At 45.0% G+C, this 115343-nt stretch carries 93 protein-coding genes and 1 tRNA gene (1 of these 94 running past the window's edge); 47 read left to right on the forward strand and 47 right to left on the reverse strand.

The window, feature by feature from the left end:
- Window positions 1-676: 676 nt before the first annotated feature.
- Together K1Y79_RS14585 and K1Y79_RS14590 are read right to left on the reverse strand one after the other, a co-directional pair.
- On the reverse strand, window positions 677-1675 hold the full coding sequence (locus K1Y79_RS14585; protein ID WP_220250890.1) for a hypothetical protein: 999 nt from the start codon (window positions 1673-1675) through the stop codon (window positions 677-679).
- 216 nt (window positions 1676-1891) lie between these two features.
- On the reverse strand, window positions 1892-2419 hold the full coding sequence (locus K1Y79_RS14590) for a peroxiredoxin (protein ID WP_220250891.1): 528 nt from the start codon (window positions 2417-2419) through the stop codon (window positions 1892-1894).
- A 164-nt stretch (window positions 2420-2583) separates the two neighbouring features.
- Here K1Y79_RS14590 and K1Y79_RS14595 point away from each other — a divergent pair, with 164 nt between their 5' ends.
- A complete protein-coding gene (locus K1Y79_RS14595) occupies window positions 2584-3144 on the forward strand; it encodes a flavin reductase family protein (RefSeq protein WP_220250892.1) in 561 nt (186 codons plus the stop codon).
- Window positions 3145-3394: 250 nt separating this feature from the next.
- Here K1Y79_RS14595 and K1Y79_RS14600 read toward each other — a convergent pair whose 3' ends face one another.
- From K1Y79_RS14600 to K1Y79_RS14610, 3 genes are all read right to left on the reverse strand, one after another.
- The gene (locus K1Y79_RS14600) at window positions 3395-4135 is read right to left on the reverse strand and encodes an SDR family oxidoreductase (protein ID WP_220250893.1); all 741 of its coding nucleotides are present in this window, start codon (window positions 4133-4135) and stop codon (window positions 3395-3397) included.
- A gap of 92 nt (window positions 4136-4227) precedes the next feature.
- Window positions 4228-5163: a helix-turn-helix domain-containing protein gene (locus K1Y79_RS14605; RefSeq protein ID WP_220250895.1), complete on the reverse strand. Its 936-nt coding sequence runs from the start codon at window positions 5161-5163 to the stop codon at window positions 4228-4230.
- 23 nt (window positions 5164-5186) lie between these two features.
- The gene (locus K1Y79_RS14610; protein ID WP_220250897.1) at window positions 5187-5492 is read right to left on the reverse strand and encodes a hypothetical protein; all 306 of its coding nucleotides are present in this window, start codon (window positions 5490-5492) and stop codon (window positions 5187-5189) included.
- A gap of 90 nt (window positions 5493-5582) precedes the next feature.
- Here K1Y79_RS14610 and K1Y79_RS14615 point away from each other — a divergent pair, with 90 nt between their 5' ends.
- On the forward strand, window positions 5583-5897 hold the full coding sequence (locus tag K1Y79_RS14615; protein ID WP_220250899.1) for a hypothetical protein: 315 nt from the start codon (window positions 5583-5585) through the stop codon (window positions 5895-5897).
- A 1115-nt stretch (window positions 5898-7012) separates the two neighbouring features.
- Window positions 7013-7294, forward strand: coding sequence for a DUF6520 family protein (locus tag K1Y79_RS14620; RefSeq protein ID WP_220250901.1), 282 nt, complete (start codon window positions 7013-7015; stop codon window positions 7292-7294).
- 154 nt (window positions 7295-7448) lie between these two features.
- Here K1Y79_RS14620 and K1Y79_RS14625 read toward each other — a convergent pair whose 3' ends face one another.
- From K1Y79_RS14625 to K1Y79_RS14640, 4 genes are all read right to left on the reverse strand, one after another.
- Entirely contained in the window at window positions 7449-9896 is a 2448-nt protein-coding gene (locus K1Y79_RS14625) for an alpha/beta hydrolase family protein (protein ID WP_220250902.1), read from the reverse strand.
- A 223-nt stretch (window positions 9897-10119) separates the two neighbouring features.
- A complete protein-coding gene (locus K1Y79_RS14630; RefSeq protein ID WP_220250904.1) occupies window positions 10120-12777 on the reverse strand; it encodes a sugar-binding domain-containing protein in 2658 nt (885 codons plus the stop codon).
- 75 nt (window positions 12778-12852) lie between these two features.
- Entirely contained in the window at window positions 12853-14316 is a 1464-nt protein-coding gene (locus K1Y79_RS14635; protein WP_220250906.1) for a RagB/SusD family nutrient uptake outer membrane protein, read from the reverse strand.
- Between the two features lie 29 nt (window positions 14317-14345).
- Window positions 14346-17705: a SusC/RagA family TonB-linked outer membrane protein gene (locus K1Y79_RS14640; RefSeq protein ID WP_220250908.1), complete on the reverse strand. Its 3360-nt coding sequence runs from the start codon at window positions 17703-17705 to the stop codon at window positions 14346-14348.
- A gap of 765 nt (window positions 17706-18470) precedes the next feature.
- Between K1Y79_RS14640 and K1Y79_RS14645 the strand changes: the two genes are divergently transcribed.
- From K1Y79_RS14645 to K1Y79_RS14660, 4 genes are all read left to right on the forward strand, one after another.
- Window positions 18471-19019, forward strand: coding sequence for an RNA polymerase sigma factor (locus K1Y79_RS14645; protein ID WP_220250910.1), 549 nt, complete (start codon window positions 18471-18473; stop codon window positions 19017-19019).
- Between the two features lie 50 nt (window positions 19020-19069).
- A complete protein-coding gene (locus K1Y79_RS14650; RefSeq protein WP_220250912.1) occupies window positions 19070-20224 on the forward strand; it encodes a FecR family protein in 1155 nt (384 codons plus the stop codon).
- A gap of 1431 nt (window positions 20225-21655) precedes the next feature.
- Window positions 21656-22447, forward strand: coding sequence for an MOSC domain-containing protein (locus K1Y79_RS14655; protein ID WP_220250913.1), 792 nt, complete (start codon window positions 21656-21658; stop codon window positions 22445-22447).
- Between the two features lie 137 nt (window positions 22448-22584).
- Window positions 22585-23613, forward strand: a complete 1029-nt coding sequence (locus tag K1Y79_RS14660) for a DUF6340 family protein (RefSeq protein ID WP_220250914.1) — start codon at window positions 22585-22587, stop codon at window positions 23611-23613.
- A 126-nt stretch (window positions 23614-23739) separates the two neighbouring features.
- Here K1Y79_RS14660 and K1Y79_RS14665 read toward each other — a convergent pair whose 3' ends face one another.
- A complete protein-coding gene (locus K1Y79_RS14665; RefSeq protein WP_220250916.1) occupies window positions 23740-24429 on the reverse strand; it encodes a DUF2461 domain-containing protein in 690 nt (229 codons plus the stop codon).
- Window positions 24430-24779: 350 nt separating this feature from the next.
- Between K1Y79_RS14665 and K1Y79_RS14670 the strand changes: the two genes are divergently transcribed.
- On the forward strand, window positions 24780-25640 hold the full coding sequence (locus tag K1Y79_RS14670; RefSeq protein ID WP_220250917.1) for an alpha/beta fold hydrolase: 861 nt from the start codon (window positions 24780-24782) through the stop codon (window positions 25638-25640).
- A gap of 54 nt (window positions 25641-25694) precedes the next feature.
- Here the strand turns inward: K1Y79_RS14670 and K1Y79_RS14675 are convergent, their stop codons facing one another.
- The 4 genes from K1Y79_RS14675 to K1Y79_RS14690 form a co-directional block, all read right to left on the reverse strand.
- The gene (locus K1Y79_RS14675) at window positions 25695-26681 is read right to left on the reverse strand and encodes an SDR family oxidoreductase (RefSeq protein WP_220250918.1); all 987 of its coding nucleotides are present in this window, start codon (window positions 26679-26681) and stop codon (window positions 25695-25697) included.
- 78 nt (window positions 26682-26759) lie between these two features.
- Window positions 26760-27524 carry a DUF2314 domain-containing protein gene (locus K1Y79_RS14680; RefSeq protein ID WP_220250919.1) on the reverse strand — a complete coding sequence of 255 codons (765 nt, stop codon included), beginning with the start codon at window positions 27522-27524 and terminating at the stop codon, window positions 26760-26762.
- Window positions 27525-27799: 275 nt separating this feature from the next.
- A complete protein-coding gene (locus K1Y79_RS14685) occupies window positions 27800-28339 on the reverse strand; it encodes a hypothetical protein (protein WP_220250920.1) in 540 nt (179 codons plus the stop codon).
- 264 nt (window positions 28340-28603) lie between these two features.
- Window positions 28604-28692, reverse strand: a tRNA-Ser gene (locus tag K1Y79_RS14690).
- A 147-nt stretch (window positions 28693-28839) separates the two neighbouring features.
- Here K1Y79_RS14690 and K1Y79_RS14695 point away from each other — a divergent pair.
- The 6 genes from K1Y79_RS14695 (at window position 28840) to K1Y79_RS14720 (ending at window position 36871) form a co-directional block, all read left to right on the forward strand.
- The gene (locus K1Y79_RS14695) at window positions 28840-29916 is read left to right on the forward strand and encodes a fatty acid desaturase family protein (RefSeq protein WP_220250921.1); all 1077 of its coding nucleotides are present in this window, start codon (window positions 28840-28842) and stop codon (window positions 29914-29916) included.
- A 111-nt stretch (window positions 29917-30027) separates the two neighbouring features.
- The gene (gene fabF / locus K1Y79_RS14700; RefSeq protein ID WP_220250922.1) at window positions 30028-31290 is read left to right on the forward strand and encodes a beta-ketoacyl-ACP synthase II; all 1263 of its coding nucleotides are present in this window, start codon (window positions 30028-30030) and stop codon (window positions 31288-31290) included.
- A 350-nt stretch (window positions 31291-31640) separates the two neighbouring features.
- Window positions 31641-32525 carry a hypothetical protein gene (locus K1Y79_RS14705; RefSeq protein WP_220250923.1) on the forward strand — a complete coding sequence of 295 codons (885 nt, stop codon included), beginning with the start codon at window positions 31641-31643 and terminating at the stop codon, window positions 32523-32525.
- Window positions 32526-32616: 91 nt separating this feature from the next.
- Window positions 32617-35490 carry an excinuclease ABC subunit UvrA gene (uvrA, locus tag K1Y79_RS14710; RefSeq protein ID WP_220250924.1) on the forward strand — a complete coding sequence of 958 codons (2874 nt, stop codon included), beginning with the start codon at window positions 32617-32619 and terminating at the stop codon, window positions 35488-35490.
- A gap of 96 nt (window positions 35491-35586) precedes the next feature.
- Window positions 35587-36066, forward strand: a complete 480-nt coding sequence (locus K1Y79_RS14715; protein ID WP_220250925.1) for a DUF6452 family protein — start codon at window positions 35587-35589, stop codon at window positions 36064-36066.
- Window positions 36032-36871 carry a DUF6048 family protein gene (locus K1Y79_RS14720; protein WP_220250927.1) on the forward strand — a complete coding sequence of 280 codons (840 nt, stop codon included), beginning with the start codon at window positions 36032-36034 and terminating at the stop codon, window positions 36869-36871. Before K1Y79_RS14715 ends, K1Y79_RS14720 begins: the two co-directional genes overlap by 35 nt.
- 74 nt (window positions 36872-36945) lie before the next feature.
- Here the strand turns inward: K1Y79_RS14720 and K1Y79_RS14725 are convergent, their stop codons facing one another.
- A complete protein-coding gene (locus K1Y79_RS14725) occupies window positions 36946-37407 on the reverse strand; it encodes a GNAT family N-acetyltransferase (RefSeq protein WP_220250928.1) in 462 nt (153 codons plus the stop codon).
- 154 nt (window positions 37408-37561) lie between these two features.
- Here K1Y79_RS14725 and K1Y79_RS14730 point away from each other — a divergent pair, with 154 nt between their 5' ends.
- The 3 genes from K1Y79_RS14730 (at window position 37562) to pbpC (ending at window position 47470) form a co-directional block, all read left to right on the forward strand.
- Entirely contained in the window at window positions 37562-39061 is a 1500-nt protein-coding gene (locus tag K1Y79_RS14730) for an ATP-binding cassette domain-containing protein (RefSeq protein ID WP_220250929.1), read from the forward strand.
- 143 nt (window positions 39062-39204) lie between these two features.
- On the forward strand, window positions 39205-44706 hold the full coding sequence (locus K1Y79_RS14735; protein WP_236059635.1) for an alpha-2-macroglobulin family protein: 5502 nt from the start codon (window positions 39205-39207) through the stop codon (window positions 44704-44706).
- A 370-nt stretch (window positions 44707-45076) separates the two neighbouring features.
- Window positions 45077-47470 (forward strand): penicillin-binding protein 1C, encoded by a 2394-nt coding sequence (pbpC, locus tag K1Y79_RS14740; protein WP_220250931.1) that lies wholly within the window; start codon window positions 45077-45079, stop codon window positions 47468-47470.
- Window positions 47471-47481: 11 nt separating this feature from the next.
- Here the strand turns inward: pbpC and K1Y79_RS14745 are convergent, their stop codons facing one another.
- Both K1Y79_RS14745 and K1Y79_RS14750 read right to left on the reverse strand, forming a co-directional pair.
- A complete protein-coding gene (locus K1Y79_RS14745; RefSeq protein WP_220250932.1) occupies window positions 47482-48741 on the reverse strand; it encodes a replication-associated recombination protein A in 1260 nt (419 codons plus the stop codon).
- A 43-nt stretch (window positions 48742-48784) separates the two neighbouring features.
- Entirely contained in the window at window positions 48785-49327 is a 543-nt protein-coding gene (locus K1Y79_RS14750) for a hypothetical protein (protein ID WP_220250933.1), read from the reverse strand.
- A 144-nt stretch (window positions 49328-49471) separates the two neighbouring features.
- Between K1Y79_RS14750 and K1Y79_RS14755 the strand changes: the two genes are divergently transcribed.
- The 5 genes from K1Y79_RS14755 to K1Y79_RS14775 all read left to right on the forward strand — a co-directional run bounded on the left by K1Y79_RS14755 (window position 49472) and on the right by K1Y79_RS14775 (window position 54071).
- Window positions 49472-51541 carry a M13 family metallopeptidase gene (locus tag K1Y79_RS14755; protein WP_220250934.1) on the forward strand — a complete coding sequence of 690 codons (2070 nt, stop codon included), beginning with the start codon at window positions 49472-49474 and terminating at the stop codon, window positions 51539-51541.
- 192 nt (window positions 51542-51733) lie between these two features.
- A complete protein-coding gene (locus K1Y79_RS14760) occupies window positions 51734-51967 on the forward strand; it encodes a hypothetical protein (RefSeq protein WP_220250935.1) in 234 nt (77 codons plus the stop codon).
- Window positions 51968-51996: 29 nt separating this feature from the next.
- Window positions 51997-52302, forward strand: coding sequence for a YHS domain-containing protein (locus K1Y79_RS14765; RefSeq protein ID WP_220250936.1), 306 nt, complete (start codon window positions 51997-51999; stop codon window positions 52300-52302).
- A 78-nt stretch (window positions 52303-52380) separates the two neighbouring features.
- Window positions 52381-52788, forward strand: coding sequence for a hypothetical protein (locus K1Y79_RS14770; RefSeq protein ID WP_220250937.1), 408 nt, complete (start codon window positions 52381-52383; stop codon window positions 52786-52788).
- Window positions 52789-53285: 497 nt separating this feature from the next.
- Window positions 53286-54071, forward strand: coding sequence for a hypothetical protein (locus K1Y79_RS14775; protein ID WP_220250938.1), 786 nt, complete (start codon window positions 53286-53288; stop codon window positions 54069-54071).
- Window positions 54072-54431: 360 nt separating this feature from the next.
- Here the strand turns inward: K1Y79_RS14775 and K1Y79_RS14780 are convergent, their stop codons facing one another.
- Both K1Y79_RS14780 and K1Y79_RS14785 read right to left on the reverse strand, forming a co-directional pair.
- On the reverse strand, window positions 54432-57668 hold the full coding sequence (locus K1Y79_RS14780) for a TonB-dependent receptor (RefSeq protein WP_220250939.1): 3237 nt from the start codon (window positions 57666-57668) through the stop codon (window positions 54432-54434).
- Between the two features lie 381 nt (window positions 57669-58049).
- Window positions 58050-58562 (reverse strand): Lrp/AsnC family transcriptional regulator, encoded by a 513-nt coding sequence (locus K1Y79_RS14785; RefSeq protein ID WP_220250940.1) that lies wholly within the window; start codon window positions 58560-58562, stop codon window positions 58050-58052.
- A gap of 179 nt (window positions 58563-58741) precedes the next feature.
- On the opposite strand from K1Y79_RS14785, the gene ppsA reads away from it, so the two are divergent.
- Window positions 58742-61180 carry a phosphoenolpyruvate synthase gene (ppsA, locus tag K1Y79_RS14790; RefSeq protein ID WP_220250941.1) on the forward strand — a complete coding sequence of 813 codons (2439 nt, stop codon included), beginning with the start codon at window positions 58742-58744 and terminating at the stop codon, window positions 61178-61180.
- A 161-nt stretch (window positions 61181-61341) separates the two neighbouring features.
- Here the strand turns inward: ppsA and K1Y79_RS14795 are convergent, their stop codons facing one another.
- From K1Y79_RS14795 to K1Y79_RS14810, 4 genes are all read right to left on the reverse strand, one after another.
- Window positions 61342-62814, reverse strand: coding sequence for a hypothetical protein (locus K1Y79_RS14795; RefSeq protein ID WP_220250942.1), 1473 nt, complete (start codon window positions 62812-62814; stop codon window positions 61342-61344).
- A gap of 96 nt (window positions 62815-62910) precedes the next feature.
- Window positions 62911-65691, reverse strand: a complete 2781-nt coding sequence (locus K1Y79_RS14800; protein WP_220250943.1) for a TonB-dependent receptor — start codon at window positions 65689-65691, stop codon at window positions 62911-62913.
- A gap of 198 nt (window positions 65692-65889) precedes the next feature.
- On the reverse strand, window positions 65890-66300 hold the full coding sequence (locus K1Y79_RS14805) for a hypothetical protein (protein WP_220250944.1): 411 nt from the start codon (window positions 66298-66300) through the stop codon (window positions 65890-65892).
- A gap of 160 nt (window positions 66301-66460) precedes the next feature.
- Window positions 66461-67297 (reverse strand): UDP-2,3-diacylglucosamine diphosphatase, encoded by an 837-nt coding sequence (locus K1Y79_RS14810; RefSeq protein WP_220250946.1) that lies wholly within the window; start codon window positions 67295-67297, stop codon window positions 66461-66463.
- A gap of 249 nt (window positions 67298-67546) precedes the next feature.
- Between K1Y79_RS14810 and K1Y79_RS14815 the strand changes: the two genes are divergently transcribed.
- The 8 genes from K1Y79_RS14815 to K1Y79_RS14850 all read left to right on the forward strand — a co-directional run bounded on the left by K1Y79_RS14815 (window position 67547) and on the right by K1Y79_RS14850 (window position 74643).
- Window positions 67547-68200: a DUF47 domain-containing protein gene (locus tag K1Y79_RS14815; RefSeq protein WP_220250947.1), complete on the forward strand. Its 654-nt coding sequence runs from the start codon at window positions 67547-67549 to the stop codon at window positions 68198-68200.
- A 51-nt stretch (window positions 68201-68251) separates the two neighbouring features.
- Window positions 68252-69256, forward strand: coding sequence for an inorganic phosphate transporter (locus K1Y79_RS14820; protein ID WP_220250948.1), 1005 nt, complete (start codon window positions 68252-68254; stop codon window positions 69254-69256).
- Window positions 69257-69439: 183 nt separating this feature from the next.
- Window positions 69440-70309, forward strand: a complete 870-nt coding sequence (gene rfbA / locus K1Y79_RS14825) for a glucose-1-phosphate thymidylyltransferase RfbA (protein ID WP_220250950.1) — start codon at window positions 69440-69442, stop codon at window positions 70307-70309.
- A gap of 156 nt (window positions 70310-70465) precedes the next feature.
- Window positions 70466-71494, forward strand: a complete 1029-nt coding sequence (galE, locus tag K1Y79_RS14830; RefSeq protein ID WP_220250951.1) for a UDP-glucose 4-epimerase GalE — start codon at window positions 70466-70468, stop codon at window positions 71492-71494.
- Window positions 71495-71539: 45 nt separating this feature from the next.
- The gene (locus K1Y79_RS14835) at window positions 71540-72502 is read left to right on the forward strand and encodes a transketolase family protein (protein ID WP_220250953.1); all 963 of its coding nucleotides are present in this window, start codon (window positions 71540-71542) and stop codon (window positions 72500-72502) included.
- A gap of 77 nt (window positions 72503-72579) precedes the next feature.
- Entirely contained in the window at window positions 72580-73131 is a 552-nt protein-coding gene (locus K1Y79_RS14840) for an RNA polymerase sigma factor (RefSeq protein WP_220250955.1), read from the forward strand.
- A gap of 101 nt (window positions 73132-73232) precedes the next feature.
- Window positions 73233-74168, forward strand: a complete 936-nt coding sequence (locus K1Y79_RS14845; protein WP_220250956.1) for a hypothetical protein — start codon at window positions 73233-73235, stop codon at window positions 74166-74168.
- A gap of 1 nt (window position 74169) precedes the next feature.
- Window positions 74170-74643: a hypothetical protein gene (locus tag K1Y79_RS14850; protein ID WP_220250957.1), complete on the forward strand. Its 474-nt coding sequence runs from the start codon at window positions 74170-74172 to the stop codon at window positions 74641-74643.
- Between the two features lie 180 nt (window positions 74644-74823).
- Here the strand turns inward: K1Y79_RS14850 and K1Y79_RS14855 are convergent, their stop codons facing one another.
- From K1Y79_RS14855 to purD, 7 genes are all read right to left on the reverse strand, one after another.
- Window positions 74824-75573 carry an MBL fold metallo-hydrolase gene (locus K1Y79_RS14855; RefSeq protein WP_236059638.1) on the reverse strand — a complete coding sequence of 250 codons (750 nt, stop codon included), beginning with the start codon at window positions 75571-75573 and terminating at the stop codon, window positions 74824-74826.
- A gap of 17 nt (window positions 75574-75590) precedes the next feature.
- Window positions 75591-76880 (reverse strand): rod shape-determining protein RodA, encoded by a 1290-nt coding sequence (gene rodA, locus K1Y79_RS14860; RefSeq protein WP_220250958.1) that lies wholly within the window; start codon window positions 76878-76880, stop codon window positions 75591-75593.
- 6 nt (window positions 76881-76886) lie between these two features.
- The gene (mrdA, locus tag K1Y79_RS14865; protein ID WP_220250959.1) at window positions 76887-78842 is read right to left on the reverse strand and encodes a penicillin-binding protein 2; all 1956 of its coding nucleotides are present in this window, start codon (window positions 78840-78842) and stop codon (window positions 76887-76889) included.
- 197 nt (window positions 78843-79039) lie between these two features.
- Window positions 79040-79549 (reverse strand): rod shape-determining protein MreD, encoded by a 510-nt coding sequence (gene mreD / locus K1Y79_RS14870; RefSeq protein WP_220250960.1) that lies wholly within the window; start codon window positions 79547-79549, stop codon window positions 79040-79042.
- Window positions 79546-80433, reverse strand: coding sequence for a rod shape-determining protein MreC (gene mreC, locus K1Y79_RS14875; RefSeq protein WP_220250961.1), 888 nt, complete (start codon window positions 80431-80433; stop codon window positions 79546-79548). Before mreC ends, mreD begins: the two co-directional genes overlap by 4 nt.
- 63 nt (window positions 80434-80496) lie before the next feature.
- Window positions 80497-81519, reverse strand: a complete 1023-nt coding sequence (locus K1Y79_RS14880) for a rod shape-determining protein (protein WP_012787871.1) — start codon at window positions 81517-81519, stop codon at window positions 80497-80499.
- Window positions 81520-81882: 363 nt separating this feature from the next.
- A complete protein-coding gene (gene purD / locus K1Y79_RS14885; protein WP_220250962.1) occupies window positions 81883-83160 on the reverse strand; it encodes a phosphoribosylamine--glycine ligase in 1278 nt (425 codons plus the stop codon).
- A 205-nt stretch (window positions 83161-83365) separates the two neighbouring features.
- On the opposite strand from purD, the gene K1Y79_RS14890 reads away from it, so the two are divergent.
- The 3 genes from K1Y79_RS14890 (at window position 83366) to K1Y79_RS14900 (ending at window position 87913) form a co-directional block, all read left to right on the forward strand.
- A complete protein-coding gene (locus K1Y79_RS14890; RefSeq protein ID WP_220250963.1) occupies window positions 83366-85066 on the forward strand; it encodes a peptide MFS transporter in 1701 nt (566 codons plus the stop codon).
- Window positions 85067-85241: 175 nt separating this feature from the next.
- A complete protein-coding gene (locus K1Y79_RS14895) occupies window positions 85242-87293 on the forward strand; it encodes an OPT family oligopeptide transporter (RefSeq protein ID WP_220250964.1) in 2052 nt (683 codons plus the stop codon).
- Between the two features lie 125 nt (window positions 87294-87418).
- A complete protein-coding gene (locus K1Y79_RS14900; RefSeq protein WP_220250965.1) occupies window positions 87419-87913 on the forward strand; it encodes a hypothetical protein in 495 nt (164 codons plus the stop codon).
- Here the strand turns inward: K1Y79_RS14900 and K1Y79_RS14905 are convergent.
- The 3 genes from K1Y79_RS14905 to K1Y79_RS14915 all read right to left on the reverse strand — a co-directional run bounded on the left by K1Y79_RS14905 (window position 87910) and on the right by K1Y79_RS14915 (window position 91964).
- The gene (locus tag K1Y79_RS14905; RefSeq protein WP_220250966.1) at window positions 87910-89124 is read right to left on the reverse strand and encodes a DUF1501 domain-containing protein; all 1215 of its coding nucleotides are present in this window, start codon (window positions 89122-89124) and stop codon (window positions 87910-87912) included. The two genes, K1Y79_RS14900 and K1Y79_RS14905, sit on opposite strands and share 4 nt — an antisense overlap.
- 25 nt (window positions 89125-89149) lie before the next feature.
- Window positions 89150-90589: a DUF1800 domain-containing protein gene (locus K1Y79_RS14910; protein ID WP_236059640.1), complete on the reverse strand. Its 1440-nt coding sequence runs from the start codon at window positions 90587-90589 to the stop codon at window positions 89150-89152.
- A 166-nt stretch (window positions 90590-90755) separates the two neighbouring features.
- Window positions 90756-91964, reverse strand: coding sequence for a molybdopterin molybdotransferase MoeA (locus K1Y79_RS14915; RefSeq protein ID WP_220250967.1), 1209 nt, complete (start codon window positions 91962-91964; stop codon window positions 90756-90758).
- 42 nt (window positions 91965-92006) lie between these two features.
- Here K1Y79_RS14915 and moaC point away from each other — a divergent pair, with 42 nt between their 5' ends.
- The 6 genes from moaC (at window position 92007) to K1Y79_RS14945 (ending at window position 97217) form a co-directional block, all read left to right on the forward strand.
- On the forward strand, window positions 92007-92489 hold the full coding sequence (moaC, locus tag K1Y79_RS14920) for a cyclic pyranopterin monophosphate synthase MoaC (RefSeq protein WP_220250968.1): 483 nt from the start codon (window positions 92007-92009) through the stop codon (window positions 92487-92489).
- Window positions 92490-92498: 9 nt separating this feature from the next.
- On the forward strand, window positions 92499-93089 hold the full coding sequence (locus K1Y79_RS14925; RefSeq protein ID WP_220250969.1) for an NTP transferase domain-containing protein: 591 nt from the start codon (window positions 92499-92501) through the stop codon (window positions 93087-93089).
- A gap of 390 nt (window positions 93090-93479) precedes the next feature.
- Entirely contained in the window at window positions 93480-93797 is a 318-nt protein-coding gene (locus tag K1Y79_RS14930; protein WP_220250970.1) for a hypothetical protein, read from the forward strand.
- A 58-nt stretch (window positions 93798-93855) separates the two neighbouring features.
- A complete protein-coding gene (locus K1Y79_RS14935; protein WP_220250971.1) occupies window positions 93856-95892 on the forward strand; it encodes a TonB-dependent receptor in 2037 nt (678 codons plus the stop codon).
- A gap of 13 nt (window positions 95893-95905) precedes the next feature.
- Window positions 95906-96505, forward strand: a complete 600-nt coding sequence (locus K1Y79_RS14940) for a hypothetical protein (RefSeq protein WP_220250972.1) — start codon at window positions 95906-95908, stop codon at window positions 96503-96505.
- A gap of 25 nt (window positions 96506-96530) precedes the next feature.
- The gene (locus tag K1Y79_RS14945; protein WP_236059641.1) at window positions 96531-97217 is read left to right on the forward strand and encodes a hypothetical protein; all 687 of its coding nucleotides are present in this window, start codon (window positions 96531-96533) and stop codon (window positions 97215-97217) included.
- Window positions 97218-97281: 64 nt separating this feature from the next.
- Here K1Y79_RS14945 and K1Y79_RS14950 read toward each other — a convergent pair whose 3' ends face one another.
- Entirely contained in the window at window positions 97282-97698 is a 417-nt protein-coding gene (locus tag K1Y79_RS14950) for a molybdopterin synthase catalytic subunit (protein ID WP_220250973.1), read from the reverse strand.
- 99 nt (window positions 97699-97797) lie between these two features.
- Between K1Y79_RS14950 and K1Y79_RS14955 the strand changes: the two genes are divergently transcribed.
- Together K1Y79_RS14955 and K1Y79_RS14960 are read left to right on the forward strand one after the other, a co-directional pair.
- Window positions 97798-97989 (forward strand): hypothetical protein, encoded by a 192-nt coding sequence (locus K1Y79_RS14955; RefSeq protein ID WP_220250974.1) that lies wholly within the window; start codon window positions 97798-97800, stop codon window positions 97987-97989.
- Between the two features lie 197 nt (window positions 97990-98186).
- Entirely contained in the window at window positions 98187-98438 is a 252-nt protein-coding gene (locus tag K1Y79_RS14960; protein ID WP_220250975.1) for a hypothetical protein, read from the forward strand.
- Between the two features lie 2 nt (window positions 98439-98440).
- Here K1Y79_RS14960 and moaD read toward each other — a convergent pair whose 3' ends face one another.
- Window positions 98441-98671, reverse strand: coding sequence for a molybdopterin converting factor subunit 1 (moaD, locus tag K1Y79_RS14965; protein WP_220250976.1), 231 nt, complete (start codon window positions 98669-98671; stop codon window positions 98441-98443).
- A gap of 74 nt (window positions 98672-98745) precedes the next feature.
- Here moaD and K1Y79_RS14970 point away from each other — a divergent pair, with 74 nt between their 5' ends.
- The 3 genes from K1Y79_RS14970 to K1Y79_RS14980 all read left to right on the forward strand — a co-directional run bounded on the left by K1Y79_RS14970 (window position 98746) and on the right by K1Y79_RS14980 (window position 103191).
- Window positions 98746-99114 carry a DUF7009 family protein gene (locus K1Y79_RS14970; RefSeq protein WP_220250978.1) on the forward strand — a complete coding sequence of 123 codons (369 nt, stop codon included), beginning with the start codon at window positions 98746-98748 and terminating at the stop codon, window positions 99112-99114.
- 436 nt (window positions 99115-99550) lie between these two features.
- Window positions 99551-102028, forward strand: coding sequence for a TonB-dependent siderophore receptor (locus K1Y79_RS14975; RefSeq protein ID WP_220250979.1), 2478 nt, complete (start codon window positions 99551-99553; stop codon window positions 102026-102028).
- A 2-nt stretch (window positions 102029-102030) separates the two neighbouring features.
- Window positions 102031-103191, forward strand: coding sequence for a PepSY-associated TM helix domain-containing protein (locus tag K1Y79_RS14980; protein ID WP_220250980.1), 1161 nt, complete (start codon window positions 102031-102033; stop codon window positions 103189-103191).
- Here K1Y79_RS14980 and K1Y79_RS14985 read toward each other — a convergent pair.
- The 6 genes from K1Y79_RS14985 to K1Y79_RS15010 form a co-directional block, all read right to left on the reverse strand.
- On the reverse strand, window positions 103150-103893 hold the full coding sequence (locus tag K1Y79_RS14985) for a sulfite exporter TauE/SafE family protein (RefSeq protein WP_220250981.1): 744 nt from the start codon (window positions 103891-103893) through the stop codon (window positions 103150-103152). The two genes, K1Y79_RS14980 and K1Y79_RS14985, sit on opposite strands and share 42 nt — an antisense overlap.
- Window positions 103894-103901: 8 nt before the next feature.
- Window positions 103902-104984 carry a HesA/MoeB/ThiF family protein gene (locus K1Y79_RS14990; protein WP_236059643.1) on the reverse strand — a complete coding sequence of 361 codons (1083 nt, stop codon included), beginning with the start codon at window positions 104982-104984 and terminating at the stop codon, window positions 103902-103904.
- On the reverse strand, window positions 104984-105529 hold the full coding sequence (locus K1Y79_RS14995; protein ID WP_220250984.1) for a GNAT family N-acetyltransferase: 546 nt from the start codon (window positions 105527-105529) through the stop codon (window positions 104984-104986). The genes K1Y79_RS14990 and K1Y79_RS14995 overlap by 1 nt, the downstream gene beginning before the upstream one ends.
- A 71-nt stretch (window positions 105530-105600) precedes the next feature.
- Window positions 105601-106875 (reverse strand): serine--tRNA ligase, encoded by a 1275-nt coding sequence (serS, locus tag K1Y79_RS15000; RefSeq protein ID WP_220250985.1) that lies wholly within the window; start codon window positions 106873-106875, stop codon window positions 105601-105603.
- 47 nt (window positions 106876-106922) lie between these two features.
- The gene (locus tag K1Y79_RS15005) at window positions 106923-108587 is read right to left on the reverse strand and encodes an NAD+ synthase (protein ID WP_220250986.1); all 1665 of its coding nucleotides are present in this window, start codon (window positions 108585-108587) and stop codon (window positions 106923-106925) included.
- Between the two features lie 14 nt (window positions 108588-108601).
- Entirely contained in the window at window positions 108602-109282 is a 681-nt protein-coding gene (locus K1Y79_RS15010) for a porin family protein (protein ID WP_220250987.1), read from the reverse strand.
- Window positions 109283-109350: 68 nt separating this feature from the next.
- On the opposite strand from K1Y79_RS15010, the gene gldB reads away from it, so the two are divergent.
- The gene (gene gldB, locus K1Y79_RS15015) at window positions 109351-110400 is read left to right on the forward strand and encodes a gliding motility lipoprotein GldB (RefSeq protein WP_220250988.1); all 1050 of its coding nucleotides are present in this window, start codon (window positions 109351-109353) and stop codon (window positions 110398-110400) included.
- Between the two features lie 721 nt (window positions 110401-111121).
- Here the strand turns inward: gldB and K1Y79_RS15020 are convergent.
- From K1Y79_RS15020 to K1Y79_RS15045, 6 genes are all read right to left on the reverse strand, one after another.
- A complete protein-coding gene (locus tag K1Y79_RS15020) occupies window positions 111122-112003 on the reverse strand; it encodes an MBL fold metallo-hydrolase (RefSeq protein WP_220250989.1) in 882 nt (293 codons plus the stop codon).
- A 201-nt stretch (window positions 112004-112204) separates the two neighbouring features.
- Window positions 112205-112591 (reverse strand): Co2+/Mg2+ efflux protein ApaG, encoded by a 387-nt coding sequence (gene apaG, locus K1Y79_RS15025; RefSeq protein ID WP_162332891.1) that lies wholly within the window; start codon window positions 112589-112591, stop codon window positions 112205-112207.
- A gap of 146 nt (window positions 112592-112737) precedes the next feature.
- Window positions 112738-113028, reverse strand: coding sequence for a DUF4157 domain-containing protein (locus K1Y79_RS15030; protein WP_236059646.1), 291 nt, complete (start codon window positions 113026-113028; stop codon window positions 112738-112740).
- Window positions 113029-113147: 119 nt separating this feature from the next.
- Window positions 113148-114071 carry a DUF5777 family beta-barrel protein gene (locus K1Y79_RS15035; protein ID WP_220250992.1) on the reverse strand — a complete coding sequence of 308 codons (924 nt, stop codon included), beginning with the start codon at window positions 114069-114071 and terminating at the stop codon, window positions 113148-113150.
- A gap of 27 nt (window positions 114072-114098) precedes the next feature.
- On the reverse strand, window positions 114099-114644 hold the full coding sequence (locus K1Y79_RS15040; protein WP_220250993.1) for a YceI family protein: 546 nt from the start codon (window positions 114642-114644) through the stop codon (window positions 114099-114101).
- A gap of 26 nt (window positions 114645-114670) precedes the next feature.
- On the reverse strand, window positions 114671-115048 hold the full coding sequence (locus K1Y79_RS15045; RefSeq protein WP_220250994.1) for a hypothetical protein: 378 nt from the start codon (window positions 115046-115048) through the stop codon (window positions 114671-114673).
- Between the two features lie 178 nt (window positions 115049-115226).
- On the opposite strand from K1Y79_RS15045, the gene K1Y79_RS15050 reads away from it, so the two are divergent.
- A protein-coding gene (locus K1Y79_RS15050) for a UDP-N-acetylmuramoyl-tripeptide--D-alanyl-D-alanine ligase (RefSeq protein WP_236059648.1) crosses the window boundary here: on the forward strand, window positions 115227-115343 show its start. The gene runs 1164 nt beyond the window's last position; 117 of the gene's 1281 nt are visible here — the first part of the coding sequence; it begins with the start codon at window positions 115227-115229; its stop codon lies beyond the right edge, outside the window.

The following is a 115343-nucleotide window of genomic DNA, read 5'->3' on the forward strand; positions in this document are numbered from 1 at the left end:
AGCCGGAGCGGGCGGAGGGCACAGCCGGAGCGGGCGGAGGGCACAGCCGGAGCGGGCGGAGGGCACAGCCGGAGCGGGCGGAGGGCACAGCCGGAGCGGGCGGAGGGCACAGCCGGAGCGGGCGGAGAGCAGAGCCGGAGCGGGCGGAGGGCACAGCCGGAGCGGGCGGAGGGCAGAGCCGGAGCGGGCGGAGAGCAGAGCCGGAGCGGGCGGAGAGCAGAGCCGGGGTGGGCAGAGAGTAGAGCCGGGGTGGGCAGAGAGTAGAGCCGGGGTGGGCAGAGAGTAGAGCCGGGGTGGGCAGAGAGTAGAGCCGGGGTGGGCAGAGAGTAGAGCCGGGGTGGGGAGAGAGTAGAGCCGGGGTGGGCAGAGAGCAGAGCCGGGGTGGGAAGAGGGTAATAGGGTATATGAGATAGAGCAACCTAGCCGCTCTAACAAAAGAGCAGCATAAGTAGATCAAAATGTGAAGAAAATATCAGAATTATGGTATGCTAGTCAGTCGCTTCTATAGCGCTTGTTCGTCGCTTGTTCGTCGCTAGTTCGTCGCTAGTTCGTCCTTTGTTCGTCCGGATACCTTATCCCGCCATGGTAGCGGATATAGCTCCCGAAGGCACATCAGCAGTAATACTTTTTTCTCCTATACAGCAAAACACCGTTTCTGATAGACTGCAGCCTGATGTTACCCCTTCTTCGTCATCAGCTGTTCTACAACAGGCAGGTAAGCACTCTTCGGGAAGTTGTATTTAAAGTAATCCAGCAAAGTAGCATGATTTGACTTTGCAAATACTTTTCGGGTGGTAAGATAAGCCACAAACTCATTGCCGGCATTCATCTCCAGGAGTGCAGACGGAGCATAAGCATAAGAACGGGATGATTCGTCAAAATGTAGCCAGAAGTCATTCATCGGAGCAGCCCCACGGAGGAAACCTCTTTGAATCAGGTAACATTTTTTGGCTACCAGGTGACTGACATCAGGAATGATAGTATATTTTGTATCGAAGGGATCAAAGAGTTCACAGACATCCTGTAGTAGTTGTTTCAGTTCCTTGTCCGTCAGCGCTTTGTTCTTACGCGCTTCGGGTTTATCCAGTCTGTGACCGATCGTATTCAGGAAATGATAGACCAATCGCCCTTCCAGCGTGGTGACCATATTCTCATAAAATCCTACTGAAATTTCACCTTTCCTGAGGTAAGCAAGTAACGGACTTTTCAGTTCGCCGAGCGTATTCCGAAGCCCCCACAGCGCACCGTTGACAGTCCTGGCGCTATCCAGCACATACTCCATAGCAGCAGCGACATTACTTTCAGAGAGTGGTGTTTCATTGTTGAACAGCTCATGGCCGGCAGCGTTATTGCCTTTATATATTTTCTCGCCCTGACTGCCGTTACGGCTAACGCCAATATCGACATAATCCCCCGGCTCTACGAAGAGAACGGACTTTACGTGCTTACTTTCAAGGATAACAAATCCCGGGGAAGTCATTGGCACAGCTAACTTAAACTGATGTCCGACAACTTTACCAACGTTTTGCTTGTATTGCGCGTTGAAATAAGTGCCAATAGGCTTATACATGAAGACGTCCACGCTATCCGGACAATCCGGCACCTGCCCGGTAATGACAATCTGTTGCGCGAATGCGGTGAAAGGGATCAGTAGGATAAATAGTATTTTTCTCATATCATTATCTGACTTGACAAACCGGACCTTGCTGACGTATCAGGAGCCGATATGCACTTGGCACGATTAATTTACACAAAAAAAAGAAATCCCCGGGATGAATATGCCCGGGGAGCCTGCTTTTTTTGTTAATCGACCTCATTTTTTTCTCACAGGAACTACTAGCAGGTCTAAGTCATAAGCAGCGGTGTATAGGGTATAGGATAGGTAATTCGTTTAGTTAACACTGTCAGCTCTGAGATAAGTCAGGACTTTTTCAGCGTATTCTTCGCCCCTTCTGAAGTGGCCGCGATAGCTATAAGTTATATTACCAGACAAATCGGTCACAAATGTTTCACGTTTGTCATGGAAGATGTTTCCTTTTTGTCCGAAAAGCTTCAGTGCATCATTCTGCGGATCACTCAATAGTACATATGGCAGCTGATGTTCTTCATGCAACGCTTTATGACTTTCTATACTGCCACTGCCAATACCGATAATCATTGCATTTGCAGCCTTGAAATCGCCGAAATTGTCTCTGAATGCGCAGACTTCTTTCACCCCCATTTCACTTTCATCTTTGTGATAGAAGAAGATCACCAATTTATGTTTACCCACATATTCGCTAATCACAAAGTCATTACCATTATGATCTTTCAATACAAACAATGGCAGCTTATCTCCCTCTTTGAGCGCAGACTGAGCATAAATTACATTAGCAGCGAGCAGCAACGCGAAGGTTAATAGTAATGTTACGTGTTTCATGGTCGTGGGTTGATTGTGAAATAATGATGGAACAAAACTACAGTCCGGCGACGGCACGAACGCTGACTTGTATCAGCAGGAATAATGACACTGGTCTGGTAGTTGTTGAGGATACGTGTATTATAGCGCGCGTAATTATATCATTATCTGACAATTACAAACTCATGAGAAGGAATTACAGGAAAAAAGACCTGCCTGTTGCCGACATCAGGCGATACCTGGAACCGGGACCGACAGTGCTGGTGAGTTCCAGGTGGAAGGAAGAGACAAACATTATGACGATGGGATGGCATACGGTGATGGAGTTTTCTCCGTCAATGATCGGCTGTATGATCACTGCAGCCAACTACAGTTTTGACATGATACGGAAAAGCGGGGAATGTGTAATTAATATTCCTACTTATGATATGATTGATACCATCATCGGAATTGGCAACAGTACAGGCGCTGAGGTGGATAAGTTTGAAGAATACGGGTTAACACAGGTGGTGGCAGAAAAGGTACAAGCGCCGCTGATAAAGGAATGTTATGCGAATTTTGAGTGTAAGGTGATAGATAAACAACTGTTATCCAGGTATAACTTCTTCGTACTGGAAGTGGTGAAGGCACATGTGGCAGTGGCACCAAAGTTTCCGCGGACCGTCCACTACAGGGGTGATGCAACCTTTATGGTGGCAGGGAAAAATGTGTCATATCCCGGAAAGTTCAAGGCTCAGAACCTCTGAGAAAAGATAATGCAAACGTATTAATGCTATACTTCGGAGGTAGTTGCTATCAGTATAACGGCTACTATCCGTTCCACAACATTCGGTGTTGAGGAAGGAGATAGCAGCCGCGCTGTATAACAGAAGTTGCAAACAATAACGTCTGGCTCCGGAGACGTTTGCTGCCGGGTGATAATTGGACACGGGCAGTTGAGAGCTCCGATATGAGACGCGATTTTACCTGATAATGAAACCAGTCAGCGAGGTAGGATCAGGCCATACCACCGTTTACTCCGATATTCTGTGCAGAGATCCATTTAGCCGCATCACTGGCAAGAAAGACTACCACATCAGCGATGTCAGTAGGTTCGCCGATACGGTTGAACGGAGAGAGAGCAGCCAGGCGGCTGATAACTTCTTCCGACTTACCAGTAGTAAATAACTCAGTATTAGTAGGTCCGGGAGATACGGAGTTAACATTGATACCTCTGGTGCCCATTTCTTTGGCGAAGACACGTGTCAGCTGTTCTACCGCTGATTTAGTAGCTACATAGGTACCATAAGTGGGCAGCATCAGGCGATTGACAGAAGTAGAGAAGTTGATGATGGTGCCCTGGTCAGCCAGTTTAGTAGCGGCCTCACGCAGGGTATTGAAGGTACCTTTAACGTTGATATTGAAGATGCGGTCAAATTCATCGTCAGTCGTGTCTTTAATCAGCTTATTGATCATGATGCCGGCATTGTTGACCAGTACATCAACTTTACCGAAGTGTGCAATAGCATCATCAAAGAGTTGCTTCACTTCAACGGATTTGCTGACATCTGCCTGCAATGCAATAGCCTCACCGCCCGCATTCTTAATATCGCTGACTACCTGTTCAGCAGCGTCTTTGCTACCAGCGTAGTTGACCACTACTTTTGCGCCGGCAGCGGCCAGTTTATGAGCGATGGTAGCGCCTATCCCCCTGGAAGATCCTGTGACTAAAATGACTTTTCCGTTTAGCGTGTTCATATGTCTTTGTTTTAAGGTTATCATTGTTACAACAAAGGTGGAATATAATCAGGCCAAAAGATTGCAAGATCCGTACTATTATTTGCAAAAATCTAAGCAAATTGTTTGCGGTAGACGAGTGGAGTGACGTCAGTATACTTCTTAAAGTAGTTACTAAAATGGGCAGTTTCCGTAAAGCCAAGTTGATCTGCGACCTGTTTAATAGGGATATTGGAATGCTGTAGCATAGATTTGGCTTCAGTGATGGTCTTGTCGATGATCCAGGTGGTAACAGACTTGCCAGTCTTTGTTTTGATAACGTTATTAAGGTAGCCGGGATGGAGATTTTGAGCCGCAGCATAGTCTTGTGCGCGGAAGACTTTACGGGCTTTGCCGGCGTTGAGTTCGCGGTAATGACGTTCGAGCGTACGTTTAAAGTGTTTCACTATCTGGGAGCTTCTGTTGCCTTCGGAGATAGGGTTGTAATCTTCCCAGAAGTATTCTTTTATCTTTAACAGGATCACCACAAACAGGTTGCCCATAATCTTATTTTTATAGGGCGAATGAGAGAAGTATTCTTTGTATATCTGCAGATATAAGGGTTCGATTTCAGCATAAATTTCAGGTTTCAATACCCGCGGAGGGACAGTTTCGGCCAGCAGGAAAGGAAATTCCTCGAAAACACTTGCGTGCACATTCTCTTTCAGGAAAGACTCGCTCATGGTTACGAGGAAGACCTCTTTCAACTGATGCCATTCAAACGACTTATAGTGTCCCGGATTGGTGAAGTAGATAGTACCAGGCTCCGTAAAAAACTCCATTTCATCAGTAGTATATTTCCCTTCCCCATTCTTTACAAACACAAAAGCGTAAAAATTAGCCCTGTAAACCGGAGACTTGTACGGCAACTCGTGGTGGATATCATTCAATTTATGAATGGTAAACTCATTATCAGGATCTATCAGCTCAACCGGCAGTCCGAGGTGGTTATAATTTTCTACCAGGTTATTAAACACCGGCGGGATGCCGGTCTGTTTGTGTTTACTCATGAGCCGCGAGGATTTGCCGTCGGCTAATGTACAAAGATTTCTGCTGTTGAGCCTTCCAGGCTAAGTACTTCAATCTGATGGGGGATTATGAGTCCGCTGGCATCGCGCGCTTGCTGGAAAGCTTTAAAAGAGGGTGTTGCCAGGACTATCGCCTGAATGGCTTCATTCTTAAAGTGCGACAGGTGGACAAATGTACCTCCATTCGAGTATACAGTGTATTTAAAGTCGTCGCCCAGGCGTCTGAAATCCTGCAGGAAAGTGTTAATATTCTGCTTGTTAGTAGCAATATAATCCTCTTTTACGCCGTAAGTTGCTTTTACAATGATCATGTTATCTGGTTTTGTAATACATTGACCGTTCAGCTCAGGAAAACGTGACAGGGTTGTAAGAAAAGCGGATATATTATATTTTAGCATCCTATGAGTTTAATGAAAGTATTTGGCTGCCGGCTGTTATTCCCGGATCAGCCGGTTATAGACTATCCCGTATTACTGGAAGAGCTGCGGAAATACTACCACCAGGTAGAAGCGATAGGCAATACCCTATTTAATGTAGCAGACGATGTCACCTCCGCTCAATATGTGATCATGCCGGCAGTCAGCGTCGGTGAAAAAGGGCAGTATGAAATGTTAGTCAACGACGTGATGGGAGATGAATCCAGAGAAGCAGCCTTCAGGCAATTCATGGAGGTAATAGTAGGCGTCGTAAGGCCGGGAGAGGTTTGTTGGCTGTGAGGCATATAAGGCCATTCTAATCTGCATCTCCAAAGTTTATTACCGTATATCCTATGTAAACTACAACTACACATGATATCTTCAGGTAAATATTCCCTGAAGATAAATAACGTAACATCTATTCAACTGATATTTTACACTATGAAATCTATTGTCCTGATGAGGGCATGATCTCCTTTTGCCATCATATTCTGGGGTCGCTGAAAACCAGTAGAAAAGAGTAGGCATTAACGCTGATATTGATTTTTTGCCTTTTGGTATAAAGGCGTTGTCTATTATGAAAAAAGCCAAGGTAATTTTAGCTGTGATAGGATTGTTGTCGTTAGCTGGTGGCGCACTGGCGGTGAAGACGTCAAGAGGGACGGGGTCTTATTTTGCGGCTACATCTGACGTAACAATTAATGGAACAAGATATTTGATCTGTCAGCCTCAAAGAAACTATGTCACATTTGCTGGGGCACCTCCACGCGTTCTTTATACATCTACAACCACCAATGGAGGTAGAACCGTTTGTACCTCGACACCCTTTACTCTCAGCGCTACAGCAGTTCTTCAATAATATATACACTGTGGAATTACATAAATAGCCGGTGTCAGACGGGCTATTTATGTTTTGATAATCATATTCGCGAACTTCTATCATATGAGTTTTAAAATAACCTTCATCAGCTAGTTGACCGTCTGAATTTCAGCATTACTTGTGTAGTAGATAATGAATCGACAAGATTTATCTCAAGAAAATCCATTATCTCCAAAGTAGATTAGCATACTTCCTAAGTTTACATAATGAAAATATTGCGATCTTCGACTAGAAGTAATGAATGAGAATATTCATTGTCAGTTATATTAGTATTATTGCTAAAGAAAGCAGTCTATGATAATCATATTTTGTTCGTAAAAGAAGATAAACAATTTATCATTAAAAGGCATACTGCTTGGTATGCTGTTATGAAAAACCGAAAAATCAATTATTATTTCAATAAAACAATTGTCCTGATCAGGCATTCAACCTCCTTTGGGGTTAATCTATGGGGAAGCCGAAAACCAGTAGAATAGAGTAGGCGTTAACTCAAATACTTAAGTTTAGCCTTTTGATTCATAAAGGCAATAAAGTTATGAAGAAAGCAAAAATCGTTCTTTCCGCAGTTGCATTGTTCGCTGTAGTTGGTGGTGCATTCGCCTTTAAGGCATCAAGAGGAACTGGTAGCCATTTCGCAGCTACTACCACTACTACAATAAATGGAGTTGTATACCAACTGTGCCAACCACAGAGAAATTATGTAACGGCGCAAAATGCTCCTACCAGACTGTTGTATACTTCTACAACAACATTAGGTGGCCGTACAATTTGTACTTCTACACCATTTACATTGTCAGCAACAGCTACAATGCAATAATAGGCAGTTAGATAGTAATATATTAATCTAACAAAAAAGTCTCCTCGAATTAGCGAGGAGACTTTTTTATAAAAATAATGATATGTTCCAAGCAGTCTCTATTCTTTTTCACATATTAAACAGCTAAAAATTGCCTGCTAAATCGACGATCTTACTATTTCATCCATTCAGGTTTTAGCGCTCCCCTCAAATAATGGTCAAAGAACTGTTGCTGCTTAACATTATAATCCAATTTATTTTCCGTTGATTCAATGGAATGTCCCTCATTTTCGTACTTTAACAGCCAAACTGGTTTTTGTAGACGTCGAAGAGCACTGAATATTTCAATAGCCTGCGAAAAAGGAACCTGTCTATCCTCTACATTATGCATTATTAAGAGAGGGGCACTTACTCGCTCAACATTAAAGATGGGGGAGTTTTTCAGATACACGTCAGGCTTCTCCCATAACAACGCGCCATGATTAGGCTGATTAAACATGAAATAATTTTGTTTCGTAGTACCAGCCCAAAGAAAAGAAAAACCACTTATATCATCACATGGACCTGCAGATTCTTGAGCGGCTTTAAATAACTTGGTCCGTGTAAGTAGTACCAGAGTCTCATATCCGCCAAAGCTATGCCCCTGAGCCCCCATTCGATTGAAATCAATACCCTCTAATTTTGCAAGCTTATTCACTGCTGCATTAATCGATTTTGAAATTGCATCAGCATTATTACCTGTTTCATAATGTATATCTGGAATAAATACTAGATAGCCATTGCTAACATACCACGGTATATTTATCTCTGAAGCTGTTAGAAATGGTTTTCGATAGACATTTAGTTCATCACTACGTTTTTCATAATAGTTAAAAATAATCGGATATTTCCTATTAGCATCGAAATCCTCCGGTTTATATAAAATCCCTTTTGCTCTTTTACCATTAGGCAAATCCCATTCAACCAACTGAGATTTCATCCAATTGTATAAAAGTTCAGGTTTTATATTTGATAGTTGCTTATAAGTAATAAAATCTTTGGTCAAAAAAAGGTTAGGGGATTGGCTTGTCGCCATTCGTTTCACAATATAAAAATCTGAATTGCCCACCCTTTGAGGAATATCATTTTCTACGTGAGTAGCCCATCCATTATCTGACTTATTGTTTCCATACACAAAATCGCCCATACATCTTTTGTCATATAAAAACTGGTTAGTGCAATCAACTCTTACAATTCCGTTCTGCTTATTCTCGCCATTGAATGCCGTGATCAATAAATGATCAGTAATGACTCGATCCAAACTTGAATTAATCGCGCGAAATATTACTTTTTCTTTCCTGCCAACGCCCTTAGTAAGACATATTGGATGAGGGGAACCAGCTAAATTAATTTTCCATATATCATACTCATCGTAAATTAGTATCGTATCGTTACTTAACCATCCGCCAACGCCATAAACGTTCTTCCGGACAGGTATATCACTTTCCTTGAGATAAAGTGCATGCTTAATTAATGATGATATTTCCCGCTTTATACCAGAAGAAACCTGATAGCTATAGTACTTTTTATCCATTTCATCAAACCAAACCACATATTTTCCTGAAGGTGATGTTCCAAAGCTTGGAAAACCTGGTACGAAACATTTAGGCATCTGATAGATCTGAGTATGATTTCCTGTATTGGCTGATACTAATTGAAGTGAAAATGTGTCTCTATTCCAATTGTATTCGTCCAAATTTACGTTGCTATAGGCTAATAACAAACTATCATTGTTCATATCCATAATTGTGGTAGAACCGTCTGTTAAATGCAACACTTTTGGATTCTTAATATTTGATACACACCTAATGCCCAAAACTTCACTTTCATCAACGTTTATAAACTTATCAGTGTATGACCAAATCCTCGAATATTCCTGATTAGACTGATTGCTCTTTTCAATATTAAAAAATAGATTTTTTCCGTCAGGACTAAATTTTAATAGATACATTCCAATTTTATAGCTATCAAAAATACCCTGTGATCGACCATTGGCGAGTGGTCTTGAGCTGTCCATACTGTAATGATAGTAATATATTTCTACCTCATCATTTACTGAGGATACAAAAAATGCGATTTGCTGACCTTTCGCATCTACTGTCCAATCATAAATTCTTTTTCCGGTATAAATATATTTTCTATCTAAAGAGTTCAGATTGAATAAAGATAAACCTGACGAATCTCTCAGTATTAAGAAATTATTAGAAGCATCAAATTCATAGTCAAGTACATTTGCGAATTTAAAAATCTCACTAAAATTTCCATCTGTTAAGACTAATTCACTAGAACTGTCTTTTCTTAGATACGCCAACCATTGCCCATTTTCAGTGTTGCTCATTTCAAATGAAGCCACATTAGGATGATATTTAATTTCAGAACTGCCAAGCGTAACAATTACGAGACTATCAATCCCCATCAATACCACAGCATGCTTAGAGTCTTGAGTGAATAATGCTTTTGAGGCATTCCCAAATTTTCTCGTATAATTATTAATTAAACTTTGAATGATAAACATTTCGCCAGCGGCTTCGGACTCTACCTTATACATTAGATATTTACCATCTCTACTAACATCACTACTCATATTTAAGGAAATGTCACTCAGACTAGGCCATGTTTTATACGAATTATTGTCAATTAGTTTCTTTTGAGCGACAGCGAACGGACTAATGAATAATACAAAATAAATTGATAGCCAAATACACATTATGAAAACTCTGATATAAATCATTTTAATTTCTTTATGTTACCTAAATCTATGGATTGGAGTTGCATCTATTTTGCAGAGAGAAGAATAATAGATATGCCTATTGACTAGTACCCCATGTAGGTTCGCCCTTTTTCATTTTTTCAAGATTTTTAACTATGTCTTCAAATATCCCATTTCCTACTGCTAATTTCAATCCTGCTTCTTGAGCTTGAATCGCCATATCTTTTTTACCAAGTCTATATAGCAGATTAGCGTAGGTGTCATAATAATTCGCTGTTGGCTCCATCCTAACTACCTTTTCGCTCCATTTAATCGCAGTTGCAAGGAGTTCTTTATTACCAGTATTTTCAAAAACGGCCCAAGCATCATTATTTAGATCAAAAACTCCAATAGATTTAGGATATTTTCTATGAATTTCAGACTTGACATCAACAAATCGGGGAATATCCTTTTTTAGATAGTAATAAAGAGCGCGTTCTTCCTGGACTGCAAGCTCACCTTCGGACCCATATTTTCTTCTCATGGTCTCTATTAAAGCATCCCAGTCAGCTTGAGTCATGTCGTCCTTTTTCATAGAGAGGAAATCGCTCTTAATTATTCCTCTGACAACTTTTAAGGTTTCTTCCCCAACGTCAATTTTGCGAATGCTGTCGGAATTTTCAGCAATGAATGTAAATGCTGAGGAATTGGCATCCCTAACAAATCGTTGAAGAAACAGGAGATTTATCTCAGAAAATGGATTTTGCAATGATTTGAAATAGTCGTCACAATATTTACTGATATTTATATCGTCATGTTCCTTATTGGCATGAATTGTCAATGCTCTTAAAAACGATGAGTCGCGTCTTCCATTTTTATATTCATTACAATTTTGCGTGTAGGTTCTATAAACTGCCTCTGGCAAATCAAGAGACATGTTATTGCTAATCATTCTCATTTCGGGCGCAGCAAGATTTGGCACAAGACGTGAATTGATTCTGCAAATAGTATCTAGCGGAATTTTTATCACTTTTCGGTCATATGTCATTATACCATTCAGCTCAGACTCAACATCATAGGGTTGAGTATAAATAGATGCACTTAATCCAGCTTCTTTCAACAATACCAGCGTGTCTATCATTTTCCTATACACATCTATCATTTCATTAGGACTTAATATTCCACTATACCCCCAGCCAGTATTTAAATCGTCCCATAAATGCCCTTGAACGCTAACACCAAGACCTCCAAATTCACCCAATACATTCACCTTGCCAGACTGGTATGGTGCTAGTCTTGGATATGGATAAGAATGAACATCTGTCATATCTGCAGATATGTAAGGGTTGGGCGAAGGACTTTTTAATTGACCATCAACATATAAAAGTTCTCCTGAATGTCCATTAACTAATCGGGTAGAATCCATTTCTTTAACCCACTCCGTAATTCGCTGCTGATCATATTGTCCCCATTTTTCATTAAAGATTACCCATGTAACGATTGATGGGGCATTATATAACTGATTGATTGTTTCACCAATCTGCCTTTCAAATGCAGATTTTGCAACAGTTGATAAAGACTGGTTGGGATTCACAAAATCTTGCCATACAAGCATTCCTATTTTGTCTGCATGATAATACCACCTTGCAGGCTCAATTTTAATATGCTTTCTTATTGTATTAAAGCCCATCAGCTTGCTGATATTTATATCAAAAGCTAAGGCTTCATCTGTAGGAGCAGTGTATATCCCTTCTGGCCAATAACCCTGATCTAAAATGCCGAGATTGTAATAATACTTATTGTTCAAAAAAATACGCTCTTTGCCGTCGTGCCCTTTTAAGATCGATATTTTACGCATACCGAAGTAACTTTTAACATTATCCACTTCTGCTCCATCACGATATATTCGAGCATAGCAATCATATAAATATGGATCTTCAGGGCTCCAAGTATGCATTTCCTTTATTGGCACTTTTATTATATGGCCTATTAATCCCTTAACCTTTACCCCATTTGAAACCTCAAGTTCAACAACACAATTTTTACAACCATTATCATTTAACTTTACTTCAGCTAATAGCTCTTTTTGGTCGATATCAGGAGTTAATCGCAGACTTGTGATATATGTTTCTGGCACCGATTCGAGCCATACTGTTTGCCATATGCCTGACGATGAAGTATAATAAATCTCACCAGGTCTGATAACTTGTTTACCATGAGGTCCTGATCCTTGGTCTGTCGGATCTATTACTTTAACTAAAATCTCATTACTATCTTTCCTTAAAAATTTAGTGAGGTCAAAAGTAAAGGATGTATAGCCTCCAGAGTGTTGACCAATCTCTTTACCGTTAAGATAAACAGTTGCCTGATAATCAACAGCACCAAAATGCAAGAGCAATTTACGGCCATTTAACTGGAATGGTGTCTTGAACGATTTCCGGTACCAAATTGCCTGATAAGGCATCAAAGTTTTTTTGACGCCAGACAAACTGGATTCTATAGGATATGGAACTAGTATTTTATCCAGAAAAGCTGAGGGTACTGACTCATGATCGTCAACTATAGAACAATCCCATAAACCATTTAGACTTTCCCAATTAGGTCTTTGCAATTGAGGTCTTGGGTAGTCACTCAATGGTGCGTCTGGAACTACATCCTTTGACCACCTACTTTCAATAGTGATTGGCTTTTTTTGCCATTTTACCTCTTGTGCGAAACAGACCGATAATATAGAAAATAATAAACCTAATAGGCACTGAATTTTTTTTACTAACATCTCAAAAGATTAAAAATCTACAACAAATAACAATCATTTACTCAAGGGCAACCTTTTCCTAACAGTAGCCAGGTATCATCGTTCGGGATATCCAGGATTCTGATGCCCCCTTAAACTCGGATTTCTTTGAATATCCTGAACAGGTATTGGATATAATGCTTTATAACTATTCCAAACGATTCCCTTATCGATCGCTACTTTTTGCATTACCATATCAACGTTTCCAGTACGCTTCAAATCAAACCATCTATGTCCCCATTCAGTGAACAGTTCCTTCCTTCGTTCTTTTAAAATTATGTCCAAAACTTCTTCCTTTGAACTTGCTACTATATCTGATAATCCGGCGCGTGTTCTAATTATATTTATATCATCCATAGCCGAATTACTACCACCTATTCGATTCATTTGCGCTCTGGCTTCAGCCCTGATAAGATACTGTTCAGCCAACCTTAACACAGTTAAATACTCAGTTCTCTCCTGTGGTAGATAAGCCTTGTATTTAAATGGGTAATAATAGACTATACCATCACTTACCACACTATCAATCCAGTTCACTCTACGTTGATCTTCAAAAGAATAATTCTTCAGTAACGATTGGCTTAAATAGAAGGGACGCGACTCAGTCGGGCCGCCACGAGGGTTAAGTTCTGTTGGAGCTAACACTAACACCTCCGCATCGATTGTATTTTGATTCAGATTCACAGGCTGTAGTTGCCATATGGCCTCCCTACTACCCTTTAAAAAAACGTTTTTAGGATTTTCAAGCATGTACATGGCTGTGTTATCTATAACCTTCGATGCCTCTTGTTCCGCTAACGCCCAATTTTGATTGTATAGATATACCCTTGCCAGTAATGCAGAAACCGCAAACTTATTAGGTCGGATTCTTTCACTTGTGTTTGTTATAAGATCAGCATTCAAATATTGGTCTGAAAGATCTCCCTGAGCTTCTTTTAGATCGTTGATCATCTGAGCGTATAGGTTAACCATTGGTTCACGCGGAGCAATAACATTTATATTTTTGTCTGTGGATAGCAACAATGGAACTGACCCATAAAAGTTTACTAAATAAAAATACATAAAGGCTCGAAGAAACTTAGCTTCCGCTAATAGTCTCTTTTTTACATCTGTTGTCAATGCAACAGAAGCAGAAATACCCTCTATTGCAGAATTTATTCTATATAAATATGCATATAATTCCGACCAGTATAATTGATCTCCATTATTAGTTAGACTATTATGATAAATCAAAGTCAATATACTTGATGCATTGATGACAGGTATCAATTCGTCCGCTGACAAACCTGGTCTAATTGAAACAGATTGTTCCCCATTGAATATTCCATTGGAACTCATGCTAGTATAAATCCCCGTTAACACCGAGATAGCGGTTGTATTGCTACTATAGATCTCAGAGCCTATTATTTCGTTAATAGGAGGATCAACTTCTATTAGTTTTTTACAGCTCGATATAGATATTACAAGCCAGCAAATAAAAAGAAGCCTGAATATTTTCCCGAAGAGTGTTATGAACGTCATATTCTACGTTTTATGAAGACACGGATTTGCTATAAAGAAATTTGGATTCCTACTGACAAAGTTCTAAGGGGTGGAAGTGCGGAAATTGTTTGGGTTTCTGGATCTAAGCCTCTATAATTAGTTAACGTAATTAGATTTTGGGCATGCAGATATACTTTTACGTTGTTTACATGTAGCCTATTCTTCCAAATTTCGGGAATTGAATATGACAATGATAAATTTTTTAACCTTATAAAAGATGCATCAACATAGTTTGCATCACTCTGAGCCCACAAAGAAGATGATCTGAAATATTCATCTGAAAATGTTCCGTAAACCTTCGCTATTTTTGAAGCATCTTCGCTACTTCTCCATCTTTGAAGATATTCTGACGGGAGATTTATAGGCAAAAAACCTGCTGGAGTATTTACATACTCATTTAAAAAGCTTGTACCTGTTTGCTTGGTAAATTGCAAAAAAACATCTAGGCTGAATCCTTTGTATGAAAAAGTATTTGAAAGGCCTCCATAGAATTTTGGTTCGGTAAATATCCTTTGGTGTTGCCCATAATCTAATCTATCTGGCTCTGAGGGATCAAGAGTAATAGTTCCATTTGAATTTAAAAATTGGTACTGGCCTGTCTTTGGATCAATTCCAGCTGATTTAAAAGCTTTTAGCTCACCATAGAACGGTCTTCCTATTTCGTATAATCCGTAGGAAGCAGATTTTTCTAAATCTGGAAATGACAAAAGTTTGTTTCTATTTCGCGTAAAATTGAACGAGGTTGACCATGTGAATTGTCTATTTTTGATATTTTCTGTTCTAATTATAAATTCTATACCCGTATTCTGAACTAACGCTGGAGAATTGACAAAAGTAACTCCGAATCCCGCCATTGAGGGATATGGATAAACGACAAGCTGATTATTAGATTTGTTTCTAAAATGTGAACCCGTAAAAAACAATCGATCTTCCCAAAATCCTAATTCTAAAGCATACTCGGTTTTCTTAGTAGTTTCCCATGCATAATCAGTATTATATAGCCCTAAGGTAGTGTAACCTCTAGTTCCCTGATAGGGATCACTAGCATTTATACTTCCGTATCGTTCAAAGTATGCGTAATCAGTAATACCATCATTACCAGAGGAACCATAGCTAAACCTGATTTTACCAAAACTAAGTGCTTTCAGATTATTTTTGATGAATGACTGCTGAGTAAAAATCCAAGCAGCACCGACGGATGCAAAACTTCCAAATTGATTTCCTGGGCCAAAACGACTGCTGCCATCTCTCCTCACATTCATGTTGACTATAAATTCCTTTTTGAAATTATAAGTTATACGACCAAATACTGCCGCATATTTATACTGAGAGGAGGTATTTCTGATTATATAACTTGCCGCAGAAGAAAGATTTTTTAACAGAGCATCACTTTGAAATCCGCTTGCATTTATGACTTGCGCTTCGTTATTAGTATGCTGAATTGATCCACCTAAAAGTACATCAAGGTTCCCTTCATTAATATCTAAACTATAATTTAATTGAGGCTCAATGTTCAAATTTCTCACACTGTTAGTATTAAAGGCGGAACTTGCAAAAGGATCCTGCAGATCCTCAGGCGCCCTTCCTGCAAACGGAAACGTCTTTCTAAATGACTTCCCATTCAACTCACTATATCCTAGAGTGGTTCGGGCAGTCAACCCAGGCAGAATTGTATAACTTAAATTTGCACTTGTAAGTAAGTTTGTAATTTTAGATTCATATGTCTTCGATAATTCTGCATAAGGATTGGTCCAGCTTCTATTTCCAGAGGGCTGCGGGGCCCAATTCAACGACCCATCTTCATTATAAATGGATGGAGCGTTAGGTGCAAGGGTTAATGCGGCTCTTGTAAAGTCCACACCTGGAAGTGTATTCTTATCAATCATGTAACTTGCAGTAACAGTAGCCTGAAACTTCTTATTATTAGATGTTCCGGTCAAACTCATTCTCCCGCTTCCTTTCTGATCTGAATTATCCCCTGCGAATACTGTCGTTTCTTTATGAAAATTACCCCCAATGTCAAAAGCTATATTATCCCCCCCACCGGATATGTTTCCCTGAAAGTCATTATAACGGGCCGCATTTCCTAATAACTCTTTCTGCCAATCAGTATATCGGTTCTGGTCCCAGATAAAAAGATCTGGTGCGACCTGATATTTGTACTCAGGTATACCATAAGGATGCGTATTTACAAAATCAACTCCTGAATTAGTAAAAGCCTCTCTTCTCATTTCTATGTACTGTGGAGTATTCATCAAAGAAACTCTCTTCGGCACTGTTGCCCAACCAGTTTGAGCATTGATATCAATCTTAGTGGCACCTTTCTTACCCTTCTTTGTAGTAATGAGAATAACACCATTCGCACCTCTACTACCATAGATGGATGTAGCATCTGCATCTTTCAGTACATCAATGGATTCGATTTCATTTGGGTTAATAAAACTTAGCGATGATATCTGATACAAAGAAGGACCATCCAAACCAGGGATATTATTAACAATAGGTAGTCCATCCACAACTACTAAAGGCTCACTCTTAAAATTCAGTGAGTTCTTACCCCTGATCTGAATATTCACCGCTCCCCCTGCAACACCAGTGGTAGGCGTTACCTGTAAACCTGCTACCCGACCCTGCAATGCATACAACGGATTATTCACCGGCTGCATCTCAATCTCTTCTTTCTTTATACTAACAATGCTTGACGTTGTTAATCGCTTTGTTGTGGTACCATAAGGTATCACCACGATCTCATCCAATTCACCCACCTTGCCTTTAAGTAGGATCCTTCCAATTGTTCTTCTACCCTTTACCGGTATTTCCTCGGGAACAAAAGACACATTCGTTACAACAATGGAGGCATTCGTCTTGATATCATTCAGCACAAAATCACCACTGGTGCTGGTTATCGTTCCCATATTACTACCTTTCACCTGCACTGTCGCACCTATTACTGGTTCACCTTTTTCGTCAACAACCTTTCCTGTTACAGTAATTGTTTTGACCGTATCCATATCAACCCTGTGCTCTTCTATTGCGAACTTTTTTTTAACAGCAATAGTATTCTCACTTACCTCTACCCACGCAAACCCGCGTTCGTCCAACAACTCGTGCAGTACATTCTCCACCGGTCTATTCTTCACATCCAATGATACATTCTTATGCCCTGCTAAATCTGCGTCCTGGAAATATATATACAATCCACTTTTCTTTGACACCTGGCGTAGTACATCCGCCAGAGACGAATTTTTAATTGTAATACTGACTGGCTTCCCCTGAAACGGAACAGCATAACTCTCTTGCTGCAGGCATAACAGCACAACCATACAGCAGTATAGGAATGCATGGCTGAGTTTGACAATCATTTGCATAGTTGCACAGCAATTTTGGTTAGTAAAATGGTTGGTCTGCGTTAAACCCAATAACCCCCCGTGCAGTGTACTTTACACTACAAAAATTGGATATAAGAACACCCTGGACACAATAGAGCCTAGATTACTCTGGTCATCTGAGCTGTTGGACTGTGGCAGTTAAGGTGTCCTAGTTATTGGGAAAATCCTATGTGATAAAAGCATCGACAGCGTCGTAGGTACCCAACTTTATTGTTTAGCTAGTTTCAATAGGTATATAAACCTTTAATCGAACATTCTTTTCAGATCTTGTTCCCCTTGTATACTATGAGAAAGTAAAATTTAACAGTAAGGTAATGTCCATAAGCAAACTTTTTTGTGAGAAATGTTTGTAGTACTAATCTTCTCTTTATGTCCCCATATTGGGGAGTGACCCCTTCGTTCGTGAAAGAAGCAATGGTATTCTTTCTTGACTCTAAAAATAGGTAGTGTCGTATTCCGAATATTTTATTTATTACAAACCAATATTATTTTCCTGATCAAAAAATATTGTTATCACTCCTATAAAATGTATTACCTTTTAAGTAATTTCAAGGGGAACTAATACATTCAGTATTTACAGGGAATGCCAGTACACTTTAGTACGCCCACACTTTTTTAATCCATCTGATAAATAACACAATAGCCAGGTTTGTTGTCCCATAGATGACTTGCCTGGTAAACTATTTGTTATACGTACCTAAATCAAAGACTAACAACAGTCCACTATACTGTTGAGACGGATCTATGAAAGAAGAGAAGCTAAATAACGAAGCCGACATCTTACAACGCTTGCAGAAAGGAGAGGAGTCTGCCTTACGGGAGCTTGTGGATATGTACCGTCCACAGATGCTAATGGAAGCTTATTACCTCCTCCGTGATATGGCTGAGGCCGAAGATATCGTACAGGAAGTATTTATCCGCTTCTGGAATCTAAAGGATAGGGTCGAACTCAAACCATCTCTACTCGCATACCTCCTGCGCGCTACCCGCAATGAGAGCATTATCAAGATTAAAAAAGATAAAACCAGAGATAAAAAACAACATGGCTACAACTACTTCCTTGAGTCCAGCACTCAAATGAAACCGTTCGAGAGTGCAGAATTAGCAGAACAACTGCAATCAGCTATTGAACACATACCTCCCGCTGCACGGAAGTCCTTCATTAAGCTTTACCTGGAAGATAAAAGTCAGAAAACTATTGCTGCCGAACAAAACATTAGCCTGCAGGTGGTAAAGAATAATATCAGTAAAGCTTTAAAAATTCTGCGTGAAAAACTACACACAGCAAAATAATTTGAAAAGGAAGGTTACTTATTGACTAAATATTACTTTATATAGTAGAAATGAAAACGAATCTCGAAGATATCAGAATATTAGTGTGGCAGGAAATATCCGGAAACCTCTCAGAAGCCGGAAGGGAGACGTTATTCAAGGAAATAGCAATTAATGAAGACGCACGCGAAATGCGTGAAGATCTTTTAAAGGTAATTACGCCAGATATTATTGACCACATCAAAAGCCAACCATTTCAAGATCCTGCTGATGCCATTATCGATCGCATACACCGTCAGAAAAGAAAGAAAGTTCTGACCATCAGTACAATCACCGTTGCCGCTACTGCCGCAGCTGCTATTATTGCTTTTATGGCAGTTCCCGGGCTATTCAGACCCGAACGCCCTGCTAACCAGCCCGTACCAATAACCGCCAGTATTCAGCCTGGCAATAGCAAGAATATACAGCTTCAATTAGCAGGCGGACAAGTAATTGACCTGAATACGGATACAAGCCAGGTTATTGCCGGTAACCTCACCATGCGGTCCAGCAATAAGACACTGACATATTCAGCGACACCATCAGGTAATACAACGGAATTTGCCGTACTGACCGTCCCGGCCGGAAAAGATTATACTATCCACCTGTCAGATGGTACCGAAGTACAGCTGAATGCCGCTACATCCATCCGGTTTCCGGTGTCATTTAATGGTGGCCTCCGCGAAGTATATATCAACGGAGAGGCTTATCTAAAAATCGCTAAACAGGCTAACCAACCCTTTATCGTACACCTGCCTAATACTACTGTCAATGTATTGGGAACAGAATTCAATGTCAACACTTATGACAGTGGTATAGCTAAAATTGCACTTGTAAACGGTGCTGTTAAGATTGTCGGAACCAAAGACAGCCTGCAACTGACCCCAGGTCAAGAAGCTGTTGCCACCAATAACCTCATCAGGACGGCCCCATTTGATGAACTGGACGTCCTTAGCTGGAGAATTGGCAAATTTATCTTCAGTAACGCCAAATTGGAAGAAGTCTGCAAAGTGATTCCAAGACTATACGGCGTGTCCCTGGCGCTTGATAACAAAGAAGTAGCCGATAAAAGGTTCTCAGGTGTAATTGATAGACATCAACCAGTTGAAAACCTACTTAAAGCATTAAAAGCTACCAATGGTATAGATTATTATACAGACAAAGACGGTAACTTTCATATAAAATGATTCATCGCCATCTCGATACTTCATCCAATGTTGCCTCCAAAACAAATTCTCTTTAACGTTCCCCAACAAAGTGAATTAGACTTCATCCATTGTACTCCCATCCTTTAAGGAGACATGCCATCACCATAACTAATTATACATACCCCTAATCCCCCTGAGTACTATAAAATAAAATTACAGACCACCCTTTTAATATTACTTTCCTACTTTCAATTCATAACTACCAGCTATATCAACCCTAGTCCCAAATTAGTATTGCCTACCCTTCAATATGCCCTCCTCTTGCCCTTAACTCATAACTACCAGCTATATCACCGTGGCCTCCAGACTAGTATCATCCACTCTTTCAATATTCCGTCTTACCACCAATTCATAACTACCAGACATATCACCCCCTAGTCCCTAAACTAGTATAGACCCACCCATAGATATGCCGTCTTACTCCCAATTCTACTAGATATATCAACCCTAGTCCCTAAACTAGTATTATTCCCCCTCTAAGGCGCAGCCCTACCCCTAATTCATAACTGCCAGCTATATCAACCCTAGTCCCAAATTAGTATTGCCTACCCTTCAATATGCTCTCCTCTTGCCCTTAACTCATAACTACCAGCTATATCACCCTGGCCTCCAGACTAGTATCATCCACTCTTTCAATATTCCGTCTTACCACCAATTCATAACTACCAGACATATCACCCCCTAGTCCCCAAACTAGTATAGATCCACCCATAGAGATGCCGTCTTACGCCCAATTCTACTAGATATATCAACCCTGGCTCCCAGATTAGTATTATCTCCCCTCTAAGGTGCAGACCTCCCCCTAATTCATAACCACCAGCTATATCACCCCTAGTCCCAAACTAGTGTTGCCTACCCTTCAATATGCTCTCCTCTTGCCCTTAACTCATAACTACCAGCTATATCACCCTGGCCTTCAGACTAGTATCATCCACTCTTTCAATCTTCCGTCTTACCACCAATTCACAACTACCAGCTATATCACCCTAGCCTCCAGACTAGTATCATCCACTCTTTCAATCTTCCGTCTTACCACCAATTCATAACTACCAGACATATCACCCCCTAGTCCCTAAATTAGTATAGATCCACCCATAGAGATGCCGTCTTACTCCCAATTCTACTAGCTATATCAACCCTAGTCCCTAAACTAGTATTATTCCCCTCTAAGTTGCCGACCTCCCCCTAATTCATCACTACCAGATATCAACCTGATCCAACGCTTGCCATCCCTAAAATATCAATATACTCATACCTTTAACTCCTCTTGTACCACTAAACCTGAATCTCCCGAAAGCAGACGGGCTAACCGGCAACCATTAGCTTCCTACCCAATAATGCATCATATCACCATCAAATCACCTCTACCTGACACTCACCGAATTACAGATTAATTGTAATTTTACCCCCATGTTACAAGTCAGCCAATTATTCATCTACCCCGTAAAATCCCTGGGCGGCATCGCCCTTGACAAAGCAGATATTACTGACCGCGGCTTCCTGTACGACCGCCGATGGATGCTGATTGATGACAATAACCGGTTCCTGACGCAACGGGAACACTATATAATGGCCCTGTTCAAACTACAGTTACAGCCAGATGGAATAGCAGTTCGCTTTAAGGACGCTACCTTCACTATTCCCTTTGAACCGCAGACCAATATCTCCGAACAGGTAGTTATATGGAATGATACCTGTACAGCCATCATTGTCAGTGAAGCGGCTAATCAATGGTTCTCAGAACGAATGCAGCTGCCCTGCCGGCTGGTCTACATGCCTGACAATGCTCACCGTCAGGTGGAAACCGACTATGCCCAAAACGGTGAGATCGTTTCTTTCGCCGATGCATACCCCTTCCTGTTGATAGGTCAGGCTTCCCTGGATGAACTGAATAGTAGACTGGAACAGCCGGTCCCTATCAACCGTTTCCGCCCTAATATCGTATTTACCGGAGGAAGCCCCTACCAGGAAGACGAAATGCACCAGTTTACCATAGGAAATGTCACCTTCTATGGTGTCAAACCCTGTGGACGTTGTGTCATGACCACCGTAGATCAACAAACGGCCTCCAAAGGTCAGGAGCCACTGAGAACGCTGGCCGGTTATCGAACCAGTAATAAAAAGGTGCTCTTCGGACAAAACCTCCTTCATAACGGACAAGGCGTTATTCACACCGGAGATATCCTGCATCTTATAGAATAGTCAATGCGCTGTTCCGGAACCGATATTAAATATTAATATAATCACTATCTTGTTGCCTGTTATTGCATTGCCTGACATCTCAGGGAATTAAACTTTGCATTGGACAATCTATCTTATTCGGGACAAACTGCCTATCCATGAAAAAACTGCATGCCATCCTACTGGCTTCTATCACACTGTATTCCTGCAGATCTGCAACTAATCTGGTGTATATCAGCGTACAGGAACCCGCCCCTGTCACACTTGCTTCAGGTATTAAAAAAGTGGGGATCATCAACCGGAGCATCAGCACAGACAAGAAAAAGGCGCTTGACTTCGTCGATAAAGCACTTACACCAGAAGTCGAGAACCTGGAGGTGCTGGCAGCGGAAGCCAGTGTTATCGGACTGGCGGATGAACTTATCAAGAATAACCGCTTTACAGATGTCATCGCTTTCAATAGTATCGACTTTGCGTCCAATACTCCCGGACGTTTCCAGCAACCCTTATCCTGGGATATCATTGCCAGGATCTGCCAGGATAAGCATGTTGATGCGCTCTTCTCCCTGGAACTTTTTGACACTAACTCCAGAGTAACCGACGCTGCGCTTACACTCACCCTGGGCAGAAAAGCAGGTATACAACACCAGGCTAATATGCTGGCAACTATCAAAACCGGCTGGCGGATATATGACCCGATAGATCGCGTAGTCGTTGATGAATTTCCTATTACCAAAGAGGTTAACTTCTTGGTAGACGGATTTAACCTGGTCAACTCTACCGGCGCTAAGCTAAACCGTAGAGATGCCATCACGAGCGTAAGCCACCAGGCAGGGGCAGATTATGCTTCCAGGCTCGTTCCTTATTGGATAAGGGTAAACCGGGACTACTATGTCAGAGGCAATAAAAGTTTCAGTATCGCTAAACGGATGGCGCAGACTGGTAACTGGAACGGCGCAGCCGGATTATGGGAAAAAGAAACCAACGCCAGGAAGAGCAAAATAGCTGGCAGGGCATGTTATAATATGGCCATCATCTGTGAAATAAACGGACAACTGGATCAGGCCATTCAATGGGCACAGAAAGCCTATGAAAATTACAATAATAAACTGGCGCTTCGGTATATCAATATACTCAGAAACAGGCAGGAAACTAACAAACTGGTGAAGTACCAACAGGCTGATTAAGATAATTCTATAAAGGGTGTATTACCGTTGGTGATACACCCTCCAACTTCTTACCGCCCCAGCTGCAACAAGGGCAACCCTTCAGGCAACTAAGAGCGTACGCGCTTGCTTTTGATGCGAAGGCAGTTACAATGATTCTCCGTTGATATCTGTTGTTAATACATCACTCATATAATCAAGGAAAGGACGCATCTGTTTGAAACCATTGCTCATTTCCTTCAGGAATTGTCCACTGAACACTACCTCATCAGGAAAGTCCTTCTTCAGGATAAACTGCTTGAAACGTAACAGGTCTATCGCTTCATGTTTAGCATCATACCCTTTCGGCATTACCTTTAACTGCTCTCCCTGCAATGCACCAAAATTATTCACGAATGTTTTGGCCTGCAAAATCTTACGCAATGGTGTAGCATCAAATGCAATCTCTTCCCGGATACGTTTCAGATCTTCTTTTTCAGGCCCCCAGAAACCACCGGCTACGAAAGTGTTCCCCGGCTCGAGGTGAAAGTAATACCCTCCGCGACGATACTTGGTTGCACGTTTAAAACTACCGGCCCAATGCTGCTTATAGGGCGTTTTATCCTTGGAAAAACGGGTATCTCTGTAAATACGGTATAAACTATCCTTACCTGAAAGCGTCTCTATCTCGTCGTGTGTTTTAAGCTCCTGCAACAGGCTCTCCGCAAATTGCTCAACAATAGCCAACTCCTGCAGGTAATCATCTTTATGCGCATTAAACCATTCCCTGTTATTGTTCTTTTTTAACTTATCCAGAAAATCAAATACTGAAGCTTTCAGCACTAACTGTTTTGCCATACAACCATTTTTAAATAACCAGCTAAAGGTACATTATACCACGCACGTAAAATGTATAAGAAACTCTAAACTTATGCACTATTCGACTAATTATAAACATGTCATTCGTTACACAAAAAGACAAATCCAAACTTTAGAAGACAACATTAACCATTCAGCATTTCTGGTAAACATTAGCCACAAAGAATGGAATAATGTAGCGATTGCTGCACACGGATAATTACACGATTCATACACTGATCCCCCTGATCTGTACAGCAACCCTTCTCCTGATTTATCAGATTTTTACATAGAACCCCTATTGAGTTGTAAACTCAGGGAAACGCAATACGCTTAAACATATATGCAATATGACAATCTCTTTAACTGAAAGTGCAATCACCACTCCCACACAATTACTGAATACCAGCAAGGGGAAATTTGCCTATCGTGTACTAGGAGCGGGGCAGCCAATGATCTTACTTAACCGGTTCCGGGGCACACTTGATAGCTGGGACCCTGCATTCCTGGACCAGCTGGCGGCACATTATCAGGTGGTGACGCTGGACTATCCCGGCATCGGCAGATCCTCAGGTACGCTGCCTACAGATACTCAGTCAATGGCCGAATCAGTGAAAGCATTTACCGATACACTCGGACTTCAGCAATTTGTAATAGGAGGGTGGTCTTATGGAGGAATAATGGCGCAGGCATTTGCCGCTACTTATCCGGAGTTGGTTGCCGGAGTAATTGTGATTGGTAGCAATCCACTGGGAACTAACCCTGTACCGCCAGAGCAGATATTTTTTGACACAGCTTTGAAGCCTGTCAATGACCTTGCAGATGAAATGATATTATTCTTTGAACCTGCCTCTCAAATCAGTGTAGCAGCAGGAGAACGCTCGCATGAGCGTATTGCACAGCGACAGGAAGATCAGGATATTCCTGTCACACCTGACGTATTTCCTTTGTACTTTAAGGGAGGTGGAGATGCCAGGCTGGATCCTTATCACAATCGTGAGAAGCTCTTAACTACGACATTGCCAATACTTGTACTGATGGGAGATCATGACCCGAGTTTTCCGGTGGAAAACTGGTTTCCTTTAGTGAAGCAAAGTAAAACAATGCAACTGATTATCCTACCGCAAACCGGGCATGGGCCACAGCATCAGTATCCGGAATTATGCGTGGATTATATCAGGGCATTTATAGAAAGAAAGATTAATTACTAGTCGTTAACAGACGAGAAAACAGCCAGCTGCAAATATTACAGCTGGCTTTCTCTTTTATACTGTTCCTGTTCTTTTACTAAGTAAATAAGTGGCAAGTCCGAAAGCGCCTCCCAGTAGCAATCCTGCACTGATCATACGCTTTGTTTGCGGTGATAGCCGTGGCCGCGAATTACCATTTGTGCTCATCGAGAAATTGACGGAATTGAACAAGTTACCATCCGTAACTTCTGTAGGATCAGCAATCTTAAAGTATCCTTTCATCAACATACCTGTTATTTTCGACATCCACTCCGGTGCCAGTGCATGACCCAATTTGAATAGCCAGGGCGCACCTCCGGGATAGCGGGTGGATTTAGGATGTATGATAGAAGCCCTTACGCTTCGTGCTACGATCCTCGGATCATAAACAGGCGGTGAAGGTTTCAATACTTTACCGGTATAATTGCCTGCATGCTGAATACCTGGCGTATCAAGGAATGCGGGAAATAAATCTACAATATGGATATCAGGCCACTCTGTTAATTCGCCTTTCAATGACTCAAAGAAGCCCCTCAAAGCAAATTTACTGGCAGTATAGGCACCACCGAAAGGTACCGCCACATAGCCTCCTATAGAAATATTATTGATCAGTATGCCTGCGCCCTGCCGCTTGAAGTGAGGCAGTACTGCGTGTGCACCACTCATGTATCCCAGCAGATTAGTATCTATGACCTTCTGGTGGGCCTCCCAGGGCATTTCGTCGAAGGTGCCTGCTGCCAGTACACCGGCATTATTTACCCATACATCTATGCGCCCTTTCCACTCAAAAGCCTTCACAGCTAGTCTATGCATCGCGGTGTTGTCAGTCACATCCGTTGGTACAACCAGCACTTCACTGCCTATCTTCCTGCATTCTTCTGCCAGTTCTTCTAATACGGCTTCATTCCTGGAGGCCAATACCAGTGATGCTTTTCCCTCCGCCAGTTCAAAGGCTGTTGCTCTGCCGGCACCACTGGATGCACCGGTGATAACTACAACTTTATCTGCGATCTGATTTTCCATAAAAATCAGACTTCAAAAGCTGCGCCAACATCCTGACAGGCATACTGAACATTAGCGGCTTTATTTCATTCAAAATAGCTATACCTGCTTTTCCAAAAGTGTAACTACATGATCCCATTGCAGCTGTCTGGCAAAATCCAACGCTGTTTTACCGTCAGTTGTCTTGTGGTTAGCATCTGCGCCTTGCTGCAATAAAACTTCAACAGACGTCCTATTGCCGGCAATAGCTTCCCGATGCAACATGGTGTAACCTTTATCATCTGTGAAAGTGATCTCCTGTGGATACTCTTTCAGAAAATTAAGGAGGCTTTCTTTCATATTGATGCTCATAGGATGCTCAATAATATGCTCCGGATGAGCATCCTGATCACGGATAATTTCAATCTTGTTGAAATCACCGAAGTCCAGTCCCCAGGCCTCATCGTGCCCTGCTCTATCTTCTGGCGACATGACTGACCTTAACTGGTGAATAGTGAAACCACCGTATGCTTTCCCTTCGCTGGCATACAACCAGTCGCTGATCTGATCAAGCGGAATAGTTACTTCGTCACCGTTCTTCACATTAGTCAGTGATTCGGGATCGTTCACCAATACGCCACTCACATAAGAGCCATCAAATTGAATATCGTTTATCCACATGTGTTCTACCGTAGGTTCATCTTCTCCGGGGAACTGTTCCAGAAATGCTACTTTCACACATGCAAGGTCCAATGCTGGGATGATGCGTCTCGCTTCCCAGCTGAGTTCACGCCAGAAATACCTGAAAGTTGCTCTTGCTTTCTCAAATGCCTGAATCATTTCAGGGCTATCGCCCTTTGCGTAGAAGATCTGATTATTATCCATAGTTTTCTCAATAAAGATGCAGTGCTAAGTTCTGGATCTTATAGATGAAAACCTAACATCCCGATTGCCAGCATGGGTAGAAAATTGCCGATGCAGCGCAATAGCCAATTCACTACGTAATAACTACCATTAATTAAATGAAAAATGACACATCAGGATACCGCCTGGCCGATACCAGAAATGAAGAAACCTTTAATGTATGCTATTGCTGGTCTTACTGTTACCAACGTAATGTTACCCTGTGTCAGGCAATAGCTGTGATAGTCTGCAACTATTTACTCAATCAGCAGTTCCTGTACGGTTTCATTTCCTGGTAAATCTACTGCTATGGCAATGATGGTACCGCTGGCAGGCAATGCTGCAAACTTATAGTGCCAGTCTACACCATTACGGCCAAGTACTGCTGAACCGCTGTGGGCGATTACTCCGTCTGCATCTATTACCTGTACCTTGACCTCCGCTACGCGGAACTGGTCCTTTGCGGTCACAACGACCTGCTTATCTTCTAACCTGATATGTTGAATGTCGGGGGAGTGGTAAGCATCTTTCACAGCCATATTGTATGCATTCTGGCCTGGTCCTGCCAGGGAGGCATAATAGGCTTCTAACTCCGGGTCCTGCAGCAGTAATAAGGCACGAGCCGTGGCTTGGGTCATTTTCTTCCTGGCTTCCAGCTGTCTGGCGGTAGGCTTTTTATTTGACTTACCGCGCTTTTTCGCCATGATGGTCTGCCCGTTCCTTTCGTATATGGTAACTTGATTAGCGATCGTGCCGCGTACCATTTGCAGGAGAATATTGTCTTTAACAATGGCCATAAAAATCTGTTTTTGAGGTTATGATGTCAAAGATAGTGCATGACACTGCTATGGTATTTATGCCGGCTAATCCTTACCAGTACACGAAAAGGGCACCTCAATATCCCGGGGATATTGAAGTGCCCTTTTCGTGTGCTTTTGGTAGCAGGATGGTATGAAGTATAAAACGGGATCAGTACATTAAATGAGCTGGCGGTATACGGGAGCTATATTCCTGAAAACAAAAAAGCCTCCAAATCTTTCGACTTGAAGGCTTAAAGCTTGCGGTGAGAGAGGGATTCGAACCCTCGGTACAGTTTGACCCGTACGACGGTTTAGCAAACCGTTCCTTTCGGCCACTCAGGCATCTCACCGAATCATTTTGCCCCGTTAGGGGTTGCAAAAATAGGAATTGTTTTAAATTATCCAAAAACTTTTTCCAATAAGTTTTCTTCAATTTATTCGTTTACCTTACATAGGACCAATGCGAACAACTTCCGATCTCATCTAAATAATTGTAAATGAAAGTATTCAACAATATAATTACAGATCCGGTATACGTTAAACCCACGGAACCAGATACATTCTTACAACGTACCTTTAAATCCATGATACGGGACGAACGCGACCTGCCGTTTGTATACCTTACCCTGGAATTGACATTGATACTCTTACCGTTAGCTATTATTTTATACTTCCCGCTGCCTGCCTGGGCATGGTGGACGGCCGCCATTGCTTATCAGGTATTGAACAATTTCAGGTATAAGGGGCCCTTCGGATTAATGCTCCATTGTACCAGTCACCGGGTATTCTTCAATAAAAAGTACGGTTTTCTGAATCATTACCTCCCCTGGGTAATCGGGCCGCTGTTTGGTCAGACACCCGAAACCTATTATACCCACCATATAGGCATGCACCATCCGGAAAATAATATGCCGGAGGATGACAGCTGTACCATGCCTTACCAGCGGGACTCTTTCCGGGGCTTCAGCAAGTACCTGACAGCCTTCTTCTTTGCCGGCGTCATTAACCTTGCGAGGTATTTTATACGGAAGAACCGTAAAAAACTGATGGTCAGAGCAGCAAGAGGTGAGTTATTGTTCATTGCAGCCTGCATTGGATTGTCTTTTATTAACTTCCCGGCTACTTTCGTCGTATTTATACTGCCTTTCCTTATTTCCCGGGTGATCATGATGGTGGGCAACTGGGCGCAACATGCGTTCATTGACGTCAATGCACCGGATAATTCTTACAGGAACAGTATTACCTGTATCAATACAAAATATAATCACAAGTGCTGGAATGACGGTTACCATATCAGCCACCATGTGAAGCCATCCATGCACTGGACAGAGCATCCCGTTTATTTCAGGCAAACGCTGCATGAATATATTGAGAATGACTCCATCGTATTTGATGGTATTCATTTCCTGCATGTATGGCTATGGCTGATGAGCAAAAGATATGATCTGCTCGCCAGACATTTCGTGAATCTGGGGAATAAATACAGTTCTGACGAAGAAATTATTGCGTTTTTAAAGGCCCGCACAAAAAAGATCGACCTCGCCACAGTGCCCGCCACTACGGCTGTAGCTTAAAATATGGCTCCCTTTTCGCTTATATGACACATAAATCTTATGAATATGCGTAATCATAAGAATAAGTGACTAAATTTGCGCTCTAACTTTCGATTTTAAAGTCAAAGCATTATGCGCACTGTTACGTTAAAAAGGGTTGTGGTTACCGGGCTGGGGGCCTTAACGCCTATCGGAAACGATGTAAACACATTCTGGAATAGTCTGAAATCTGGTACCGGTGGTGCTGGTCCTATTACCCGTTTTGATACTACGGAGTTTAAAACTAAGTTCGCTTGCGAACTGAAAGGTTTTGATATAGAAAAGTTCATGGAAAAGAAGGAAGCCCGCAAAATGGACATGTTTACCCAATATGCCATGGTGGCTGCCCAGGAGGCTGTTGAAGATGCAGGCCTTCACCTGGACGGTGTTGATAAGACGCAAGTCGGTGTTATCTGGGCTTCTGGTAACGGCGGTATGCAGACCTTCGAAGACCAGATCGTAGAATTTACCCAGGGTAACTTCGTTCCTAAGTTCAATCCTTTCTTTATTCCGAAACTGATCTCTGACATCGCAGCTGGTCAGATCTCCATGAAATATGGTTTCATGGGTGTAAACTATTGTACAGTTTCTGCCTGCGCTTCTTCCAGCAGCGCCCTGGTAGATGCTTTCAACTATATCCGTCTCGGTAAAGCCAACGCTATCGTTGCCGGTGGTTCTGAAGCACCTGTAACCCGTGCCGGTATTGCAGGTTTTAATGCACTGAAGGCCCTGTCTACCCGTAATGACGATCCGACCTCGGCTTCCCGTCCTTTTGATGCAGACCGTGATGGTTTCGTTATGGGCGAAGGCGCTGGCGCTATCATACTGGAAGAGTACGAACACGCTATCAAGAGAGGCGCTACCATCTACGCTGAAATGGTAGGTGGCGCAATGACTGCTGATGCTTACCACCTGACTGCTACCCACCCTGAAGGTCTGGGTGCACGCCTGGGTATGGAAAGAGCACTGGAAGATGCTGAACTGAAACCTGAAGATGTTGATTATATCAATGCACACGCTACCTCTACTCCACTGGGTGATGTAAGCGAACTGAAAGGTATCACCGGCGTATTCGGCGATCATGTTACCAAACTGAATATCTCTGCTACCAAATCCATGACAGGACACCTGTTAGGAGCTGCGGGCGCTATCGAAGCGATCGCTTGTATCAAGGCTACACAGTTTGACCTCATTCCACCAACCATTAACACCGGCGCACTGGGTGAAGGTATCCCAACCAACCTGAACCTGACCCTCGGAAAGGCACAGGAACGTACCGTTAATGTTGCTATGAGCAATACTTTCGGTTTCGGTGGTCATAATGCAATCGTGGTATTTAAGAAATACAAGGGTTAATCAACCCATACGTTATAAAGAAAGCGAATTACACAGCCTGCTGTTGTAATTCGCTTTTCTGTTTCTGTGGATATGTGCGACACCTTAACTTACCCTCCTGTTAACGTATACCATCCCTATGTCTATATGATACGGGAGGTAGGTAATACAGGAAACGCCGGCTATGGTATAGACACCTATCACACAAGATAAACATCTAAATATCAATAATTTAACAAAACAAATATTCGGCTTACCCAATAGCAGCCAATGAATTATTCCCCTACCTTGAGCCCACAACAGAATAATTACAGCCATTAGACGAACCTCGTTATCCCGTAATCCGACTTAACCTTCAAAACTTTTCCATCATGCCTAACCTCAACACCCCTCTACGTATGCTATACGTATGTCTTGTACTGTGCCTTACAATCACCGCCTGCAAAAAGGGAGATCATCCATGGCCAGGCCCTGGTCAGCCGCCCTGTAAGTGCGATGCACAAAGCTTTGAAGCCTGGTACCAGGACGATGATCATACATTCCCGTCTCCATTTATCCGCCCTTACAAATTCACGAAGACTTATGATGCAAATGGCTGGCTCAATACCTTGTATGAAAACACGGATAGTCCGAATCCGGTATTTCAGTCGGTGACTATATTCAGTAAACAGGGTAACAAGGCATTCCTGCGCGACTCTGCCAGCCTAGATACCGTACTTATAGTAGAGCTGAATCAGAAAGGCCTACCTGTTAAAACAGATCTGAGATACCTGGTGGGCGGTCCCATCAGCAGCCTGGTGAAATACTATCATTATAATCATAAAAATCAGCTAGTGGCTTATGAAGATTCTACTAATAAGCAGTATTACCGGCTGACTTATGATCAGCAGGGGAATGTGCGTCAATATATCTACAAAAACACCGGTGCTGTGATGGTTGACCTTACCTATGATTACTCGACACCTATAAAAGGTGCAGCATACTTCCTGAATGGATGGATAGGCATCTTCACTGAACTGGAATACCTGTATTATATGGGTTACCTTGACCTGACGCCACATCACAAGCTGGTAAGGGCAGTGAATAATTTCCGGTATCCGTTTTACGACCGGTATTATACAGATCAGGTCATTAATGCGGCGGGGTACGTAACAAACTATGTATTTACGCTTCACAATAGTGAGTCATTGGTGAACAGCCGTACTGTCTGGCATTGTCCGGGTGATAATCAGCATATTACTCAATACCTGCACTAAATTTTTTAGTAAACTCGTAATTATGCCGTAGTTTAGTAGTCTAAAATAGTCCCTGATGTATCACTGGTATATCAGGGCTTTTTAAATCGATATGGCAAAGAAGAAAGAGAATGTAATTACGCCTGATCCGGTACCGATCACGGCAGATGAGCATATAGCAGTGTTTGGGGCCCGGGCACATAACCTGAAAAATCTCGACCTGCAGTTACCCAAAAATAAACTGGTAGTCATCACTGGCATCAGCGGAAGCGGAAAATCCTCCCTTGCGTTTGATACAATTTATGCTGAAGGGCAACGGCGTTATATGGAAAGCTTTTCTGCCTACGCCCGTCAGTTTATTGGTGATATGGAAAGACCTGATGTGGATAAGATCACCGGGCTTTCTCCTGTTATCTCCATCGAACAGAAGACTACCAACAAGAACCCCCGTTCTACAGTAGGTACGATTACGGAAATTTATGACTTCCTCCGTCTCCTGTATGCACGTGTAGGCGTTGCTTATTCTTACAATACCGGTAAACGCATGACGCGGTTCTCCGAAGAAGAGATTCTGGACCACGTGTTTAAGAACTTTGCGAAGAAGAAACTGGTCATCCTGGCCCCACTGATCCGCGGACGTAAAGGCCACTACCGTGAATTGTTTGAACAGCTGCGTAAACAGGGCTACCTGAAAGTACGTGTCAATGGAGAGATCCTTGACCTGAAAGAGCGTATGCAGGTAGACCGTTACAAAATACATGATATTGAGCTGGTGGTAGACCGTATACAGGTATTGGACGATGCACGCGCACGTATCAGCCAGAGCGTGCAGAAAGCACTGCAGATGGGAAAAGGCCTCCTGTTTATCATGGATAATGACAGCGGGAAAGTCAGCCAGTACAGTAAACAACTCATGTGTGAAGATACCGGCATATCTTATGAAGAGCCGTCTCCTAACACATTCTCCTTTAACTCCCCTTACGGCGCATGCCCACGGTGTAAAGGTCTCGGCACTATCTACCAGATAGATATGGAGTCCGTGATCCCTGACTATTCTGTATCCATCAATGATGGCGGATTAGCACCACTGGGTGAAGCGCGGGATACCTTTACCTTCAAACAGGTACAGACCCTGGCCAGGAAACATAAGTTTTCGCTGACAGCGCCTATCTCTGATCTGCCACAGAAGACATTAAACCTGCTGCTTTTCGGAGATGAGAATGGTAAGCTGGACATGGATCTGGAATTTGGCGATGGTACAGAGACATACTCTACCGAATTTGAAGGCGTCATTAACACAGTACGCCGTTATTTCAATGATACCTCGTCAGATGCTGTACGCAACTGGGCAGAAAGCTTTATGAAGCTGCATACCTGTCCGGAGTGCAGCGGCACCCGCCTGAGAAAAGAGAGCCTCTTTTTCAAGGTAGATGAAAGGAATATCGCGGAACTTGGCGGTATGGACCTTGATAAATTGCAGGACTGGTTCAGGGATCTGGAGAAACGTCTGGATAAGAAGCAGAACGTGATTGCAAAAGATATCCTGAAAGAGATCCGCGAACGCCTGGGGTTCCTGCTTAATGTAGGGCTGAACTACCTTACACTCTACCGCTCTACACGTACGCTGAGTGGGGGAGAAAGCCAGCGTATCCGGTTGGCCACACAGATAGGATCCCAGCTGATGGGTATTACCTATATACTGGATGAACCCAGTATCGGGTTGCATCAACGTGACAACATGCAGCTGATAGATGCACTGCGTAACCTGAGAGAAATGGGCAACACAGTGATTGTCGTGGAACATGATAAAGATATCATGCTGCATGCGGACTACCTGGTGGATATTGGTCCGGGCGCAGGTGTACACGGAGGTCAGATCATTGCACAGGGTACTCCGAAACAGATACTTAAACTTGATACCCCTACCGCCGGTTACCTGAATGGTAAGCGGGTAGTGCCGGTACCTGCCGAGCGCCGTAAAGGCAATGGCAAGTCACTGGAACTGAAGGGAGCAACAGGCAATAACCTGAAGAATGTCAGCGTGAAGTTTCCGCTTGGCGTATTCATCTGCGTTACCGGTGTGTCAGGTAGTGGTAAGTCTACCCTGATCAACGAGACGCTGTATCCGATTCTGAGCAAACATGCCTATGACTCCAAGCTGGAACCAATGCCTTACAAAAGCATCAAAGGGCTGGAGAATATCGATAAGGTGATAGAGATCGACCAGTCTCCGATTGGCCGTACACCAAGAAGTAACCCGGCTACTTACTGTGGCTTCTTTACTGATATCCGGCAGCTGTTTTCGCAGGTACCGGAGGCCAAGATCAGGGGTTATAATGCCGGCCGGTTCTCCTTTAACGTAAAAAGTGGCCGCTGTGATGTTTGTGAAGGCGGTGGCATGCGTGTCATCGAAATGAACTTCCTTCCGGATGTGTATGTACACTGTGAGAAGTGTAATGGCCGCCGGTATAACAGGGAAACACTGGAGATCCGCTACAAAGGCAAATCTATCTCTGATGTACTGGATATGACGGTAGACGAAGCGGTGGAGTTCTTCCAGCCTGTAAGCTACATCTACCGCAAAATCAAAACATTGCAGGACGTAGGCCTGGGATATATTACCCTGGGGCAATCAGCAGTGACTTTGTCAGGAGGTGAGGCGCAACGTGTAAAACTGGCAACTGAATTATCCAAGAAAGATACCGGCAAAACCATTTATATACTGGACGAACCGACTACCGGTCTTCATTTCCAGGATATCCAGTTGTTGCTGAACGTACTGAATAAACTGGTTGACCGTGGTAATACCGTCCTGGTAATTGAACACAACCTGGACGTTATCAAGATGGCCGATCATATTGTTGATCTGGGGCCGGAAGGAGGCGCAGGCGGTGGTACTATACTATGCAGCGGTACCCCTGAAGTGGTGGCTGAATGTAAAGAGAGCCATACCGCGCGTTTCCTGAAGATGGAACTGAATAATTAATATAGCAATATCCCGTTGCAGGCTTCCGCTTTCCGCAGGTGATAATTTCATCAGCAGAAAGCGGAACTTGTTAACAGGAACTCGTAATTTGCAGGCATGAAATATATTTCTGGGATTATTGCAATACTGCTGTTGTCAGTGTTTGTGGCCTGTGAAGATGAGACCAAGACCTGTGATCAGGCCCTGATCAGTGACCTGGGCATCAACTTTAAAAAGGATACACTTAACGGATACCTGGTCAAAGATACCCTTTGGCCCAAAGTGACTTTACGCGCAATCGGTCAGGACTCATTACTGGTTAACCGTCAGCCGAGAAGCAGCATATTTCTGCCTTTAGATCCGAGAAATGATACCTGCAGATTTTACCTGCGACTGGATTCCATAGCTATACCTGATACCCTGACTTTCAGGTATAAAAGGAATCCAAGCTTTGTTTCTGCCGGATGCGGATTTGCCACCTTTTTCTCTATTGATACGGTGATCACCACTTACAATACGATTGATTCTCTTCACATTAACAATAAGGAAGTAAACAGTTCGAATGATACGCACATTTCTTTGTTCTTTATCTATTAGTCTTGCCGGCCTGTTCACACAAGCCGTACAGGCGCAGGTAAAACCCGCTAAAGCGGCAGGAGATACCAGTATCAAACAGATTTCTGCTGATACTTCCGCTTCCCGCACCCTGATACGGCCTACTACGGCAGCGCCAATACCGCCGGAAAAAGACTCGATTTACGTGACCGGCGGCGGTCTGCGACTGGGGATTGATATCAGCAGGTTTGTTATTCATTTCTTCCAGCCATACAGAACAGATGTGGCTATCCAGGGAGACATACGTGTCAGCAAGAAGATTTATGCAGCAGCAGAGGTAGGCTATAACCGTACCTCTCATAGCGACTCGAACTATTCTTATAAAGGAAATGGCGTATATGCCCTTATTGGTGCGGACTATGATTTCCTGAAAAAGAAAGATCCGAACGAGAAGAACATGGTTTACCTGGGTATGCGTTATGGCTTTGCCCGTAACACGTATGAAGCGCCGTTCTATAGTATCCGTAACAATTATTGGGATTCAGAACAGCCAGGGTCGTTTCCAAAGACCAATATGACCGCTCACTGGATTGAGTTAACATTTGGTATGCGTGTAGAAGCACTGCCTAACTTCTTCCTGGGATGGGCATTAAGAGAAAAGATCATGCTCAGTAAAAGCTCCCCGGAAGGATTCAATCCGATTGTTATACCCGGATATGGAAGCGGGTCTAAAAATTCGCAGTTTGACATGACTTATACCATCTCTTACTACCTGCCGTTATATAAACTCAGGATCAACGAGACGAAGCGGCTGAACAAAAAGAAGAAAAAAGAGGAACTGAAGTAAGCTATTATAATAGATAAAGCCCCTGTTTACATCACCAATATGTAAACAGGGGCTTTTCAGTTGTATAAGTATGCTTACTTAGCTACTTCTCTGATCATTTCTATATGGGGAATATCGTCTTCCAGGTACATTTCGCTACTTTGTTCAAAACCGAGTGAGCTATAGAATTTCTGCAGGTAGAGCTGTGCCCCGATCTTGATAGGTACTTTACCGAAGCGGTCTTCAACTACGGCAATGGAGTATTCCATCAGTTTCCTGCCTGAACCATTGCCCCGGACACTTGCAGCTGTTACGACCCGCCCGATAGAGCACATATCAAACTTGATTCCCGGCCCAAAGATCCTTGTATATGCAACCAGTTCATTATCAAGTTCATCGTCATAGCCCATAATATGTACTGCCAGCTGGTCGGCATTATCCATGTCCTGGAAGGCGCATTTCTGCTCTACAACAAATATTTCACTGCGTAAACGCAGTAAAGCATATAGCTCCTGAGTAGTCAGTTCTTCAAATGTCTTTGTAACCCACTTTATCATAAGAAGATGTTTTTATTGGTTCCCTGATGCAAGATAATCAATTACTACAGGCAAGAATAACAAGCTTATGGATCGTAAATACTCATAAAACAATCTACCCCATTCCCTTAATAAATGATAAATTAGCACGAATTAACGAGAAACAGCACAGATTATGAGTACCCATGCCACGCCATTTCTTTCACTGCAACATATCACTGTTCGTTATCTGGACAAGACGCTATTCACCGGTCTGGACTGGCATATCAAAAAAGGAGAAAACTGGGCGATTACTGGTCCCAGCGGCTCCGGCAAATCAGCCCTGCTGAGCACCATCGCCGGAAAGTTCAATATCATTAACGGTAGTATTCACCACCATTTTTCAGATACATACCGGCAGGAAAATACAGTCACTGATCCATATTTTACCTACCGGGACCTCCTGGCGCTGGTAGGTCACCATCATACATTCAGAAACCGTTCCAATACTACTACCGATTTCTACTACCAGCAGCGGTTTAACAGTATGGACTCGTCTGATGCGCCAACTGTACGGGAATACCTCTACGGAGACGCCGGCGGCGACCCTGCTAATACACCTATACTGGAGCCTTTGCACATTCCGGTATTACTGGATAAGGAGCTGATAAAGCTATCAAACGGAGAAACCCGGCGTGTGATGATAGCAAAGTCTTTACTGAAACAGCCGGTATTGCTGATGCTGGACAATCCGTTCAGCGGGCTGGACGTACAGACCCGGAAGCATTTCGGAAATATGATCAATCAGATCATTGACAATGGTACTACAGTACTGCTGGTCACATCGCCGTCTGAGGTACCTGAGAATATTACCCATGTACTCACCTTGGAGGATGGCCAGATAACCGGCAGGTATACACGGGAGGAGTACCTGAAAATACCGCAGCAGGTTACAAGCCGGAGCTGGCAGGTAGACGAGGAGAAGATCAGGGCGATTGTAAGTAATACACCTTCACCATATGATACCATCATCCGGATGGAGCACATAAAAGTGCAATATGGCGAACATTTGATCCTGGATGATGTTAACTGGTTAGTGAAGCCTAATGAGAAATGGGCCCTGCTGGGACATAATGGAGCGGGCAAATCGACCTTGTTGAGCCTGATCAATGGTGACAATCCGCAGGCCTATGCGCAGGAGCTATACCTGTTTGACCGAAAGCGGGGTAGTGGAGAAAGTATCTGGGATATCAAGCAAAAGATCGGTTTTGTATCACCGGAACTGCACCAATACTTCCAGGCCGGTAACAATTGCCTGCAGGTGGTCGTATCCGGCTTCTTTGATATTATTGGCAGCAACCGGCAAGGTACTGCAGCACAACAGGCGCATGCCGCAGCCTGGATGGATATACTGGATATAGGCGCTTATGCTGCCCAGCCATTCAAAAGTGTACCTGAAAGCGTACAGCGACTGACCCTCCTGGCCCGCGCACTGGTGAAAGAACCTCCTCTGCTTATCTTTGATGAACCCTGCCAGGGGCTGGACCAGCAACAGAAAGAACACTTCAAACATGTAATTGATACACTTTGTAATGTAATGGACCTGACGATGATCTTCGTGACACATTACCAGGAAGAGATACCCTCAGCCGTGACAAAAGTGTTAAAACTGGAAAGGGGAAGAGCAATACATTAAATCAATAATACATTTGTTTACCTTTATATCTTAAACAGCATTTACACCTCATGGTTCCCAAAACACGATTGGCGGTCGTCACCGCCTTTGCTGTATGCCTGTTAATCTCTTGCATCACAGCCTGTAGGAATACAAAGAAAGTCATGAACCCTGCATTGGCCAAATACATTGAAGCCTATACCGCCGGTGTTATTTCCAGACAAAGTACCATCAGGGTACAACTAGCTAATAATGTGAACGTTACCCACACGCAAAATGAGCCTGTGGAAGAAGAAATTTTCAGTTTCAGCCCGAGCATAAAAGGGAAGGCATACTGGGTGGATGCAACCACCATCGAGTTTAGACCAGATGCTAACCTGCAGCCAGGCAAAACTTACTCAGCCACCTTTAAGCTGGGAAAAGTCATGAAGGTCGAAAAAGACCTGAAAACGTTTGACTTTGAATTTAAGGTAATCAAACCGTCCTACGCCATTGAGGACTACGGACTGAAGGCGGCCAACAGCAGCACCCTTAACAAGATGACTTTCTCCGGCGCTATCTCTACTGCAGATACAGAAGATCCGCAGCAGATCGAAAAAGTGGTTACAGCCACTTACCAGGGGAAAAAGGTGCCTGTCACCTGGCAGCACAATGCCGGCGACAAGATATCCACTTTCACCATAGAGAACCTGCTGCGTGCAGAGAAAGGTCAGGGGGCCCGCCCGCTGGAAATATCCTGGGACGGAAAATCGATCAATGTAGATAATGTATCCGGTAAAAAGACCGTAGAAGTTCCTGCAATCAATGACTTCAAAGTACTGGACGTACGTGCAGAAGCAGACGAAGAACAATACATCCTTGTACAGTTCTCAGATCCTGTCAGCGTGGCCCAGTCCCTGGAAGGACTGATCGGCGTAAGTGGAGTCAGCGACCTGCGCTACTCTATAGATGGCAGCGAAGTGAAAGTATTTTCGCCCGCAAGACTGGAAGGTAACTATACCGTAGTGGTAAATGAAGGCGTACTGAATGTGGCAGATGCAAAACTTGAGCAGAGCTTTTCTGCGAATGTCGTGTTTGAAAACACACAGCCTTCTGTCAGTATTCCCGGCAAAGGAGTGATTCTGCCGCAAAGCAATAAACTGGTGATGCCGTTTGAAGCTGTTAATCTCAGCGCCGTAGACGTAACCATCATTAAGATATATGAGAACAATATCCCGCAATATCTTCAGCAGAACTCCCTGGATGGTAACCAGGAGCTACGCCGTGTAGGTAGGCCGGTAGTAGAAAAGACGATCAGGCTGGATGCAGATAAATCTGTGAACCTGCACAAGCGTAACCGGTTCTTCCTGGATATGGAAAAGCTGTTGCGTACAGAGCCTGGCGCTATCTACCGCGTAACCATCGGCTTCCGTAAATCTTACTCCCTCTTAGGCTGTTCATCTGCTGAAACCACTTCAGGTGAGGGTGAAAGCGACGAAAGCGAGGAAGATTATTACGGCGGCTACTATGGCAATGACAAGATCGATGAAGATGATGACTTCTGGCGTCGATATGATAGCTACTATCCTTACGGATATTCATGGGAGCAACGTGGTAATCCATGTGCACACTCCTACTATAATAAAGACAAATGGGCGTCCCGCAATATATTCTCCTCCAATATCGGTCTGACCGTTAAAAGAGGAAATGACAACAGCATGCTGGTAGCGGTAACCGATATCCGGGATACCAAACCGATGATCGGGGTGGAGCTGGAACTGCTGGACTACCAGAACCAGGTCATATTCAAAACTAAAAGCGATGGTGATGGTCTGGCTACTTTCGATCTGAAACGTAAGCCTTACCTGCTGATTGCGAAAAAAGATGATGAAAGAGGCTACCTGAAACTGGATGATGGAAGCTCTCTGCCCTTGGGCCGCTTTGATGTGAAGGGAGAAGAAGTACAAAGCGGAATCAAAGGATTCCTGTATGGAGAACGTGGCGTATGGCGTCCCGGGGATACCCTGTTCCTTTCTTTCATACTGGAAGACAAACAAAAGAAGCTGCCGGAAAACCACCCGGTAACACTGGAACTGTATAACCCGAAAGGTCAGTTGTACAGGCAGCTGAACGCTTTACAGTCAGTGAACGGCTTCTACCGCTTTACTACTGCTACCAATCCGGACGATCCTACGGGTAGCTGGATGGCGAAGGTTAAAGTGGGCGGCGCTGTATTTACCAAGAATCTGCGCATTGAAACAGTAAAACCTAACAGGTTAAAAATAGACCTGAACTTTGGTAAGAATACGACACTTTCCAAAGCAGATGCAACGGAAGGCACGCTGAATGCACGCTGGCTGTTTGGTGCTACTGCCCAGAACCTGCGTGCAAAAGTAGACGTATCGTTGTCTCAGCAGACTACCGCATTTAAGGCATTCCCGAACTACCGCTTCGACGACCCTATTACCCGGTTTGAAGCGGAAAGCAAAACCATTTTTGAGAGCAGCCTGAATGAGAATGGTACTGCTCCGGTGAAGGTAAACCTGCCACTAGGTAAACTTGCTCCCGGACAGCTGAAAGCCAGCTTTGAGATCAAAGTATTTGAGCCAGGTGGCGATTTTAGTATAGATCACTTCTCCATGCCTTATAATCCTTTCGCTACTTATGCCGGTATCAGTGTACCACAAGGCGATCGTATGACGGGCATGCTGCTGACAGACAAGCCGCATCAGATCAGTATAGTGAATGTAGATGAAAACGGCCGTTTACTGAGCGGTAACCAGGAAGTACAGGTAGAATTATACAAAGTACGCTGGCGCTGGTGGTGGGATGAAAACAGTGAGAATGAGTTCAGCAACTTCACACAGGATAACTATAACCAGCTGCTGAAGAAAGAGACCATGACATTACATGGCGGTAAAGGCTCCTGGAATATTCAGATCAATTATCCTGACTGGGGACGTTACCTGGTGCGTGTAAAAGACCTGCAAAGCGGGCATACCACCGGACAAACAATCTATATTGACTGGCCGGGATGGGCTGAGAGGGTACAGAAGGAAAACCCGTCTGAGGCTTCCATGCTGGTATTCACCTCTGACAAGACGCAGTATAATGTTGGCGACGATATTACCCTGACCATCCCAAGCAGTGAAGGCGGCCGTGGGCTGGTAAGCATAGAAAGCGGCAGCAAAGTGCTGAAGACATTCTGGATTGATACTGATAAAGGACAAACTACCTATAAGTTCAAGGCAGAAAAGGAAATGGCTCCAAACATCTATGTCAATGTAAGCCTGCTGCAGAAACATGCCCAGACTGTCAATGACCTGCCTATCCGTATGTATGGGGTAATACCTATCACTATCAATGATGCCAATACTGTACTGAAACCAGTCATCAGCATGCCTGATAAACTGGAACCGGAACAGAATGCCAGTATCACAGTATCTGAAGCTAATGGTAAATCCATGACCTACACTATTGCACTGGTAGATGAAGGACTATTGGATCTGACACGCTTTAAAACACCTGATCCGCATGGCGTGTTCTATGCCCGTGAAGCACTGGGTGTAAAGACATGGGACCTGTTTGACTATGTAATAGGTGCATGGGGTGGCGATATGGAACGTATCCTGAGTATTGGCGGTGACGAAGGCATTAACAAGAATGCAGGTACTGCAAAAGCAAACCGCTTCAAGCCTGTTGTTATATTCATGGGGCCATTCACTACCAAAGGCGGTAAGACAACCCACAACTTCAAGCTGCCTCCATATGTAGGTGCTGTAAAAGCAATGGTTGTAGCCGGCCAGGACGGTGCTTACGGCGCTGCTGAAAAAGTAGTAGCGGTAAAGAAACCACTGATGCTGCTAACCACCTTACCTCGTGTGCTAGGCCCTTCAGAAACTATCCAGCTGCCGGTAACAGTATTCGGCATGGAAAACAATATCCGTTCTGCCAAAGTAACACTGGCTACCAGCCCGCTGCTGGAAGTGGTAGGCGAGCGTACCAAAACTGTCACTTTCACTCAGCCGGGTGAACAACTGGTATACTTTGATGTACGTGTAAAACCGCAGGTTGGTGTTGCCAAAGTGAAGGTAACTGCTACCAGCGGAGCAGCAAAAGCAGAAGAAGAAACTGAACTCGAAGTACGTAACCCTAATCCGGTAATTACAACGGTACAGGAATCTACCCTGCAGGCAGGTCAAAGCTGGAGCGCCGCCTACAAACCTGCTGGTATGGCAGGCACAAATACCGGTGTACTGGAAGTATCCACAATACCGGCATTGAACCTGGCAAAACGCCTTAACTACCTCATACAATATCCGCATGGATGTGTAGAACAAACTACTTCGGGCGTATTCCCACAACTGGCGCTGAACCAGCTGATGGATCTGAAGCAGCAGGAACTGGCCAATATTGACCGGAATATAAAAGCCGGTATAGCCAGACTGAAAGGCTTCCAGACTTCAGACGGTGGTCTGGGCTACTGGCCGGGTGCTGCCCAGGCAGATGAGTGGGGTACTAACTACGCTGGTCACTTCCTGCTGGAAGCTCAGGCGAAAGGCTATGAACTACCGGCCAGCATGCTGGACCAATGGAAGAAATACCAGCGTAACAAAGCAGGAGCGTGGGCACCATCCACTACTAACTTCTATGGTGGAGATCTCACTCAGGCTTACCGCCTCTACCTGCTGGCACTGGCAAAAGTTCCTGAACTGGGAGCTATGAACCGCCTAAAGGAGTTCAAATACCTTTCCAACGAAGCGAAATGGAGACTGGCCGCCGCCTATAAACTGTCAGGACAACCGGAACTGGCTAACAGCCTGGTTAAAAACCTGCCTGTTGATGTAAAACCATACAATCAGCTGGGCGGTACCTTCGGCTCTGATCTGCGTGATAAAGCCATGATACTGGAAACACTGACCATACTTGGACAGCGGAACCGGGCCAACGAGCTGCTGCGCGAAATAGCAGCCAACCTGGAACAGGACAGCTGGTACAGTACGCAAACCACTGCTTATGCATTGATCGCTGTCGCTAAATATTGCGGCGTGAACAGCAGCGGGAACAAGATGTCGCTCTCTTATACTATCAATGGTAGCAGTAATACCATCAATGGCTCTTCTTATGTAACACAGATACCTGTAACTGTTAATACCGCAGAAGGTAATGTGAGCATCCAGAACAAAGGCCAGAACGTACTGTATACCCGCCTTATCCTGCAGGGACGTCCTGAAGCAGGGCAGGAGCCTGATGTGCCTAACAACGCCGACGTATTGGATATACAGGTGAAATACAGCACCCGCGACGGTAAAGTACTGGATCCTGCTTCACTGCGCCAGGGCGCTGACTTCATGGCAACTGTCACTATCCGCAACCCGGGTAAACGTGGTTACTACGAACAGATGGCGCTGACGCAGATATTCCCGAGCGGCTGGGAAATCATCAATACCCGCCTGATGGAGAATGACAGCACTTTCCGCTCCTCTCCATATACCTACAAAGACATCCGTGATGACAGGGTATATACCTACTTCAATATCGAAGAGAATAAAACCCGTACTTACAATGTCCTGCTGAACGCTGCGTACCTCGGTCGATACTACCTGCCGGCAGTATCCTGTGAAGCAATGTATGACAATACCATACATGCATTCCTGCCAGGTAAGTGGATAGAAGTGGTGAAATAATACCAATGAACTACTGCTTTAATTAGCATATAACAGAAGGGCGTTTCAGGAGATGAAACGCCCTTCTTCTTTTCCAGTAAATACCTAAGCCCCCACCCATTACGATTCGGTAATGCATATAACGGCCATTCCAAAAGGTAGCACTACCTCTGCCTGACTACGCAAACCATATTAATGGCCTGATGCCGGAAGGTATGGCAAGACCTGGTCAGCCTCCTGAGATAACTATAGCATCGTCAGTTGCGGCAATTAGTTACTGGCAAAGCACACATACTGGTTACCAGTAATAGCCTGAATAGACCGCAGAAAAACAGTCACAGCCTTACACGTATTTCCCTATTCCTAATCCCTAATTGCTTAATTTCGCGCTATGTCTGCATGGCTCCTGAAACGTAAATGGTGGCTTATCGCCGCAACTATCCTATTGATTCTCTACATCTGCTGTATTCCCTCCCGTCTTTTTACCACACCTACTTCCTTTGTGATCGAAGACAGTAACGGCGAGTTACTGAGTGCAACAATTGCCACCGACGGACAATGGCGTTTCCCTATAGATAAACAGGTACCTGAAAAGTTTGCCGCCTGCATCGTGGCATATGAAGATAAACGCTTCTACAGGCACTGGGGAGTGGATGTGCTGGCACTGGGACGCGCTATTAAGCAGAACATGAGTAGCAGGAAAGTAGTCAGTGGTGGTAGTACACTAACCATGCAGGTCATCAGGCTATCCCGCAACAAGCAACGAACTATCCTGCAAAAGCTGATTGAAGCAGTGATGGCTACAAGGCTCGAATTTTCCTATTCAAAGAAGGGAATACTATCATTATATGCCGGCAATGCTCCTTTCGGAGGGAATGTGGTAGGGCTGGAAGCTGCTTCCTGGAGATACTACGGGCGTAGCGCCACACAGTTATCCTGGGGGGAAACAGCGGCGCTGGCAGTATTGCCTAACAGTCCGGCGTTAGTACACCCCGGCCGTAACCGGCAAACACTGCTGCGTAAGCGTAATCAGTTACTGGAAAGGCTGTGGCATAATGAAACGATAGACAGTGTGACCTGTCAGCTGGCCATGCTGGAACCGCTACCTGATCAGCCGAAAGCATTACCCCAGGATGCACCGCATCTGCTGGACAGGTTCAGGAAGGACTATCCCGCCCAGCGGGCAAAAGACAAGCAGGCTGTCACCCGTATCAAAACGACCCTGGATGCTTCTTTGCAGAGAAACGTGAGCAGTATTATAGAACGTTATCACGCTATTTACAAAGCAAACGGCATTAACAATGCCGCTGCCCTGGTACTGGATGTGGAAACAGGTGATGCACTGGCATATGTGGGCAATGTATATCATCCGGAAGACCCGGAGACAGAGAGTCATGTGGATATTATCCAGGCACCCCGCAGTCCGGGCAGCACGCTCAAACCTATACTTTATGCTGCTATGCTGGCCGATGGTATGATACTGCCTAACGCCCTTGTGGCAGATATTCCTACGCAGATAGCAGGTTATACGCCGCAGAACTTTGACCTGGGTTATGACGGAGCTGTACCTGCCAACAAAGCACTGGCGCGCTCACTGAACATACCGGCCGTAAGGATGCTGCAACAGTACCGCTATGAACGGCTGCATGCGCTGCTGAAGAAACTGGGCATTACTACACTGAACAGGCCACCAGATCACTACGGCCTGTCTCTGATACTGGGAGGAGGAGAATCCACCCTGTGGGAAATGTCGGGGATGTACGCCAGTCTGGCGCGCACGCTGCTACATATGGAGCAATATGATGGCAAATACGATGCGGACGATATCCATGCACCTAACTACAAACAAGGTATTAAACGGGTATCTAAATATGCGCCTGCTGCTACCGGGGTACTGGATGCCGGTGCCATCTGGTATACCTTTCAGGCAATGGAGGAAGTGATGCGACCGGGAGAGGAGCTGCTATGGCAGCAGTTTTCTTCGTCACAGCGGGTGGCCTGGAAGACGGGTACCAGCTTTGGCTTCAGAGACGGATGGGCGATAGGCGTAACGCCGCAATATGTAGTAGGCGTATGGGTAGGTAATGCTGACGGTGAAGGCAGGCCAGGACTGATTGGGGTATCTACTGCCGCTCCTGTGATGTTTGATATATTCCGGCTGTTACATACCGGCAACTGGTTCACTACACCCTATGATAAACTGACCAAGATCGAAGTGTGCAGACAAAGCGGCTACAGAGCCAGTGAGCTTTGTCCGGAGAAAGACTCTATTGCCGTGCCTTTGGGTGGTCTGCGCTCCGGCTTATGTCCGTATCACCAGCTGGTACACCTGGACCATACCGGTCAGTGGCGGGTAACGGCTGACTGTGAACCGCCTTCGCAGATGCAGCATGTACCCTGGTTTATTTTACCGCCGGCGATGGAATTTTATTATCGCACCAGGCATAATTACCAGGCGTTACCACCTTATAAACAAGCGTGCCTGGCCACGCTCAGTCAGGAAAAGCCACCTATGGAGGTCATCTATCCACGGCCTAATACCCGCATTTATGTACCCATAGAAATTGACGGAAAACCCGGCGAAGCAGTATTTACGGCTACGCACCGGAATACCGCCGAAAAGATCTATTGGCACATGGATGACCACTACCTGGGAGAGACGCAGGAGTTCCATCAGATGGCATTACATCCACCGGCAGGCAAACATGTACTGACCCTGGTGGATGAGCAGGGCGTGCAGGTACACGTAGCGTTTGAGATACTGGCCAAGAAGGGCGAAGACTGATACAGTCACTATCAATAACCATATTTCTCTTTCCACAGGCTGCGCAGGTGCTTACGCATTTCATCTTCCCGGGCATTCTTACCGGGGTCGTAGAGCTTCATACCCTTGATACGGTCAGGCATATATTCCTGCGGTGAAAAGCTGTTCTCAAAGTCGTGTGAATACTCATACCCTTTCTGGTATCCCATATCTTTCATCAACTTTGTAGGAGCATTGCGGATGTGCATAGGCACGGGCAGGTCGCCGGTTTGCGATACGACAGACATGGCATTGCCGATAGCCATATAGGCAGCATTGCTCTTAGCTGATGAGGCCAGGTAGGTAGTACATTGGGAAAGAATGATCCGGGCTTCGGGATAACCTATCATAGTCACCGCCTGGAAGCAGCTGGTTGCCAGCAGCAGGGCGTTAGGATTGGCATTGCCAATATCTTCGGAGGCGGAGATCAGGAGGCGGCGGGCAATGAACTTGACATCCTCGCCACCTTCTATCATGCGGGCCAGGTAATATACAGCTGCATTAGGATCACTACCCCTGATAGACTTGATAAAAGCAGAGATGATATCATAATGTTGTTCACCGGACTTGTCATAGATGGCGACTCTTTGCTGCGCAATATCCATGACCTTCTGGTCGGTGATAACGATAGGATGCTCCTGTTGCAGGGTATTTACCACCAGTTCAAAGAGATTGAGCAGCTTCCTGGCATCGCCCCCTGATATATTAAACAGGGCAGCTGTTTCTTTTATTTCTATCTCTTTGCTGCCCAGCCATTCATCCTGTTGCATGGCTTGTTGCAGCAGCTGGAGCAGTTCCGGCTGACTCAGTGGTTTCAGTACATATACCTGGCTGCGTGACAGCAATGCCGAATTGACTTCAAAGGACGGGTTTTCGGTAGTAGCCCCGATCAGGGTAATAATACCTTTCTCCACAGCCCCCAGCAAAGCGTCCTGCTGTGACTTATTAAAGCGGTGGATCTCATCGATAAAGAGGACCGCATAGCCCTGTTTACGGGCAATTTCTATCACTTCACGTACTTCTTTTACACCGGCAGAAATAGCTGACAGGGTATAGAATGGTACATCCAGTGTATGAGCAATGATATTGGCAATTGTTGTTTTACCTACACCCGGAGGGCCCCACAGGATCATTGAAGGTATTCTGCCTTGCTGGAGTGCAGTGCGCAGGATACTATCTTTGCCGGTCAGGTGTTCCTGTCCCACCAGCTCATCCAGGGTCTCCGGTCTTATGCGCTCGGCTAATGGTTCCATATTACTATTGAATTAAGGGTTAAGGTTATACAAACTGCATATATCAGATGCCTATGTCATCCTGGCCTTCCTGCTGGTCTTTATGATCTTTCTCTTCCTGGCGGTCTTTCCATTGTTTCATATAGAACATGGCCAGTACTGCATTACCTATCAGGATAACGCCATAAGTGGTCATCATGATCTGGCCGAAGTTAAGGACAGAGTACAGGTAACCATCCGGCAGGGTCTGTTTCTGCTCAGCCGCCTGCTTTTCCAGTCCTGACACCAGCATATCCCTGATTTCGGGATCATTGAGTTTAGTAACACTGGAAATTACGACCAGGCCTATCATGATAGGAAAGAAGCTGAGGGCCTGCAGGCGTACCAGGGTACTGTCTTTGAGCGGAACTTCGGGGTATTGCAGACTTTTCCGGAGGGAGCCAGCCAGTATACCGTGGTAAAAAGTGCCACCCAGAAAGAGCAATGGCATAAAAATGAGAAGATCGCCAGACTGCAACATTCCCAGTAAAGAAAAAAGTAACATAGCACCGGTAATAAATATACCTATGCCATTAAGCAATCTGAATAATTTGATGTCAAAACCCATGTATCCCGTTTTTAAAAGATCACAAACCTACTAAACAGTCGGCAAACCGCCCACAAACATCCCAAGGAACGGACCACTTGTCAAAAAGCCGTAGGTCTGCATGGGATGTTTTAGCTATATTTAAAGACTAAACCTGTTTTTTTTATGAAGAGCACTTACGCTTTACACCTTCCATTGCTGGCAGCCGTAACCCTTATGGCCGCATGTAATGGTGGCAACACAACCAAACAGACGCAGGATTCGACTGTAGCAGCAGAGGCCAAAGTCCCCGCCTTTGAGTTAAGTTCCATTGATTCAAGCGCAAAACCATGCGACGATTTTGACCAGTATGTAAATGGCGGCTGGAAGAAAAACAATCCCATCCCTTCCACAGAAAGCCGCTGGGGAGCTTTCAACGTACTTGACAAAGAAAACAAGGAAGTACGTCTGAAAGGCATCATTTTGTCTCTCGCAGACCAGAAAGACCTCAAAAAAGGTTCCGAAGAACAGCAGATCTCTGATTTTTACCGTTCTTTCCTGGACACCGCAACTATTGAGAAACTGGGTGTAGCACCGTTACAGCCATATCTCGACAAGATTAACAGTATTCAGTCAGCAGCCGATTTCGCAAAGGTATCAGGTGAGCTGCAGGTTATTGGCGTATCCGGTCTGCTTGGCTTTGGCGTTGAAGCGGATGCCCGTAACAGTAAGATGAATGCCCTCTACCAGGGTCAGGATGGCCTTAGCCTGGGTGAGAAAAGCTATTACGAAAGACCGGATGCCAGCACAAAAGAAGTGCGCGACGAGTTTGTAAAACACATCGACAAACAGTTTGCTACTGCCGGATTCAAAGAGACCAACCCTGGTAAAACCATCCTGGACTTTGAAACTAAAGTAGCCAAGCTGCAGCTCTCTAATGTAGAACTGCGTGACCCTGTAGCGACTTATAACAAAACTTCCTACGGTGACTTAAAGAAACTGGCACCTGATTATGACTGGGATGCCTTCACCAATGCACAGGGTATTAAAGCAGACACCCTGATCCTGCAGAACAAAGGTTATATCAGCAAAGTGTCTGCCCTGTTGAAAGGTACTTCTCCTGAAACAATGAAGACATGGCTCCGCTGGCAGCTGCTCTCTCATTTTGCTGGTTTCCTGAACAAACCACTGGATGATGAGAACTTCCACTTCTTCGCAGGTATCATGCGTGGTACTAAACAGCAGCGCCCCCGCCTGGAACGCGCTATCCGTGCTACAGATGCGATGATGGGTATGCCGCTGGGTAAAGTATTCGCCAAGAAATACTTCCCTGAAAGCTCTAAACAGAAAGTATCAGACATGATCGAGAACGTACGCGCTGTATATGGCGAACGTATTGACAGCCTGACCTGGATGAGCGCTGCCACTAAAGAAATGGCACACAAGAAACTGGCTTCCTTTACTTATAAGATCGGTTATCCTGACAAATGGAAAGACTATTCCAGCATTGACATCAAAGCTAATACCCTGGTAGAAAACATCGTAGCTGCGGCGCATTATGAGCACAAAGAAGCGCTGAACAAGATCGGTAAGCCAGTGGATAAAAGCGAATGGGGTATGACGCCACAAACAGTGAACGCCTACTATAATCCGCTGAATAATGAGGTGGTATTCCCTGCGGGTATCCTCCAGCCGCCGTTCTTCAACGCCAATGCAGATGACGCGATCAACTATGGCGGTATCATCGCTGTAATCGGTCATGAGTTCACCCACGGCTTTGATGACCAGGGTTCTCAGTTCGATGCGGACGGTAACCTGAAAAACTGGTGGACTGACGCTGACCGCAAAAACTTCATGCAGCTGGCTAAGCGATACATTGACTACTTCAGTGGCATTGAAGTACAGAAAGGATTCTTCATCAATGGTGCGCTGACTATCGGCGAAAATATTGCTGACCTGGGAGGTCTGACACTGGCATATGCTGCCCTTGAGAAATCACTGAAAGGCAAGGAAGAGCCGGCACCTATTGATGGCTTTACCTGGAAACAACGTTTTTTCCTGGGCTGGGCACAGGTATGGCATGCTAATACTACTGAAGCTGCACTCCGTAACCAGGTACAAACTGATCCTCACTCTCCTGCAAGAGACCGTATCAATGGTCCGCTGCCACATCTGAAAACATTCTCTGACGCCTGGGGCTGTGCGCCAGGTAGCAAGATGGTGCTTCCTGCAGATAAGCAAGTGGTTATCTGGTAATTATAAGTTCGTATATATACTAAAGGGGACCGGCCAAACAGCTGGTCCCCTTCTTTATTGCCCTATGGGGAAGCTATCTGCGGAAAGAAGGCATCAACCAGTCATCATTCTCCGGGATTTGTACAATGCATTTCTCTTCATTATGCCTTAATTTTGTGCATTATTCACAGGATTATTAAATATCTGGAACCAATGACAGGCCTGTTAAGACAATACCGCATAGAAATCCGTAATATCTTGATCATCGCACTGATAGCGATAGCACTGCCTTATCTGCCTAAACTGGCAGCCTACCTGCTGACAACCAACACAGGTTCAATCATCACAGTAAGCCTGGCGGGCGCTATGGTATTAGCATTTACCCTGAAGATATACTTCCGCATATTAGTAATGCGTATCAGCAAAGATACCGAGGCTGCTGCCTGATTCCTTTTCACCGCTAACACCATACTACGATGAAACAACTATTGCAAATCTCCTATACGCTGCTGCTGGCAGCCCTGATTACTGCCTGTGGGAATACCGGCACGAAAGATACATCAACGACTGATTCTGTCACTACCCAACCTGCGGAGCATACGCCGGCAGAGAACGCGGTAGTTGCCGGTAAACTGCCGGATCCTGTGTGTGGCATGCCTTATGATACCATGTACAAGGAATGGAGTGTATATAAAACTGATACTATTCACTTCTGTTCTCCAACCTGCAAGCGTGTATTTGACAAGAATCCGGAGAAATATGCAGGGAAACTTGGTCTTTAATCGACCAGTGGCCTTTTTTTATCTCTACCCCATGTAACTAAGTGGCATATTTTGCGTTCTAATTACAAACTCCTATGCATGAGATCACTAATAACCAGCTTGCTGCTACTCATGTTATTCTGCAGCTGCGAGAAAAATGACATAGAGGCCTCCCCCTCAGTAGATATCACCGGATCCTGGCAATTGTCAGAGCAATTAATGCAACCTGACACCGCCTGGCAGCGTATCGCGTCCAAAGATTCAGCATATTATCTGTTTGGCAGTAATGGACAATTCGTCTTTGACGCCAAAACATATCACCTAAGCGGGACCTATAAAGTCATCGCTGCCGGCAATAAGGTCAACCTGATCATTACCGGTCAGGACTCCGTTGCCCAGTATCTGCAGGTAGAACGCCTCAACGATACCACCATCCGTATAGATGATTGGTTAAAAGGGGTAAATAAAGAACAGGTCAGCCGGAAGTTCGTTCTCATCAACAAATAAGCTATTCACTGATAGTGATAAAAAAATAAGTCCCGGGATAATTCCCGGGACGTTCGATTAAAACAGCTTATGAAAATCTACGCTTACGTTCAAATTGTACTGTAAAAGTAGCCTCCCCATATTACGAAAGTGTTACCCCGACATTAACAACATATTAAATCAATCCGGAATCCACCATAAAATACCCTGAAAGCCGCGCTTCCTTATTAGTACCCATCCCGGTCTATTGCTTCCACTTCAAGATTTGTGAAGGATGAACATTACTTATCCGACTGCCTATTGTCAAGGTTTGAAGCCCGACCATAGCCAGATACAGACTTTTATTTAGGAAATATTCAATGACGATGCTCCTGGTATTGATGGTAGTCAAACAGCATGCGTCAGACATTATATATCCTCTATAATGCATTTACCTACAATTAGTTACTATTAAAAATACCCGGCCGGGCACTAGTATATATAGTGGTATCTTTAGGTAACACCAATTTATATTTCCGATGGCAAGGCAAAACACTATTATTACATTCACAGGCAAGCTGGGTAACCTGATCGGTTACCGGCGTAAAGGCCGATATTTTATGCGGAGTATACCGGCGGTAGTCAGGCAGACTGCGGCTACCCGCATGGCGGCACAACGGTTTGGTATGGCCAGCCGCAAAGCAGCGCTGATCCGCAGGGCTTTCAGGCAGGAACTCACAGGCTGCGCCGACAGTACACATATCAACCGGTTGAACCGGACGCTGATCCAGGCTGGTCATCATGAGATAAATGCAGTAAAGGGGTTTCGCTTTGATGAAAAGAGTAGTACTGAGCAATTCTTCCGCATAGCGCCGCGGTTTACAGGAGATGGCGTATTACATATTCCTGCCCAGGCACTGCCGGTTATTGCCGGCATAAAAGCGCTGGAAGTAAAAGTGATTGCCGCCTGTATTAACTTTCACGCACACCGGGTCGTGGATACCGATGCCGCTGTGGTGGTAATTGATACACATGCACCATTCGCAGGCACAACCATTCCCATGCATATCCCCAAAGAGGGCATATGGGTTATCGCCCTGCAGGTAAAGGCGATGTACGCCCCTACTACGGTGTCTGACTCCCCAATGACTGCCGCAGAGATTATCAGTGTGGTAACACCCACTCCCACAAGGAGACGTACTGTTACAAGTTATCAGCACCCTGTTACTGGTGACGTACCGGGTAATATTGCCGGTCAGGGAAGCTATGCATTGTTTATAAAGTTGGGTATGCCTCTCCAACGGCCATTCCCACAACTGGAATAACCTGCCTTTGCTAACGGAATATAACCTGGTGCCACTGTTTATTACTATATCCACCTATACTGAAACTATCTGATTAAGTCTACTTCTTATACTGACGCTGCAGGCGCAATACTGCAACCGATCCCGCATTCCCTTGCATGACCTCCTTTCACGCTCACAGTTCCATTCACCATCCGGCAGGGCTGCCGGCACGACACTGTATCAAGTCCACGGTTTGTTCTACGTTTGTTCGAAGCTTGTTCTAATACAATGTATGGTTACTTAGGATCGGCGACTAACTTCTCCATCTCTGAAATATATCAAAAGAAAAAAGGCGCATGGTATGAACCACGCGCCTTTCTATTTTGATATGCTATGAGCTTAGAATGAATATCTCAGACCTAACTGCATCTGGTGTCTGCTCGCAAAGAAGTCTCTGGAGTAAGGCGTACCAGGGTTAGACCATGTGTATACAGGATATGCTGATTCAGTACCAGCAGTTTTGCTGCTCAGACCAACGCTTGCTGTTGAGTTGAAAGTGTTAGGAGAGAAGTATTGTACACCCCAGTCCTTGTTCAACAGGTTAGTCAGGTTGATGATGTCGTAAGTCAGTGTCAGTGTATGAATGGATTTACCGGCTTTGAAGTTGAAGTCCTGTGTGAAACGGAAGTCAGCCTGTGTATTCCATGGCGTACGTCCACCGTTACGCTCTGTGAACTGGCCTTTACGGCTGCTCAGGTATTTATCACCTTCTACGTAAGAGAAGAATGCGTCAGCCATTGCCTGGTTTTCAGGAGTGAAGAACCTGCGTGCTTCTGCCTGATCTTTCGGGATATAGGCAAGGCTTACCTGCTGAGGTGTACCCTGGATCGTAGCATTTACGAAACCGTAAGAGAATGGCAGACCGGAAGAAGTGTTAAAGAAGAGGGCAAAGTTAGACACGAAACGTCCTTTGCGGTTCCAGTCAATTTTATAGTTAGCAGTAGCAACGATACGGTGGCGGATGTCGAAGTTAGAGTAAGCCAGGTGCGGATCGTTTGGATTCAGCGCCTGGTTCAGCTGCCAGTTAGACTCCATTGAGTTACGGATACCGTTGGTGATGTCTTTAGACTGACCGTAAGTATAGGCAACGTTGAAGTTCATACCGAAGTCAAACGCTTTGTTCACCTGACCGGTAATAGCGTAACGGTAGCCTTTGTTGGTGTTAGACAGCAGGTAGGCATTAGTGAATTTAGAGTTGATTTTACCACCGCTATAGATAGGCTGCTGCTTGTCAGTGTCATATACCATGTAAGTAGGGTTATCTACCAGGTTTACCTGCTGGAACTTCAGGTCGTAGATAGTTTTGGTATAGATTGCTTCCAATGTGAATCTCCATCTGTTTTTGGTAGAATAATCAACAGCTGCGCTGCTTCTCCACATCTGAGGCATTTTGAAATCGTTGTCGATCAGGTCAACCTGTGTGGCACCAGAAGCGTCGTTCACATTCACACCTTGTGCAGTGACGAATTGTGCAGCACCCTGGTCAGAGATACCTACAGGATTGCTACCTGCTGCAGGAGGAGCTGCTGCTGTAAAGCGTCTGTCATATGCACCATAAGAATTACCGTTATTATAGTAGGCATAACCTAACCATGCAAATGGAATACGGCCGGTGAACAGACCTGTACCACCACGTACTACCAGGCTCTGGTCGCCTTTCACGTCAAAGTTGAAGCCCAGGCGTGGGGAGATCTGAATATTATTCAGGTAGTTGTTATTGATATCTTTTGGCAGTGTATAACTGTAAGTGGTACCGAAGTTAGGATCAACAGGAGAGTTGATAGTTTTATCGCTCAGGCTTGTTCTGTTAGGCAGACTGGTATAGTCGAAACGGATACCTGGTGTCAGTTTGAAGCGGTCAGTCAGCTGAATTTCATCCTGTGCGTACAGGCTGTACATACCGATCTTGAACTTCGCAGGAGGATTAGCGATGATATAATCGCGGGAGTTGTTAGTATAGTTAAAGTTAGCACGTACACGGCTTGGCGCATTTGCCAGGAAAGCCCCGATGCTATCGTAGTCTACACGGCCATTCCATGAGTTTACAAAACCATAGGTGATATTGTAAATTTCGTTGTGTGTACCGATGGTGATATTGTGTTTGCCTTTGAAGATATTCACGTTGTCGGTGAACTCAAAGGTTTTCTGTTTCATGTCAAAGATAGACGCTTCACGGTCAGTACCCAGGAAGATGGTACCACCTCTTGATTTGATCTGGATCTGTGCCAGGGACGGATCAGAGGAAGGATCACGGTAATCGTGGATATTAGAATAACCGATGATTAAGCTGTTGGATACAGAGTTATTGAAACGGCTTTTCACTTCCATTACCGTAGAACTCTGGTTATTCACCTGTTTGAAGTCGGTACCACCAAAACGGAAGTTCTGCTGATCGCGCTCCAGGTTAGTAGCTTCGGAAGTGATGGTGTTGTTACGTAATGACAACTGGTGTTTATCATTGATATTCCAGTCAAGGCGGTTGAAGAACTTGTTGGAATTAGCGTAGATAGAGGTATTGCCATAAGTACCGGGATCAAATTTACCGCTTTTGGTAATATCCATATCCAGCATGTGCTGACGGATAGCTTCTGCTTCCTGTACAGTGATCAGTGGCATATCAGCAGAACCTGCGCCCAGGATGATCGGGTCGCGGCGGCGTGCAATTTCTTCGTTGGTGAAGAAGAATAATTTATCCTTGATGATAGGGAAACCTAATCTGATACCAGTCTGGTAGTCATGGAAATCGGAAGGCAGTTTAGAACCGTCTCCGGCATTGTTTCTACCGATCATACCGGCGTTACGGCCGAAACCATATACGGAACCATGAAACTCGTTGGTACCGCTGCGGGTTACCGCATTGATGCTACCACCAAGGAAGTTACCGATTTTCACATCATATGGTGCGAGGTACACCTGGATATCCTGAATTGCATCCAGGGATACAGGGTTGGAACGGGTACTGCTTCCTGGCTGTCCGGAGCTGTTGCTCTGTCCACCGGAGGAAGGGCTGAATCCGATCGCGTCGTTATTGATAGCGCCATCGAGTGTAACGTTATTGTAACGGTAGTTGGTACCGAGGAAGGAGTTATTATTGCTTTGTGGCGTAGCACGGGTAAAGTCCTGTAAGCTACGGCTGATGGAAGGAAGTGTTTTTAACTGGTTCTGACCAATTTTGAATGCGCCGCTTGCTTTCTGCGTGCTACTACCTTTTACTACTATTTCACTGAGTGCAGTGGAGGCGTCGGTCAGTTGAAAATTGAAAGTTGAACTACCAAGGGACAGGTTAATGCCGGGAGCTTCTTCAGTTTTAAAACCGATATAGGAAACGGTGATGGTATAAGGACCGCCTGGGTTCATGTTGTTGATCAGGTAACGGCCATCTCCTTGTGTCTGTGCACCGTAACGGGTACCTGTAGAAGTGTTTACTGCCAGTATTGTAACCCCTGGTAAGGCCTCACCTTTACTGCTTACTATCTTCCCTGATATCTGGGAGGTAGTAATCTGCGCGCTCAGATTAGCTGCAGACAGTACAAGGATGCTCACAAATAACAATAATGAATAGAATTGCTTATTCACGTCTTTTCAATTTTGACGCAAACGTATCCCCGCTACATTACGTCTGTGTTAACACAATATTAAATTAATGTTAACACAGGGGCGCACGTATCATTCCCAATAGCTTATAAATTAAGTTATCGGGCTATGTGAGCAAAATATTCTATCGGGCTTGTTTAATTCCGTGCTGATTTTCCCGCATAGCTATAGGTACAAGACGGGGAGAGCACCGGAAATTTATTCATACAAGCTTTCATTGAGCAACAAAAAGGGTATCAGTAGTAAAAGGTTTCCACTTTTGTTCGCATAATTCCAAAAATATGGAGCGTGTGTTAAGGGAGTGTTACCCCAATATTAACTTTAGCGATTTCTAATGTTAAGTTTTAGCGCAATGTAAATAAGCTAGTCATCCTTCTTACCATGCTTGGATGTTTTAATAATCTGTCCGGTTGTCAAAGACAGGGCAGTCTCGTGTTTGGGTTCGGCAATGACAAAGAGGCTATTAATTCTGCTGACGGCATCCAGCCGTGAAAGTTTGTTGGAAATAAACAGTTCATATTCCTCCAGATCAGCTACCATTACCTTCAGTAGATAATCATACGGGCCATTGATCTTATAGCATTCCATGACTTCGGGGAAGGCATTGACTTTTGTTTCAAATACGATAAAGGTATCATGTCCATGCTCTTTGAGGGTGATATTGGCGAAGGCAGTAACATGTTTTCCAACCCGCTTTTTGTCCAGAATGGCGACGTATCCTTTGATATAACCTTCACATTCGAGCCGCTTTACTCTTTCAAATATGGAAGTCACGGATTTCCCCAGCCTGGCAGCAATCTCTTTATTGGTAAGACGGGCGTCTTCCTGAAGCAGATCCAGGATGTGCAGGTCGGTTTCATCTAACGTGAAATGCATGGAGGAATATTTTACTGAAAATACACAGAATAAGCCGCCTTACCTGAAAAATATTCATGATTAACAACTCATTATAGTTTTGTTTTCGCCTTTTGAGGGGATCTGTCTTTCGGTATGCAATAATCCAGACCTTTATCCGGACGCCAACTTTTAATCATACACCAAAATAAATCTCTTCAATGGAAACACGAATTGTCATTCCTCTCCAGGCATTGGGTCTGGAAGATATCCCCATTGTAGGTGGTAAATGTGCATCGCTGGGAGAAATGATTGCCAACCTTTCAAAAGCAGGTATTAATATTCCTTCTGGTTTCGCTATTACAACTACAGCTTATTATCAGTTCATGCAGCAGAGCGGTCTGGATGCATATATCCGTGAGCAGGTGGCTGGTATTGATTTCACTTCGCTTGTTACACTGAGACGTGCGGGTCAGCGCATCCGGCAGGCCATCAGCAATACAAAGTTTCCGCATGACCTGAGCGCGAAGATCATTGATGCTTACATGGAGCTGTCCCGCGAGTACGGGCAGGATATTACTGACGTAGCAGTACGTTCTTCAGCTACTGCGGAAGACCTGCCGGATGCTTCCTTTGCCGGTCAGCAGGAGACCTATCTGAATGTAAGAGGGCCGGCCGCACTGATAGATGCTGTACGTAACTGCTTCGCCTCACTATTTACCGACAGAGCTATCAGTTACAGGGAGAATTTCGGATACGATCATTTCAGTATAGGTCTATCGGTTTGTGTACAGAAGATGGTACGCGCTGACCTGGGTGCGGCAGGAGTAGCCTTTTCACTGGACACAGAGTCAGGCTTCAGAGATGTGGTAGTGATCAATGGCTCATTTGGTTTAGGGGAAATGGTCGTACAGGGAGCGGTGTCTCCTGATGAATTTATTGTATTCAAACCAGCGCTGAACGGCAGTAATATGCCTATTATAGAAAAGCGCCTGGGTGTGAAAGATAAGATGATGGTATATGGCGAAAGTAATGACCAGCGTACTAAGATTATTCCACTGGACAGAATCAATCAGCAGCGGTTCTGCCTCAAAGACCAGCAGATACTGCAATTGTCTGAGTGGGTATGCAAGATAGAAGATTACTACTCGCAGCTGAAAGGCAAGTGGTGCCCGATGGATATAGAATGGGCCGTGGATGGACTCAGCAATGAATTATTCATTGTACAGGCACGTCCTGAAACCATCCATTCGCAGAAAGAACATCATACAGTTACGTCTTACAGTATGGAACGAACAGGTAGTACCCTGCTAAAGGGAATTGCCGTAGGAGATAAGATAGCCTCCGGTAAGGTCAACATCCTTTTTTCACTGGATAAGCGCGTAACAGAAGGCACAGAATTTAAGCCGGGAGATGTGCTGGTAACAGATATGACAGATCCGGACTGGGAACCGATCATGAAGATGGCAGCAGCTATTGTTACCAATAAAGGCGGTCGTACCTGTCATGCAGCAATTGTAGCAAGAGAGATGGGCATACCGGCGATAGTAGGTTGCGGGAATGCTACTGAGGTATTACTGTCAGGTCAGGAGATCACGGTTAGCTGTGCAGAAGGAGATGAGGGCATTGTCTATGAAGGTATTATTCCTTTCACAGAAACGTTTCTCGACCTGCGGGAATTGCCGGAAATCCGCACCTCTTTGATGCTGAATGTGGCGTCGCCGGCGATGGCCTTCCAATATTCGCACCTGCCTAATAAAGGCGTGGGACTGGCCAGGGAGGAGTTTATCATCAACAACTATATCAAGGTCCACCCATTAGCGCTGTTACAACATAAGGAACTGAATGATGCCGCACTATCGGCAGAGATCATACAGCTGATCAGAGGTTATGAAAGTGAAGAAGCGTATTTTATACAGAAGCTGGCATATGGCGTTGCGAAGATTGCAGCCGCCTTTCATCCAGGCAAAGTGATTGTACGTTTTTCAGACTTCAAAAGTAACGAGTATTACAACCTGCTGGGCGGAAAGTATTTTGAACCGGAAGAAGAAAATCCGATGATCGGATGGAGAGGCGCATCGAGGTATTATTCCGAAAAGTACAGCGCCGCCTTTGCATTGGAATGTAAGGCTATCAGGAAGGTGCGGGAAGACATGGGACTTGATAATGTAGTAGTGATGATCCCCTTCTGCCGCACCGTCGATGAATTGCAGAAGGTATTGCATACTATGAAGCAAAATGGACTGGAAAGAGGGAAGAACGGGCTGGAGGTATACCTGATGGCAGAGATACCTTCCAATATCATTATGGCAGAAGAATTTGCCGCGCATATAGACGGCTTCTCAATCGGGTCTAATGACCTGACGCAGCTGACATTGGGACTGGACAGAGATTCTTCGCTGGTAGCGGGACTGTATAACGAGCGTAATCCGGCAGTATTGAAGATGATCAGTATGCTGATAACAGCAGCCAGGAAGCAAGGGGTGAAGGTAGGTATTTGCGGACAGGGTCCATCAGACTTTCCGGACTTTACAAAATTCCTGGTAGAACAGGGGATAGATAGTATCTCGGTGACACCGGATGCCGTGATCAAGACGGTGCATGCGATACATGAAGCGGAAGCCATGATACATATGCAGGAGCAAATCCCTTCCCTGTAATATACATTGAGCAGTAAACAATGAGCCGTCCTGGATTACCGGGACGGCTCGTTTTATAATAATAATTGTCGGAATACCGACAGTAAGTAATGGCTGTAAATACAGAGGGGCGAACTATAAAGTCCGCCCCTCTGCTAAACAGTTATAAATAGTCTACAGGATTATTCTGTAACGTAAACGGTTTCGTTTGGAGTCCAGTTAATCCAGCTCTGGTTAGTCCATGGATTAGCAGGATCTACTGCACCTACGTAAGAAACTTTCTCGAAGAAAGCGTCAAATTCAGTACCGAATGCAGCAGCTTTAGCAGTTTTCAGTGCAAAGTCAGTGTTAGTTGCTTTGTAAGAAGCTACAGAAGGAACTTTTGCAAATACATCAGACAGGTTAGCCAGAGATGTGTTGCCGTTTGCTTCAGCCATGATCAGGTTCTTGATATCTTCGCCAGTCAGGAAGCTTGCATCTTTCTTATCAGCATCGAATAAAACCGGACCGATGGTAGTGCTACCTGCACCACGCTGACCAGAGATAGGGCTAATACCAGCAGCCTGGAAGATAGAGTTGCGGATTTTAGAGTTACCAGCCTGCAGAGAGTCGTGAGACACTTTGCTCTCAACATCAGTAGCAACAGGATAACCTGCGAATACAGAGTTAGCAACAGTGAATACAGAACCTCTTCTCCATCTTGCGCCAGCGTAGAAGTAATCGCCGTTACCGGTAGCAGTACCAGGACCAACGATAGTCATGTTAGAGATGATAGGGTGAGTAGCAGGAGTAGAAGTGTTAGCACCGTTCAGGTTATCTACTTCCAGACCGTTTGACAGGCTCACGATATCAGAAGCTTTAGGATCAGACAGGGATACCAGGAACTGCAGTTTACCTTTGAAACCGCTATCCATATCGTAGTTGTCATCCAGGGTACCATAAGTTACCAGGTATTTAGCGTTTACATTACCACCGAACCACTCAAAAGCGTCGTCACCGGAGTAACTAACCTGTACGTGATCAACAGTAGTACCAGCGCCTACACCGTAGAAAGTGATACCGTTTACTTCGCTATCCGGAGTACTTGCTAACGGAATACCACCAAATTCAACTCTTACATACTGGAGAACACCTGAGTTATCGTTATCATCACCCTGGGTGCTGCTTGGGTTACCGTAGGTCAGGTTAACGGTAGCGTCAACTTCCGCCAGACCTTCAACCAGTCTTTTTTCTACTGGTCTGTTGGTAGAACCTTTACCTAACAGGATGATACCACCCCAGTCACCTTTAGCACGAGCGCCTGGCGCTTTAGCAGATGTGAATACGATAGGAGCATCTGCGGTACCTTTTGCGATCAGTTTGGAACCGGTTGTGATGATCAGGGTACCACCAGTTGTAGTACTGATGCTACCACCCAGAACAACAGTACCTGGTTCTATAGTTAAAGTAGAGTTATTTACAACGTAAACATACTCTCTCATCAGATAGATAGTATCTTTTGAAAGTGTTCTGTTAGCAGAGATTTTACCTTTCAGTTCAACAGTTGCTTTTGGTTGGTCCGGAGTCGGATCAACATTTTCATCATCTTTACAAGCTACGAAAGTTGTAGCCAGCGCAGCAGCCATAAGCAGAACTGATGTTTTGTTTTTTCTCATAGAATTTAAATTAAATTTTGGCAAAAGAATGAATTAAATGTTAGGTAACTATTAGCGATATGTTAACAAATGGTCAACTTATTTTATTGACCCTTGTTAGCGAAAAGTATAGGAAAAACTCAAGGAGAAATTTGTTCCGTACTTAAACTGATAGAACACGTAGTCTGTGCCTTTTGAGTAAGACTTTTTATCGTCTTTATTCTGGTACAGCAGGTACGGGTTGTTCAGGATATCAGATACATTCAGCTTGATCTGTGCAGCTTTTTTGAACAGGTGTTTGCTGAACTGCACATCGAGCAGGTTTCTTGCATTTTCAAATACGTCGAGTTTATTACTGCTATCGTCACCAACGATATTGATTCTTGGGCCTACCCTGTTATAGAGGATGGTTACGCCCATATCGTTGTTAGGATTATTGATCTGCAGACCTGCGTTGATCAGGTATGGAGATTGTCCTGGCATGCGTCTTTCAGTACCGTTGATATTACGAACAGTCTGGTTAGGGTTTCTGATGGCAGAGTAGATGTACGCGCCATTAGCAAACACGAAGGAGTTTTTACCTAATCTTCCCAATGCAAATTCCAGGTTCTTTCTTACCTCTACTTCCACACCGAATGCATTAGCATCATTCAGGTTGATGTAGGTACGGTCGTTGTTATCGATGCTGTACCATGTTTCAGAGATAGGATCTTTGAACTTCTTGTAGAAAGCAGCTACTGCGAAAGTTTCACCAGCAGCAGGATATAGTTCGTAACGGAGATCGATATTAGTGATACGGGTCTGTTTCAGTCGGCCGTTACCAAATACAGTTGCAGTATTCAGGAAGTCGAAGAAACTGAAGGTAGCGATCTCTCTAAATTCCGGTCTTGCTACAGTGTTGGAGTAAGACAGTCTCAGGTTCGTTTTATCGTTGAGTGTATATACAAAGTTAGCGGAAGGCAGGAAGCTGTTGTAAGTAGTATCTGTAGTGTAGTTGGTTACAGATGATACAGGCTTCAGCTGCTGGTTGTAACGCTCGTAACGTAATCCCCAGATCACTCTCAGCTCTTTGGTGATGAAGTTATCGAACATGAAGTAGCCGGCAGTCAGGTTAGAGCTGGCGTTGTATTCACCGGTGATAGATTTATCATCTCTCAGGAAGATACCGTTAGCACCCAGGTTTGCATTCGAGAACAGTTCGTATGGCGGAGCAGAGAGTTTATCGTATGGGAAGTCCATTGTTGACTGGTAAGACAATGGTCTGTAGATAGAGTAACGTTTTCTGTATTGCTCAAATGCACCCACTTTCAGGGAGTGATCTTTACTTTTCTTCAGCAGCGGGAACTGGTAGGAGAGACCACCGTTGAAGATCTTATCATCCACTGTAAAGAATGCACGGGAGGAGCCACTGTTAACCGGCTGGTTAATGATGGCATGGCTATCGGTATAGTTGGATATACGCATATCCGGATCTTCTCTTCTTGTATTGGAGAAGTTGGCGAGCCACTCAACTTTCTGGTTGTTCTTCAGGCTATGTTCACCTTGTAATGTGGATGACAGGATGGAGCGCTGTGTGAGCATCAGCATCATAGACTGCGTGAGGTAGTTGAACGGCGGATTTGGATCAGTAGCTACCTGGCGTAACAGGGTATTGTTATCGAGAATACGGTTGTACAGGTTCTTGAAAGAGATCTTATTGTTGCCGAAGCTGTAAGCAAAGTTAGCTACTGCGCCGAGAGAGCTGGAGTACTTGTTAGAAGTATCCAGGTTATGGCGTTTGTATACTTTGTTATCGATATCGAAGTCATTACGTTCAGCGAACTCATTACGTTCGCTATGGTTGTGCGTAACAGAGAAGATATATCCGAGTTTACGTTCACCGAAGTATTTGGTATTACCACCGGTGATCTGCAGGCTGGTACCTGGAGCAACAGTGGTGTTACCTACTCTCCAGTTATTATTGAATGCTTTATTCACATCGTCTTTCGCTTTACCGCTCAGGTTATTGAAAGCGTTGGAAGAGGCAGGTACGGAAGATGGCAGTTTTCTTGAACCGTCGTCGAATGTCCAGTAGTCGGTTTTACCGCGCATACCGGTTTTAGCGTCTTTGAAAGTAGAGAGGCCATTAACCGACATACCAGCAGAAACGGTGATGAATTTTTCTTCGGGGAAGTCTCTGGTGCTTACTTGGATAAGACCACCGGCGAAGTCGCCTGGTTTATCAGGAGTAGCAGTTTTGTTGATCACCATGTTATCGATGAGGCCAGAGGGAATGATATCGAAGGAGAATGATTTTCTGTCAGGTTCAGTACTTGGCAGCAGTACGTTATTCATGGTAGCATTGTTATAGCGATCGGTGAGACCACGTACAACCACGAATTTATTATCCTGGATACTTGCACCGCTAACGCGTTTCAATACTTCACCGGTATTTTTATCCGGGGAGGATCTGATCTGTTCAGCAGAGATCCCGCTGGATACAGCTACGTTATTTTTCTGTGCAGTATAGAGAGCGTTGATTGTTTCCTGTTTGAAGGAACCTCTGATAACTACTTCCTGTAGTTCTTTTGATTTAGGTTCATCCATTACAACAGGGAGGGAGGTAGCAGCGCCAGACTTTACGACAACGTCGCTAACGGCTTTGGTCTGGTAGCCCATATATTTGAACTCGAGGGTATAAATACCTGGAGCAACGTTGATAGTATAGCGGCCTTCTACATCGGTAACGGCACCATTTCCGGTACCCTGAACGATAACGGTAACGCCTATCAGAGATTCGCCGGTTTTCTGGTCAGTTACTTTACCGGTAATTTTACCATTGTCCATGGCAAACGCGGAAAGGATGGAACTCAGAAGGAGGCATACACATAGCAGTGCAGACGCAAGAGAATGTTTCACGATATAAGCTGATTCTGTGACTTGATTGAATTACTGGCGCAAAACTATTGAGGCTGTGTTACCGCATTGTTACAGCAAGGTTACCAGAATGTTAATTGTTAAGGAATGATTAAAAAATAGTTAACACGGCAGCGAGAGTGCAGGTTACAGGATAGCTCATAATAGGTCGGGATAGGGATATGGTAATGCTACACCAGGTTAGCAGGCTATTTGCTGGGGGCCCTGACGATTGTTATTCAGCAATCGGTCGATGGTGATATCCAGCTGGGTGTTGTATTCCGGGTTGTTCTTAATACCATCTGAAAGGGATGAGATCAACTGGAAGAGGTGCATACTTTTGTTTGTAAATGGCTTATGATCTTTATTACAAAGTTCCAGTGTGAAATTGAATTTGTCTTCGAGTTCTTCTTCAAACTCCCGGAGGCTTAATGTTTCATCGATTGGAAATTCGATCATGATCTGTTCGAGGAAGCCGGCAGCTTCGAGGGTATCAAAAGCATTAGCCGGTGAGTTGCGCATGTATACTGCGATATTGCAGGAAAGCAGTTTCTGAAACTGCATTTGCAGCAGGGATACTGTCATTTGAGGATGTAACTTCAATACTTTCATCTTACTATTTGTGTTAGCATTACCAGTCTTACTACTGATGCGTTGGTGTTATTCTTTTTAATTATAACGATACAAACATACTGGCCCAGTATTAAGTGAATATTAAGAAGGTGTTATCATATCATAAAATAATGTTAAATAACAGCTACTTATATATAAGTTATTGCTGGGGGAAGCTGATCACCTTGGAGATGTCGCCCCATGGGATTATGGTTGGATCTTCTTCTTCTTCTGGTAATACGACGCGGGTTTTGGATACGGGGTACTGGTAGAGGCTCCATTGACCGTTGGTATATTCCAGTGAGGTCAGGCTTTCTACCCAGTCGCCGGAGTTCAGATAGGTGACGGTTTTACCGTTATGTTCCATTTCTTTGATGATGGGCTGATGGATGTGGCCGCAGCATACGACATCGAATCCTTTATCGATTGCTATTTCGGCAACGACCTGTTCAAAGTCGGAGATGAATTTAACGGCTTGCTTAACACCGTGTTTCACTTTTTTGGAGAAGCTCATCTTTTCTTTACCGAAGCGTTCAAGGATGTTGTTAACCAATCGGTTGAGGATAATGAGCAGGTCATAGCCTTTTCCACCGAGTTTAGCCAGCCATTTTGAGTTCTTCATGGTAACGTCGTAGACATCTCCGTGGAAGAACCAGTGTCTTTTACCGTCTACTTCGAGTATCAGTTTATTATCGATAGTGAGGTTACCGAGTTCAAAGCCTGCGAATTTGCGAAGTGCTTCGTCGTGGTTGCCGGTGAGATAGTATACATCAGTTCCCTTTCCGGTCATCTTGAGTATCCGGCGGATCACTTTGGTATGGGCTTTAGGGAAGTAGCGCTTGCTGAACTGCCAGATATCAATGATATCTCCGTTCAGAACCAATATCTTAGGATCTATACTGTCCAGGTATTGGACTAATTCTTTAGCGTGGCAGCCGTAGATTCCGAGATGGACGTCAGATATGACCACGATATCGAGAGGGCGTTTTTCAGACATTTTTAAAAAGGATTGAACCGAAAAAACCGGACAGTTGTTAGGTTAGGTTTGGAAATAGGTTTATCGCGACAAAAACTACTGCTGGCGCAGGTTGCATCTGCTTTCAGACAGCCTTTTTTCACGATACAAAGAAAAAATTGCTATATTACTTTTATATTAATCCAGTGTTAAGGAATCATTAAGGATAATTTTTTCTTGGCGGTATTGCCTGGGGAAAGCTATTTTTGCGCCAAATTTCAAACAAAGAGTATGGGAGGCTTCAATTCCTTTGTAAAGTTATTTATACCGAAAGACAGGGTTTTCTATTCATTATTCGAAGACGTGGCTGCTAATCTGGTAGAAATGGGTAAAGTGCTTGTAGAGCTGGTATCCACATCAGATATGTCAGTACGGAAGGATAAAACCCATCTTATTGAGCGACTGGAGCACAAAAATGACGATTTCACACATCGCATTTTCGTGGAGCTGGGACAGAACTTCATTACTCCATTTGACCGCGAGGACATTCACCACCTGGCAGCTACATTGGACGACGTAGCTGACTATATCCATGGTTCAGCGAAGAGGCTGGATCTGTATAAAGTGCATGAAATCAACGAGAGCGTTCGTAAACTGGCTGACCTGATCTACCAGGGTACCCAGGAGCTGCACAAGGCTATCCCTGAGCTACGGACCATGTCAAACATGCGTAACATCACAGATGCCTGCGTAAGGATTAACAGTCTGGAAAACCACGCAGATGACATTTATGACATGGCGATTGCTGACCTTTTTGAAAAAGAATCCAACAATGCAGGAGAACTGCTGAAAATGCGTGAGCTGTATCAGGCATTGGAGATCGCAACAGACAAATGTGAAGATTGCGCCAATGTGATAGAGTCCATTATCATAAAATATGCATAATCAACGTATTAAGCATGTTTAGACAGCCTGTTTAATGCAAACTTCTTTCTAATGACCTTACTTGTCACGATCATCATACTGGCGTTTATATTCGATTATATTAACGGTTTTCATGATGCGGCTAACTCTATAGCAACTATAGTTTCAACAAAAGTACTGACACCCTTCCAGGCAGTACTATGGGCAGCAGTATTCAACTTTGCCGCCTTTTTCGTCTCAAAATATGTATATGGTGAATTTAAGGTAGGTAACACTATTGCCAAATCCGTATTTGAACAGTTCATCACGCTGAAGGTGATCCTTTGCGGACTGATTGCAGCTATCACCTGGAACCTGCTGACTTGGTGGTACGGTATACCATCCAGTTCTTCCCATACCCTGATCGGTGGTTTCGTAGGAGCGGCGGTAGCGGCATCGCATGGTTCATTTGATGTGATCAACTACAGCAAGGTAATGCCGATCATATACTTTATTGCGCTGGCGCCCTTTATAGGTATGCTGGTTGCCTTTATAATTACCATTATCATTATGAACGTATGCCGCAGGGCCAACCCTTACAGGGCGGAAAACTGGTTCAAACGTCTGCAGCTGGTCTCCTCCGGTGCATTGAGCCTTGCCCATGGTGGTAACGATGCGCAGAAGGTAATGGGTATTATTGCAGCAGCCCTGGTAGCTCATGGCAGTATTGAAGATGTAACCCAGGTTCCGAACTGGGTACCTTTATCCTGTTTCATTGCAATTGGTCTGGGTACTATGAGTGGTGGCTGGAAGATTGTAAAAACCATGGGTTCCCGTATTACCAAGGTAACGCCGTTGGAAGGTGTAGCTGCAGAAACTGCGGGTGCGGTAACACTATATATGACAGAATCATTAGGTATTCCTGTAAGTACTACCCACACCATTACCGGTTCTATCATCGGGGTAGGGGCGACTAAACGTTTATCAGCAGTACGCTGGGGTGTAACGGTTAGCCTGCTTTGGGCATGGATACTCACTATACCTATCAGTGCTTTACTGGCCGCTGTAGTATATTTTATAGCGAATATGTTCATTTGATAGCAGTTGAATAAGTCATATAACCAGCCCTCCGGCATCCTCATCTGACGATGAAATGACCGGAGGGCTTTCTCTTTGTATACTTCCCTTTTTTAGTTTTTCCTTTTTTTTATCACGGAGCCCCCTATTTTTGTAAGGCTTTTGAAAGACCCAGATCTATTATTCATTATTATAATAAATACTATGAAAGGTATTATACTGGCCGGAGGTTCCGGAACTCGTCTGCACCCCATTACCTATGCTATCAGCAAACAAATCATGCCGGTATATGACAAACCAATGATTTACTACCCGCTTTCCACGCTTATGTTGGCAGGCATCAGGGAGATCCTGATTATTTCCACACCACATGACCTTCCTGCTTTTCAGCGTTTATTCGGGGATGGTTCACAACTGGGACTGAAACTGGAATATGCAGAGCAGCCGCAACCTAACGGGTTGGCGCAGGCGTTTGTGATTGGCCGTGAGTTTATTGGTGATGACAGCGTAGCCCTGGTATTGGGAGATAATATCTTTTATGGAGCTGGTCTGGGTACCCAGCTGGCAAATAATGCGAAGCCGGAAGGAGGTATCGTATATGCCTATCATGTATCTGATCCTGAGCGTTATGGTGTGGTAGAATTTGATAGCAAGATGCAGGCAGTATCAATCGAAGAGAAGCCAGTTCAGCCTAAGAGCAGTTATGCTGTACCGGGACTGTATTTTTATGATAACGACGTAATTGAGATAGCAGCCCAGTTGCAGCCAAGCGCGCGCGGTGAGTATGAGATCACAGATGTAAACAGGGAGTACCTGCGCCGTGGTAAACTGAAGGTATCTATTTTGCCCAGGGGTACAGCCTGGCTGGATACAGGTACGTTTGATTCACTGATGCAGGCATCACAGTTCGTGCAGGTAATTGAGCAGCGCCAGGGTATCAAGATTGCCTGTATTGAGGAAATTGCTTACAGGCAGGGCTTTATTTCGCGTGAGCAACTGCAGGCGCTTGCCAAGCCATTGTTGAAAAGTGGTTATGGTCAGTACCTGGAGAAAGTGATTGAGCAGAAACTGTGACAATTTGCCGGTGAGGGATTACGAATTACGGATTTGGAAGCGTACATTCGTAAAGCAGCATTCAGTATTTAATATCCCTGATGCATTACGTAGCATCATTCTTTGCTAACATCTGATTGTACTTAATCCTGAAAAAATAAATTAAAATAAAGACATATGAAGGTTCTAGTTACCGGTGGTTGTGGTTACATAGGCGCTCACACTATCGTAGATCTGATTAACAATGGCTTTGATGTAGTATCTGTAGACAGTAATATTCGTAGCAGCTCACAATTACTGGAAGGCGTAGAAAAGATCACAGGCAAAAAAATCCGCAACTACAAGGTAGATCTTTGCAACCTGGAAGATACACATGCAGTATTCCACGAAAACAGGGATATCGTAGGGGTTATCCACTTTGCAGCACTTAAAACAGTACCTGAATCTGTAGCTGATCCGTTATTTTACTTCCATAACAACCTCGCTTCAGTAGTTAATGTACTGAAATGCGTAAAAGAATTTAATATTCCGAACCTGGTTTTCTCTTCTTCCTGCTCTGTATATGGCAATGCCACTGAGTTGCCGGTAGTAGAAACCACTCCGCTGCTGGAGGCTCAGTCTCCATATGCCCGTACCAAACAAATGGGCGAGCAGATCATCCGGGATTACAGCAAAGTGAATGATACGCAGTCCATATTACTGCGTTATTTCAATCCGGTAGGCGCACATCCTTCTGCACTGATAGGAGAGTTGCCGCTGGGCCGTCCTGACAATCTGGTGCCGTTCATCACCCAGACAGCTATCGGGAAGTTGCCTAAACTGACTGTGTTTGGCCACGATTATGACACTCGCGATGGCTCCTGCATACGTGATTATATCCATGTCATGGATATTGCCAATGCCCATACAAAAGCCCTGCAGTATCTGCTGGCCGGGAAAAATACAGAGAACTGTGAGGTATTCAACCTGGGAACCGGCAACGGAGTAACCGTACTGGAAGCAATCAAGGCTTTTGAAAAGATATCAGGTGTAAAACTGAACTACGAGCTGGGCCCCCGCCGTCCGGGAGACGTAATAGCCATCTATGCCAATAATACCAAAGCCAAAGAACTGCTAGGCTGGGAAGCGAATACCGGCATCGAAGATATGATGCGTACCGCCTGGCAATGGGAAGTTGCTTTAAGGGACAGGGTGCTTAGTAATTAAAAAGTTTATTTCTTACATTTATGACTCAATTCTTAATAAAAGGCTATGGTAAAAGATATTAAACCGTTAAATGAGAAAGAGACACGCGCAGGCTTTGGAGAAGGTATATTAGAAGCTGGGCGTAAAAATCCGAATGTAGTCGCACTGACCGCCGACCTGTTGGGTTCTATGAAACTGAATGCCTTTATTAAGGAGTTTCCTGACCGCTTTGTACAAGTAGGTATCGCAGAAGCTAATATGATAGGTATTGCTGCCGGTATGACCATCGGTGGTAAAATCCCTTATACAACTACATTTGCAAACTTTTCTACCGGCCGTGTATACGACCAGATCCGCCAGTCAGTTGCCTATTCCGGCAAAAACGTTAAGATCTGTGCCTCACACGCTGGTCTGACACTCGGTGAAGATGGTGCTACTCACCAGATTCTCGAAGATATAGGTATGATGAAAATGCTGCCTGGTATGACTGTCATCGTTCCTTGCGATTTCAACCAGACCAAAGCTGCTACCATTGCAATTGCTGACTACGAAGGGCCTGTGTACCTGCGTTTTGGCCGTCCGAAATGGCCTAACTTCACTCCAGAAGATCAGCAATTCGAGGTAGGTAAAGCCCAGGTACTGCACGAAGGAACAGATATTACCCTGTTCGCCTGCGGTCACATGGTATGGTTATCTGTTGAAGCAGGTAAGATCCTGGAAGAAAAGGGGTACAGCGTAGAAATCATCAATATACATACTATTAAACCGCTGGATGAAGAAGCAGTACTGCGTTCTATCCAGAAAACCGGTTGTGCGGTAACTGCGGAAGAGCATAATGTGCTGGGCGGTCTGGGTGACAGCATTGCACAGGTAGCTTCCCGTAATCATCCAATTCCGATCGAATACGTAGGTACAAATGATACTTTCGGTGAAAGTGGTAAACCACTGGACCTGTTGAAAAAATATGGTCTGGATGCAGAACATATCGTTGCTGCTGCTGAAAAAGCAATAGCAAGGAAGAAGAAATAATCTGCTTCAGATTAAACTTTATGTAAAAAAAGCCATCTTACAGATGGTTTTTTTTATTTAAACCATTTAACCTAAGAATGAGCATACAGCAGGATGACAAGACTTTATTGGCTATATACCGGGACCCGGCCACCAGGGAGAAGGGTTTCACGTATATCATCCAGAAGTACCAGGAGCGGCTGTACTGGCATATAAGACGGCTGGTACTCGACCATGACGACGCCAATGATGTACTCCAGAATGTATTTGTGAAAGTCTGGAAGAACCTGGAAGGATTTCGTGAGGATGCCCAGCTGTATACCTGGTTATATAAGATAGCCACGAATGAATGCCTGACGTTCCTCGAAAAGCAGAAGAAAAACAATGCTGTTTCACTATCAGATGTAGAAACAGGTCTTAGTAATACGCTAAAGGCAGATGCCCAGTTCGATCCTAATAAACTGGAATGGAAATTACAGAAAGCCATACTGGGGTTACCCGAAAAACAGCGGATCGTTTTTAACCTACGGTATTATGATGAGATGCCTTACGAAGAAATGAGCCGTGTATTAGATACCTCGGAAGGTGCACTAAAAGCTTCCTACCACCACGCCGTAAAAAAGATAGAAGAGTTCATAAGGAATAGCTGAAAACGCGACATCTTTGTACTTTTATGCGGTGAATTACACTTTTTTAGAGACGAAACCACAATTTTTTAAACTATTACTATCTTCCGCTGTCTAAAAGCTGTATGATATCCAGAGATAACGATATTGCGAACGAACTGCGGGACATCATTCCCCAGACTGACTGGATCGGCATTAAACCTATCTTCGGACAGGTTCCTGCCGGGTATTTCGATCAGCTGCCGGGAAAGATACTCCAGAAGGTACATGCTGCAGAAGTGGCCGAAGAGCTGGAAACGCTCTCTCCGCTGCTGGCTGAGGTACCTAAATCCGTTTCTTTATCTATACCTCCGGATTATTTCAACCAATTATCGCACAATATTTTACTCAATATAGCTGCCGCAGCGCACACAACGAGTTTAGCTGAAGAAGAACAATCAGCTTTCCTGTCCGGTTTGCCGAAAGCGTTCCCTCTGTCAGCCCCGGACGAATACTTCAGTCAGTTGCCAGCTCAGCTCCTGCAAAAGATCCGTACAACTGAGGTGGAAGAGGAGCTGTCTTCGCTGTCACCTTTGCTTGCGGACATGCCCAGGACACATCCACTGTCTGCACCTGCCGGCTATTTTGACAACCTCACAACTGAAATCATGGCGACCATTGCAGCGCCTGTTACTGCAATACCTGCAACTGTTACATATGACCAGTCTTACCCACAGGCCCCTGCGCCAGTGATCAGGAAGATGAATACCCGCCGTTATATCAAACTGGCTATTGCAGCCAGCCTGATAGCCACAGTAAGTATCAGCACACTTTTCTTTGTGAGAGACAATAATCGCTCTATCAGCACAGTAGAAAATGCCCTGGTAAATGTCAGCGATCAGGAAATCATGGACTACCTGCAATCCCACACAGACGCTTTTGATAGAGAAGAACTGGCCATTTACGATCCCATTGCGGAAGAAAGTAACAATATCACGGAAGTAGACGAATTACCTGCAGAAGCCATTCAACACTATTTAGATAACACCGGTTTGTTAAAAGAAAGCCTAACCGAGAATTGAGATGAAACATTTTTACACACTTTCTATATTTATTGTTCTCACATTGTTTTGCCGCCCTCCGGCTAGCCGTGCGCAGCAGGGTAGTGACGATCAGATGAAGGACCGTATCCGCGCAGCAGAAATTGCATATCTGTCGCAGAAACTCGACCTGACCCCTGATGAAGCACAAAAATTCTGGCCCTTATATAATAAATACACAAAAGAAGTCGAGATCCTGATAGCAGAACGCCGCAAGCATAATGCTGGCCAGAAAACTGCCAATCAGCCCACTGACCAGAAAGAATTAGGGTATGAGCGTAGAATGCTGGATATAAAAACACATTATAGCCAGGAATTTCAGAAAGTATTACCTGCCGCCAAAGCAGGAAATGTATTCAGGTCAGAGAGAGAGTTCCGCCACGAATTGATTCGCGCAATGAAGGACAGACAAAGCAGGAATGTGAACGGCCCCGGTGCCAGACGCTTCAGACAATAAAGACATTACAGGAACACACAAAAGTCATAAATACAAAGGCCCTGATCTAAGAAGATCAGGGCCTTTTATTATAAGTTACACCATGCAGTGTTGTCCAAATAGAGCATATAATGTATTCTTTTGCCTGGTAGCCGACATTGGCTACAAACCAGCTATACAACCGGCCATTGGCTTTATAGATTACTGAAACTTGCCGAACGGCACCTTGGAGTCATGATAGTAAAGGAAAGTCCATCCATCGCGAGTACCTCTTTCCTTGAACTGCTCACGTAATTCCATTCCTTTCTTGCCATCGTAATCATATTTGGCAGCGAAACGACGCTTCAGGTAGGATACCTGTGGTGCTTCATCTCCACCGAAGAAGATCTTGTCATCGCCGGTATCGATCAGGAATGTCTGATGATAAGGGCAGTGACCGCCAGTAATCTCGTAAGTAATATATCCGTCAATGACACCATTACCTTCTGTAAAGACAACATTATCACGTTCCTTCAGGATACGTACGTCTTCTGCCAGGTAAGATTTACCGTCGTTGTCCAGTGCATACTGCATTTCCTGTGCATTCACATAATAAGTAGCATGTGGAAAGCTGAGGCTGCGTTGTCCGGAAACAGGATCTACAACCGAGATACCACCTGAATGATCTTTATGGAGGTGGCTCATCAACACTTTAGTAATATCCATCGGATTAACGCCATTATTGATCAGATGCTGGTGGATCTGCAATACACCGTCTTCGTTACGGTAGCCCAGGCCGGCATCCAGGAGTATATAATCCTGATCAGTGATGACCAGGAAAGGCTGGATCTCGACCAGCAGGGAACCGCCGGTACGTTGCTGCATATTGTCTTTCTGAGGATCGTACGGAATAAACTTCTTTGTCGCGTCTACTGTAAAAGCCCCTTCTGATAGTGGTATAATACGTGCCATTCACCAAAGATAGGCAACTATCGTAAAACCATCTGCCTGTCGGCATCCAAACGCAGCATGATGAAGATAAGCATCGTAAACGTCATCAGGGAAGAACCTCCGTAACTGACCAGTGGTAAAGGAATACCAATTACCGGTGCAAGACCGATAGTCATCGAAATATTGATGGCCATATGGAAGAAAATAATACTGGCCACCCCGTAGGCATATACCCGGCTGAATGTCGATCGCTGTCGTTCAGCCACAAAAATGATCCGTAAGAGGAGGGCTACGTATAGGCCTATGAATATGATTGAGCCTACAAAGCCAAAGTCTTCACCAACGGTACAGAAGATAAAGTCAGTACTCTGTTCAGGTACGAAGTCGTAACGGGTCTGGGTGCCTTTGAGGTACCCTTTTCCAATAATGCCGCCGGAACCGATGGCGATCATACTTTGACGCGTATTATAAGTTGCCTTGGGGTCATTTTCCTTACCCAGCATTACTTCAATACGGCGTACCTGGTAGTCTTTCAGGACTTTGGTAAAGGCGAAGGGTACTATAAACATTACAAACACCGAACAGAAGGCCCATATACCAAGTATTAATGCCAGCCTGGAACGGTTACGTTTGATTTCCCTCCGGCTGAAGTAGACAACCAGCATCGTAATGACGGAGAATATAATGAAGAGAATGTTCTTATCTACCAGCAGAGCCGACAGTACGAGTACAATCCCTGAGAATGCGATAACGAGTAATACGCCTGGCAGCCCTTCCCTGTACATCACGAGGAAAAATGAGAAATATACCAGTGCAAGACCTGTTTCAGACTGCAGGATAATGATAACACATGGAATCATTGCCAGAGATACCGCGATCAGCCTGGAACGCAGTTTAGTAAAGTCAGTTTCCAGGGATGACAGGTATTTAGCAATAGCCAGGTTAGTACAGAGCTTTGTCAGCTCAGCAGGCTGAAACTGGAAACCACCAATTACCAGCCAGGAGTGCGAACCTTTTACATCTTTACCAATACCCAATACCAGCAATAGCAGCAATATACCTCCTGCATACAGCAGATTAGCTGTGGCGGTGAAGAATTTACTGTCTGTCAGCCAGATGATGGTTGCCAGTACTGCGGATACACCCAGCCACATCAGCTGGCGGGAATAGTTTTTATTGAGGTGGATGATATCACCCCAGATGTTATCGCCTTCCCTGTATTCAGCTGCGAAGATCGATAACAGGCCCACCATCACTATACCGAGGTAAAGACCCATGATAGGCCAGTCAATACCTTCTGTCAATTTTATTTGCTGCCGACGGTTCATAACTGATTAATCCCTGAAGTATTGTTTAAGTATCTGATCAGATGTCATTTTAGCGCTGGCCCCGTTTAGGGAGTCCAGTTTTGATTTCTCCCGCACTACCGGGTCGAGCGTATTGTATTCCAGCAAGGTCTTCATCTGTGGCTTGCGTTTCACAGATATAGTATCATGCAGGTATTTCTCCATGATCAGACTTGCGATTGGCGCAGCGTAGGTACTACCATAACCGGCGTTTTCCACAATTACTGCAATAGCGATCTTCGGATTATCTCTGGGAGCGAAGGCTACGAATACGGAGTGGTTCTTCAGTTTAGTCAGTTTACCATTTACGATGGCATTGTTCTCTGCCGTACCTGTCTTACCACAAACAATCTCGTTTTCTATTCTTGCTGACACACCAGTACCTTTATCCACAACGTCCTGCATACCATATATTACTGGCATATAGGAGGAGTCGGAGACTTTTGCTACGGTATGTTTCTCCTTATATTTCTTAAGAAGCTCAGTATCATCGTTGTCAATTTTGTCAACGAAATGCGGCAGGTAGTAGAAGCCTTTATTGGCGATGATACACATGGCATTGGCCATCTGCAGTGGTGTAGCCACTACCTGGCCCTGGCCCATACCCACATAAAGTTCAGAGCAGGAGTTCCATTGGCCGCGGTACAGTTTATTCATACCAGCAGTGTCAATTGCTTTACCGCCGGATTCACCCGGTATGTCTATACCGAGTTTATGTCCGAGACCGAAGGAGGATATATAGTCATGCCAGTGCTGGTGTCCTTTTTTTACACCACCCCACTTTGCGGCATCTACCTCCATGCGATAGAGATGGACGAAATAAGCGTTACATGAGTTGGCAATGGCCAGACGCAGGTTAGCTGCGTGACCGGCATTATGGTGCGTACAGGCAATTGCACGGCCGCAATAGGTATAGGCACCACCACACGGGAAACCGAAGCTGGGAGTAATTACGCCTTCATCGAGTGCAATCAGTGCCGTCAGCGGCTTCATAGCAGACCCTGGTGGGTAGCCTGCCTGGATAGCACGGTTGAACAGTGGCTTGGTTGTATCTGTAAAGAGGCGGCTGAAGTTTCGGGTACGATATGAACCAGTAAGCAGGTTCGGGTCGAAGGTCGGGGCGCTGACCATGGTCAGGATACCGCCCGTACGCGGATCGATGGCTACGATACTACCGATCTTATTACGCATCAGCTGTTCTCCTAATACCTGCAGATCGACATCCAGTGACAGGCGCAGGTTTTTACCAGCGATGGCGGCAGTATCAAACTCCCCTTTTTCGTAAGGGCCTTGCGGGCGGTTCAGGTTATCTTTTACAAGGTACTGGATACCGCGTTGGCCCATTAATACACTTTCGTAGGTTCTCTCCAGACCAGTCATCCCCAGATAATCGCCCTGATTATAGGCGCTATATGCCGGTTTTTGCAGCATCTGAGGGGATACTTCGCCGATATAGCCAAGGATATTGGCGGCGGCGTTAAAAGGGTAGGAGCGGATCTGACGTTGCACCAGCTCAAAGCCTGGCTGGAACATATACATACTTTCCTGCAGGCGGCCGAACATATCGGGGGGCAGCAGGGGGTAAAATATGGAGACGCGGCGGCTGCCGTTTTTGATGATAGCGGTAGTGATACGTTTTCTAAACTCCTCTTTATCAATGCGAAGGATTTCGCACATATAGGTAGTATCTATCCCTTTAACGCTGATAGGAGTAACCACGAGGTCATACATAGCATCATTACTAAGGATACTACGGCCTTTGCGGTCATAGATAATTCCACGGCTGGGATATACCACTTTGCGGAGTACGGCGTTGGCATCTGCAAGCTTGGAGTATTTCTTTTCGACAATCTGCAGAAAGAATAACCTGGTAATGATCAGTATGACCATTCCTAGGATAATGAACTGAATGACTCTTTTCCTGGGCTGATTATAAACAGACATTTACGCTGAATAATGTGGCCACTTCACGGCCTCCCCCACCGTCTGGCAGAAAGATGAAGCAAGCGACCTGTTGCTTTAAAAATAAACTTACTATTCCTTCTTAAAGATAGATATACGTTCTGTGCTTCGGTTTATTGTTCTTATAATTAACAAAACATAATCTCTCAAAAAATATGGTCTTTCTTCTGGTTCCCGGCCTACTTCCTGGAAAAGAACAATAATTCATACAGCACAATCAGCAGGATACTGGCAGCTGTTGATAATAGGATCTTCAAAAGCAGGTAGAAAAAGCTTGCAAAGCTGAACACTTCCAGTGGGAAATACACCAGATTGTGCAAAAATACAAGTATTGCGATATAGGTCAGGAATTGGGAAACCCCCATGCTGGTCATGGAAGGTGTTTTCTGGGTTGTTTCAAAACCTCCCTGTGGTGATAATATGTTAATGATGAAAGGGCGCAGGTAAGCAATAAATATGCATGCAGCAGCGTGCATACCCATGGTGTTCATGAACATGTCCATACCAAGGCCCATCAGCAATGCCAGCAGCATAAGCGCCGGACGGGGCAGGTTAAATGGCAGCAACAGTACGAACAACATATACAGGTTAAGTCCGACCAGCTGGTGCAGCAGGATATTATTCAGTACAAATACCTGCAACAGCAGTAAGAGCACGAAGCGGATAATATTTCTTAACAGTATACTCATTTAATCAGCCTGTAGGTTGAATCTTCTAAAGATTGTTGTTCCTCCTTCAGCATATTGTCAATGACATATACGTACTGAAGGTTATAAAAGTTGGTAGCCAGTTTGATCCTGATGGTATAAGAGGTACTGGATTTATCGGCAAGGGCATAGGATTCTACGTAGCCGATAGGGATATTTTCAGGGAAGAGGGCAGAGTAACCACTGGTTACTACAGTATCTCCTTTGATGAGTTTTACACTTTTCGGTACATCTTCCATTACTGCATATCCGGCTTCTCCACCGTACCAGCGTACGGTACCCATTTCTTTGCTGTAGTTTAGTCTGGCGCTGAAGCCAAAGTTCCTTCCTTTAGCCAGGAGGGACAGTACTACGGCATAGTTTTCATTCACACTACGGACAACACCCACAACACCGCCCGGTCCAACTACACCCATATTCGGCTTAATACCGTCAGCGCTACCGCGTCTGATGGTGATGTAGTTAATCGGATTATTAACGCTGTTGTTTACCACTTTAGCTTCTTTGTACAGATAACGGCGTACTTCAGAACCGATCACCTTACGGGTAGTATCAGTGCTATAGTGACGGATGGTATCCGTTTTTACAATATTGTTAATGGTAACGCTATCGAAGCTGGTGCGCAGCATATTATGGAGGCGGGCATTTTCTTTCACCAGGCTATCGTTAGTAGCTTTAAGGTGGAAGTAATATTCCACATTGTTGTAACGCTCGTATAATCTGGCGCTTAAACTATTGGCTGAGTTGAGGTAGGCTGATTTCTGAATATCGTTGTTCCGGAATACCAGCACAATACAAATCACTTCCAGCAGCAGAAACAGAAAAAAATTAAAATAGCGCCTAAAGAAAATGATGAGATTACGCACAGGACTTATTTTCTTGGTAGAAGATGTCCAGGACAGCTAAGCGGCCCTGGACATTTCCTGATTTTATTGCATGAGGAAAGGATACTTACCTACGTGTTTCAGTGCGATACCGGTACCTCTTACCACCGCACGTAATGGATCATCCGCTACGTGTACAGGTAATTTAATCTTTTGAGTGAGACGTTTATCCAGACCGCGGAGCAATGCACCACCGCCTGTCAGGTACAGACCTCTGCGGTAGATATCTGCTGCCAGCTCAGGAGGCGTGGTTTCAAGGGCTTTCAGGATAGCTTCTTCGATCTTGAAGATAGATTTATCCAGTGCTTCGGCTACTTCCTGGTAAGATACCATGATCTGTTTAGGGATACCTGTTACAAGGTCACGACCATTTACAGCCACGTCATCTGGTGGATTATCCAGTTCTTTCAGAGCGGACCCGATCTGGATCTTGATCTGTTCTGCAGTTCTCTCACCGATCAGGAGGCTATGGTAGCGACGCAGTGCTTCCATGATATCAGCGGTAAATTCATCACCGGCGATACGGATACTCTGGTCACAAACGATACCTGCCAGGGCGATTACAGAAATACCGGTGGTACCACCTCCGATATCGATAATCATGTTACCTACAGGTTCTTCCACATCGATGCCGATACCTAATGCAGCGGCCATTGGTTCATGTATAAGGAACACTTCCTTCGCACCTGCCTGTTCAGCAGAGTCGCGTACGGCGCGTTTTTCTACTTCTGTAATGCTGGAGGGTATGCAGATAACCATACGCCAGCTCGGGGAGAATAAGGGCTTTTTGGGATACACCAGTTTGATCATCTCTCGCAGCATACCTTCAGCCGCGTTAAAGTCGGCTATCACACCATCTTTTAACGGACGGATCGTACGCAGGTACTCGTGTGTTTTCTCGTGCATCATCATGGCCTTCTTCCCTACCGCCACGATTTTACCGCTTGCGCGTTCTATAGCAACAATGGAAGGTTCATCCACCACCACCTGGTCATTGTGAATGATCAGCGTATTAGCTGTACCTAAGTCAATCGCTATTTCCTGTGTTAAAAAATTAAAGAACCCCATTGCTTAATATGGTCAAAATATTATTGTGTGCAAAAATGAATAATTCCAACGAATATACAATCTTAAAATTGTATGTTTTCTCAATAATACAACTATAATATTAAAAAATACTATTTATTGTACCTGAGGATCTGATGAGCCGGTTAATGAGTTATGACAGTTAATGACAAGGCAACAGCCGGCATAGTAATGACTCTCGAAAACGCTTAAACGAAAAATTGTTTGTGCTTATTGTATACTCTGTATGAATGAGTTATGCTCTAACCGGACCATCCCCATGGTCCCTCCCGATCCTCACCGGGACACTGGCTCAGACTACACTTTTCGCGCCGTGCAGGCGCGAAAGGCGCAAATGAACATCTGCTACACGAACTCGTAACCAATATCCCTCCTGTAATATTTACCTTCAAAGTCAATAATTTCAGCAGTCTGCCGGCTGTGGGTCAACGCAATGCCCAGATCAGCTGCCAGGGATGTAATAGTCAGTACACGGCCTCCATTGGTGAGGATGTCCTCTCCGGCTGCACGGGTACCTGCCTGAAACACCAGCTGATCCTGCGTAGGCGCCGGTATGTTGCTGATTACCTTTCCTTTCTCATATGCCTCCGGATAGCCTTTTGCTACCAGCATAACTGTCGTTGCCACACGGGCATCTTCATAGATCGTCTGTGATGACAATGTACCTTCATTCACAGCCTTGAATAATTCCAGCAGATCATTCTGCAGACGTGGCATCACCACTTCTGTTTCAGGGTCTCCCATACGACAGTTGTATTCAATCACAAATGGTTCTCCATCTACCTTGATCAACCCGAAGAAGATAAACCCGTTGTACGCAATCTGCTCTTTCTCCAATCCTGCTACTGTAGGACGTATTACCTGATCTTCCACCAGCTGCATGAATGCTTTGTCAGCAAATGGTACAGGTGAAACTGCCCCCATGCCACCGGTATTCAGACCAGTATCGCCTTCACCGATCCTTTTATAATCTTTTGCAGTAGGCAATATCCTGTAGGAACGACCATCTGTCAGTACAAATACTGATAACTCTATTCCTGTCAGAAACTGCTCAATTACCACTTTCTTACTTGCATCGCCAAACTTCGCATCCTTGATCATCTGTGTAAACTCGGCCACAGCTTCTTCATGATCACTCACGATCACAACACCTTTACCCGCCGCCAGCCCGTCAGCCTTCAATACAATCGGCAGGGAATGACTACGCAGATATGCAACACCTTCTTCATACGTCTCCTCACTAAACTCGCGGTAAGCGGCAGTAGGGATGTTATGACGCTGCATGAACTGCTTCGCAAATGCTTTACTGCCTTCCAGCTGTGCACCCAGGGCAGATGGGCCCATTACCGGAATATGCTGTAAAGCAGCATCCTGCTGAAAGTAATCGTAAATACCTTTTACCAGCGGCTCTTCAGAACCTGGCACTACTAGGGAAATGCCATTGTCAACGCAGAAAGTCTTTATTTTCTCAAAATCAGAAACAGCAATGTCCAGGTTCTGGCCATATTGGGCAGTACCCGCATTCCCGGGGGCAATAAACAACTGTTCACAATAAGTGCTCTGTGCCATTTTCCAAGCCAGGGCGTGTTCACGACCGCCGCTTCCAAGTAGTAATATCTTCATATGAAAAAATAAAAAAATTCGCTTACGCGTTTAAAATAACATCCACCTGGTCAATCTGCCCCGTTCTTCCAAATTTTTTGCAAAGAAAGGCCAAAATTTAACCAAAAACACCATTTTACCTTATAAAAAGCTGAATTTATTTAACTTGCCGGATTCGGACGACTGACTAACACCATAAACAACAAAAAAACTAAACGTACCTATTATGACTCAATCTGCTGTTGAGCAGCCTGTAATCTCGCCGTCCTCTAAGGGGAAGGGGCACCACAAAGGATTATATGTACTCTTTTTTACAGAAATGTGGGAACGCTTCGGCTATTACCTGATGATCGGTATCTTCTTCCTCTACCTCGTAGACCCCGCGTCTAATGGCGGTAAAGGACTTGACACCACCAAAGCGGCCGATCTCGTCGGTTCCTATATCGCATTAGTGTATCTCTCTCCCTTCCTCGGTGGCCTCATGGCTGACCGCTATCTGGGATACCGCAAAGCAGTACTATTGGGCGGCCTGCTACTCGCCGCCGGCTATTTCTGCCTGGCAGTACCGGGAGATATGGCCATGTACGTGGCACTTGGCCTGATCATTATTGGTAATGGCTTCTTCAAACCAAACATCGGTACCATCCTGGGTAACATCTACAACCGGGAAGACCTCCGCTCAAAGAAAGACGTTGCCTACAACATCTTCTACATGGGTGTAAACATCGGAGCCTTCATCTGTAACTTCGTAGCGGCTTACCTTCGTAACCACTACGGCTGGGGCCATGCCTTCGCAGCTGCCGGTGTAGGAATGCTGATCGGACTTGTCATCTTCGCAACCAACCAGAAAGTAATTGCTGCCGGCGATATCAGAAAAGAGCCTTCTCCCGAAGATATGCCTATCGGCAAAATCGTATCCCTCGTGTTCCTGCCAGCTATCATCGCTGCTACCCTGGGTTACTTCATGAACGACATCCTGGGGCATACCCTGTTCCATACCCGCTCTAACGATGCCTTCATGTTTGCATGTGTCCCTATCATCATTTTCTATATCCGGTTATATACCACTTCCAAGAAACACGAAGACAAACGCGGACTCGGAGCCCTGCTGGCCTTCTTCGCTGTAGCCATCGTATTCTGGGTGATCTATAACCAGAACAGTACCGGTCTTACAATCTGGGCTGACCAGTATACCGACCGCTCCATGTCTGCCGGAATGGAAGAAGCAGCTAAACCACTGGGTATGCTGCAGACGGTTACTACCGACCCACATACTGTAACACAGGTAGACGAGCACTTCCGTGCTGTAACTGACGGCAGTGGGAAAGTAGTCGAAACACAAGGTCCGGACCTTTACTTCCAGAACCTGCCTAAAGAAGAATGGCCTAAAGACGGTAAAATGAGACTGATCTCTACTGAGATCTTCCAGTCTATTAACCCGTTCTTTATCGTAGCTTTCTCCCTGATGGTGGTAGGCCTGTTTGGCTGGCTGGCTAAACGCGGTAAAGAGCCTACTACTCCCGTAAAAATCGCTATGGGTATATTCCTGGCCGGGGCTTCGTCACTGCTGATGGTGATTGCGGCATCCATGACTAACGTATACCTGGATAAAACTTCTATGGCATGGCTCTTTGGTACCTACGCAGTATTTACCGTGGGTGAAATCCTGGTTAGTCCGATCGGACTGTCCATGGTATCCAAACTGTCACCGCCACGTGTAACTGCCCTTATGATGGGAGGCTGGTACCTGGTAAACGCTATAGCAGGTAAGGTAGCAGGTCTGATGGCTACCTTCTGGGACGAATTTCATGACAAGAAACTATACTTCCTGATACTGGTAATATCTGCGGCAGTGGCAGGTGTGGTGATGCTGCTGATCAGCAAGTGGATTGCACAGGTAGTAAAAGAAAAAACAGGCGCTTACTAAAAGCAACTGATAATCATACTAATAAGAGAGGCGCAGCATTGTCTGCGCCTCTCTTATTTATGACCGGTTAGATCTGCGCCCGCCAAGACCAATCATCCGAAAAGCCCGTACAAAAAAGGATTTTTCACTTATATTGCCGTTTAATCAACAAAAATCTACACTATCAAACCTACTTATGGCAGATAAATTCAAGCCTTTCGTATCGCCGGAGGTGCATATGAAGGAGTTTACGCTCAAGTCCATTATACTGGGCTGTATTTTCGGGATCATATTTGGAGCCGCAACTGTATACCTCGCATTAAAAGCAGGATTGACCGTTTCTGCCTCTATTCCTATCGCGGTTATTGCTATCACGCTCGGCCGGAGATTCTTCAAGACGACTATTCTGGAAAACAATATCATCCAGACTACCGGTTCTGCAGGCGAATCTATTGCTGCGGGTGTAGTATTTACCCTGCCGGGCTTTCTCTTCCTGACCGATGGCGGTGGAGAAGAGTTCTTCAACTACATGACCATCCTGATACTTGCCATCTTCGGTGGTATCCTGGGTACGCTCATGATGATCCCTTTACGCCGGTCACTGATTGTAAAAGAGCATGAAACCCTGCCTTATCCTGAAGGTACAGCCTGTGGTGAGGTACTCATTGCTGGTGAGAAAGGTGGCGACTTTGCCAAAACCGCTTTCGTAGGTTTAGGCTTCGCATTTGTCTATGCTATCCTTCAGAAGGTACTGCATGTCGTTGCTGAAGTGCCTTCATTCATGACAGAACAATACAATAAATACTTCCCTTCTGCACGTATAAGCGGTGAAATCACGCCGGAATATATGGGTGTTGGTTATATCATCGGGCCACGCATTGCCGGCGTACTTGTGGCGGGCGGTGTATTGTCCTGGTTAGCGCTTATTCCGCTGTTATCTTCCCTGGTACCACCGGATATGATTGCAGCCCAGCTGGTAAAACTCGGTTACCTGGGCAGCCTCGAAACGCCGGGCGGTAAAGGTGGCTGGAACCCTGCCGGACACACCTTTGAAGACTTCTCTGCTGCCGTTTACTTCGCCTATGTACGTCAGATTGGCGCTGGTGCGGTTGCTGCCGGTGGATTCATCACCCTGATCAAAACCATCCCTACTATTATCTCTTCTTTCAAAGGCAGCCTTGGTTCTCTGAAAAAGAATGAAAGCGATGATCTGACTATGCAGAAGGGCGGTGTACCCCGTACGGAAAGAGACCTGAATGTCAAGATCGTATTATTCGGCAGTATTGCTTTGATAGCACTGATGGCCTTCCTGCCACAGCTACCGGGCGATTCTATTGGTAAGAAAATGCTGGTAGGCCTGCTGGTAGTGATATTTGGTGCATTCTTCGTAACAGTATCCAGCCGTATTGTGGGGCTGATCGGATCTTCCAATAACCCTATCTCAGGTATGACTATCGCTACCCTGATGGGTACCTGCCTGGTATTTATTGCTGTAGGATGGAGCGGTAAAGTATATGAACCGATGGCTCTGGTAGTAGGTGGTATGATCTGTATTGCTGCTGCGAATGCCGGCGGTACTTCGCAGGATCTGAAATCGGGCTATATCGTAGGTGCTACGCCTATGTACCAGCAGATAGCACTATTCATCGGCGCTATCGTTTCTTCTATCGTGATTGGTCTGACTGTGAAATTCCTTGATAAGCCAACTGCGGCTATGATTGCTAACGGTGTAACTGACCATGCTATCGGAAGTACTTATTATCCTGCTCCACAGGGTACGCTGATGGCTACTCTTGCAAAAGGCATACTTTCCTACAACCTGGACTGGCAGTTTGTACTGGTAGGTGTATTCCTGGCTATCACTATGGAACTGTGCGGTATCAAATCTCTTTCTTTTGCTGTAGGAGCCTATCTGCCACTGTCCACTACGCTACCCATCTTCATTGGTGGAGCCATCCGCGGACTGGCAGATAAGAAACGCAAGAAGAATAACCAGCAACTTTCTGCCGAAGAAGAAGAGTTAGGTAAAGGCAACCTGTTTGCAACCGGCCTCGTTGCCGGCGGTGCAGTAGCAGGTGTAATCATTGCTATACTGGCAGGATTTGACTCAACTGCTTCGGGCCTTGCTGCCATTAATATGGAACATGGTATTGTTGCTGTGCTGGGCCATGGTGGATACTATATACTTGGTACTTTGGCTTTTGCACTGATGGGAACTTACCTGTATAGTATTGCTACGAAGAAGTAATCATACATCAACATATTCAATAAATTTTAAAATCCTGGTCTGCTACAGATCAGGATTTTTACTTTAAGGCGCTACCTCTTTACAATTAACTGCTTATTATTGCGTTATAAACAAAACGCCCCTTTATGCGCCCGATCCTAACCATCCTTTGTGCCGTTGTATTATGCAGTGCGTGTGAGAAAGATCAGCACGAAGAAATCCGGAAATTCCTCTCTTTTGAAACCGACAGTTCCATAGTAATTGCTGAGAACCCCAGCGCCATCGTTACAAGAGCTAACCTGACGGATACAGATCCTAATAATGACCTGGACAAACTCACTATTACTGCTAACAGTGATACGAATGACGAGGTTACTATTACCCTTATAGGAAGTAGCGAAGGCCTCAGTAAAGGCATCTTCCAGTCACAGGATGGCAATTCATTTGCCCTGCTCTACAAAAACCGCAACTTGGCACAGGTAGCCAATCAAACCCTTGGCACATTCACCCTGGAAATTACTAATGTACAGGATAGCCTGATTGAAGGATCATTTTATGGTACGCTGGTTGATACTACGGGCACCATGTCTCCCAGGAACGCGAGGTACGGCTTTATCCGCACTGTCGTAAAAGCTAATTAGACAAAAGACAGGTGCGTATACTGCTGCCTGAGTATAGCCCCATCATCGGCGTGCAGCCAGTTTTTAAGCAGTGTGGCATACACGCTTTTAAAGTCCACCTGATATTGTAGGTCTCCATCCACCAGGTGCTCCAGGTCGGGGCCCTGATTCAATAATCCGTGCTGTTTCAGTCCACCACCAATAATAAACATATTATTCGCTGTACCATGATCGGTACCGCCACCGGCATTTTGCGCTACTCTACGTCCAAACTCCGAGAAGGTAACAATTACAACATCCTGGAAGCGGTTATTGCTTTTCAGTTCACGGGTCAGCGCTGTAATAGCCTCATCCAGCCTTTTTAGCTGCGTTTGCTGCGATGCCAGCTGATTTACATGGGTATCAAAAGCACCGTGCGACACATAGTAAATCTTTGTACTGATATCTGACATAATCAACCTGGCAATGGTCTGCATATTCTTCCCCAGCTCTGTTGCCGGAAAGATCTCCTTTGTTTTATAGGCTTTGAACTGGTTTTTGATATACCCTGCTGATGACATTGTAGCGCTCATGGTCTTATACAGGTAGTCCACCGGCTGATGGTCATCCGTGGCAGCAGATATGTTTCCTTCCTTTCCCAACAGCTCTTTAAACAGGCGGTCATTCGCAGCTGCCTGCAGTTTATCAGGGTCTTTAAACGCCAGCCCTTTCTGCCGGATACCTTTCATTGCCAGACTTAACGTATCATCTATTTCCAGTGCCTGTACCGGTTTATCGCACGCTGCACACTGTGCATCCAGGAAACGGCCTATCCAGCCGTCAGACCAGTTTTCGGAAGAGGGACCTGCTGACTGCCAGATGTCCATTGACCGGAAGTGAGAGCGATCAGGGTCAGGATAGCCGACGTTGTTAAGGATGGCCAGCGCACCTTCATCATATAGTCCTTTTAGTCCCTGCAGGGCAGGATGAAGGCCGATATCGTCGGTGAGTGACAGCGCCTGTTCGCGGGCAATACCCAGCGTAGGCCGCAATTTATAGTAGATATCATTACGGTAGGGGATGACAGTATTCAGGCCGTCATTACCGCCGGATAACTGCACAACCACCAGTATCTTATTACCGGGAGGAACGAGGTGATCTTTTTCAAATGCCTTCAGCAACTTAGGCATCATTACGGAGGCAGAGGCCAATGATCCCACCTGGAGGAACTTTCTTCTGTTTAAGATCAGCATGATTGAATTTTTAAAAGTGGATACATCAGCACAACTGGTATTCCGGTGTACTCATTACTGCGATAGCGACTGTTTTGATATATGACTCCCGGGAGGAGGCATCTGCGTAATTCTCCAGCAATCCCTTACTGACCTGTTTATTAGCCTGTAGCAGCGAGGCGGCAATGGCATCTGCAAGCTCCACTCTCGGCGTCTTTTCATACTCTTTCAGCAGTGCTTCCCAGTTTATTATCCCTTTGATCTTTCTGGCGTATTGTTTCTTCACAGCCTCATTGAGCTGCATTGTTACCTTATAGCTACCCATGCCCATTTCAGGTGTAATCTCTTTCGGGGTGATGTTGAACTCTTTCTCATAGAGTATCATCTTGGGCAGCTGCATGCGGTACATCAGGCTGGAGCTGTCGATCCAGTTACGGCCACCGGGCCATCCTGCTACATTGGGAGGATAGAACAGTACCTGTCCGAGTACCTGCTGGAACGACACCATGACTTCTTCTTTTTCAAAAGCGACGGGGACTGTCTTCCTGATTCCTACCAGTAACTCCACTGGCGACTTGATACGCGTACCGATCAGGCGCTGATCATAGAACCAGTCAGCATTAAAGATGTGCTGCATTAATGCGCCGATGTCATATCCGGAGGTATAGAATTTATCTGCCAGTATAGTGATTCTTGCAGTATCCGGGGTATCATCTACAAAGTAGCGGTATATCTTTTCAGTAATAAATGTGGCCGTCTGTCGCTGTTCCAGCAGTATTTTCAGCACGTCATCCCCATTGAAATTCCCCTGTTTACCCAATATAGTCTTACTGCTGTTATCGTGCCTTTTAGGCCTTACTGTAAAGGAGCCATCTGCTTCATATCCCCAGCCGGTAAAGGCGCGGGCAGCTTCTCTTATATCCTGCTCCGTGTAATGCCCCCGGCCCATGGTGAAAAGCTCCATTACTTCGCGGGCAAAGTTTTCGTTTGGATGTGCTTTATAGTTCTGTTGATTATTCAGGAATTGGAGCATAGCGGGCGACTTAGATACGGCAGTCAGCAATTCTCCGAAGTTGCCCAGTGCATTTTCCCGGATCACCTGTAGCAGTTGTTGATTGAACAAAACGTTCTGTGTACGGCAGGCGAAGTGTCCATGCCAGAACAGCGCCATCTTTTCACGCAGGGGATGCCGGGTCTGCACCATTTCGTTCATCCATTGGATATTGAGGTCTTTGATGCCTTGACGGTTCATCCGGTTCAGCTCTTTCTTCTCTTCCGGAGACATTGCTTTGGTGCGTTCGGGCAGGCCGGCAACATCCCGTACGATCAATGGAGTATACGGATCTTTCTCAGGACCGGCAAGGATCTTACTGATGACCTGGCGGCGTTTCCTATGTGCCCAGTCATTTATTACGGAGGGAGGAGCGCCAAAGCCGGCTCTCCACGCCAGGTGTTGCAGTTGTAGCTTTTCGGGAACAGCGGCCATATAGGAAAAGGGTTTGAGATTTGACGGCGGAGGACATACAAGGTTTAATGCCGGACACAGGAATGTATATGACTAAATTGTTAACAGCGTATACCTTACGCAACGAATCGATGAGTAAGGCATACGCTGTCAGTGGTTATAGTATGCGGTGCGGCGAGGCAGCCGATTACTGTCTGAACCTCCATACCGGGTAACTACTTCCTTTGGCAAACGCACTTTGCTCTGCCGGCAGCTCAATAAAAGCATCTGCCTGCAGCAGTGCGGCCAGGTCTCCGGATCCGTGGTAGGGGGGAGGTAAGGCGATGAGTTGTCCGCCGGCAACCGGGTGCAGCTTTACCGGCATGAAGTAGGTCAGCGGAGGAGCAAAGTTCACATCAATACCCAGTACTGCATGTGGCATTGGAGGCGCTGTATACTGCAGGCAGGCACGGAGCCAGGGCAGTACATAGCGGTAGCAGCACATAAATCCGGAGACAGGGTTGCCGGGCAGCGCAAACACGACAGGGCCATTTTCAAACTGTCCGAATAGGAATGGTTTTCCCGGGCGTTGCTGTACCTTATGGAAGAGTTGCTGCATTCCCATCTGTTCCAGCACATGCGGCAGATAATCATATTTTCCGGCGGATACAGCCCCTGTACATATCCAGGCATCCATCTGTTTTAACGACTGGAATAACTCCTGAATAGCGGCCTCATTATCGGCTACGTGGTAGCAGGTAGCCTCAATACCCAGTTCCTGCAACGCAGCAGCCAGGCTATAGGAGTTAGAGATCCTTACCTGGTGGATGTCGGGAGTATCAGCGACAGGTACAAGTTCATCACCGGTAGCGATGATAGCTATCTTTGGCAGCCGGCTGACGTTCACGAGGGTTTTACCAACGGAAGCGAGCACCCCGACTTCAGCAGCTGTAAGCAGCGTACCTGCGGGGATGACCAGCTGACCGGCAGCGGCATCGGAGCCCTGGCGGTGGATATGTTGTCCTTTTTCAACAGCGGCATTGATGGTGAAGCGTTTGAATCCTTCGTGCTCAGTGGCGGTCAGGTGTTCATATTGGATCACCGTATCAGTGAGTTCCGGCATAATGGCACCGGTCATTACTTCCATACAGTTGGCCACATTCCCGAGTTGCTTGCGGGGCATGCCGGCAGCCTGCATATCTTCTACGCCAAAAACGGTCTGTCCTTTCTCATAACTTTCAAAATCGATGGCAATACCATCCATCATGACACGGTCATATGGAGGAAAATCTCTGTCTGACAAGACCGGTTCACGAAGAATACGGCCGGTAACAGCAGTAAAGGGCAGCTGTTCCATTCCGAAATCCCGGACGGTACTCATCACGGCGGCACATGCAGCGGTTACGTCTATCAGCATTGTTTGGAGGTTTGATTGCTTTAGTTGTAAATTTATTCCATTATGAGCAATGATTCAACTCAACAGGAATTTTCGCATCTCAATGCAGCTGATCAGCCATTAATGGTTGATGTTAGCGACAAGTCAGTAACCGTACGTGTGGCGGTAGCTGAAAGCAGGGTGTATCTTCCGGAAATCGTCAGGCAGCAGTTCAGCGGAAAGGATATACAGACAAAGAAAGGCGCAGTGTTTCAAACAGCAATACTGGCAGGTATTATGGCTGCCAAGAAAACGCCAGACCTGATACCGTTGTGTCATACATTACTGCTGGATGGATGTCAGGTAGATATTACACTGGAAGGTGAAGAAGCCGTTGTTCGCTGTACGATCAAAACAACGGGAAAAACCGGAGTGGAGATGGAAGCGCTTACTGGTGCCAGCGTAGCGGCATTGACGATTTATGATATGTGTAAAGCGTTTACACATGAGATGATTATCAGGCAAACACGCCTGATCAGTAAGACAGGTGGTAAGAGAGACTTTTAAATCAGCAATATGGCAGCACCATTAAAAGGACTTATTCTTTGCGGCGGCCGCAGTACCCGTATGAAGCAGGACAAGAGCCAGATTGCCTATCATGGCATGCCGCAGTGGGAATACCTGTATTACCTTGTACAGGCTGTGATTCCGGAAGTATATGTTTCATGCAGGGAAGAACAAAGAGACACTTTACGTACCGGTATACCAGTTATTACAGATAATGTAGCAGGCGCAGGGCCATCGGTTGGATTGCTAAGCGCGCATGCGGCGCATCCGGAGGCGGCGTGGCTGGTATTGGCGGTAGACCTGCCGCTTATCAGCGAACAGAGCCTTAATTACCTGGTGTCGAACAGGCAGGCGGATAAGGATGCGACATCTTTGATCAGTCCTTTCAACCAGTTACCGGAGCCGCTGATTGCCATCTGGGAGCCTTCCGGATTGGCTTTACTGGAGAAGAATTTCGGAGAGGGGAGGAATTGTCCGAGGAAGACATTGTTGAATGCAGATATTCTGCAACTGGAAAATCCATTCTCGGTAGAGCAGTTTAATGCGAATACGGAGGAGGAGATGAGTGAAGCGAGCCGTAAGTTAGGCAACGGGCATTAGCGATGGCATTTTCGCAGACCTGCCAATAATGGTAAAATAATATCAGGAATGAGGGCTTTCAGGAGGTAACGTCTATAGCGCTTGTTCGTCGCTTGTTCGAAGCTTGTTCGTCCCTTGTTCGTCCGGGGTATACCCTAAAAAGCCAGATCCTTACCAGTAAAGGATCTGGCTTTTTTTATCCTTTTCAGGATAATACTATATTCTCTTTTCTGGTAATAATGGTCGGGTTACGGGTGAGAAAGTTCCGCTGTTATCACAGTTTTTTGAAAGTAATATTCTGCAGCTGGACTCCCTACTGTGCTTAACTGAGGCATTGTTGCGGCCAAAAACGTAGATATTTTTTATGCAAAAGTATTTGCAACCTAGATGCAAAGCATATATATTTGCCTTGTGATAAGGTCAAATCTATACAGGTTCATAGCATATCTCCTGCTGGCAGTGTTCAGCTACATCCAGGGGGTGCAGGTCCTGCATGATTATACTCATCATCATGATTCAACGCAGAAAACCCTTCATTTCAGTAAGGACCCGGCTTGTAAGATCTGTGAGCATCTGGTAGCCAAGAAGCACCAGTCACTGACAGGCGACATTTTTACCCTTCGGGATATTTATGTAAGGCCGCAGGTTATATATGTAGTTGCCAGTGCAACTCCCCCAGTGATTGCTTTACCCGGCAGTCTCAATAAAGATCCTCCAGTAACATTGTGAACAAGATCCCTCTGTCAGCAGTTTTGAGTCTCCTCAAAACGATTTAAACCATACATACATGTCGATTTCAAAGCAGCTACCGCTGTTTTGCCTCTTATCTTTTGCAGTACCCGTACTGGCACAGGAAAAGAGTGGTGATACCATTCACCTGCGCGACGTTGAAGTAACGGGCAAGACCCTTGTAAAAACGGGCACAGCCAGTACTATGTCGCTGCGCAATGAGCAGCTGGAGCAAACCCGTGGAACGAGCCTTGCCAACGCATTATCGAGGCTACCGGGAGTGAGCATACTTAAAACAGGTCAGTCTATCGAAAAGCCGGTTATCAACGGCATGCACAGTAACAGGGTACTGATACTGAACAATGGCGTGCGTCAGGAAGGCCAGCAATGGGGAGCAGAGCATGCCCCTGAAGTGGATGCTTATGTGGCCAAAGAGCTGGTTGTGATAAAAGGTGCTGAAGGCGTACGCTATGGTGCAGATGCACTGGGTGGCGTGATCCTGGTCAGGCCTGCACCGCTACCAGACACGGGGCGGCTGAAAGGCGAAGTGCATGTTACCGGTGCCAGCAATGGTCGTTCGGGTAGTATAGCCGGTATGTTGAATGGAAATTTTCGTGGTATAGGATGGCGGGTGCAGGGATCTTACAGGAAGGCCGGTAATATCAGAACGGCAGATTATTACCTGGGTAATACGGGTCTGAATGAGCTGAACTTCTCTGGTGCGTTGAAATATAAAACACTTGATGTGTACTATAGTCACTTCAGTACAGAATTGGGCATACTGCACAGCGCGCATATTGGTACGATAGAAGACATTAATGCGCGCATCGCACATGGCCGTCCGTTTGAAGAATATGACTTTACATATGATATCACACCTCCTCGTCAGCAGGTAGTGCACGATCTTGGCAAAGTTACCTGGAAGACGAACAGACTGGAAATACAGTACGCTATCCAGCGGAATCACCGGCAGGAATTTGATCTGAGAAGAGCGGCAGGTAACGATGTCAAGCCTATGATGGACCTGGTAATGACAACGCAGACATTGGATGCGGCTTATACGGTCCGTCATCGCAATGGCTTAAAAAGTACCTGGGGCGTCAATGGCATGATGCAGGTCAACAACAACACACCAGGTACAGGCACTACGCCGCTGATACCCAATTATGACAGTTATACATTGGGTGCATATGCAGTAGAGCGGCTGGTAAAAGAGCGGTTTGAGCTGGAAGCAGGCATCCGGTATGATTTCAAATATTTTGATGCGGCAGGCTATCGCTATGACTACACCCGCTTTAATGACAATGGTGGTTTTGACATGTACCTGTTCACCGATACCAGGCAGTTTCACAACGTATCGGGCTCACTGGGAGGCGTTCTGCATATCAACAATAAACTCGAATTGCGCAGCAATCTGGGACTGGCATGGAGAGCGCCGGGAGCCAATGAATTGTATAGCGACGGCTTACATCATGGAGCTGCCATTTATGAGATAGGGAATCCTGACATGAAGAGTGAGCAGGGGTTTAAGTGGGTCAATTCATTAGCATACACAGATGAGAAATTACAATTACATCTTGATATCTACGGGCATTATATCCGCAACTACATCTATGCGCAGCCAACACCGGATACTGTGCGGAGAACAGTGAGAGGTACGTTTCCCATATTCATGTATCAGCAAACAGATGCCGCCTTTGCAGGTATTGACTTTGGCGGTAGCTACCGTTTTCTGCCACAGTTCACCTACACCGCGAATGCAGCATTTATCAGAAGCCGGGAATATCTGCCTTATATACCGGCAGACCGGATTGATCATGGCATTCAGTGGGATTACAAGCAGTACTTCGTCAGGTTTGAGCACAGGTACGTAGCGCGTCAGCAGCGATATAAAGCGAATACAGATTATGCGCCACCGCCGCCGGCCTATCACCTGCTGTCTGCAACGGCAGCTGTGAAATACAGGTCAGTGAGCGCGAGCCTTACGGTAGACAATCTGGCTAATAATCTTTACAAAGATTACATGAACAGATTCAGATATTATGCACATGAGATGGGTAGAAATTTCACACTCAGGATTCATTATACATTCTAAACACTATACAATTATGAACAAGTTACGTAAACACCTGCTGTTAGGAATGATCGCGCTGGGCGTGATGACCTTTGCTTCCTGTTCAAAGGAAGATCCGGTACCGGAGAAAGATCAGGAGGAAGTGGGAAAAACCATCCTGTTACTGCAGGAAGTTGACTGGCATGGGGATTTCAGAACCGGTCATGCAGATGCTATAGCGAATGCACCGATAGACACCATTCAGTTTGATGAGAAAGGGAATGCACCAGTTGGTTTTCATCTGCACCTGCATACCGGGCACTCGTATAAGATGACACTCGTAGCACGCGACTATGCAGGCCGTGAGATACAGCAGACGTTCCTTGAAAGAGCAGACATACACCAGGCAGTTATACTGGGAGCGCCAGCAGGAGCGATTGATTATACATATGGAGATGAGCAGGTAGGCGTCACAGGTTATCTGCACATTGTGAAGAGCGCTTCCACTTTTACCTTACAATACCTGATGCGACATCTGAATCCTGGCGTGAAAGCAGGCGTTACCGCAGATGACTGGAATAATGCAGACTATCAGCAGAAACTGGCCGGCGCGACTGACCTGGATCTGAAATTTGAATTACACCCTGTTGATTAATAAACAATAAACAAACCCATATAGAATGATGAAAAAGTATTGCTATGCATTTGCCGCTGTAACATTATTATTCACAGCATGTAGCAAAGACGACGACAACGTTACACCTGAAAACCCGTCAGCTATTGCATCTTCCCGCCTTGACTTTGTTGAAGTAAGCGGTAGTGCACATGGCGACCACTTTCATGACCTGGCAGAAAAAACCGGCGCGAAAGACAGTACAGCGATTGTATTTAACAGCAATGGCGAAGCACAGGATGGACACCTGCACCTGGATCCGCATAAGGTATACAGGATTCAGTTCCGCCAGTTCAACAGCGCAGGACAGGAATTACAGCAGCAATATCTGACCAGCAAAGCCGTAGCAGATTCCTTCAAAGTATTCCTGAGTGGCGGCAACCTGGTACTCAATCCTGCAACAGGCACAGCTGAGAATGGCGCACTATTCCAGCCAAGAGAGCAGGCATATGGCGATGGTACTGCCGTAAATGGTAAATATGAAACCACAGGATTGCTGGCTTACTTCACATTAGGCGAAGCTAACAGCAGTGTGGAAGCAGATATGTCTTACGTAGTGCGTAAGTTCAATGATGCAACAACAAAAGCAACCATTGAGCGTACCGATTGGAACTATACAGACTATGCAACAAGATATGCAGGCACAGATGTAGTGAAGCTGACATTTGAGCTGCATGCAGAGGATCACGAATAATAGTGATGAAGCATACAATAGGGGCGTCTGAGCAATTGCGAGGACGCCCTTTTTTATTACCGTTTTACGGGTGTGCAGCTACCCACACTTCTCCGTCTTCAAAGTATTCTTTTTTCCAGATAGGCACCGTTTCTTTAAGTGTGTCAATGGCGTATTCACAGGCATCGAAAGCGGCCGCGCGATGTGGTGCAGCAACAGCAATAACGACAACAACTTCACCGGGTTGTTTTTCTCCTACGATGTGTAACATGGCAATTCTTCTGACACCAAAATGTTCGATAGTATGATCGGCAATTTTCTCCATTTCCGATATGGCCATTGGTTCATAACATTCAAAGAAAAGCTTGTTAACTTTTCTGCCTTTGGTGTTGTTGCGCACATTACCGGAGAAGATGACAACGCCTCCACAGTCGGGTGTTTCAACGAAGTCAACTGCTTCCTGTACGGTTACATTGCTATCTATTTTTATTAACTTGTTCATCGGATTATCAATTAGCAAAGCGTAAGATTTTTAACTAAAAATATTTTCTAAGATCAGCGGAAAAGCAATAATATTGTTGCTTCAAAAAAATTGTTTGTAATGCCATTATCACCAACCGAAACCACCATTATAGGAGTAGCGTCTATTGCTGCGATGCTTTACCCTATCATCCCATTGATCAAGTATGTACGTGCTGTTAGAAAGATACAGCAGGAAGTACTGGAAGAAATGGAAGAGGAGATCAGAAAGTTCAAAGCTGATCCTAAAAACTACAGGGCGAAGGTCTATTAATCGCCTATCCCGGGGGACAACGTGCGCTTTACTCTTTAAAATCTAAAATTCTTACATTGTCTAAGTTAACCAATTCCCTCAAGGGGAGCCAGGAAAGGCATGTTATATCAGACACTATTGCCGCAGGTAGTGGCACATTTTTGTTACTCATTGCCGAAAACCTGCCTGAATCATTTCTATTTAAGAACTGAGTGATCATGGCTGTGCCATCATTATCGGTATTCCTGGCCAAAATTGCCGATCTGATATTCAGTACTTTCAGAGCAATTGTAAACACCTTCGGCATTATGCAAACAGAGAAAAAAGTCGTCCGGCAATTAAAAGAGCTAAGAAAAAATTCCTATGTGGTGAAAGAAGACGTGGAACAGCTGGAGGCCGCATATGCAGCTATCAGAGTTCGCACTGCAGAACAAACGATCAATAAACTGGACAGGTTAAGCCGGGACTAATCTCATCCACCACTTACCGGAGGAATCACTGCAATTTCATCACCCGGCTGCAAAGGATCGTCATCATTTGCATATACTTTATTTACCGCAATCATTAAAGAACGTAACTGTTCCAGAGACGGGTATCTGGTATATAACCAGGCTTTGAGTGCTGCTACTGTAGTGATTCCTTCTGCTGTAATAACAGGCGCACCTGCTATATCTTTTGCTATGCCGAATAATAAAATGCGCATATCCCAATCATGAAATTTGTATAAAGCTACAATATTGTAGTAATTTAAGGGGTGTTATACTAAATAACTGACAAATGAAAATAAGAATCAGGGGCAACAGCATCCGTTACCGGCTCGACAAAAAAGACATAGATATACTCAGGAATGAAGGAAAAATAGAGGAGAGTACGCTAATCGGCGCTGGGGAGCTACACTTCTGTATTAAGGCTAAAAATGGTGCTACGGAGCCCTTTATAAAACTGGAAGGGTCGGCCATACACCTGTCATTCCCGAAGGAGCAAGTGACAGAATGGATTGATACAGATCTCGTAGGCTTTTCAGCAGAAATTCCGAATGCCGATGGTTCCGCCGTTCATATACTGGTAGAAAAGGATTTCAAATGCCTGACCGAGCGCGATGAAGACGACAGCAATGCGTTTGATAATCCTGCACAAAGCTGCTGATCACGCAGTTATAGATGAGAAATAAGGGCTGCTACTTGCAGGGAAGCTGCTATTTATTAAGATAATGGCTAGCGGGAACAGACCAGGACGGGAAGCATGCCAGCGCCTAGCACGGGATGAAGATGGCAGCATACAGGTAGTAACAGCGTTAGTTACCCCAACAACGGCTACCGGGAATGGGCCAGGATGGGAGATACGCCAGCGCCCTGTCAGGATAGCAGACACTCCTTAATATAATGAATTTCAGTTGTTGCTGACAAAGTAACGGCAGATACTCCCTACTAAAAGAGGAATGCCGCATCTGCAGAATTTGACACCACACTGACGCAAACCCATGATGGCTGAAGGATTTTTCCGCTTTCAGTAAATGAATTTCCTCTTTCGATTACATCACCGGGCTTAACTGATCTTTCTTTGCAGAAAATTCGTCAGTTCAATGTTCGGCTATTTAAGAAATCAACCAATCTTCATCCTCCTGTATTTGCTTCTATGTTTGACTGCCAACGCACAAACCAGTATCACCATAGAAGGTACTGTAAGAGATGTGAACAATGTACCATTATCCAAGGTAAGTGTATTGCTCGATCGATCTCAGACCGCTTTCACCGACGAAAACGGTCACTATGTTTTTAATAATGTATCCGCTTTCAGTGAACATACTATCCGCTTCACCTATACCGGCTTTGAAACCGTGCAGCAGAAAGTAAAGGGTAACAAACTGGATGTGACGCTGGTACCTGCGACGTCAGAGCTACAGACAGTAGAGATTACAGGCAGAACAGAAACCGGGTATAAAAACACCGCATCATTTATCGGAACTAAGACAGCTACGCCACTGATTGATGTACCACAATCTATCTCGTATGTTACCAAAGAACTTATGCAGGATCAGGCATCTGTAAGAATGGGTGACGTGGTAAAGAACTTCAGCGGCGTTAACCAGTTCACTTTCTATGATGATATTACTATCCGCGGATTCCGTATCAATGGCGGCAGTACCACACAGTTACTGAATGGGTTGCGCACCTTCACGGGCTTCTGGAAGCAACCAATGGTCAACTATCTGGAAAGGGTAGAAGTGATTAAGGGACCGGCATCGGCACTGTTTGGCAACGCCTCTCCGGGCGGCGCTATTAACAGGGTAACCAAGAAACCGCTGGCTGTAGACCGCAAGTCACTCAGCTTTACAATGGGTAGCTTTAACAACGTCCGTACGCTGGCCGACTTTACCGGTCCGCTGAATGACCAGAAAACGATTTTATATCGCCTGAACATAGGATATGAGAATACACAGTCATTCCGGGATCTTCAATTTGACAAAAACCTGGTGATTGCGCCATCTGTGTCTTTCCTGCCAACAGAGAAAACACGTATAAACTTTGACGCGGTGTATAATAAATCCAACAGTCGCCTGGATCGCGGACAGTCAATTCTGGCAGGAGGTGATCTTTATTCAACACCTATTTCCCGTTCACTCAGTGCCACTAACGACTATCTGAATGAAGAAACTTACACAGTCACCGCTTCTGTAAATCATCAGTTTTCCAGCCGCCTGGCATTCAACCTGGCCTATCTGCGCACCGGTTATACAGAAGATCTCCTGGAGCACCGCAGTGCGAATGCTTATGCTGTAGATTCAGCAGGCAAGGCTGTACCTAACCTGGTAGCACGTCAGTCGTTTTTAAGGAAGAAAAGTCCTTCCAGTGATAATGCCTCGGCTTACCTGACGTACAATGTGGAAACAGGTAAAATGTCGCACAAACTGGTATTGGGATATGACTATGCATCATCTAAACTGCCTGTTGGCGCTTCTCAGCTTACGGCCAGCAATTACCAGCTGAAGTCCGGAGGCGTAGCGCCTTACAATCCGGCGAGAGCGGCTGACTACGTATTTTACACCTATACAGCAGCAGATGGCACGAGGATGAGCATTCCTAAGCCAAACGTCAGTTCCTTCGATATCAACAGAAATGATAACAGACTGGAAGATCCTGCAAAATATGTGTATGCACTACAGAACTCCGCAGTGATGCCTTCATTCAGCACTATCAGCGGCGTATACCTGCAGGATCAGATTAAAATAGGTAATCTGCAGTTATTACTCGGCGGTCGGTTTGATAGTTATACAGACAGGCCTTTTTATAAAACTGATAGTGTGACGAAGGTGACGCAGCATGCTTTCATGCCGAGACTGGGAGTTGTGTATAGCGTACTGCCAAATGTTAATGTGTATGGTATTTATACATCCGGATATAATCCGCAGGACGCAGCAGTGCAGACTAACCCGCTTGCCGGCGGACCATTCGATCCTATCACGAGCAAACTGGTAGAGGCGGGAGTAAAGTCAGAGTGGCTTAATGGTAATCTGACAGCTACAGCGGCAGTATATCGCATCAATCAGAAAAACACATTGTATCAGGCCAACGAGCAGGGTAATCCTGACAAGATGATACAGATAGGTGAAGAGGTGTCACAAGGTATTGAACTGGACATCACCGGCCGTATTACGGAAGACTGGGATATCGTTGTGACGTATGCATTCAATGATGCTAAGATCACTAATGGCGGTAAAACAGATTCCCTCTTCCTGAATCGCCAGAAGCCTAATGCCCCTAAACATCAGGGTAACGTATGGACAAAATATACACTTCCTGTGGGTCCGCTGAAGGGTCTGGGAATGGGCGCAGGGGCTAACTTCGTTACAGATAGAAACGTATCGCTGAATGCAACGCAGACATTACCCGGCTATGTACTGGTCAATGCGGCACTGTACTATAAAGTGAACAAAGTACAGTTACAGGTAAACTTTAACAACGTAACGAACAAGACATACTGGGCAGGCGGATATGATTACATTCGTCTCTTCCCTGGTGCACCAAGAAACTGGCAGGCAACAATCGCTTATACATTCTGATTATGAAAAAAATATTCGGCTGGTTACATCTCTGGCTGGGAATCATTTCCGGCCTGGTAGTCCTGGTAGTAGCAGGGACCGGTGCCTTACTGGTATTTGAAGAAGAACTGGAACATACGTTCCGGTCTTCTTTTTTTTATGTAGAAGTGCCGGAAAATGCGTCCAGGGTATCGTTAGACAACATTACAGCCTACGTACAACAGGAATATCCGGGACACAAAATATTCCAGATGGCCATAGAGCCGGAAGCGGATCGGAGTATCATATACGTGCTCCGGAAAGGAAAGGTAAAGGAGCTGAAAAATCAGCTGTATCTGGCAGTCAACCCTTATACAGGTAAGATCATTGGTTCTCAGCCAGGTAATAAGCGTTTTTTTTCTGTAGTACTGCACCTGCACAGATATCTGTGTATGGGAGAAACCGGCAAGGTCATTACGGGCATTTCCTGCTCCATTTTCGCCATCCTGGTGATTACCGGACTGATATTATGGTGGCCGAAGAGAAACAACCGTAAACAGCGTTTCCGTGTGAAATGGGACGCTTCATTTAAGCGTCTTAACTGGGACCTCCACGCGGTATTCGGATTTTATACCCATATCATCTTACTGGTCATAGCGCTGACCGGACTGGTTTGGAGTTATAAGTGGGTGAATAACCTCATTTACCTGGCATTCGATGGTAATACCAAACAACAGAAGATCGTTGCTCCTGAAAGCATCCCGGTAGAAAACACGGGAATTGCCTACCTGGAAAAGATCCTCAGTACGACCAATGAGCGGTTAACTTACGAAGGAAAGATCACGATCCGGTTTGCAGAAGTCGATAGCCTGGCTGTTTCTGCTGCAAAAGAGAACAGGAGCAGGCATGACAATGTGAGTGACTTCCTTTATTTCCAGGCCGGAACCGGCAAATTGGTAAAAGAAAGGTTGTATGATAACGAAAGTGCAGGTACTATTGCCAGGAGATGGATATACCCGATCCATACCGGCAGTTTTTATGGCTTTCCTACGAAGATCCTGGCATTCATTGCTACCCTGGTAGGGTTCACACTGCCTATCTCAGGATTTCTGATATGGATAGGCAGAAAGAAAAAGAAGCCGGTGGCGAAAGCAAAGAAAAAGCTACCCCTGGATAAGCATCCTAACCCCAGCGTACAGTATTAAGAGCGCAGTGGCACCTTCGACCATACGCGGCTTCAGAACAGCAGCACTTAAACGCGCACCTATCTGACCGCCTAATATAACAGATAACAGGAGCGGGCCGGCAAAGTGAAGATCAAAGATGATCTCACCTTTGGCGGCCTGTCCTAATAGTCCGCCGATAGAATTTACCAGTATAAATAATGCGCAGATACCTGCAATTTTCTTGGCAGTATCAAACCGTCCCAGCCTCAATACCGGAGAAAGATATATTCCTCCACCAATACCCGTCATACCTGATAACAGCCCGATAGCGCCGCCGATAATGCCATATTTGTAAGTCATCTGCGCATCCGGGTTGGGCGTATACTGCTTTTCGATAAACAGCTTGTAGCACATCAATACTGCCGCAATTGTCAATGCAATACCTAGTAACAGGAAAAAGGTATGTTGCTTCAGCGGCAGGTAACTACCGAAGAATGCAAAGGGTATACTGATCAGGCTAAGCTGGAAAGCGCGTTTCATGGGTAGTTGTCCGGCGCGGTAGAAATGGTATACGCTTCCCGCTACCACTACGACGTTACATACTAATGCCGTTGATTTCATTAGCTGGAAATCCACATTCCAAAGCGTCATTAGGGCAAGGTAGCTGGATCCTCCGCCAAAACCTGCGGAGGCATATAATAGCGCTACTGTAAAAAACAGCAAACAAAGTTCAACAGACATGATTCAGTTTAGTAAGTGTTCATTTCCAAGTCAATCTCGGCAGCCCACGCATGGATACCACCTTCCACATTGTATACTAACGGGAAACCTGCAGCGTCCAGCTGCTGGGCAATCATCAGGCTACGCATCCCATGATGACACAGCAAGGCTACCGGCATGTCTTTTTTCAGCTGGGGCATTACACCAGCGACCATTCTCATAGGAATATGCATCGCTTGTGGGATACGGCATATTTCCCATTCATCCGGCTCTCTTACATCAATCAGTTGCAGTGGCTTTTCGGTGTCCAGCCACTGTTGTAGCTGATGTACAGAAAGGCTTCTTACGCCGCCGGTATCGCAGGGCTGGTCGTAGGTTTCCTGTAAAGAAGTGATGTCATGATTACCTGGGACAGGCTTTATCTGGAAGGTGTGGTGAATGTTATAGAGCGTGTCTATTGTCAGCAGCTGATTGCTCAGCGGCTCGCCGATACCCGTGAGGATCTTGACAGTTTCATTTGCCTGATAAGAGCCTATGATACCCGGTAAGATACCAAGTACACCAATATCACTACAATTAAGCATAGTACCGGGATCTGGCTGTTCCGGAAACAGGCAGCGGTAAGTTGCACTACCCTTATAGTTAAAGACGCTTACCTGTCCTTCATATTTATGGATAGCGCCATAGACGAAGGGCTTGTTCAGAATAACACAGGCGTCATTGACGAGGTAGCGGGTGCCGAAGTTATCGGTGCAATCGACCACTACATCGTATGGCGCGATAATGTCGAGTGAATTGTCAGGCATGATCCAGGTATCGTAAGCAGAAAACTGCACTTCAGGATTAAGCTGTTGCAAGCGCTGTACGGCGGTACGCAACTTGGATTGGCCAACTTCCTGTGTATGATAGAGTACCTGTCTTTGCAGGTTCGTCAGCGAAATATCGTCATGTTCTACTATACCTATCTTACCTACACCCATTGCAGTCAGGTATTGCATTACCGGCACACCTAATCCGCCGGCACCTATAATAAGTACAGCGGCATTATTCAGTATCTGTTGTTTTGCGGGACCGAAACCATCCAGTTTCAGGTGTCTGTCATATCGTTGCATCATCCGTTCTTTATCCTTTTAGACATAAATATTGAATCACCGTAAGAGCCGTCAGGCTGCCTGAAAGCTTCCTGAAAACGGCCATACTCCATAAAACCAAAGTTACGATACAACTGGATAGCTCTTTCATTATTGGCAAACACATTGAAATGAATGATTTCCAGCTCTTCGTGTTCTTCTGCCCAGCGTAAGGCCGCCGTCATCAGCCGGCGGCCGATACCCATATTCCAGTATGCGTGCGACACGGCTATCCCGAGCTGCCCCAGGTGTTTTTCCTTTTTAAACCCTGATTGTCTGATTGATACCGTACCTACCAGTTCACCTTCCACGACGGCCAGCAGAAAAAGATGCTGTGGTTTATCACAGAAGGAGCGCAGAAACGCTGTTTCGTCGGCTACGGTAAGTGATGCTGCTTCCTGTTTTGTCATCAGCAGGAAATTGGTCTCTTGGGTTAATTGCTGGTATAATGCCAATAGTGCGTAGGCATCTTCCAGGGTTGCGGGGCGGACCAACAGGGTCTGGCCATTGGGGAGAAAGTGCTGCATGTTACAAATGTAAGCACAAAAAAAGCGCTGCATGTATGCAACGCTTTTATATTATTTTAAATATTACCTCTTTAAAGGGCGATCTTATCCGCACCGAAATAAGGCTGTAAAACCTTCGGGATATGGATACCATCAGGAGTCTGGTTATTTTCCAGCAGGCAGGCCAGGATACGAGGCAATGCCAGGGAGCTACCATTCAGGGTATGTACCAGCTGGGGTTTACCACCGCCGTCTTTGAAACGGATCTTGGCGCGGTTAGCCTGGAAGGTTTCAAAGTTAGATACGGAGCTTACTTCCAGCCATTTCTGCTGAGCAGTGCTATATACTTCAAAATCGTAGGTCAGCGCAGACGCAAAACCCATATCACCACCACACAGGCGCAGAATACGGTAAGGCAGTTCGAGAGATTTGAGCAGTTCTTCCACGTGAGCCACCATTTCATCCAGCACCTCGTAGGATTTGTTAGGATGTACTACCTGTACAATCTCTACTTTGTCAAACTGATGCAGGCGGTTCAATCCGCGGACATCTTTACCGTAAGAACCTGCTTCGCGGCGGAAACAAGGCGTATAACCTGTCAGTTTCACCGGCAGCTCGCTATCTTTCAGTATCTCATCTCTGAAGATGTTTGTCAGCGGTACTTCAGCAGTTGGGATGAGGTATAACTCATCTTCTCCTACGAAGTACATCTGTCCTTCCTTATCCGGCAATTGGCCGGTACCGTAACCGGAATCGCTGTTTACCAGGTGAGGCACCTGGAACTCGGTATAACCATGTTGGGTATTGTAGTTCAAGAAGTACTGGATCATAGCGCGTTGTAAACGTGCGCCACGGTTTTTGTATACAGGAAAGCCTGCACCGGTAATCTTGTTACCCAGTTCAAAGTCGATCAGGTCATATTTTTTTGCCAGGTCCCAGTGAGGTACGGCTCCTTCGTGCAGGGCAGGGATGTCGCCACCTTTCCGGACTTCCACATTCTCCTCAGGCGTTTTACCCGGAGGTACCAACGGAGAAGGGAGGTTAGGCAGTTTTACCAATGTATCGTGCAAAAGTTTTTCTGTAGCTATCAGTTCTTCGTTGATAGGCTGCAGTCTTTCTTTTAGTGATGCTACTTCCGATTTACGGGATTCCGCTTCTTCTTTCTGCCCCTGGGCCATCAGTTTACCGATCTCTTTGGAGGTCGAGTTTACCTTAGCCTGTGTCTCATCATACTCAAGGGTTAATTTCTTGCGCTTGTCGTCCAGCTCCAGCACCTGGTCTACCAGTGTCAGCTCTCTGAAATTCTTCAGAGTCAGCCTTTCCAGTACCTCGGCTTTGTTTTGACGAATGAACGGAACTTGTAACATTATACGGTTTATTAAATTTCAGCAAAAATAGGATAATCAATGAGGAATCAGGAGAGGTATTTTCCTACAATAGGCACTCTTCTTCCAACACCAAATGCTTTTGACGACACGCGTATAATAGGGCAGAACTGGTTCCGTTTGTACTCATTGGTATTCACCAGTTTGAGGGTACGGGCCACCAGTGCAGGATCAAAACCCTGGGCAATGATCTCTTTAGGCCCCTGACGGCGTTCAATGTACTGATACAGGATGCTATCCAGCACTGTATAATCAGGCAGGCTGTCGCTGTCTTTCTGGTTAGGCCGCAGCTCCGCAGAAGGAGCTTTGTCGATGATATTAGCCGGGATAATTTCTTTATCGCGGTTGATATACCTTGCCAGGGCGTACACCTGCATTTTATACACATCTCCCAGTACGGCGAGGCCGCCTGCCATATCTCCGTATAAAGTGCCATATCCGGTGGATAACTCGCTTTTATTGGAGGTATTCAGCAGGATATACCCGAATTTGTTGGATAATCCCATCAAAAGATTACCGCGTATACGGGATTGCGTGTTTTCTTCGGCCACGTTGAAAGGTCTGCCTTCAAAATGAGGCTGAAGGGTTTGCAGGAATGATTCGTAAATATCATTGATGCGGATGATATCGTAGGGATTGTCCAGGTTTTCGGACAAGGCTACCGCGTCATCAACAGAGTGTTCCGTAGAATAGGGGGAAGGCATGAGTATCGCTCTCACATTCTCCTTACCTAAAGCTTCTACAGCTAACGCCAGCGTTACTGCACTGTCTATACCACCAGAAGAGCCAAGTATAGCTTTAGTGAAGCCCATCTTCTGGAAATAGTCTTTAATACCCATGACTATTGCCTGGTAAATGCGGTCAATGTTATATTCAGGCTGCAGCGCGTCAACGTTGTTGTAGGTAACTGCCGGTGCAGGAGCTTTTGACTGTAACAGCACTTCCAGGTCATAGCCTTCGAGTGCTTCTTCAAAGTAAGACAATTCTTTTGCGATGTTACCTTGTGCATCAAAGATCACAGATCCTCCGTCAAAGACGATTTCCGTCTGAGAACCGACAGCATTGCAATAGTACATTGGTATGCCGTACTTCTTAACATTTTCCCGGATGATCTTCTGGCGGTTCTGGGCATGATTATAGTCAAATGGAGAAGCAGACAGATTAATCATTACATCTGGTTGCTGTTCCATAAGTTGGTCCATTGGACAGATTCTGTAGAGTGGATTGTCGCCAAGGTTCCAGATATCTTCACAGATGGTTACCGCCAGTTTCTTTCCTTTGAAAGGAACTACATTCCAGGCGTAAGCCGGTTCAAAGTAACGGTATTCATCAAAGACGTCGTAGGTAGGCAGTAAGGTTTTGTGAATAATCTGCTTCACCTCACCTTCGTGGAGGAACCAGGCAGCGTTAAACAGGTCTTTACCCTCTGGCTGCGTATTACGGCAAGGAGCGCCTACCAGTACTGCAATATTACTGGTATGTGCCTTTATCTTATCAATAGCCGCATAAGATTGCTGGATGAAGTCATCAAATTCCAGAAAGTCCCTGGGAGGATAGCCACACACACATAGCTCTGTGAATACTACCAGGTCTGCACCTTGTGCTTCGGCAGCTGTAATAGCATCCAGAATCTTCTGTGTGTTCAGTTCGAAGTTACCGATGTGATAATTCTGTTGAGCAAGTATAATTTTCATCTACAAATGTCTTTTTAGAAGAATAGTCCCAGGTTGAGCGCAAAACTATTCATATTTACTTTACCATCATTCCATTTTCCGTTACGGGTAGCGTCTATGAAGCCGTTCCTGTAAGTCAGTCCTACCAACCCGCTAAGTCTGTCACCCAGGGGGTATTCTATACCGGCGCCAACCTGAAGTCCGATATTGATAGGTGTGAGGTTGCGCAGTACATTTACCTTGTCCTGATTTACGCTCAGGCTGGCCACATCTGCGCGACCACGGACTGGGAATCCAAGATACGTACCAAACTGTCCCCAGAAGGCTGTACCGTAATCAGTGTCTGTTTTCAGTTTTATGGCAAATGGAATCTCTATGTAAGTGGTCTTAAGCTTGTATTCTGTAGGGACCTCTCTGTAATCTTCAAGTCCTTTGCCCGCTTCATATTTAAGGGTGCTGCCAGCGGTAGATACCTGTACACCCGAAGCGATGGCATAACGTCCGGATTCATCCAGGAGGAAGTCTGCCATGAGGCCAAAACTGACGCCAAAGCGGGAGGCATTACGCTCTACGCCAGATTCCTGGGGTTGTAACCAGAAAAATGTAGGATCCAGTTTAAAACCCAGGCGTACTCTATTTTCACCGATCATACGGGTCTGGGCCTTCGCTGCGGCGATTGTACCAAGCAGAAATACCATCAAAATTATCTTCCTCATATAATTTTATCTTTTTTTTAATACAAGCTATATAATATTTTTACCTGTCTCTAAGTTAGATTGTAAGTATGCGAAAGTACATTAATAAATTAGCAGGTAAGGGTCAGTTGATACTATCCGTGCTCTTCCTTACCTCCTGTATCTCTGCCTGTAAGCACAAAAACGTGCCAGATGTAAGTCATATTCCTGTGAATGTTCAGATTGATCGCTTTGACCAGGCCTTATTTAAGCTGGATACAAACAATATACAGCCTGCATTACAGCAGTTAGACAAGGCTTATCCGACGTTTCTACCTGTTTATATTGAGCATGTTATGAACTTCGGTCCGTATGCAGACAGCAGTAAGATGATCCAGTTGCAAACGCGGATGCTGGTTACCAATGCTGACTATCGCTTATTACAGGATTCAATTAATGCGCATTTTCCTAAACTGACCAGCCTTGAAACCGAGCTGGCACAGAGCTTCCGGTATATCAAATACTACATCCCATCCTTCAAAATACCTCAGAAGGTAGTTGCTTTTAGTTCTGTTATCAGTAATTACGGCGCAGTAACCGTTGACTCTATTCTGGGTATCGGACTGGATATGTACCTGGGAAAAGATTTTCCTGTTTATAGCATGCTACCCGACTATCCGATGTACATGATCAGGAAATTTTCTCCGGAATATATCACTACTAACTGTGTGCAGGCGCTGGTACAACAGGCCTATCCGGGAGCAGATGCAGGAGAGCAGCTGGTTATACAGCTGGTAAAAGCTGGCAAACAGCAATATTTCCTGGAGCAAGTACTTCCTGAAACGGCAGACAGCATCCGACTAGGTTACACCAAAGCTCAGATGGAATGGTGTGATGATAACGAAGAACTGGTATGGCAGTACTTCGTACAACAGAATCTGCTGTACAAAGCTGACTGGCAGAGCAACATGCATTATATGAATGATGGCCCGTCTACACAGGGTATGCCTGAAAATGCGCCTGGCAGAATTGGTCCTTTTGTAGGCTGGAAGATTGTCCAGGCTTACATGGAACGCAATCCCGATTTGACATTACAGCAATTGATGGAAGAGAAAGATGCAATGAAGATCTTCTCACAGTCCAGATACCGGCCTAAATAAGCAAAGTGATACAAATTATACAGGTGTTTCTCTCACAAGAGAAGCACCTTTTTTTATTACCTTTTTCAAGGGGCATACATGTATCAGACAATGCTATTTGCATCAGGAATATAAATCAAAGAGCTATTACAAAGAGACAATTAGCAATGCGCAAATGTTGTTATACAATAGTAAAATATTGTATCGGCAACAGAGCACTGGCTTAAGGACTCGAACCTTAATGAATAGTTTTGGAGACTATCATCTTACCATTAGATGAAGCCAGTGTATGTTAAAAATAAATATCGCATACAGTTATACGATATGTTGTGCTGGTTTAAGGACTCGAACCTTAATGAATGGTTTTGGTGACCACTATCTTTCCATTAGATCAAACCAGCATATATATAGTTTCTGTTCACATTGATATTGCGAAACGCTGCACTGGCCTAAGGATTCGAACCTTAATGAGCGGGGTTGGAAGCCGCCATCTTACCGTTAGATGAAGCCAGCAGAAAATAAAAAAGCCCGACTGGAAAAACCAATCGGGCTTAATGTCTTTGTATATCTGACATCACATAGTAATCCGATTGGTATCTTCAGGACACCATGACCACGAATTACTGTATGATATATTTGTTTTCATGGAAGCAAAGATAGGAGGTTTTTTTATAATCCAACTATTTTCAGATAAAAATAGTTGTTCGGCAATTTCAGGTATACTTACTATCGTAGAAGAATGTCAGGAATAATTGACTGGTTTTGACTTCAATATATTCACTACTGTTTCTCCGGGTAATACGCTGTATACAGGTATATTAATTGCGTATCTATTACATAGTTCAATGATAGCAGTATTGATCTGCGAGGCATTGTAACGTGAAGAAAAATGTCCTAATATCAGCGTTTTAATATTGCTACCGCTCACCATTTCCATAACTTCATCCAGGCGACTGTGCTTATTCTTATGAGCGTAAACCTTGATATCTTCTTCCCTTTCGAGAAAGGTAGCTTCATGGATTAATATTTCAGTGTCTTCCCATTTATGCAGATCATCTACCGGCGTATCTCCAGAGTAGCTCAATATATTCGCTCGTACTTCCATAGTAGTTGCTTCCTTTCCTTTCTCCAGGCCAATTTTACGTATTTCTTCACCGGAGAGTCCTGTTAGTTCAGGACGCAGCTTTCTTTTTGTCTGATATACTTTAAAGCCAAGGCTACGGGTGATTTCGGTAGGTACCGGCACATGTTCGTTACGTACCGGTATAACTAAAATATCATCCTTAATCCGAATTTCATCGCCTGCGGTCACCGGTTGCCACACGGCCCCTATTGCATATGGATCGAAGCGGGCGAAGAAGTCCTGCATAAATGGAAAGGAGCGGGAATCTTTGGGGTAGTGCATAACAGGATAACCGTCTCTGGCATTAAGCTGATTGAACTGTAGTAGTCCAGTCAAATGGTCTCTGTCTGCATGTGAAATAAACACATGATTGATCTTCCTGCTTTTCTGTAAAAGGGCAGACATCATACCATCGCCTGCATCCAGCAGTAGTCCCAGTTCTTCTACAAAGTACCATGTAGAGAATAAGGCAGTTGAGTAGCCTGTAATTGTCAATTCCATTAATCTTTCTTCAGGATAATAGTGAAAATGCTGGGGCACAGGAAGGTGGTTGAGTGATGTGTGTTACACTGTTTCTGCTGCTATAAGACAGAGAAATTGTAGTAATGCAAACAGTACACGATCAGCACCTGTTGGTATCCGCGAGGGACACCAGTTAGATTTATACTATCACGCTGTTATATAGCCTGTGCCGGCTTAGAATTAGTTAAGCTTAAAAGGAACAACCATCTGAAATTCAGGGATCTTAACTTCAAATTGTTTCTTATTCAATTGGTTTTCCATCTGGTAAGAACCATACATCTTACCGATCTCGGTACGCAGATTGGAACCTGAAACGTATTGATAGCTTTCAGACGGGGCCAGCAGAGGTTGTACACCTACTACGCCCTCTCCTTCAACTTCGCGGTGGGTGCCATTAGAGTCAATGATATACCAGTGGCGGCGAAGTAGTTTTATTGGGAAGGTATTATTATTCTCAATAGTGATCCGGTAGGCGAACATGAATTCACTGCCAATCGGATTGGAATAATCCGGTTGATAGAATGTCTCCACACTGATGGTAATGCCGTCTGTTACTTTCTTTACCATAATACACCTCCGTTTCGTTTAACGTAAAAATAAGCAAAATAAATCCAGTAGTACTAAAAATTATACATTGGAAAAGACTTTAACTTTTCGTTTAGAAGTAGGCCAGGCTGGTGTTGAAAATAAATATCCTATTGACAATAAATCCGTTATAAAATGATAACTCTTTCCATAATTGCTGCATCTCTTTCCGCCGCCCTTGCCTCTACTTCAAATCGGTTAGCATAGTAACCTACTCTGATACATTCCCAAATGTATTGCCAGAGGAAGGGAAAGAAGCCCAGTTCCCTGTATTGCATTACATGGCATATTTCGTGCCTGACCCACCATTTATGCCTGAGAAAGTCTTCCCGGCTGGTTCCATGGAGGTGGATGGTCTTACCTATTACCATGGCGATTTGGTTACCGCCCATATAGCGGGCTGCCAGGCGGGCGAGCATAGATCGTTCTTTTATGTGACAAGTCACAGGTTTCATCACTTAAAAGTACAAATTAGGAATGACGAATTGTGCAGAACCACCATTCAAATTGTTCATACACAATTCGTCATCTCTGAATGCTACAATGAGAATCTACGGGAGATATTAAAGCCCCAGCGGAATTGTCCCTGCAGCCATGAAGAGCTGGTTTCGGGAATGAACTGGTTTTCCAATATAGCTGTAGAGTTACCAAAATTCAGGTGGAACACATGTCCGCCGGTTTCCCACTCAACACCGACAGCCAGCGGATTGTACAATTCGCGGCCCTGGGATTTGAAGTAATCTTTACTTTCCTGGCTACGGAAGGGGTAATAGTATTCCAGCAGGAGCCCGAGGCGTTTGGTGAACTTTACCCGGCCACCGCCGCCTAATGCGAAGATGTCGTTCTGGTCTTTATAACCTACCCTGTTTCTGTGCACGAGTGTAGGCAACAGGGTCAGGGACACATTGCGGCTGAATTTGCGGGCAATGATCACTTGGCCGGTATAAGACATGCGGTCAGAAAATTTTCCGAAATAGCTGGCATCAGAAACAGTTGTGCTGGAAGTCATACCGCTAACAACGGCATTACCGAAGAGTGTTACTGTTACCGGCATATGGTCGTCAGTTGTTTGTGCCAGCACTTTGTACTTGGCAAGTCCTTCGTACAACTGGGTAAGGCTACCTGAGCCTTTGGTGCGGCCTATCCCGACCATAATTCGATCTGTAACGCCATACTCAAAGGCGATACGTACATCAGCGGAGTTATCTAGTCCGAAGAAGGTTTTCGGACCACCAAACTCACCGCCAAGATCGCCGAAGTGGTGTGCTACCCGGAAGTCCAGTTCACGTTTTTTAAGCGTCTCAGGCGAATGGCCCTGTATCAAACGGGTGGATTTATAGGTAGCAATCACTGGCTCGTGCGTCTTTACAGTTTCTTTCTCGACCAGTGCTTCCAGGCTTTCCTGAGCGAAGGCATTTAATCCCAGGCCACAGCCCAGCAATAGCAGATAAATATGTTTCATAGGAGCTGACAGATTATTAGCGTTTTATCAGGATGCGGCAGTATAGGCGGCTTTCACCGTTACTTCCACCACTTCCGCGATGTTTTTAATTACGAGAGTAGGTATCTTAATACGATGATCGGCCAGTTTCACATTAAACTTGGAACTGGCGGTAGGTTTTCCGTCCTTTACAACAATTGTAGCCTTTTCACGGTAGTTTTTATCTACCCCGTGCAGGGACAAGGTTCCATCTACTGTGACTTCGTAGGTACCGTCCTTGTGCAGGTCAGGCGGAGATACCAGTTTGCCTTTAAAGATAGCGTTCGGGTATTTGTCACTTTCCAGGTAGTTTTCATTGAAATGCTCTTCCATGAGCTGCTTCTTGAATTTGAAGGTATTTACTGCGACTTTGAAATACACTTCACCCGTTTTGAGGTTAATAGCGGACGTGCCTTTGTCTGATGTTGCATCAATATCCTCTACCGGCGTTGCCGAGAAGAAGGAGAGCCCGGTATTGCGACACATGAATACGTCCTGTGCAAATCCGGCATGTGCAAGAAAAAGTCCTGCAAGCAGAGCAATCATTTGTTTCATTGTAAACTGTAGTTTTGAAAGGTTCATCAATCTGGCATTCCATGGTTCAGCCAGCAGTTAATAGAATCACGCATACCTTCGCTTAGCTTGCCACGGGGAGGCATGTCTGCGTTTGCGCTGGTTACACGTTCGCGAAACAGGGCTTCGTTGGCATTCAGGTAAGTCTTCAGTTTTTCCAGTGTGGAAAAATCTGATACGACAAAATTCCCTGTTCCCTTATGACAAGCACCATTTGTACATCTTGTTGAGATGGTAGTCATAATGTAGGTAGACGTAATGACTGCGGTATCGCAGGCAGTAGGCGGAATACCTGGTTCGGGAGCGGGGGCCTGTTCGGCAGTACAGCTGTACATAAAAAGCAGCAACACGAAGGGTAGCAGCGTGGCTCTCATAGGTTTTTTCATTTCACTTCGATTTAAGGGCGGGTTTAGCCGGCCGGGTCTCTGAATGGTTATTTGTTTTAACGCTTAAAACAAAAATATATTTTATAATTGAGAGTCCATAACCTAGAGCTGTTTTGCACAAAAAAACGCTGAGTAAGCTATTATGGACTATGTCCTTAATTTTAATATTTTTGTTTTTATGAACATTGATCAGCTTTACGATATTTACCGCCAATACCCTTCTGTCCAGACAGATACCAGGCAGCTCAAAGCAGGCGATATATTTTTCGCACTGAAGGGCCCTAACTTTAATGGG

This window comes from Chitinophaga rhizophila, assembly GCF_019492185.1.
Lineage (GTDB): Bacteria > Bacteroidota > Bacteroidia > Chitinophagales > Chitinophagaceae > Chitinophaga > Chitinophaga rhizophila.

Coding starts and splice junctions, on each gene's coding strand:
- K1Y79_RS14585 (WP_220250890.1), bottom strand. CDS start 1,675: ATGAGAAAAATACTATTTATCCTACTGATCCCTTTCACCGCATTCGCG.
- K1Y79_RS14590 (WP_220250891.1), bottom strand. CDS start 2,419: ATGAAACACGTAACATTACTATTAACCTTCGCGTTGCTGCTCGCTGCT.
- K1Y79_RS14595 (WP_220250892.1), top strand. CDS start 2,584: ATGAGAAGGAATTACAGGAAAAAAGACCTGCCTGTTGCCGACATCAGG.
- K1Y79_RS14600 (WP_220250893.1), bottom strand. CDS start 4,135: ATGAACACGCTAAACGGAAAAGTCATTTTAGTCACAGGATCTTCCAGG.
- K1Y79_RS14605 (WP_220250895.1), bottom strand. CDS start 5,163: ATGAGTAAACACAAACAGACCGGCATCCCGCCGGTGTTTAATAACCTG.
- K1Y79_RS14610 (WP_220250897.1), bottom strand. CDS start 5,492: ATGATCATTGTAAAAGCAACTTACGGCGTAAAAGAGGATTATATTGCT.
- K1Y79_RS14615 (WP_220250899.1), top strand. CDS start 5,583: ATGAGTTTAATGAAAGTATTTGGCTGCCGGCTGTTATTCCCGGATCAG.
- K1Y79_RS14620 (WP_220250901.1), top strand. CDS start 7,013: ATGAAGAAAGCAAAAATCGTTCTTTCCGCAGTTGCATTGTTCGCTGTA.
- K1Y79_RS14625 (WP_220250902.1), bottom strand. CDS start 9,896: ATGAGTAGTGATGTTAGTAGAGATGGTAAATATCTAATGTATAAGGTA.
- K1Y79_RS14630 (WP_220250904.1), bottom strand. CDS start 12,777: ATGTTAGTAAAAAAAATTCAGTGCCTATTAGGTTTATTATTTTCTATA.
- K1Y79_RS14635 (WP_220250906.1), bottom strand. CDS start 14,316: ATGACGTTCATAACACTCTTCGGGAAAATATTCAGGCTTCTTTTTATT.
- K1Y79_RS14640 (WP_220250908.1), bottom strand. CDS start 17,705: ATGCAAATGATTGTCAAACTCAGCCATGCATTCCTATACTGCTGTATG.
- K1Y79_RS14645 (WP_220250910.1), top strand. CDS start 18,471: ATGAAAGAAGAGAAGCTAAATAACGAAGCCGACATCTTACAACGCTTG.
- K1Y79_RS14650 (WP_220250912.1), top strand. CDS start 19,070: ATGAAAACGAATCTCGAAGATATCAGAATATTAGTGTGGCAGGAAATA.
- K1Y79_RS14655 (WP_220250913.1), top strand. CDS start 21,656: ATGTTACAAGTCAGCCAATTATTCATCTACCCCGTAAAATCCCTGGGC.
- K1Y79_RS14660 (WP_220250914.1), top strand. CDS start 22,585: ATGAAAAAACTGCATGCCATCCTACTGGCTTCTATCACACTGTATTCC.
- K1Y79_RS14665 (WP_220250916.1), bottom strand. CDS start 24,429: ATGGCAAAACAGTTAGTGCTGAAAGCTTCAGTATTTGATTTTCTGGAT.
- K1Y79_RS14670 (WP_220250917.1), top strand. CDS start 24,780: ATGACAATCTCTTTAACTGAAAGTGCAATCACCACTCCCACACAATTA.
- K1Y79_RS14675 (WP_220250918.1), bottom strand. CDS start 26,681: ATGGAAAATCAGATCGCAGATAAAGTTGTAGTTATCACCGGTGCATCC.
- K1Y79_RS14680 (WP_220250919.1), bottom strand. CDS start 27,524: ATGGATAATAATCAGATCTTCTACGCAAAGGGCGATAGCCCTGAAATG.
- K1Y79_RS14685 (WP_220250920.1), bottom strand. CDS start 28,339: ATGGCCATTGTTAAAGACAATATTCTCCTGCAAATGGTACGCGGCACG.
- K1Y79_RS14695 (WP_220250921.1), top strand. CDS start 28,840: ATGAAAGTATTCAACAATATAATTACAGATCCGGTATACGTTAAACCC.
- fabF (WP_220250922.1), top strand. CDS start 30,028: ATGCGCACTGTTACGTTAAAAAGGGTTGTGGTTACCGGGCTGGGGGCC.
- K1Y79_RS14705 (WP_220250923.1), top strand. CDS start 31,641: ATGCCTAACCTCAACACCCCTCTACGTATGCTATACGTATGTCTTGTA.
- uvrA (WP_220250924.1), top strand. CDS start 32,617: ATGGCAAAGAAGAAAGAGAATGTAATTACGCCTGATCCGGTACCGATC.
- K1Y79_RS14715 (WP_220250925.1), top strand. CDS start 35,587: ATGAAATATATTTCTGGGATTATTGCAATACTGCTGTTGTCAGTGTTT.
- K1Y79_RS14720 (WP_220250927.1), top strand. CDS start 36,032: ATGATACGCACATTTCTTTGTTCTTTATCTATTAGTCTTGCCGGCCTG.
- K1Y79_RS14725 (WP_220250928.1), bottom strand. CDS start 37,407: ATGATAAAGTGGGTTACAAAGACATTTGAAGAACTGACTACTCAGGAG.
- K1Y79_RS14730 (WP_220250929.1), top strand. CDS start 37,562: ATGAGTACCCATGCCACGCCATTTCTTTCACTGCAACATATCACTGTT.
- K1Y79_RS14735 (WP_236059635.1), top strand. CDS start 39,205: ATGAACCCTGCATTGGCCAAATACATTGAAGCCTATACCGCCGGTGTT.
- pbpC (WP_220250931.1), top strand. CDS start 45,077: ATGTCTGCATGGCTCCTGAAACGTAAATGGTGGCTTATCGCCGCAACT.
- K1Y79_RS14745 (WP_220250932.1), bottom strand. CDS start 48,741: ATGGAACCATTAGCCGAGCGCATAAGACCGGAGACCCTGGATGAGCTG.
- K1Y79_RS14750 (WP_220250933.1), bottom strand. CDS start 49,327: ATGGGTTTTGACATCAAATTATTCAGATTGCTTAATGGCATAGGTATA.
- K1Y79_RS14755 (WP_220250934.1), top strand. CDS start 49,472: ATGAAGAGCACTTACGCTTTACACCTTCCATTGCTGGCAGCCGTAACC.
- K1Y79_RS14760 (WP_220250935.1), top strand. CDS start 51,734: ATGACAGGCCTGTTAAGACAATACCGCATAGAAATCCGTAATATCTTG.
- K1Y79_RS14765 (WP_220250936.1), top strand. CDS start 51,997: ATGAAACAACTATTGCAAATCTCCTATACGCTGCTGCTGGCAGCCCTG.
- K1Y79_RS14770 (WP_220250937.1), top strand. CDS start 52,381: ATGAGATCACTAATAACCAGCTTGCTGCTACTCATGTTATTCTGCAGC.
- K1Y79_RS14775 (WP_220250938.1), top strand. CDS start 53,286: ATGGCAAGGCAAAACACTATTATTACATTCACAGGCAAGCTGGGTAAC.
- K1Y79_RS14785 (WP_220250940.1), bottom strand. CDS start 58,562: ATGCATTTCACGTTAGATGAAACCGACCTGCACATCCTGGATCTGCTT.
- ppsA (WP_220250941.1), top strand. CDS start 58,742: ATGGAAACACGAATTGTCATTCCTCTCCAGGCATTGGGTCTGGAAGAT.
- K1Y79_RS14795 (WP_220250942.1), bottom strand. CDS start 62,814: ATGAGAAAAAACAAAACATCAGTTCTGCTTATGGCTGCTGCGCTGGCT.
- K1Y79_RS14805 (WP_220250944.1), bottom strand. CDS start 66,300: ATGAAAGTATTGAAGTTACATCCTCAAATGACAGTATCCCTGCTGCAA.
- K1Y79_RS14810 (WP_220250946.1), bottom strand. CDS start 67,297: ATGTCTGAAAAACGCCCTCTCGATATCGTGGTCATATCTGACGTCCAT.
- K1Y79_RS14815 (WP_220250947.1), top strand. CDS start 67,547: ATGGGAGGCTTCAATTCCTTTGTAAAGTTATTTATACCGAAAGACAGG.
- K1Y79_RS14820 (WP_220250948.1), top strand. CDS start 68,252: ATGACCTTACTTGTCACGATCATCATACTGGCGTTTATATTCGATTAT.
- rfbA (WP_220250950.1), top strand. CDS start 69,440: ATGAAAGGTATTATACTGGCCGGAGGTTCCGGAACTCGTCTGCACCCC.
- galE (WP_220250951.1), top strand. CDS start 70,466: ATGAAGGTTCTAGTTACCGGTGGTTGTGGTTACATAGGCGCTCACACT.
- K1Y79_RS14835 (WP_220250953.1), top strand. CDS start 71,540: ATGGTAAAAGATATTAAACCGTTAAATGAGAAAGAGACACGCGCAGGC.
- K1Y79_RS14840 (WP_220250955.1), top strand. CDS start 72,580: ATGAGCATACAGCAGGATGACAAGACTTTATTGGCTATATACCGGGAC.
- K1Y79_RS14845 (WP_220250956.1), top strand. CDS start 73,233: ATGATATCCAGAGATAACGATATTGCGAACGAACTGCGGGACATCATT.
- K1Y79_RS14850 (WP_220250957.1), top strand. CDS start 74,170: ATGAAACATTTTTACACACTTTCTATATTTATTGTTCTCACATTGTTT.
- K1Y79_RS14855 (WP_236059638.1), bottom strand. CDS start 75,573: ATGGCACGTATTATACCACTATCAGAAGGGGCTTTTACAGTAGACGCG.
- rodA (WP_220250958.1), bottom strand. CDS start 76,880: ATGAACCGTCGGCAGCAAATAAAATTGACAGAAGGTATTGACTGGCCT.
- mrdA (WP_220250959.1), bottom strand. CDS start 78,842: ATGTCTGTTTATAATCAGCCCAGGAAAAGAGTCATTCAGTTCATTATC.
- mreD (WP_220250960.1), bottom strand. CDS start 79,549: ATGAGTATACTGTTAAGAAATATTATCCGCTTCGTGCTCTTACTGCTG.
- K1Y79_RS14880 (WP_012787871.1), bottom strand. CDS start 81,519: ATGGGGTTCTTTAATTTTTTAACACAGGAAATAGCGATTGACTTAGGT.
- purD (WP_220250962.1), bottom strand. CDS start 83,160: ATGAAGATATTACTACTTGGAAGCGGCGGTCGTGAACACGCCCTGGCT.
- K1Y79_RS14890 (WP_220250963.1), top strand. CDS start 83,366: ATGACTCAATCTGCTGTTGAGCAGCCTGTAATCTCGCCGTCCTCTAAG.
- K1Y79_RS14895 (WP_220250964.1), top strand. CDS start 85,242: ATGGCAGATAAATTCAAGCCTTTCGTATCGCCGGAGGTGCATATGAAG.
- K1Y79_RS14900 (WP_220250965.1), top strand. CDS start 87,419: ATGCGCCCGATCCTAACCATCCTTTGTGCCGTTGTATTATGCAGTGCG.
- K1Y79_RS14905 (WP_220250966.1), bottom strand. CDS start 89,124: ATGCTGATCTTAAACAGAAGAAAGTTCCTCCAGGTGGGATCATTGGCC.
- K1Y79_RS14910 (WP_236059640.1), bottom strand. CDS start 90,589: ATGGCCGCTGTTCCCGAAAAGCTACAACTGCAACACCTGGCGTGGAGA.
- K1Y79_RS14915 (WP_220250967.1), bottom strand. CDS start 91,964: ATGCTGATAGACGTAACCGCTGCATGTGCCGCCGTGATGAGTACCGTC.
- moaC (WP_220250968.1), top strand. CDS start 92,007: ATGAGCAATGATTCAACTCAACAGGAATTTTCGCATCTCAATGCAGCT.
- K1Y79_RS14925 (WP_220250969.1), top strand. CDS start 92,499: ATGGCAGCACCATTAAAAGGACTTATTCTTTGCGGCGGCCGCAGTACC.
- K1Y79_RS14935 (WP_220250971.1), top strand. CDS start 93,856: ATGTCGATTTCAAAGCAGCTACCGCTGTTTTGCCTCTTATCTTTTGCA.
- K1Y79_RS14940 (WP_220250972.1), top strand. CDS start 95,906: ATGAACAAGTTACGTAAACACCTGCTGTTAGGAATGATCGCGCTGGGC.
- K1Y79_RS14945 (WP_236059641.1), top strand. CDS start 96,531: ATGATGAAAAAGTATTGCTATGCATTTGCCGCTGTAACATTATTATTC.
- K1Y79_RS14950 (WP_220250973.1), bottom strand. CDS start 97,698: ATGAACAAGTTAATAAAAATAGATAGCAATGTAACCGTACAGGAAGCA.
- K1Y79_RS14955 (WP_220250974.1), top strand. CDS start 97,798: ATGCCATTATCACCAACCGAAACCACCATTATAGGAGTAGCGTCTATT.
- K1Y79_RS14960 (WP_220250975.1), top strand. CDS start 98,187: ATGGCTGTGCCATCATTATCGGTATTCCTGGCCAAAATTGCCGATCTG.
- moaD (WP_220250976.1), bottom strand. CDS start 98,671: ATGCGCATTTTATTATTCGGCATAGCAAAAGATATAGCAGGTGCGCCT.
- K1Y79_RS14970 (WP_220250978.1), top strand. CDS start 98,746: ATGAAAATAAGAATCAGGGGCAACAGCATCCGTTACCGGCTCGACAAA.
- K1Y79_RS14975 (WP_220250979.1), top strand. CDS start 99,551: ATGTTCGGCTATTTAAGAAATCAACCAATCTTCATCCTCCTGTATTTG.
- K1Y79_RS14980 (WP_220250980.1), top strand. CDS start 102,031: ATGAAAAAAATATTCGGCTGGTTACATCTCTGGCTGGGAATCATTTCC.
- K1Y79_RS14985 (WP_220250981.1), bottom strand. CDS start 103,893: ATGTCTGTTGAACTTTGTTTGCTGTTTTTTACAGTAGCGCTATTATAT.
- K1Y79_RS14990 (WP_236059643.1), bottom strand. CDS start 104,984: ATGCAACGATATGACAGACACCTGAAACTGGATGGTTTCGGTCCCGCA.
- K1Y79_RS14995 (WP_220250984.1), bottom strand. CDS start 105,529: ATGCAGCACTTTCTCCCCAATGGCCAGACCCTGTTGGTCCGCCCCGCA.
- serS (WP_220250985.1), bottom strand. CDS start 106,875: ATGTTACAAGTTCCGTTCATTCGTCAAAACAAAGCCGAGGTACTGGAA.
- K1Y79_RS15005 (WP_220250986.1), bottom strand. CDS start 108,587: ATGAAAATTATACTTGCTCAACAGAATTATCACATCGGTAACTTCGAA.
- K1Y79_RS15010 (WP_220250987.1), bottom strand. CDS start 109,282: ATGAGGAAGATAATTTTGATGGTATTTCTGCTTGGTACAATCGCCGCA.
- gldB (WP_220250988.1), top strand. CDS start 109,351: ATGCGAAAGTACATTAATAAATTAGCAGGTAAGGGTCAGTTGATACTA.
- K1Y79_RS15020 (WP_220250989.1), bottom strand. CDS start 112,003: ATGGAATTGACAATTACAGGCTACTCAACTGCCTTATTCTCTACATGG.
- apaG (WP_162332891.1), bottom strand. CDS start 112,591: ATGGTAAAGAAAGTAACAGACGGCATTACCATCAGTGTGGAGACATTC.
- K1Y79_RS15030 (WP_236059646.1), bottom strand. CDS start 113,028: ATGCTCGCCCGCCTGGCAGCCCGCTATATGGGCGGTAACCAAATCGCC.
- K1Y79_RS15035 (WP_220250992.1), bottom strand. CDS start 114,071: ATGAAACATATTTATCTGCTATTGCTGGGCTGTGGCCTGGGATTAAAT.
- K1Y79_RS15040 (WP_220250993.1), bottom strand. CDS start 114,644: ATGAAACAAATGATTGCTCTGCTTGCAGGACTTTTTCTTGCACATGCC.
- K1Y79_RS15045 (WP_220250994.1), bottom strand. CDS start 115,048: ATGAAAAAACCTATGAGAGCCACGCTGCTACCCTTCGTGTTGCTGCTT.